This is a genomic window from Hymenobacter sp. AT01-02 (assembly GCF_000961955.2).
Taxonomy (GTDB): domain Bacteria; phylum Bacteroidota; class Bacteroidia; order Cytophagales; family Hymenobacteraceae; genus Hymenobacter; species Hymenobacter mucosus.
Genome location: NZ_JZIR02000016.1, coordinates 57672 through 145019 on the forward strand (window position 1 = coordinate 57672; position 87348 = coordinate 145019).

Annotated in this window: 71 protein-coding genes, 1 tRNA gene and 1 pseudogene; 33 read left to right on the forward strand and 40 right to left on the reverse strand. The window is 53.2% G+C overall.

Annotated features, from left to right (window positions below; translation table 11 throughout):
- The first annotated feature begins 177 nt into the window (after positions 1-177).
- Complete coding sequence (gene lepB / locus VI25_RS07150; RefSeq protein WP_082455436.1) at positions 178-1383, forward strand: signal peptidase I; 1206 nt, start codon at positions 178-180, stop codon at positions 1381-1383.
- 130 nt (positions 1384-1513) lie between these two features.
- On the opposite strand, the gene VI25_RS07155 is transcribed toward lepB, so the two are convergent.
- Positions 1514-2179, reverse strand: a complete 666-nt coding sequence (locus VI25_RS07155) for a uracil-DNA glycosylase (protein ID WP_045690379.1) — start codon at positions 2177-2179, stop codon at positions 1514-1516.
- 112 nt (positions 2180-2291) lie between these two features.
- Here VI25_RS07155 and apaG point away from each other — a divergent pair, with 112 nt between their 5' ends.
- Positions 2292-2678 (forward strand): Co2+/Mg2+ efflux protein ApaG, encoded by a 387-nt coding sequence (gene apaG / locus VI25_RS07160; RefSeq protein WP_045690378.1) that lies wholly within the window; start codon positions 2292-2294, stop codon positions 2676-2678.
- A 98-nt stretch (positions 2679-2776) separates the two neighbouring features.
- Entirely contained in the window at positions 2777-3631 is an 855-nt protein-coding gene (locus VI25_RS07165; RefSeq protein ID WP_316934276.1) for a class I SAM-dependent methyltransferase, read from the forward strand.
- A gap of 446 nt (positions 3632-4077) precedes the next feature.
- Here the strand turns inward: VI25_RS07165 and kdsA are convergent, their stop codons facing one another.
- From kdsA to VI25_RS27690, 3 genes are all read right to left on the reverse strand, one after another.
- Positions 4078-4902, reverse strand: coding sequence for a 3-deoxy-8-phosphooctulonate synthase (gene kdsA / locus VI25_RS07170; protein ID WP_045690377.1), 825 nt, complete (start codon positions 4900-4902; stop codon positions 4078-4080).
- 105 nt (positions 4903-5007) lie between these two features.
- Entirely contained in the window at positions 5008-5391 is a 384-nt protein-coding gene (locus VI25_RS27685) for a TPMT family class I SAM-dependent methyltransferase (RefSeq protein WP_262489931.1), read from the reverse strand.
- A gap of 11 nt (positions 5392-5402) precedes the next feature.
- Positions 5403-5609, reverse strand: coding sequence for a TPMT family class I SAM-dependent methyltransferase (locus VI25_RS27690; RefSeq protein WP_262489932.1), 207 nt, complete (start codon positions 5607-5609; stop codon positions 5403-5405).
- A 113-nt stretch (positions 5610-5722) separates the two neighbouring features.
- Here VI25_RS27690 and VI25_RS07180 point away from each other — a divergent pair, with 113 nt between their 5' ends.
- Positions 5723-6670 carry a hypothetical protein gene (locus tag VI25_RS07180; RefSeq protein WP_045690376.1) on the forward strand — a complete coding sequence of 316 codons (948 nt, stop codon included), beginning with the start codon at positions 5723-5725 and terminating at the stop codon, positions 6668-6670.
- A 96-nt stretch (positions 6671-6766) separates the two neighbouring features.
- Here the strand turns inward: VI25_RS07180 and VI25_RS26615 are convergent, their stop codons facing one another.
- The 7 genes from VI25_RS26615 to VI25_RS07210 form a co-directional block, all read right to left on the reverse strand.
- Positions 6767-7198, reverse strand: coding sequence for a glutamate ligase domain-containing protein (locus VI25_RS26615; RefSeq protein WP_236704937.1), 432 nt, complete (start codon positions 7196-7198; stop codon positions 6767-6769).
- Entirely contained in the window at positions 7195-9390 is a 2196-nt protein-coding gene (gene cphA, locus VI25_RS07185) for a cyanophycin synthetase (RefSeq protein ID WP_236704938.1), read from the reverse strand. Before cphA ends, VI25_RS26615 begins: the two co-directional genes overlap by 4 nt.
- A 378-nt stretch (positions 9391-9768) precedes the next feature.
- Positions 9769-9839 (reverse strand) — tRNA-Cys (locus VI25_RS07190).
- A 214-nt stretch (positions 9840-10053) separates the two neighbouring features.
- Positions 10054-12066 (reverse strand): 30S ribosomal protein S1, encoded by a 2013-nt coding sequence (rpsA, locus tag VI25_RS07195; RefSeq protein WP_236704939.1) that lies wholly within the window; start codon positions 12064-12066, stop codon positions 10054-10056.
- Between the two features lie 626 nt (positions 12067-12692).
- Positions 12693-13757, reverse strand: a complete 1065-nt coding sequence (locus VI25_RS07200; protein WP_045688515.1) for a fatty acid desaturase family protein — start codon at positions 13755-13757, stop codon at positions 12693-12695.
- Positions 13758-13889: 132 nt separating this feature from the next.
- Positions 13890-14747 carry a DUF3298 and DUF4163 domain-containing protein gene (locus VI25_RS07205; protein ID WP_161806888.1) on the reverse strand — a complete coding sequence of 286 codons (858 nt, stop codon included), beginning with the start codon at positions 14745-14747 and terminating at the stop codon, positions 13890-13892.
- 77 nt (positions 14748-14824) lie between these two features.
- Complete coding sequence (locus tag VI25_RS07210) at positions 14825-15136, reverse strand: hypothetical protein (RefSeq protein WP_055562390.1); 312 nt, start codon at positions 15134-15136, stop codon at positions 14825-14827.
- A 148-nt stretch (positions 15137-15284) separates the two neighbouring features.
- Between VI25_RS07210 and VI25_RS07215 the strand changes: the two genes are divergently transcribed.
- Positions 15285-16151, forward strand: a complete 867-nt coding sequence (locus tag VI25_RS07215) for an alpha/beta fold hydrolase (RefSeq protein WP_045688517.1) — start codon at positions 15285-15287, stop codon at positions 16149-16151.
- Positions 16152-16262: 111 nt separating this feature from the next.
- Here the strand turns inward: VI25_RS07215 and VI25_RS28360 are convergent, their stop codons facing one another.
- From VI25_RS28360 to tsaD, 5 genes are all read right to left on the reverse strand, one after another.
- Entirely contained in the window at positions 16263-16529 is a 267-nt protein-coding gene (locus VI25_RS28360; protein ID WP_316934277.1) for an HNH endonuclease, read from the reverse strand.
- A gap of 14 nt (positions 16530-16543) precedes the next feature.
- Positions 16544-16753: a hypothetical protein gene (locus VI25_RS28365; RefSeq protein WP_316934278.1), complete on the reverse strand. Its 210-nt coding sequence runs from the start codon at positions 16751-16753 to the stop codon at positions 16544-16546.
- Between the two features lie 160 nt (positions 16754-16913).
- The gene (locus VI25_RS07225; protein ID WP_236704940.1) at positions 16914-17717 is read right to left on the reverse strand and encodes a C40 family peptidase; all 804 of its coding nucleotides are present in this window, start codon (positions 17715-17717) and stop codon (positions 16914-16916) included.
- Positions 17718-17874: 157 nt separating this feature from the next.
- Positions 17875-18348, reverse strand: coding sequence for an SsrA-binding protein SmpB (smpB, locus tag VI25_RS07230; protein WP_045688520.1), 474 nt, complete (start codon positions 18346-18348; stop codon positions 17875-17877).
- A gap of 95 nt (positions 18349-18443) precedes the next feature.
- A complete protein-coding gene (tsaD, locus tag VI25_RS07235; protein WP_045688521.1) occupies positions 18444-19451 on the reverse strand; it encodes a tRNA (adenosine(37)-N6)-threonylcarbamoyltransferase complex transferase subunit TsaD in 1008 nt (335 codons plus the stop codon).
- A 285-nt stretch (positions 19452-19736) separates the two neighbouring features.
- Here tsaD and VI25_RS07240 point away from each other — a divergent pair, with 285 nt between their 5' ends.
- The 10 genes from VI25_RS07240 (at position 19737) to VI25_RS07285 (ending at position 32618) form a co-directional block, all read left to right on the forward strand.
- Positions 19737-24275, forward strand: a complete 4539-nt coding sequence (locus tag VI25_RS07240) for a translocation/assembly module TamB domain-containing protein (RefSeq protein WP_055562391.1) — start codon at positions 19737-19739, stop codon at positions 24273-24275.
- 104 nt (positions 24276-24379) lie between these two features.
- Positions 24380-25270, forward strand: coding sequence for a cell division protein FtsX (locus tag VI25_RS07245; RefSeq protein WP_045688524.1), 891 nt, complete (start codon positions 24380-24382; stop codon positions 25268-25270).
- Between the two features lie 62 nt (positions 25271-25332).
- Positions 25333-25725 (forward strand): DUF3098 domain-containing protein, encoded by a 393-nt coding sequence (locus VI25_RS23280; protein ID WP_072144770.1) that lies wholly within the window; start codon positions 25333-25335, stop codon positions 25723-25725.
- 108 nt (positions 25726-25833) lie between these two features.
- A complete protein-coding gene (locus VI25_RS07255; RefSeq protein ID WP_045688525.1) occupies positions 25834-26622 on the forward strand; it encodes an undecaprenyl-diphosphate phosphatase in 789 nt (262 codons plus the stop codon).
- Positions 26623-26630: 8 nt separating this feature from the next.
- The gene (truB, locus tag VI25_RS07260; protein ID WP_045688526.1) at positions 26631-27464 is read left to right on the forward strand and encodes a tRNA pseudouridine(55) synthase TruB; all 834 of its coding nucleotides are present in this window, start codon (positions 26631-26633) and stop codon (positions 27462-27464) included.
- 139 nt (positions 27465-27603) lie between these two features.
- Positions 27604-28557, forward strand: a complete 954-nt coding sequence (locus tag VI25_RS07265; protein ID WP_055562392.1) for a bifunctional riboflavin kinase/FAD synthetase — start codon at positions 27604-27606, stop codon at positions 28555-28557.
- A 60-nt stretch (positions 28558-28617) separates the two neighbouring features.
- Positions 28618-29853 (forward strand): carboxypeptidase-like regulatory domain-containing protein, encoded by a 1236-nt coding sequence (locus VI25_RS07270; RefSeq protein WP_045690263.1) that lies wholly within the window; start codon positions 28618-28620, stop codon positions 29851-29853.
- A gap of 28 nt (positions 29854-29881) precedes the next feature.
- On the forward strand, positions 29882-30580 hold the full coding sequence (locus tag VI25_RS07275) for a CoA transferase subunit A (RefSeq protein ID WP_045690264.1): 699 nt from the start codon (positions 29882-29884) through the stop codon (positions 30578-30580).
- A 39-nt stretch (positions 30581-30619) separates the two neighbouring features.
- The gene (locus VI25_RS07280) at positions 30620-31921 is read left to right on the forward strand and encodes a serine hydrolase domain-containing protein (RefSeq protein ID WP_045690265.1); all 1302 of its coding nucleotides are present in this window, start codon (positions 30620-30622) and stop codon (positions 31919-31921) included.
- Between the two features lie 43 nt (positions 31922-31964).
- Positions 31965-32618, forward strand: coding sequence for a CoA transferase subunit B (locus tag VI25_RS07285; protein ID WP_045690266.1), 654 nt, complete (start codon positions 31965-31967; stop codon positions 32616-32618).
- A 166-nt stretch (positions 32619-32784) separates the two neighbouring features.
- Here VI25_RS07285 and VI25_RS07290 read toward each other — a convergent pair whose 3' ends face one another.
- Complete coding sequence (locus tag VI25_RS07290; protein WP_055562393.1) at positions 32785-33291, reverse strand: hypothetical protein; 507 nt, start codon at positions 33289-33291, stop codon at positions 32785-32787.
- 1045 nt (positions 33292-34336) lie between these two features.
- Here VI25_RS07290 and VI25_RS07300 point away from each other — a divergent pair.
- From VI25_RS07300 to VI25_RS07310, 3 genes are all read left to right on the forward strand, one after another.
- Entirely contained in the window at positions 34337-35980 is a 1644-nt protein-coding gene (locus VI25_RS07300) for a bifunctional GNAT family N-acetyltransferase/carbon-nitrogen hydrolase family protein (RefSeq protein WP_236704941.1), read from the forward strand.
- A gap of 162 nt (positions 35981-36142) precedes the next feature.
- Entirely contained in the window at positions 36143-36871 is a 729-nt protein-coding gene (locus tag VI25_RS07305) for an SDR family oxidoreductase (RefSeq protein WP_072144772.1), read from the forward strand.
- 234 nt (positions 36872-37105) lie between these two features.
- A complete protein-coding gene (locus VI25_RS07310) occupies positions 37106-39085 on the forward strand; it encodes a DUF4394 domain-containing protein (protein WP_161806889.1) in 1980 nt (659 codons plus the stop codon).
- A gap of 87 nt (positions 39086-39172) precedes the next feature.
- Here the strand turns inward: VI25_RS07310 and VI25_RS07315 are convergent, their stop codons facing one another.
- The gene (locus VI25_RS07315) at positions 39173-39898 is read right to left on the reverse strand and encodes an RDD family protein (RefSeq protein WP_045687799.1); all 726 of its coding nucleotides are present in this window, start codon (positions 39896-39898) and stop codon (positions 39173-39175) included.
- A gap of 110 nt (positions 39899-40008) precedes the next feature.
- Here VI25_RS07315 and VI25_RS07320 point away from each other — a divergent pair, with 110 nt between their 5' ends.
- The 6 genes and pseudogenes from VI25_RS07320 (at position 40009) to VI25_RS07345 (ending at position 47049) form a co-directional block, all read left to right on the forward strand.
- Positions 40009-40977 (forward strand): stage II sporulation protein M, encoded by a 969-nt coding sequence (locus VI25_RS07320; protein WP_045687800.1) that lies wholly within the window; start codon positions 40009-40011, stop codon positions 40975-40977.
- Between the two features lie 19 nt (positions 40978-40996).
- Positions 40997-42013, forward strand: a complete 1017-nt coding sequence (locus tag VI25_RS07325) for a hypothetical protein (RefSeq protein WP_045687801.1) — start codon at positions 40997-40999, stop codon at positions 42011-42013.
- Positions 42014-42285: 272 nt separating this feature from the next.
- A complete protein-coding gene (locus tag VI25_RS07330) occupies positions 42286-42942 on the forward strand; it encodes a DUF4129 domain-containing protein (protein WP_052695075.1) in 657 nt (218 codons plus the stop codon).
- A gap of 6 nt (positions 42943-42948) precedes the next feature.
- A complete protein-coding gene (locus VI25_RS07335; protein ID WP_055562398.1) occupies positions 42949-44238 on the forward strand; it encodes a DUF4350 domain-containing protein in 1290 nt (429 codons plus the stop codon).
- A 363-nt stretch (positions 44239-44601) separates the two neighbouring features.
- Positions 44602-45572: pseudogene (locus VI25_RS07340) on the forward strand (AAA family ATPase).
- Positions 45573-45690: 118 nt separating this feature from the next.
- Positions 45691-47049: a DUF58 domain-containing protein gene (locus VI25_RS07345; protein WP_045687803.1), complete on the forward strand. Its 1359-nt coding sequence runs from the start codon at positions 45691-45693 to the stop codon at positions 47047-47049.
- A gap of 12 nt (positions 47050-47061) precedes the next feature.
- Here the strand turns inward: VI25_RS07345 and VI25_RS07350 are convergent, their stop codons facing one another.
- Complete coding sequence (locus VI25_RS07350) at positions 47062-48855, reverse strand: hypothetical protein (RefSeq protein WP_045687804.1); 1794 nt, start codon at positions 48853-48855, stop codon at positions 47062-47064.
- A 125-nt stretch (positions 48856-48980) separates the two neighbouring features.
- Between VI25_RS07350 and VI25_RS07355 the strand changes: the two genes are divergently transcribed.
- Positions 48981-51110 carry a beta-N-acetylhexosaminidase gene (locus VI25_RS07355; RefSeq protein ID WP_055562399.1) on the forward strand — a complete coding sequence of 710 codons (2130 nt, stop codon included), beginning with the start codon at positions 48981-48983 and terminating at the stop codon, positions 51108-51110.
- Between the two features lie 142 nt (positions 51111-51252).
- Here the strand turns inward: VI25_RS07355 and VI25_RS07360 are convergent, their stop codons facing one another.
- The 18 genes from VI25_RS07360 to VI25_RS07445 form a co-directional block, all read right to left on the reverse strand.
- A complete protein-coding gene (locus VI25_RS07360) occupies positions 51253-55074 on the reverse strand; it encodes a hypothetical protein (protein WP_045687805.1) in 3822 nt (1273 codons plus the stop codon).
- A 152-nt stretch (positions 55075-55226) separates the two neighbouring features.
- Positions 55227-58946 (reverse strand): sensor histidine kinase, encoded by a 3720-nt coding sequence (locus tag VI25_RS07365; protein WP_143436993.1) that lies wholly within the window; start codon positions 58944-58946, stop codon positions 55227-55229.
- A gap of 110 nt (positions 58947-59056) precedes the next feature.
- Positions 59057-59317 (reverse strand): hypothetical protein, encoded by a 261-nt coding sequence (locus tag VI25_RS07370; RefSeq protein WP_045687806.1) that lies wholly within the window; start codon positions 59315-59317, stop codon positions 59057-59059.
- Between the two features lie 63 nt (positions 59318-59380).
- Positions 59381-59935 (reverse strand): DUF420 domain-containing protein, encoded by a 555-nt coding sequence (locus tag VI25_RS07375; RefSeq protein ID WP_045687807.1) that lies wholly within the window; start codon positions 59933-59935, stop codon positions 59381-59383.
- Positions 59922-60578 carry an SCO family protein gene (locus VI25_RS07380; RefSeq protein ID WP_045687808.1) on the reverse strand — a complete coding sequence of 219 codons (657 nt, stop codon included), beginning with the start codon at positions 60576-60578 and terminating at the stop codon, positions 59922-59924. The genes VI25_RS07375 and VI25_RS07380 overlap by 14 nt, the downstream gene beginning before the upstream one ends.
- A 3-nt stretch (positions 60579-60581) precedes the next feature.
- Positions 60582-60923 carry a cytochrome C oxidase subunit IV family protein gene (locus tag VI25_RS07385; RefSeq protein WP_045687809.1) on the reverse strand — a complete coding sequence of 114 codons (342 nt, stop codon included), beginning with the start codon at positions 60921-60923 and terminating at the stop codon, positions 60582-60584.
- An 84-nt stretch (positions 60924-61007) separates the two neighbouring features.
- Positions 61008-61781, reverse strand: a complete 774-nt coding sequence (locus VI25_RS07390) for a cytochrome c oxidase subunit 3 (protein WP_055562400.1) — start codon at positions 61779-61781, stop codon at positions 61008-61010.
- A 23-nt stretch (positions 61782-61804) separates the two neighbouring features.
- Positions 61805-62392, reverse strand: coding sequence for a heme-copper oxidase subunit III (locus VI25_RS07395; protein WP_045687811.1), 588 nt, complete (start codon positions 62390-62392; stop codon positions 61805-61807).
- Positions 62393-62496: 104 nt separating this feature from the next.
- Complete coding sequence (gene cyoE, locus VI25_RS07400) at positions 62497-63348, reverse strand: heme o synthase (RefSeq protein ID WP_045687812.1); 852 nt, start codon at positions 63346-63348, stop codon at positions 62497-62499.
- A gap of 53 nt (positions 63349-63401) precedes the next feature.
- Entirely contained in the window at positions 63402-64481 is a 1080-nt protein-coding gene (locus tag VI25_RS07405; protein WP_045687813.1) for a COX15/CtaA family protein, read from the reverse strand.
- A gap of 165 nt (positions 64482-64646) precedes the next feature.
- Positions 64647-66500 carry a cbb3-type cytochrome c oxidase subunit I gene (locus VI25_RS07410; protein ID WP_045687814.1) on the reverse strand — a complete coding sequence of 618 codons (1854 nt, stop codon included), beginning with the start codon at positions 66498-66500 and terminating at the stop codon, positions 64647-64649.
- Between the two features lie 24 nt (positions 66501-66524).
- Complete coding sequence (locus VI25_RS07415) at positions 66525-67601, reverse strand: cytochrome c oxidase subunit II (RefSeq protein ID WP_045687815.1); 1077 nt, start codon at positions 67599-67601, stop codon at positions 66525-66527.
- A 91-nt stretch (positions 67602-67692) separates the two neighbouring features.
- A complete protein-coding gene (locus tag VI25_RS07420; RefSeq protein WP_045687816.1) occupies positions 67693-69027 on the reverse strand; it encodes a hypothetical protein in 1335 nt (444 codons plus the stop codon).
- A 6-nt stretch (positions 69028-69033) separates the two neighbouring features.
- Positions 69034-69768 (reverse strand): c-type cytochrome, encoded by a 735-nt coding sequence (locus tag VI25_RS07425; protein ID WP_045687817.1) that lies wholly within the window; start codon positions 69766-69768, stop codon positions 69034-69036.
- A complete protein-coding gene (locus VI25_RS07430; RefSeq protein WP_045687818.1) occupies positions 69768-70292 on the reverse strand; it encodes a DUF3341 domain-containing protein in 525 nt (174 codons plus the stop codon). Before VI25_RS07430 ends, VI25_RS07425 begins: the two co-directional genes overlap by 1 nt.
- Positions 70285-71742, reverse strand: coding sequence for an NrfD/PsrC family molybdoenzyme membrane anchor subunit (gene nrfD, locus VI25_RS07435; RefSeq protein ID WP_045687819.1), 1458 nt, complete (start codon positions 71740-71742; stop codon positions 70285-70287). Before nrfD ends, VI25_RS07430 begins: the two co-directional genes overlap by 8 nt.
- Before the next feature lie 76 nt (positions 71743-71818).
- Complete coding sequence (locus VI25_RS07440) at positions 71819-74872, reverse strand: TAT-variant-translocated molybdopterin oxidoreductase (RefSeq protein WP_045687820.1); 3054 nt, start codon at positions 74870-74872, stop codon at positions 71819-71821.
- A gap of 140 nt (positions 74873-75012) precedes the next feature.
- Positions 75013-76356, reverse strand: a complete 1344-nt coding sequence (locus VI25_RS07445) for a cytochrome c3 family protein (RefSeq protein WP_082455433.1) — start codon at positions 76354-76356, stop codon at positions 75013-75015.
- 391 nt (positions 76357-76747) lie between these two features.
- Here VI25_RS07445 and rpsF point away from each other — a divergent pair, with 391 nt between their 5' ends.
- The 7 genes from rpsF to priA all read left to right on the forward strand — a co-directional run bounded on the left by rpsF (position 76748) and on the right by priA (position 85249).
- Entirely contained in the window at positions 76748-77122 is a 375-nt protein-coding gene (gene rpsF, locus VI25_RS07450; protein ID WP_045687821.1) for a 30S ribosomal protein S6, read from the forward strand.
- A 7-nt stretch (positions 77123-77129) separates the two neighbouring features.
- Positions 77130-77381: a 30S ribosomal protein S18 gene (rpsR, locus tag VI25_RS07455; protein WP_045687822.1), complete on the forward strand. Its 252-nt coding sequence runs from the start codon at positions 77130-77132 to the stop codon at positions 77379-77381.
- 21 nt (positions 77382-77402) lie between these two features.
- Positions 77403-77846 carry a 50S ribosomal protein L9 gene (gene rplI, locus VI25_RS07460; protein ID WP_045687823.1) on the forward strand — a complete coding sequence of 148 codons (444 nt, stop codon included), beginning with the start codon at positions 77403-77405 and terminating at the stop codon, positions 77844-77846.
- Positions 77847-78073: 227 nt separating this feature from the next.
- The gene (locus tag VI25_RS07465) at positions 78074-80458 is read left to right on the forward strand and encodes a GSCFA domain-containing protein (protein WP_072144771.1); all 2385 of its coding nucleotides are present in this window, start codon (positions 78074-78076) and stop codon (positions 80456-80458) included.
- 58 nt (positions 80459-80516) lie between these two features.
- Entirely contained in the window at positions 80517-81926 is a 1410-nt protein-coding gene (locus VI25_RS07470) for a thioredoxin domain-containing protein (protein ID WP_316934279.1), read from the forward strand.
- Positions 81893-82594 (forward strand): hypothetical protein, encoded by a 702-nt coding sequence (locus tag VI25_RS28370; protein ID WP_316934280.1) that lies wholly within the window; start codon positions 81893-81895, stop codon positions 82592-82594. The genes VI25_RS07470 and VI25_RS28370 overlap by 34 nt, the downstream gene beginning before the upstream one ends.
- 102 nt (positions 82595-82696) lie before the next feature.
- On the forward strand, positions 82697-85249 hold the full coding sequence (gene priA, locus VI25_RS07475) for a primosomal protein N' (RefSeq protein WP_045687824.1): 2553 nt from the start codon (positions 82697-82699) through the stop codon (positions 85247-85249).
- Between the two features lie 31 nt (positions 85250-85280).
- Here the strand turns inward: priA and VI25_RS24640 are convergent, their stop codons facing one another.
- From VI25_RS24640 to VI25_RS25065, 3 genes are all read right to left on the reverse strand, one after another.
- The gene (locus VI25_RS24640) at positions 85281-86045 is read right to left on the reverse strand and encodes a hypothetical protein (RefSeq protein WP_152981533.1); all 765 of its coding nucleotides are present in this window, start codon (positions 86043-86045) and stop codon (positions 85281-85283) included.
- Positions 86046-86176: 131 nt separating this feature from the next.
- On the reverse strand, positions 86177-86614 hold the full coding sequence (locus VI25_RS07480) for a hypothetical protein (protein ID WP_045687825.1): 438 nt from the start codon (positions 86612-86614) through the stop codon (positions 86177-86179).
- Positions 86611-86754 (reverse strand): hypothetical protein, encoded by a 144-nt coding sequence (locus VI25_RS25065; RefSeq protein WP_161806890.1) that lies wholly within the window; start codon positions 86752-86754, stop codon positions 86611-86613. Before VI25_RS25065 ends, VI25_RS07480 begins: the two co-directional genes overlap by 4 nt.
- Positions 86755-86980: 226 nt before the next feature.
- On the opposite strand from VI25_RS25065, the gene VI25_RS28375 reads away from it, so the two are divergent.
- Positions 86981-87226 carry a hypothetical protein gene (locus VI25_RS28375; protein WP_316934281.1) on the forward strand — a complete coding sequence of 82 codons (246 nt, stop codon included), beginning with the start codon at positions 86981-86983 and terminating at the stop codon, positions 87224-87226.
- The last annotated feature ends 122 nt before the right edge of the window (positions 87227-87348 follow it).

Sequence of the window (87348 nt, forward strand, 5' to 3'; positions counted from 1 at the left end):
TGTGATGCCCGCAGTGAAAGCACACTTGCCTTATAGGCACAGTATCCACTGTAGGCATTCCGGAAATCATGAACTAAATACTTCGCTGCTTTCCATCGCATTATTTCGGATATTCCGGCGTTGAAGCTGAAAGAGGCCGGCGTGTGCCGGCTGTCTGTTTTTCTGGCCCTGACTGTTATGGCTGTACAATCACAATCCTGGGAGAAATACCTCGAAAAGAATAAGCCGGCCCCGGCTCCCGACTCGAACTCCCCTGTGCCGAAAAAGCGCAAGAGTGCCTTCCGCGAGTGGGGCGACGCCATTCTGTTCGCTGTAGTGGCTGCAACCCTTATTCGCTGGGCTACTTTCGAAGCGTATACCATTCCAACGCCTTCGATGGAGCACTCTCTATTGGTAGGCGACTATTTGTTTGTGAGCAAGCTGCACTACGGTCCTCGCACCCCACAAACTCCGCTTCAGGTACCGCTTACGCACCAAACCATTTGGGGCACTAATATCAAGAGCTACTCCGAACTTATTCAGCTACCGAGCTACCGGCTACCTGGCTTCTCGTCGGTGAAAAACAACGATGTAGTTGTGTTCAATGTGCCTACTGAGAAGCAGCATCCTGCCGACTTGCGCATGAACTACATCAAGCGCTGCATTGCCATTCCCGGCGATGTACTGAAGATTGTAGAAGGGCAGGTGTACATTAACGATAAGCCGGCCAAGAACTATCCAGAGATGCAAAGCAGCTACTTCATTCGGGTAGCCCAGCCGAATGATGATCTGCTGGATGCTTTCAAGAAGTTTGGCGTCGTCAACTACGATGATCAGGAGAATGGTCAGCCATTTTACTACGGCGGCGGCTACAGTGTGCACATGACTCGCGCGGCCTACAACTTCTTCAAGCAGCAGCCCTACGTGCAGGAAATTGTAGACCTGCGCATGAAGCCAGGCCTGACGGATGCTGTATTCCCCAATAACCCCGACCTGCCTACTACCACCGCCGCAGTAGCTGACCCACCCTTTCCAGGCTGGAACCGCGACAATTACGGTCCGTTGCAGATCCCACAAAAGGGCCAGACGGTGCAGTTGGACGCCAAGAATGTACGCACCTACCAGAAGATCATTCAGCTATACGAGCACAATGAAGGCATTACTATTGCGGAAGATGGCACCATCTCGCAGAATGGCAAGCCTTTAACTAGCTATACCTTCAAACAAAACTACTATTTCATGATGGGCGACAATCGGCACAATTCCGAGGACTCGCGCTACTGGGGCTTCGTACCGGAAGACCACATCGTAGGTAAGGCCGTACTGATTTGGCTGTCCGTAGATCCGCATGCTTCGTTCCTCAATAAGATTCGTTGGAACCGCCTGTTCAACCTAGTAGATTAACCTCCTGGGGAGTCAGTTCCGAACAGAAGAAACTCTATATTTTCTACTGTTCTACTTAATAGATAAACCAAAAGAGCTTGCCCGTGGGCAAGCTCTTTTGGTTTGGTGTGCCAGTACCAGAGTATTGCCTCTACCATTGGATAGGCGCCACACCATGCTTTTCCAGATAGGTGTTCGTCTGGCTAAACGGGCGGGAGCCGAAGAAGCCCCTATCGGCAGCGTAGGGAGACGGATGGGCCGCTTTAAGCACCAGGTGTTTTGTTGCGTCAATGATTTCCCCCTTTTTCTGGGCGTAGGCACCCCACAGGATAAACACAACGTGCTCTTTTTCCTGGGAAATTTTCTGAATCACAGCATCCGTAAACTGCTCCCACCCTTTTTTCTGGTGACTACCCGGGTCACTAGCTCGCACCGTAAGGGTGGCATTGAGTAGGAGTACCCCCTGCTGAGCCCACCGATCAAGGTTGCCATTGGGAGCAGGCGGGGTGCTGGGCAAGTCGCTTTGCAGTTCCTTAAAGATGTTTTGCAAGGAAGGAGGCGTACGTACCCCCTCGGCTACGGAAAAGCTCAAGCCATGGGCTTGCCCTTTACCATGGTAAGGGTCTTGCCCCAAGATGACAACCTTCACGTTGTCGAAGGTACAGGCATCGAAAGCATGAAAAATTTGTGGGCCAGGAGGATACACCGTTGTGGTAGCATATTCTCCCTTAACAAATGCTATCAGGTGTTGGAAATACGGTTTTTCAAACTCATCTTGAAGTACCTTGCGCCAGCTTTCTTCTATCTTTACAGACATAGGGAGAGTATTATTTTTTGGTTTGGGGAGACCTTGGGTGCTCCGGCTGCGTAGATAAACCAAATTCCGCATAAGGGCTGTTAGCTTTCTCCCACCCCGGATTTCAGGAGCCATGAATACGACCACAACACAGGGTGTAACCGTCAGCGTGACCACCAATTACCTGCCCGATTATTCGAGCCCAGGTCAGGAACACTACGTGTTTGCCTACAAAATTGATATTCGCAACGACAGCGAGTTCACTGTAAAGCTGCTCCGCCGCCACTGGTACATCTACGATGCCAACGGCATGGTACGGGAAGTGGAAGGCGAAGGTGTAGTAGGCCAGCAACCTATTTTAGAGCCTGGTGAATCGCATCAGTACGTTTCCGGCTGCAACCTGAAGTCGGGGCTAGGCAAAATGCGCGGTACCTACCAAATGGAACGCCTAATGGACGGTAGCGAATTTGCAGTTGAGATTCCCGAGTTTACGCTTGTGGTGCCCTACCGCTTAAACTAATTTGCGCAGCCGCAAGGCTGAATGGTACACCGGCGGGCTGTTCAACTAGTGGGTTGAACGGCCCGCCGTTTTTCTTTTCTTTAGCTGGCGAGCATCCATTGTTCATTCATAACTCCCCTCCTTTTGCTCTTTCAGGTCCTCAGCTATTTCCGTTTCCTACTTCGCTCCGGCAATGCCCATGGGCTGCACTCTCCCTTTGTATTCGGCTCTACACTCACCTCATCAATCATACTGGCCACTTTGCGGCGTACGATGCCGTAGAGACACGCCGAGGCCAGCTACTCATTGACCCTACTGCCATAACGGTGCGCGACTTCGGTGCGGGCTCTCGCACAGGCGCAGGCCGTACGCGCCGGCTCCAAGATATTGTGCGCACGGCGGCTAAGCCCCCCAAACTAGGGCAGCTACTATTCCGGTTGGTGAATCATTTGCAGCCGCAGACGGTCGTGGAACTGGGCACTTCGCTGGGCATTACAACTGCGTACTTAGCCAAGGCTTCTTCCCGCGCTCATGTCATTACGTTTGAGGGCTGCCCGCAGACAGCAGAAGTGGCCAGAGAAACCTTTACTCGCCTGAACTTACCGAACGTGGAACTGGTAGAAGGCAATCTAGATGATACGTTGGCTCCTACCCTAGCTAGCCTCTCAATGCCGGTAGATTTTGCTTTCTTCGATGGCAACCACCGTTATGAGCCGACCATGCGCTACTTCGAGTTGCTTAACCAGCATCGGACGGAGCACACCGTATTTGTGCTGGATGACATCCATTGGTCGGCAGAAATGGAAAAAGCCTGGGCAGCAGTCAAGCAGCATCCTGACGTAGTATTGACTATTGACCTGTTCTATATTGGCCTAGTGTTTTTCCGCTCTAGTCAACCAAAACAGCATTTCATCCTGCGTTTTGATCATGCAGTTGATAAGCTGCTAGAACGTACGCGGCGGCTTTCTGCCTAGCCAGAAGCTGATCCGTAAACAATTATACTAATATAAGTAGCAAACAAACTACTCCGATACTATTATATTTGGCACACGTACGGTTGTCACCCCGCCAACACGGCTGCCTAAAAACAGCGAAGCCCGTGTTACGAGCACGGGCTTCAGGATAAGAAGGGTGTTTAGGCCACCCTCAAATCCAGTGTTATGAGACAGGGTCGTACAAATCTGGATGGACTTCGATTCGAATGTTCCATTCAGGTGACCACTACCTTCATTGTAAGGTTAGTGGCCGCTTTAGGCGGAATAGGCGGTTTATACCTGCTATTCACTCCCTAGCGGTAACGGTAGCAGGGCGCACATGTGTCCTGCTACTTTCGTTTCAACGAGACAAATATAGTGGATGTTTTGGCAAACCCTTGTCCCTGAATGGAGGCTGCCGGCAAAGACAAAATACTAATTTTTACTTACCGCACCGCTTCCCGAACGCGGGTAAGTTTAATCAGTAGCTCCTCCAACCGATCCAGCGCTAACATATTGGCTCCGTCTGATTTAGCTGTAGCTGGTGTAGGGTGCGTTTCAATGAATAACCCATCGGCACCAACAGCAATGGCAGCTTTCGCAATCGTCTCAATGAGTTGAGGCTTGCCTCCCGTAACGCCGCTGCTCTGGTTAGGCTGCTGCAAGGAATGCGTTACGTCCATTACTACGGGTACCCCAAACTCGCGCATCACGGGCAGGTTGCGGAAATCCACTACCAAATCGGAATAGCCAAAAGAATTACCTCGGTCGGTGAGGATAACGTTTTCGTTGCCAGACTGACGCACTTTGTCTACCGCAAACTGCATCGACTCCCCGGACAGGAATTGGCCTTTCTTCACGTTTACTACTTTGCCGGTTTTGGCAGCGGCAATAAGCAAATCCGTTTGTCGGCACAGAAACGCCGGAATTTGAAGCACGTCCACGTACTCGGCGGCTAGGGCTGCTTCCTCCGACTCGTGAATGTCGGTGACGGTGGGTACACCAACCTCTCGGCCTACTTTCTGCAGGATACGCAGTGCTTTCTCGTCGCCAATGCCGGTGTAAGAATCGAGGCGGGAACGGTTGGCTTTGCGGTAGGAACCCTTAAAGATGTAAGGAATTTGAAGTTTGTCGGTGAGTTGGCGCACTTGTTCAGCAATGCGCAAAGCCATATCTTCCCCTTCGATAACACACGGACCGGCCATCAGGAAAAACTGACCTGAGTTGGTATTGCGAAAGTGGGGCAGAACGTTAGCGAGGGCTTCAATCATGGTATAAAAAGATGCAGCACACAGGGTAAGTGTGCTTTGTGAGGCAAAATGAACAGCAGTATCTAGCATTTAGGGCTAGCGCCGTATGCAAAGCTAGAGTTTCGCTTACTTCTTACGCAGGCAAATAAATAACTCCCGCCCACTACGGGGAGGAAGTGAGTTAGTAGCCGTTTCAAAATGAACGAAGTCGAAGTAGGGAGCAAAGTACTCATGGTATTCCTCCCGGGAGCCGCCAAAAGGTGGGCCAGGCTGACTGAATGTGGTATCAAACAGCACGCCCATAAGTGTACCGCCAGGCCGGAGCAATTGGGCAGCCTGGCGGGCGTAGGCGGGCCGCAACTCCGGCTTGAGAGCACAAAAGAAAGTTTGTTCGACCAATAGGTCATAGGGCGTATCTGGAGCTAGCGCGAAAAAGTCCTGCTGTAGCAAGTGCGCTTCGGGGAAGCTAGGCGCTCGTCGGTGCAGGTCGGCCAAGGGAGCAGCTGCCACATCGACCACAACTACATGAGACCAGCTTGAGTATGCAGATACTCAGCTTCATACGCTCGTCCGGCTCCTGGAATAAGAATCCGGCGAGCATCGGGCGGCCCTAGTTGCACGAAATAATCTAGCAGTGGGGGCGTTATCGCACCAGTATCCCAGGCGGTCTGGCTGGCGGCGTAGCGCTGTTCCCAGTAGGCAGCGTTCAGGGAAGAATCCGGGAGCATATGACGGCAGGATTGTACCTTCGGACTTGCCTGGGTACAGAACTCCATTATTTTTGCCCTAAAGGTACTACCTCTGCCCGGACTGCCTGGGCCCCACTAAAACCCCGCCTTACATGGAACAAGACCACAGCCCCGAACCAAAGAACAACAACCGCGTCCTGCTGATTGTAGCGCTGATTCTGGTCCTGCTGGGCATTAATGGCCTGTTGTTTTACATGAATCAGCAGAAGTCGAAGCAGAATGAAGAGCTCCAGGCTGACGTGCTCACCAAGGACACTAAGCTCGAAGAGCAGATTAAGCAATACGAGGCCCTGAAGGCCGATTTTGAGCGCCAGAGCCAAGAAGTGCAGGGCATGGGCCTAGCCAACGACTCACTGGAAGCGCGCATTGCCCAGATCAATGCCGACTTGCTAAAACTACGCTCTTTTAAGGCCGGTAGCTTCAGCATTGCTGAGCAACGCCGCTTTAAGCAGCGCGCTTCCAACTTCGAGAACCAGCTCAAGAAAAAGGACGAAGAAATTGCGCAGCTAAAAGCCGACAACGAAGCCCTTTACACGGAGACTACTACCCTGAAAGAGCGTCAAAACAAGCTGACGGACACCATTTCGACAGTAGTTCGCTCCAACCAAGAGTTGACTGAGAAAGTCAACATTGCTTCTCGTTTGCAAGCCGAAAATATTCGAGTAGGCGTAGTAAACAGCCGCAACAAAGAGAAAGACGACGACGACAACGAATTCAAAGCCAAGCGCGTCGAGAAAATCAAGGTTACCTTCAACCTAGCTCGCAACGACGTAGCCCCGAAGGAAACCAAGCAAATTATGATGCGCCTGATCGAGCCCGACGGCGCAGCTCTCTACAACCTGAGCACGGGCGGCGGCACGTTCACCATCGACGGTGCAGAGGCCTTCTATACGGCTAAGCAAGACATCGTGTACGACAACACCCGCCAGCCAGTACAGTTCCTGTACGCTAAAGGAGCTGCTTACAAGACGGGCCTGCACACCGTAGAACTGTACTCGGGTGGAGTGATGATTGGCAAAACCACCTTTACTCTGAAATAGTAAGCGTAAGGCACTTAGCCCAGCTTTTTCAGCACCGCATACAACAACGCTTGCCATCTGGCAAGCCGTTGTTGTATGCGGTGCTGAACGTGGTCCTTAAAGTTTCGATTCGTACTCGTCTAGCTTTTTGAGGGTGTCTTTGATATTCTCGGTGAAGAGAACTACCACTGAACCAGGCTTAGCTGTCGTCAGAACGTGGTCAATGGCATCCATCTCGTTTTCGATGTAGGTGATGGGTAGTTCCGGAGCATCAAGCCGCAACCCCTGGGTCATGATTTCCTTTAACTCTTCCGCGGTTTTACCGCGCAGGTCCCGGTCTTGACGCAGTACCACCTCGTCGAAGATGCGACCTGCTACCCGCGAGAAGCCTAATGTATCCTCATCGCGCCGGTCGCCCAGGCCCGAGACTACGCCAACTTTGTGCGTAGCTTCAGTAGCATTAAGGAACTCCGCAAACTTCTCGATGCCGTGGGTATTGTGCGCATAATCCACGATTACCTCGAACGTCGGAAACTTGTAGACGTTCATTCGGCCCGGAGTTTTGGTAGCCGATGGCACAAAAGTCCGAAGTGCTTGCTTAATGTCGTCTTTATCAAACCCGTAGCAGTAGCAAGCCAGAGCTGCGGCCAAGGAGTTTTCGATATTGAAGGTAGCCCGGCCGCCAAACGTAATAGGAAACTCCGACGCCCGATCAATCCGAAGCTTATAGCTGTTTTTGTAGATAGTAATGTACCTTCTTCGTACACGGCAGCTAGCCCACCCTGTTCGGCATGTTCCCGAATCCGGGGGCTGTGCTCGTCCATGCTGAATAGCGCAACTCGGCACTCCAGCTTTTCTCGCATGGCGTACACGAGGTCGTCATCGGCATTGAGAACTGCCCAGCCATTCTTGCGCACTGTACGTGGCAACACGCCCTTTACAGCGGCCATTTCCTCTACCGTATAGATGTCGCGCATGCCGAGGTGGTCGGCCGCCACGTTGGTTACTACGGCCACATCGCAGGTATGAAATCCTAGGCCGGAGCGCAACATACCTCCCCGAGCCGTTTCAAGGACTGCGAAGTTCACCGTAGGATCTTTGAGCACAAATTCGGCACTCTGGCCGCCGGTGCAGTCTCCACTTTGGAGCTGTACCCCTTGGATGTAGATGCCACTCGTGGTAGTATGCCCTACCTTGTAGCCTTTCGATGCCACGATATGCGACAACAACTGCGTGGTCGTCGTTTTACCGTTGGTGCCGGTGACGGCGAAGATGGGAATGCGGGCAGTGCTGCCCTGAGGAAACAGCATGTCTACTACCGGCGCGGCTACATTGCGAGGCAAACCATCGGTAGGCGAGATGTGCATGCGGAAACCGGGCGCTGCGTTTACCTCGATTACGGCACCGCGGGTTTCATTCAGAGGGATGGCAATGTCCGAGGTTAGCACGTCGATGCCACAAATGTCCAGTCCCACAATGCCGGATACACGCTCGGCTAGCAGCAAATTGTAGGGATGCACTAGGTCTGTCACGTCGGTGGCAGTACCGCCCGTGCTGATATTGGCCGTACTCTTCAGGTATAACGTCTGGCCTTCCGGTAGCACCGACTCTAACGTCAGTTCTTGGTTACGAAGAATATCAAGCGTGTGCTGATCGGCTTTAATGCTGGTCAGTACTTTCTCGTGCCCTACCCCACGGCGCGGGTCGGTATTCACTTCGTCTATCAACTCCTGAATGGTACGCTTCCCATCACCTTTCACGGCAGCAGGGGTCCGTTTTGCGGCGGCAATCAGCTTACCGTTGACCACCAGCAGTCGGTAATCATCGCCCTGGATGTACTGCTCCACAATCACGGCGCGCGAGTATACCTGCGCGGCCTTGAGGCCCTCGACGGCATCCTCCCAGTTCATGATGCGGATGGTAGCGCCTTTACCGTGGTTGCCATCCAATGGCTTCGTCACGATAGGGAAGCCCAAGTCTTCTACCGCATCCCGTAGGCCCGCCTCCGAATAAACAGTGGTACCATATGGCACGGGAACTCCCGCGTCCTTGAGCATTGCCTTGGTGCGGTTCTTATTGCCAGCTACCTCTACTCCTGCATGCGAGGTGTAACTAGTTGTGGTAGCCCAAATGCGCTTCTGATTTACTCCGTAGCCCAGTTGAATGATGCTGCTATTCTTCAGCTGGATGTACGGGATGTTGCGCGAAGCCGCCTCCGATACAATGCTCCACGTACTCGGGCCGAAAAACTCTTCCTCCCGAATCTCGTGCAGTTCGTCGATAATGGGCTTGAGCTGAATCTCACGCCCGTGACACAAGTCGTCTACCAATTGCACGGCAGCCTCCGCAGCGGCTCGACCGGCCCGCTCTTCCTGGTAACTAAACACCACAAACTCTACCCCATCCTGATGTGCAGGGTGTGACTTGCCCCAATACACGGGCATTCCTGCCGTACGCTGCAAGGCTAAGGCTACGTGCTGAATTACATGGCCTAGTGGTTCGCCGTCGGCCAACTGTTCTCGCGTAAGCGGCGGGTGCTTGTGAATTGTCTTGCTGTTTTCAGCCGGTGGGGTTTGTTCTAGTTCAGGGAGTAGCTCCGGTAATTGCGCGGCCAAGCTTGGCATTGCGTTCGACCATGTGTCGGCCAAGTCTTGCAAGTCTACTTTCAGGACAATCAACTTGTGATGCCGAACAGACCAGTAGCTGGGGCCGCGCATGGTGCGGAGGTCAATAATCTTCATAAACGCAGGGAGGAAAGAGTAGAAACGTGAGTGCTTGTACGCGGAATCGAAATCTAGGGATTATGCTATTAGAAACCCATAGCGCACTTTTATACTCGCCAAACTGCTACCGGTTCCTACAGGGAAGCAATTAAATCAGGAGCTGTTGTGCTAGCTGAGAAACCGTGCTCCTAAACGCAAAAACCCCAGTCGGGGCTAGTCGACCGGGGCACATTGCGTACTCAGAAAACAGGAACACAAGGCAATGGGCATTGCCTTAACCATCACTCAAAGGTAAACAAATATCCGGTAGCCTTGCTGCTTATTCACCGATGGCAGTGGGCTCCTAGCAAAACAAAACCTCCACCGAAAGACGCACTTTCAATGGAGGTTTACAAGAGGTGACGAGCGGATTCGAACCGCTGTAGGAGGTTTTGCAGACCTCTACCTAGCCACTCGGTCACGTCACCAGGCTTTGAGGATGCAAACTTACACCGAAATCTATCTTATGCCAAGATACCACGCACTTTTTCCATTGGATTCGCGGTAAGTGCTTGGCAGAGTGAAAGAAAATATGTGTCACCGAGTTGCTATAGCACTTCCGCGGTTACTTAATTTGCTTCCTGCCAACAAAAAAGGCCCTGGTTTGCACCAGGACCTTCTTCGTTAGAAGAACTAGGAAGCTTAGGCTTTCTCTTCGTCTTTCTGGTCAGCGTCGTCGTTAGACAGAGCGTGCTTCACGGTGTCTACTACGTCACCAGCTACTTCCGAAACTTTGTCGAAAGCGGCCGAGGCAGCGCCGGTTACAGCAGCCAGGATACCACCTTCAGCGGCAGTTTCGTCAGCAGGAGCGGCCTTGCCAGCTAGCTTCTGCTCGCCAGCCTGACGCTCGTTACCCATCATCTTGTCGCGCAGAGCCGACAGAGCGTCCAGGTCACCGAGGGTCGACTTCTCAGCAGTTTGCGGCTTTTTCAAGTCGCTCAGCTTGCCTTCGCCCTGAGGAGCAGCGGCACCAGTCGTAGGCTTCTTCTTAGCGAACTTCGACGTACGGCTGTCGTCTTCCGCCTGCTGGTTGTAAGCAGCCGTGTGCGACAGTACAATACGACGGTCGTCCTTCGAGAATTCTACTACGCGGAAGTCGAGCGTTTCGCCGTTTTCAGCGTTGCTGCCGTCTTCCTTCACCAGCGACTTCGGATATGCGAAGCCTTCGATGCCGTATGGCAGTTCGAGAACTGCGCCACGGTCGTTTTTCTCCGTGATGGTAGCCTTATGCACCGAGCCGGGAGTGAACACCGTCTGGAACGTATCCCAGGGGTTTTCTTCCAGCTGCTTGTGGCCCAGGGCCAGACGACGGTTAGCAACGTCCAGCTCCAGAACTACTACGTCCAGACGGTCGCCTACCTTCACTACTTCGGAAGGATGCTTGATCTTCTTGGTCCACGACAGGTCAGAAACGTGCACGAGGCCATCTACACCTTCTTCCAGTTCTACGAACAGGCCGAAGTTGGTTAGGTTGCGCACCAGACCGTTGTGGTTGGTACCTACAGCGTACTTCGTAGCGAAGTCGCCGCGAGTCCATGGGTCTTCGGTCAGCTGCTTAATACCCAGGCTCATCTTACGGTCTTCGCGGTCGAGGGTCAGGATCTGAGCCTCTACTACGTCACCTTGCTTGATGAAGTCCTGTGGGTTACGCAGGTGCTGGCTCCACGACATTTCTGAAACGTGGATCAGGCCTTCTACACCAGGGATGATTTCCATGAACGCGCCGTAATCGGCAACGTTTACGATGCGACCTTTCACTTTCGAGCCTACGCCCATGTCGGCGGGCAGCGAATCCCATGGGTGGGGAGTCAGCTGCTTCAGGCCGAGGCTGATACGCTTCTTGGCTTCGTCGAAGTCCAGAACTACGATGTTCAGCTTCTGATCGAGCTGCAGTACTTCGCTCGGGTGAGCGATGCGGCCCCACGAGATGTCGGTGATGTGCAGCAGACCGTCTACGCCACCGAGGTCGATGAACACACCGAAGTTGGTCATGTTCTTGATAACGCCCTCGAGGATCTGGCCTTTCTCCAGGTTGTTGAGGATGGCTTCGCGCTGCTTCTCGAGGTCTTTCTCGATGAGGACTTTGTGCGAAACTACCACGTTGTCGAAAGCGGCGTTGATTTTCACCACTTTCACTTCCATGCGACGGCCAACATAAATGTCGAAGTCACGGATGGGCTTCACGTCAATTTGCGAGCCGGGCAGGAAGGCTTCTACGCCGTCCAGATCCATGATCAAACCACCTTTGGTACGGCGCTTTACCACGCCTTCCAGAACGGTGTCGTTCTCCAGAGCGTCGTAAATAGCTTTCCAAGCCTGCTTGATCTTCGCCTTCTTACGCGACAGGATCAGCTGACCATTCTGGTCTTCCTGGTCCTCAATGAACACCTCCACCTCGTCGCCAACTTTCAGCTCGGGTAAGTCGCGGAATTCGGAGAGGGGCACCAAACCATCAGACTTGAAGCCGATGTTCAGGATTACGTCGCGGTCAGTGATGCCCACAACGGTGCCTTTGATTACTTCTTCTTCCTGAACAGTGGTCAGCGTATCGCTGTACATCTGCTCCATTTCAGCGCGCTGCTCAGCGGTGTAGTTACCACCGAAAGCATTTGCCGAAACGTTGTCCCAGTCGAAGTTGTCTACTACTTCTGCCATGATATTAGCAATGGCCCTCGTGTACACGTCCGGCGCAGGGCCCGCCTCCGGAACGCGTTTTTACTTGATACACAGAGCGAAACCTCTGGCCCACCACCCTGGCGGGGCGGCAAAGATACGGAGTTTGGAGCAGAGTAAATACTCCTGTTTGTCTCTATATCATTCAGCTAGCTAGTATTGTCACGACTTCCTCCGCAACAGAACTATTTCGTTAGGATAAGCAGAGTGGAACTTAAGGGTACAACTATCCCCTCTAGAAAATCCTAGAGGAGGATTTGGAACCGTAACTCGGTAATTCAGGCCTGTAAGGCTACAGACTACATGGGCATTACTGCTATTGCCATCTGTGACATAGCCTGTTACTTGACGACCACTTTTGATTGTGTGGCTACGCTATACCTCTTTGCAAAATTCTTATCCTGCGAAAAACAGAATCACTACCGTAACTACTACTCTACCCTTATGCTTATTTAAGCAAGCTAGACTCTTATCTAAGCCTTTCCTGCTTTTTGACTTACTCATAATTTATGACCAATCTATTCGCTATTGGTCATACTGATTTATGGCAAAAAGGAAGCCTTACATCTCTGTAAGGCTTTCTTTTCTAATTTAGCTAATAAGGATGATTATGCCCGGCCCAGCTCGCGTAGGTGGGCTACGTGCGAAGCTACGGCATAGCGCATCTTGGGGTATTCGTTGTATTCCACGCCGAACTCCTCACACATCTGACGGATGATTTTATTCAGGGCTGGGTAGTGTACGTGAGAAATGTTAGGGAACAAATGGTGCTCCACTTGAAAATTGAGGCCACCTACCAACCAACTGATGAGTTTGCTATCGGTAGCAAAGTTGGCAGTCGTCTTGATCTGGTGGATGGCCCACTCGTCCTCAATCTTGCGGGTGGTTTCGTGGGGCACCACGAAGCTGGTGTGCTCTACGGTGTGGGCCAATTGGAACACGATGCTCAGGGTAAAACCCGCTACTGCCATAAACACGAGGAACCCAACCAACCAGCTGACAAAGCCTACTGTGTAAATTGGTAGTGCCACAAACAAACCAAGGTGGAGCGCTTTGAAACCCCAGAATACACCTTGGTCAGACGCTGTCATTTTCTTGATGGGCATCTCCCCAATCTTTCCGCGGAAGTACTTCTGGTAGTCCATGTAGAAAATCCAGGCGATGAAGAGCAACGCATAGAAGAACCAGAAGTATAGGTGCTGGAAGCGGTGCAGCTTGCGCCGAGGCTGGTCGGGGCTGAGACGCAGCCAAGGCTGAGCGTCCAAGTCATCATCCACGCCTTCCACGTTGGTGTACATGTGGTGGATGAGGTTATGCTTCATGTTCCACATAAAGGAGTTGCCGCCCATCACATTCAGCGTGAAAGCCGCAAACTGATTGATCCACTTAGATTTACTAAAGGATCCGTGGGCACCATCGTGCATGACGTTGAAGCCAATAGCTGCGCCAATGAAGCCTAGTAAGGCGCACTCCGCTACTCCCAGCCAGGCTGAGGGAGTCCAGAACACAAGGTGGAGGTACACAGCCACGAAAGCCGCGGTGAGCAGACAAGCTTTAAAGAGCAAGCTCTTGCCGCCAGTTGTCGACTTGCCGGCTTCTTGAAAGTAGGCGTTGGTGCGGCGCTTCAACTCCTGATGAAAGGAGCGCGAAGCCGCGAATTTGGGTGCTAGCATAAAGGGTGGTGGTAGGAAAAACCGCGGTAAAGGTACCGCTTCTTGCGCCGTGGCCCATTTTCTTGGCTCGAAAGAGCGGGATTTTGCACGCTTCCCTGTGTCCCTACCAAGCTAATCCGTTCAGCAAAGGTTTCATTTGCGCACCACCTCTCCTCCCCCTACTGGTACACTTGGCTGAAGCAGAGGCCTTAGCGCAGTAAAAGGCACGAATATTCGGATTTCGCCTTGGGCGTAGGAAGCTATTCCATAGGGCCCATACACAAACACAGCACCCCCACTGGTCAGGTACACATTGTGGGTGACAGGTAAGGAGTTGGTAAACAACGCTTGAGACAATGGCTCGGCAGCAGTAAGACCTAGAGCTGGGCGAGCGTATTTCCCAAGCACCTTTTCGAGTTGAAGCTCTGAACCTGGCCGGAAGATATCGGCAAAGCGCAGGGCACGGCCGGTGCGGGTGTCGTAGCTACACACCGACGTGGCGTAATTGCCGTGAGCACCACCCGAGTAGCTATAGTTGAAGAATCCTACACTTAACAGATTATCGGCATTCCACAGAACGTAGGTGCTCGTTTCTGCTTCATAGTTGAGGGTAGCAGCAGGCCGGTAGCTGGCAGTGTCAGCTGCTGCTGCCAGCAAGGGGGTAACGTCCTCCTGGTAGTCTTTGAAAAAGGAGGATCGTTGTTGCTCCCATAGGGCCGCCAGGGCTGGCGCGGGCTTCGCGTCGGTAGTGTCGCCGCGCAGTCCGCGTACTACCGCAGCCGTGAGCTGTGGTGTAGCGGGGCCGCTCGTTGGGAGCAGAGCCAGCAGCCGGATACGACCAAAAAGGGAATCCTGGGGATGGGCTGGCCGCGCAGCAACTGAATCAACAAACGAATGAGCAACCAGGGAAACACTAGCCGGTGGCTGCACAAGCCGCAACACCAACGGTTGATTGCCTAAGGTGCCTACCAAGTTGTTGCCTTGACGACGCAGAAGCCACCGAGGACCCACAGAGCCCTCCCCTACCTTACCTGGACTTGTATCATGCAGTAAAAGGCTATCGGGAGTACTAGCACTTTGATTGCCCATCACTTCCCAGGCTGCCCATCTGCGCCGGCATAAAAGCCTGCTAATCGGGCGGTGTATTCGCCGGGTTTATTGGGAAAGCGCTGTAGGTGTAGGGTTACGCTATCGGTAGTGCCGGGCAACAGCGTGCGGTACTGGCGATACCACGCGCCAGCATTCGAGGTAGAGGCTTCCGAAGTAGCACTTTTGGGAGCAACCGTAGATGCAGTAGCGGCTGGCTTGTCGGTACCGGAGTTGCAGGCGGCTAGTAGCAGGATTAAGCTGCCCAACAGAGGGCCTTGCACGGATGTAAGGGTGGAGCGGAGGTAACTCATCAGGCCAAAAGTAAGAGGTTTCTTCACCGCTGCTGGGCAACGTACAACATATTGGCATTAGCTCATCTGTGCACACCTGTCCGCGTAGAATATCACTGCTTTTAAGCACTACTGGATTTCCCTACTCACCTCCTCATACAACCTCATCATGAGCTATATCAAAGCAGGTACCGATGTTAACGGCAACGACGTAAAGCTGCACTATATTGACCAAGGTCAAGGTAGCCCCATTGTTCTTATTCACGGCTGGCCCGCTACCTATGAAATGTGGGAGTACCAACTTGCTGAACTCCCTAAACATGGCCATCGGGTTATTGCATACACTCGGCGCGGCTTCGGTAATTCATCCAAAACTTGGGAGGGCAACGATTACGACACGCTTGCTGACGACTTAAACGCGGTGCTGGAAACGCTAGACCTGCAAGATGTAACGCTGGTAGGCTTTTCCATGGGTGGCGGCGAGGTAGCACGTTATATGAGCCGCTACAACGGAGCCCGCGTAAGCAAGGTAGCTTTCGTATCAGCCGTGACGCCTTTCCTGCTCAAAACCGACGACAACCCCGACGGTGCCGATAAATCAGTGTTCGACGATATGGTAGATGGCATCCGGAAAGACCGGTTTGACTTCCTCCAGTCATTTGGCAAGAAGTTCTTCGGGGTGGGCGTAATCAGCCACCCTGTCAGCCAGGCCACGCTAGATTGGATGCAGTCTATCTGCCAATTGGCCTCGCCCCGCGCCACGGAACAGTGCGTGTACGCCTTCGCCGCTACCGACTTCCGCCAGGACCTAGCAACCCTCAAAGTACCTACGCTAGTTATTCATGGTAGCAGCGACGATACCGTACCCGCCAAAGTGAGCGGCGAGCGGATGACGCAATATGTATCGCACGCTCAGTTTGTAGAATACAGCGGTGCACCCCACGGGTTGTTCGTAACGGAAAAAGAGCGCCTCAACCGCGACATTCTGGCCTTTGCAGCTGGCGGCACGGTAGAAGGAACCGCCGACCGTTACTAGCGCAGTATGCTTCCGCATGCCCTATAAAAAAGGCCCCGCGTATCGTACGCGGGGCCTTTTTTGTGCCATGAATACGCACAAAAAAACCGGTTTGCCCGAGGGCAACCGGTTTTAGTGTAGGTATGCGTGCCAGTTTTCGTCGAGAGTGCCAGCGCTTAGCTTCAAGAAACCCGAAAGCGTAGGCTTTTTAGGTTGTTGGCGAATGGTAAGGCCAGCTTCTTGCGGGGTGCGGTGCCCTTTGGCGTGGTTGCACCGGGAGCAAGCGGTAAGCAAGTTACTCCAACTGGAGTCGCCTCCCCTGCTCCTGGGCAGCACGTGGTCGAGCGTTAAGTTTTTCGTCGAACCACAGTACTGGCACTCAAAATGGTCACGCTTCATGATGTTATGCCGGCTTAGGGCGATGCTTTATAAGGCACGCGCACATAGCGCTGCAACCGGATGATGCTAGGCTTTGGAAAAGCCTTGCTCACACTGCGCAACACGCCATCCGACTTGGCAATCAGTTCGGCTTTCTCTAAAAACAGCAGCACAAAAGCTTTCTGCACGCTACACAGGGTAATAGCGGTGTAGTCGCCGTTCAACACAAGCACTTTTTGGTCCATACACGCTAAGAAAAAGGAATCTGGTCTGCCAGAAAGCTAGATGATTCTTAGCGTATTAACAACAGGCGTCGCGTTTAGATTCAGTTAGAATGCAAGACGTATAGGGGTGAACTTGGTGCTGCTAGCAGCGCCCGGTCAGCCTCCTGCTGGTGGACTGGTTCTAATCGACGAGAATGCGCTTAATAAGACGCAATTTATGGCTGTACTTCTGCTGGTTACGGTTGAAGATGCCGTTGTGGTCGAGGGGGTCAATGCGTACTTCCCCACTAGCATGCAGGATTTGTTGCTCTTCCAGCATGAGCCCCACATGCACAATACGCCCTTCGGCATTATCGAAGAAAGCCAAGTCGCCGGGGCGCGTTTGGCCTACGAAGTGCACAACCTGCCCAAGCTGGATTTGCTGGTGAGCATCGCGCGGAAGCTGCACGCCAATGAGCCCGTACAGCTGCTGCATCAGCCCCGAGCAGTCGATACCAAACAATGTTTTGCCGCCCCACAAGTACGGCGCCTTAAGGAAGGTAAGAGCCATTTTCTGCAGTAAGCGCAGGCGCTGGTCTACGGGGCCATGGGGCCCGTGTCCGTTGGCGGGATTTGTGGCGGCTCCATTGTAAAATAGCTGCCGCTCGCCCAGGCGCAGGGTCATGCCATCAAAGAATGGTAGGCGCGCGCCCAAGCTCACGGGCAGGCGTGTCTTCTCGTCGCTTACCATTTGCACTACGTCCAACGTACGCGGATGATCCTGCGCGAGCCACGCCTGCAAGTACTCGGCCGATACCGGCGTATGCTGCTTGAAGTCTATCCAGCCCACGTACTGATCGGCCGCGCCCCGTACCTGGTACCAGTTTCCTTGAACGAGTAGGATAGAATAACAGTCGCCGAAAAGTAACTGGGTAACAATTTCGGCCTTGTCGGAAGGCTCGGCGCGTACCGGCACTACGCTCAGGGCGCAGATTCCGTGTTCCAAAACAATGGGAAGGTGAAATGGTGACATGAGGAGCCATTGCTCGTCATGGGCAAACGAAAGGCTTTCCTCGCGCTTGCTCTCGTTATACTTGCACGAAGCTCCCGCTTAAAATGCAACTAGCCAAATATCTACCTAAAAACTCCTTTCGCAGGTAGGGCTAGTAGTCCCGGGCACGGTCCATCTCCCGCTTCTGATCTTTGGCCTTCAGGTCGTCGCGCTTGTCGAACAGCTTCTTGCCTTTGGCTAGGGCAATTTCCAGCTTGGCAAATCCCCGGTCGTTGACGAACATACGGATGGGAATAATAGTGAGGCCCTGCTCTTGGTTTTTGTTAGCCAGCTGTTTCAACTCCCGCTTGGTGAGTAGCAGCTTGCGGGCCCGGGTAGGCTCGTGGTTGTTGTATGTACCCTCGGTGTACTTGGCAATGGTTAGGTTGTGCACCCACAGGCTACCATCGGGGTGGAAGGAGCAAAAGCCGTCTTGGATCTGCACGCTGCCATCCCGAATGCTCTTAATTTCGGTGCCTTGTAGCATTATGCCCGCATCGTACTTTACAATGAACGCATATTCGTGACTCGCGCGACGGTTTAGAATATTGACGCGCTTGGGCGTATCGTCTTTTTGTTTGGCCATGGGAAAGAGCCGCGGTGAGAGCGGCGTAAGCAAGATTCGCAAATGCGAGGGGCAAGGTTGCGAAATCTACCTAAAGTAAGGAAGGTAAGATGAAGCTATGCTAGCTTCAGGCGAGGGTCGGAGCTAACGAGCTGATCGGCAAAATCACCGGCTTGGTACTGAAACTCGGCGGTTTTGGCCACCATGCCCGCGTTGTCGGTGCAGTATTGAAAAGCGGGAATAAATACCGCCCAGCCTTGCACTACAGCTTCATCTTGCAACGCTTGGCGCAGACCACTATTGGCGGCTACTCCCCCGGCCAACGCTACTTGGGTAAGGCCTTGGTCGGCGGCAGCGCGGCGTAACTGACGCAAAAGTGTTTGGATAATGGTGTGCTGAATGCTGGCGCACAGGTCGGCCACGTTTTCCTGCACAAAGTTGGCGTTTTGGGCCGTTTCCTTCTTCAAAAAGTAGAGCACCGCCGTTTTCAGGCCACTGAAGCTAAAATCATAGCCGGGCATGGCTCCTACCGGAAATGGGAAGCGTGTAGGGTTACCCTGCCGAGCCAACGCATCGAGGTGGGGGCCACCGGGGTAGGGCAAGCCGAGCAGTTTGGCCGTTTTATCGAAGGCCTCACCGGCCGCGTCGTCAATGGTTTGGCCAATGATTTCCATATTCAAGGCGCTACGCACTACCACTAGCTGGGTATGGCCGCCGCTTACCGTCAGGCACAGGAAGGGAAATACGGGCCGGGGCTCTTCCACGAAATGAGCCAGAATATGGGCCCGCATATGGTTGACGGCAATCAGTGGCTTGCCCAAGGCGAGGGCCAACGTTTTGGCGAACATACCGCCTACCAGTAGGGAGCCCAGCAACCCCGGCCCCTGTGTGAAAGCCACCGCATCAAGTTGCTGTTTTGTGATGCCAGCTTTTTGCAGGGCGGCTTCTACCACCGGAATAAGATGCTGCTGGTGGGCGCGGGAAGCCAACTCAGGCACTACGCCCCCATATTGTTCGTGCACCTGCTGGGTTGCCACCACGTTGGAGCGGATTTCGCCCCCCATCAGCACAGCAGCCGAGGTGTCGTCGCAAGAAGATTCGATGGCCAGAATGGTAGGATGCATATGTTCAGTGAACCTAGTGAAGGAGCATCTGCGCTACTTCTCTAAAAAGGAAAAGATAACTGCGTGCCATTTCTTGGGCCTTCCTGGCGCGAGGAGAGCCGGTATTTATGGCTTGTTTTGACTGTAAAGGTCGGAGCAAAACACCAGATTGCCGACTACAGCGTTTTCTAGCTAACCCAAACGCCATCCTAAACGTTTTCGCGGGGCAGATGCGTAGGCAACGGTCGGGGTCAACCCTGTATCTTTGTTGCGACTCGCTCCTGGCTTCTCTCCCTCTTCCTGCCCGTGCCCCGGTTCCTATCCGTCATTCTTAAGGTTTTGTTTGCCCTGCTGGTGGTAGTGGTGCTGGCCGTGGCGGGAATTCTACTGGCCTTGCGGGTGCCAAGCGTGCAAACCTCGGTTGCCCAGCGGGCCGCCAGCATCCTCACCGAAAAGCTAGGACAGAAGGTTATTGTGAACCGGGTAGATATCCGTCCGTTTTCGCGGGTGCTACTGGAAGGCGTGCGAGTGCTAGACCGCCGCGGCAATGAGCTGTTCAATATTGGCCGGGCCGATGCCGACATCCGGCTGTTCTCCGTGTTTGACCCGTCCCACCTCCACGTGGGCAAGCTCACCCTGGAAGAGCCTCGCTTTGACTTGGTAACGTACAAGGATCAGCCCGACTCTACCTCCCTAGACCAGTTTATTAGGGCTGTGAAGCGCCTGATTGGCCCTTCCGACACAACCAAAGTCAGCAAGCCCTTCGACTTCAAAATTGAAGCTATTGCGCTGCGCAATGGCCGTTTCGTGTTGGAACGCCAGAATGTGCCGCGCATTCCGGAGTATGGGCGTACCATGGACTACGCCCACATGTACCTGGACAGCATCTATGCCGACGCTGACCAGCTATGGATTAAGGGCGACACGATTCACGCTAACATCAGCGGGCTGCGCACCGTGGATACCCCATCGGGCACGCGCCTGCGCGAACTGACCTCGAATATGACCTATTCGGGCAAGTTCTGGGAATTTGATAAGCTGATGCTACGCGTGCAGAACAGCCAGCTTAGCAACTACATTCGCTTCGAGTACGACCACTTCCTGAACTTCACCGACTTCAACGACTCGGTAAAGGTAATTGCCCGCCTCCAGCCCAGCCGGGTAAACTCCGACGACATTGCCAAGTTTGCGCCGCAGCCATTCATGCGCGACTTGAAAGAAACCGTTCTGATTTCGGGTGATGCCAAGGGGTACGTACGCAACTTCACTACCCGCAACCTAGATATTCAGTACGGCCGTGCTACCCGGGTGAGAGGCAACATCAACGTAGAAGGTCTTCCCAATATTAAGGAGAGCTTTGTGGAGATGCGCCTGCAGCCGTCAGTAGTAGATGGGCGCGATATTCGGCGCTACATTCCAGCTTCGGGGTGGCCCTACGTGCAACGCCTAGGTACGGTGAAGCTCCAAGGCCAGTTCCTGGGCTTCTACAACGACTTTGTAGCCAACGGCTCGTTCCAAACCGCGCTGGGCTCGGTGGTATCCGACGTGAACGTGAAGTTCAAGAACGACCCGCGCTACTCCAGCTACGAAGGCCAGGTGCGCACTACGGGCTTTCAGTTGGGACGCTTGCTGGGCGATGAGCGCACCGTGCGCGATGTGACCATGAACGGCAAGGTAGAAGGGGTAGGGTTTGACTTGCGCACGGCCCGCCTAACGGCCAATGCCACCGTGCAAAGCATTTGGCTGAACGGCTACCGCTACCGCAACATCAACACAAACGGGCGTTTTAGCCGGGAGTCTTTCACGGGTAAAATTGCTGCCAACGACCCAAGCTTACAGTTTGATGCGGACGGCACCATTGACGTAAACAAAGCGCGCCAAGCCTTCGATTTGCGCGCCCGTATTCGCCGGGCGGACTTGCGGGCCTTAGGACTCACCAAGCAGAGCGTAGTAGTTGCCACCACCGCCGACGTGAAGTTTCAGGGCTTGACTCTGGATGCCTTACTAGGGTATGCCCGCCTGCGCAACTCTCGGGTGAGCTACGCGGGCCGGGCCGTTCCCGTAGATACACTAGACATCATCAGCCGCTACCAAGCCGGGCAACGCCAAGTGTCCGTGCGCTCGGAAGTGCTGAATTTAGGGCTAGTGGGCAACTTTACGCCCAGCACGGTTATTCAGGACGTGACCACGCTTATCGAGGAGTATCGCCTCAACTTCCGTAGCAACGATGCTGCCATTGCCGCCTACTACCGGCGCAAGCGCCAGCGTACCCTTCCCGACTATCAGATTGCCCTGAACCTGTACCTGAAGCAGCCTAACCCCGTGCTGCACTTGTTCCTGCCGCAGCTCACGATATCGGACTCTACGCGCATTGATGGCTCTCTCCAAAATGGGCAGACTTCCATTTTTCAGCTTGGGGGTCACGTAAACGCCCTGCGCTACGATAGCGTGCAGGTAGTAAACAGCGACTTTGAACTTAACACCTCAAAGCTTCCCTACCAGCCCGAAGTCTTGGCCCAGGCCAGCGTAACCTCGGAGCGCCAGCGGGTACCAGGATTAGGGGCTACCGAGAAATTTTACGTGGAAGGCGTGTGGGACCAGGAGAAAATCAACTTCTCAACTTCATTGGCCCAAACGGGTACTACCAACCGCGCCCAGATCAACGGGGCCCTGGCCTTCCTCGAAAATGCCGTAAAAATCACCTTCCGCCAGTCTGGGGTGAATGTGCTGGGCAAGGACTGGACAATAGCGCCCAATAACTCTCTCCTAATTTCGGGGGGCGGCAAAGAGTTCGACTTCCAAAACGTTACGCTCAGCAACGGCAACCAAAGCATCAGCGCCCAGGGCTTCATTTCCCAGGATGATAACAAGCCCCTCGCCCTCACGGTGAAAGACTTTGAGCTTACCACTCTGAGCAGCCTAACGGGCGGGCAGAAGTTTGCGGGCCGAGTAAACGCGCTGGGTACCATTAGCGGGGTGTATGGTCAGCTGGTAGTTAACTCAACCCTACGCGTGGATTCGTTGCAGATGGACAACGTGCTCATTGGCAACGTGCAAGGCCGCGGCGATTGGGACAATACGGCCCGCCGCGTGGCTGTGAACCTCGACGTGGAGCGCGACAAGAAGCGGGTGGTAGCCGTAACGGGTACGTACACGCCGGGAGCCGAAACCCAACAACTAAACCTGATGGGCGTTCTTGACCAAGCGCCCGTTAAGCTGGCCGAGCCTTTTCTCAGCACCCTATTCCGCGACTTGGGGGGTACGGCAGTGGGCACCCTACGCCTCACGGGCAAGCTAAATGCGCCGGTGCTTACTGGCAACATTGACGTAACTGATGGGCAGCTGACCTTTATCTACCTCGGCACTACCTATACGTTCTCAGACCGAATTCGCTTCTTGGAGGATCGAATCGCACTGCAAAACATCACCGTGCGTGACCCGCAAGGAAATAGTGGAGTGGTGAACGGCAGCATCTTCGAGCAGGGCTTTCAGGACATGCGGTTGGAGCTGAACGCGGCCTTCCGTAAGCTACAAGTGCTCAACACCACCCGCAAAGACAACGAGCTATACTTTGGTCAGGCCTACGCCACCGGCACGGCCGTCGTGCGCGGCCCCGCCGACAACCTATTTGTGAACGTGACAGCGCGCAGCGAGGCAGGCACCCGAATTTCCTTGCCCTTTGATAATGCCGCTAAAGCTGAACAGGCCAAGTACATCAAGTTTGTGAACCGGAACCTGCCCGACACAGCCCGCGCCCGCCAGGCAGTAGAAGTAGCCGGTACCACCGACCTGTCGGGCATCCGCCTGAACATGAATCTGGACATCACGCCCGATGCTTACTTAGAGCTTCTCTTGGATGAAAGCACGGGTGATATCATCCGCGGGACGGCCACCGGACAGCTACGCCTGAACATTGATACCCGCGGCGACTTCAACATGTATGGGCAGGTAGAGATTGTGCGAGGAGCGTACAACTTTACGCTGCAAGGCTTGGTGAACAAGGAATTTGTGGTACGGCCTGGCGGCACGATTGCCTGGAATGGCGACCCACTAGCCGGCGAAATGAACGTAACGGCAACGTATACCCAGCGCACTTCCTTGGCCCCCATTTTGGCTACGAACACGGCGGTGGTACCCGTGACGGCGGTGATGAACCTGACGGGTCCCATCCTACAGCCCATTATTCGTTTGAACCTGGAGTTCAATGATATTCCGTCGTCCTTGGAGGGCGATTTGGCTCCGTTCCTTTCTTCTCTGCGAAACGACGAGCAGGAGTTAAACCGCCAGGTATTCAGCCTAGTGGTATTTCGCCAGCTGACTCCAATAGGGTCTCTAGCCGTGACACGTTTGCAGGGTGAAAACAATGCGCTGGGCAACAGCCTTGGGCAGATTATTTCAACCCAGCTAGGCTTGCTCACGTCGCAGATTGACCCGAACCTGGAAATTAGCTTTAACCTGAACGGACTCACAGCCGAGGACTTGCAAGCCCTGCAATTGCGCCTTAGCTACTCATTTATGAATGGGCGCCTGCGCATTACCCGCGAAGGAAGCTTCGGTTCTACCTCGGCTAATGGTTCCAACCCCCAGCTCGCCAGTACGCAAACTTCCCTCATTGGCGACCTGAGCTTAGAATACTACCTGCGCCCCGATGGTAAGTTCCGGGCCAAGCTACGCTACGAAACCACCCCGCGCGACCTTACCGCTCTGGGCCAAGCTACCAACCAAGCGCGGCTGGTATTTCGGTGGTGCACACCGAGCAGTTTGATTCGTTCCGGGAGCTATTTGCACGGCGCCGCCTCCGCCGCCGCGACCAGAACGCCCGCAAGGCCCGGGAATTGCAAATAGACGACGATCCCCGCACCAGTATGTAACTAGCGTGCGGTCGGCCCGGCAAGCTACCTGCCCCGTGCGCCTACACACGCTATATATCACCCATTACCCCGCACCTAATGCAAACCCGACCGACCCGCAAGAAGAAACTAGGCAGCTACCCCCACACCATGGTAGTGTTTAGCATTACGCTGGCGCTGCTGGTAATTGGGTTGTTTGGGATGCTGCTGATCCACGCCCAGAAGCTTTCAACGCTGGTAAAGGAAAACCTGGAAATGCAGGTGTACCTAGACCGCAACTTGCCAGAAACGCAGCTTCTACGCCTACAGCAGGACTTTTCGCGCAAGCCCTACATTGCCTACAAGGACCAGCAGCCGCAAGTACGCTTTCTATCTAAGGAAGAGGGGGCCAAGCAGCTCATTGATCAGACGGGCGAAGACTTCCAGCAGTTTCTGGGCGACAACCCATTGCGCGACGCCTACTTGCTTAAAATCAATGCCGACTACGGCGACGCTAAGAACCTGAGCCGCATTCGGGAAGAGTTGCGGCAGGAGCCGGGAGTATTTGAAGTAGAGTACGTGGAAAGCCTTATTACGTCCGTCAATAAGAACCTGCGCAATGTGAGCTTAGTACTCCTAGGCTTTGCGGTGGTGCTCACCTTCGTGGTAGTAGTTCTAATCAACAATACCATCAAGCTAGCTTTGTTTTCGCAACGCTTCCTGATCCGGTCTATGCAGTTGGTGGGGGCTACTCAGTCGTTTATTCAGTGGCCTTTTTTGCGGCGGGCCGTGTGGCAAGGTTTGGTCAGCGGCCTATTGGCTGGGTTGCTGTTGCTGGCTTTGCTGCAATACGCCTACCTGCAGCTAGAAGAGCTACGCTTGTTCCGCGATGAGCGCCTTATTGGGGCCTTGGTAGTGGCGCTGGTTATCCTGGGCATGGGCATTGGTTTCCTTAGTTCTTGGCGGGCAGTGCGCAAGTATTCGGGGATGTCGCTGGACGAGTTGTATTAATGAAATACCGGGTTGGTTGAATTTGCGTCAACCCTTGTTCGGAACCTTCCTACCTTTGTGCTATGGAACAGAACACCACTCCTCGCTTCGCCTTCGGGCCCCGCAACTACCGGCTTATGTTTATTGGGCTAGCGGTGTTGGCGGCTGGCTTCATCACCATGACGCTGGACAAAGAGGATTACGGCGAAGGATTTTTGGGCATCACCTTGGGCCCTATTCTGCTAGCTATTGGCTTTCTAATTGAATTTTGGGCCATCATGCTAAATCGACGGCTGCTCCTATTGCCCGCGACGTGGCTACGACAAGCACCGTTCCGTCGCAACCGGTGCCACCCGTTGCTACGCCCGCCGCTCCGCAAGCGCCTACTTACAAGCGCTAATCTGCCGCCTCTACCCACTCCACGCAGCACGTCATGCTGCGCTTGCTATAGCAGCTTCTGCCTGGCTAATCAATGAATTAGCAGTCACCAGAGCGGCTACCTAGCAAGCGCAGCATGACGTTCTACTGTATCGGTAGCTTTCTAATCAAGTCTACGTCTTACACGCCCCCTCAAGCTCCTCCTTATGTCGTATTGGCACGCGCTGCTACTCGCTATTGTTGAAGGCCTCACCGAGTTTCTCCCCGTTTCTAGCACGGGCCACATGATTATCGTGGCCAACTTGCTCGGTATTGGTCAGTTTGCCTTCACCGATACCTTCATCACGTCCATTCAGTTTGGTGCTATTCTGGCGGTAGTGGTTTTGTACTGGCGGCGTTTTCTGCAGAGCTTCGATTTCTATCTTAAGCTAGCGGCAGCCTTTATTCCCTTCGGTATTCTGGGCTTCGTACTCAAGGACTACATTGAGGAACTCCTGAAAAGTGTAACGGTAGTAGCTGCTTCGCTGGTGGTAGGCGGTATTGTGCTGTTGTTCATTGACCGGTGGTTTTCGGGTGCCCGCAAGGAAGTGACTACCCCAAGCTTCCCGCAGGCCATCAAGATTGGCTTGTTTCAGTGCTTGGCCCTCGTTCCGGGCGTATCCCGCTCGGCGGCTACCATTGTGGGTGGACTATCCCAGGGTTTTGACCGGCGCTCGGCCGCCGATTTTTCCTTTCTGCTGGCGGTACCCACCATGTTTGTTATCACGGCCTACCAACTGTATAAGACCTACAAAGTAGCCGCGCCCGGTGCCGAGGACATTAAGCTGCTGCTGTTTGGCAACGTAGTAGCCTTTATTGTGGCGCTGTTGGCCGTGAAGTCTTTCGTAGATTTTGTGTCGCGTTATGGCTTTCGTGCGTTTGGGCTCTACCGTATTGTGGTGGGCATTGTTATTCTGGTAATGATTGCGCTGGGCATTCCGCTCCAGATTATTTAACCTTCTGTATGAGCGACGCACAACAACCGGCCGCTACTCCTCGCTTCAATTTTGAAGAAGGGGAAGTATTACTTCTCAACAAGCCTCTGACCTGGACTTCCTTTGACGCAGTGCGCAAGGTGAAGAATACGCTGCGCATCAAGAAAATTGGGCACGCCGGCACCCTCGACCCCTTGGCCACTGGCTTGCTGATTTTGTGCACAGGCAAGAAAACCAAGCAGATTGATCAGATTCAGGCCCAGGAGAAGGAATATACGGGCACCTTCCGCCTAGGTCAAACTACTCCAAGCTTCGACCTAGAAACGCCCGTGGATAGCGAGCTACCCTACCAGCACCTTTCAGAGGCTGACCTGCTTGCGGCGCTTCCCCAGTTCACGGGCCTCATTGAGCAAACGCCCCCGCTATTTTCGGCGGTAAAGGTGAACGGCGAGCGAGCGTACGAAGTAGCACGCCGCGGCGACGCGGCCGAAATCAAGAGCAAACAAGTCACCATTACCACGTTTGAGCTTACGCGCGTTGCCCTGCCCGAAGTAGACTTTCGGGTGGTGTGTTCTAAGGGCACCTATATCCGGAGCCTTGCCCGTGACTTTGGCGCCGTTCTTGGGGTAGGGGCGCACCTAACCAAGCTAGTGCGCACGCGCATTGGCGAGTACAAGCTCACAGACGCCCTAACTGTTGATGACATTCAGGCTTTGCGGCCGCCCCGCCCGGAAGGTGAAGCAGACCGTCCGCCGCGCCCGCGGCGGGAACGGCAGCCCGAGCGCCGCGCCGGCTTGGAGTACTACCACGCTAGCACTACTGCCCCCGGCGCAGAAGGCGCCGCCCCAGAGCCAGCTTCGTAAGGCACCCAAACGATTGGCTGCCCTATCCTATTGATTTTAGAAGTACGTATAAGGCACGGAGCACCGCTTCGTGCCTTTTTTGCGGTTTGTACTGCATCTTTGTCCCAGCTTCATTTTTACCACCTCATCTTCACACCTGATGCACGTTTTTCGGGACCCCGCGCAGTTTCCGCACTTGGGCAATGCCGTTGTTACGACGGGCACTTTTGATGGGGTGCACCTAGGACACCAGCAGATTTTGCGCCGCCTCTGCGAGGCAGCCAGGCAGAGCGGAGGTCCCAGCGTAGTTATCACCTACTGGCCTCACCCCCGCCTAGTGCTGGCCCCCCCCCTTTCTCACCCTGAGCCCCTAGACCTTCACTTGCTCAATACCTTGGATGAGCGAATTGAGAAGCTAGCCGAGTTTGGCGTAGATTACCTGCTTATCGTACCCTTTACCCGGGAGCTAGCCAGCTGGACATCGGAAGAATACATCCAAACTATTCTGCTGCGTACGGTGGGCACCAGGACCCTCGTTATCGGCTACGACCACCGCTTTGGCAAAAACCGCGAGGGTGGCTTCGACTACCTCAGCCAACACTCCGGCCGCTACGGTATGCAAGTGGAGGAAATTCCGCGGGAGGATGTAGATGCCGTAGGTGTAAGCAGTACCCGCATCCGTAAGGCCCTGGAAGCTGGCGACGTAGCCACCGCCAACCGCCATTTGGGCTACAGCTACCCGCTGACGGGCACGGTAGTGAAAGGCCGCCAACTGGGCCGTACCATTGGCTGGCCTACGGCCAACATTCAATGTGCGGAAGCGCTGAAGCTGATTCCTGCCCGGGGAGTGTATGCCGTAATGGCTACCACAGCGGCCGGCACTCACCATGCAGCCATGCTTAACATTGGCGTGCGCCCTACCGTAGGTGGCAACTTGGCCCAAACCGTGGAAGCGCACCTGCTCGACTTTGATGGCGACCTGTACGACCAGCTGCTCACGGTGCAGTTTGTGGCCCGCCTACGCGACGAGCAGAAGTTTGAGGGCCTGGATGCTCTGAAGGCCCAGCTTTTTCAGGACGCCGAAGATGCCCGCCGACACTTGCTAGGCGGCTAGGCCCCCGGCAACGGTCTTCGTCGTTGACGGCGCTTCTCCAGGCCTCGTACTTTTTGCTTCATGGTAGCTCCCATACTGCGCATACGCTTCCTGGTGCTTGCTTTGCTGATGGGGGCAGGAAGCTACCAGGCCCACGGACAAGGAACCCTGAGCGGCATTGTGCGCGACTCCCTCACGCGGGAACCGCTGGAGCTAGCCAGTATCTTTCTGGCCAGCACCACCTACGGCGCCAGCACCAACGACAAGGGCCAGTTCAGTGTTCGGAATGTACCGGCTGGGCAGTACGACCTCATTATTTCCTACCTGGGCTATTCGCTCTACAAGCGCACCATCACGGTGGGCAACGGCCCGCAAACGCTGGATTTGCAGCTAAAACCTTCAACTCAGCACCTCCAAGAGGTAGTCGTGCGGCCCGGCTCAAACCGCCCCGGCGACTACGAAAAGTTTGCCGAAACCTTCTTGGGCCGCACTGTTTTCTCGCGCCAGTGCCGAATTCGCAACCCCAAGGCCGTGTACGTGCAGTACAACGCGGACAGGAATGAGCTAACGGCCAGCAGCCCTACGTTCTTGCAAGTAGACAACGCAGCGCTGGGCTACCGCATCAAGTACTACGGTCTGGAGTTTACGCTCAATTTTCGGGAGCAGTACATGTCGTTCTACGGATGGCCGGTATTCCAGGAAATGAAGCCCCGCAACGAACGACAGCGCCAGCAGTGGCTGCAGAACCGGCAGCGGGCCTACCGGGGTTCCTTGCCTCATTTTCTGCGGAGCGTGTACCTGAACCAGGTAGCCGCCGAGGGTTTTCTGGTTCAAAAGATGCGCGTCGTTCCCAACCCCCGCTTTCCCCGGGCCGACAGCCTGGCGAAAGCCCTACGCCAGGCGCGGCACAACCAGCCTTTCTCCCCCGCCGACCAGGACTCCATAGCTCGTTGGACGAAAGTCCCGCGGGCCTTTTCGCTACTATACACGGCCCCACGCCCCATCGACAGCCTGCGAGAAACGGACTCTGGTAGGGTATGGCTTCGGTTCCGTGATTATGTACAGATAACGTATCGGCATGAGGCCCCCGACCCCAACTATCAGCCCGTGCGGCCTGTAGGTGCTCCTTCTCTGCCCGCACCTACCCAGCAGGTTTCTACCCTAATGCTGCACCCACTGCGGGCTGAGGTACAAGCCAACGGGCAATTGCTAGAACCACTGGCCGTTTTCACGGATGGGTACTGGGGGTTCGAGAAAATGGGTGAATTTTTACCCACTGATTATCTTCCGCCCACTTCGGCGGCACCTGTTCGCTAACCATCCTTTTCCCACCCACCTTCTTTCCATGATTAACAAAGTAGTAGCCGATGCTCCCACGGCCCTTCACGGCCTCTGCGACGGCATGACCCTAATGCTCGGTGGCTTCGGCCTGTGCGGCATTCCCGAAAACGCCATTCAAGAAATCTTGCGCCTCAAGGTGAAAAACCTCACTTGCATCAGCAACAACGCGGGCGTTGACGACTTCGGGATTGGCCGCCTACTACAGGCCCGACAAGTCCGCAAGATGATTTCCAGCTACGTGGGCGAAAACGCCGAGTTCGAGCGGCAGTTACTGTCGGGCGAGTTGGAAGTAGAGTTGATTCCGCAGGGCACCCTGGCGGAGCGGGTGCGGGCAGGTGGTGCGGGCATTCCGGCATTTTACACGCCCGCCGGCTACGGCACAGAAGTGGGCGAAGGCAAAGAAAGCCGGGAGTTTAATGGCAAGATGTACCTGCTGGAAACTGCTCTGCACGCCGACTTTGCCTTTGTGAAAGCCTGGAAGGGCGACACGGCGGGCAACCTGGTGTACAAGGGTACGGCTCGCAACTTTAACCCCATGATGGCCACGGCAGGCAAGATTACGGTGGCGGAGGTAGAAGAACTGGTTCCCGCCGGCGAGCTAGACCCAAACCATATCCACACACCGGGCATCTTTGTGCAGCGCATCTTTCAGGGCCAGCACTACGAAAAGCGTATTGAACAACGCACGGTGCGGCAGGGGTAGGCAGCCTCTCAATTCCGTTCCTTTCTACCTGCCTCTTTTATGAAACAGACAACCCTCGCACTTCTTTTCTTGTTCGGTGGCGTTGGCGCTTCGGCGCAAACAGTAGCCCCCGCCAAGCCTCGCTCCAGCGCCGCTACTACGCTGAAAGCAGCTCCGGCTTCACTGCCAGCCATTGATGCCTTACTACGGGAGTACACGGCCGACAACCGCGTGCCCGGCGCTATAGCTCTCATTGCCCACGACGGAAAGATCGTGTACCGCAAGGCTTTTGGGGTGGATGATGAGGCAACTCAAAAACCCTTGCGGGAGGACGCCATTCTGCGCATTGCCTCCCAAACAAAGGCCATAACGAGTGTGGGCGTAATGATGCTTTATGAGCAAGGCAAGTTTCAGCTCGACGACCCTATCTCGAAGTATCTGCCGGCTTTTCGCAATCCGCGGGTATTAGCCACGTTCAACGAGAAGGATTCTACTTACACCAGCGTACCGGCCCGCAGTGAGGTCACCATCCGCCAGCTGCTGACTCATACTTCCGGTATCAGCTACCCCGTAATCGGTACGAAAGAGGCACGGGCTATTTATGCGAAAGCGCAGATTCCTAGTGGTATTGGCACCCCGGGCGGCACCCTTGCCGCCGCCATGAACCGGCTAGGACCGTTGCCGCTCATGCACCAGCCCGGCGAGCAGTTTACCTACGGCCTGAGCGTAGACGTGCTAGGCTACCTAATCGAAGTAGTATCGGGACAAACGCTCGACCAGTTTCTTCGGACGCGCTTGTTCGAGCCCCTGTCCATGCGCGACACCTACTTCTACCTGCCCGCCGCCAAGCAGGCGCGCCTGGCCGTGCTGTATACCGAGGACGCCAACAAGAAAACCGCTAAAATGGGGCCGCGCGATGGCATGACGCCAGATTACCCCAAAGCGGCTGGCACCTACTTCTCGGGGGGCGCCGGCCTGTCGTCTACCATCGATGACTACGCCGTGTTTCTGCAAATGCTGCTCAATGGCGGTGAATACCAAGGGCGTCGTCTGTTGAAACCCGCCACGGTGCGCCTCATAACCAGCAACCAAATTGGCACCGTCAATCAAGGGCAAAACAAATTCGGGCTGGGCTTTAGTCTGACTACAGCTACCTCGGCGGCGCAAACTGGCCTTTCTGAGGGCTCCTTCGAGTGGGGCGGCATCTTTGGTACTACCTATTGGGTTGATCCAAAGGCGAAAATTGTGGCCCTGCTCTATACCCAGAAATACCCCAACTCTGCCGGTGGCGACTTGGCTGGCAAGTTCAAGCGCCTGGTTCGTCAGGTGGTGATTGAGGCCCCTGCCTCACCGGCGAAATAGCCACTTCTACCTTCTCTCCCACCCTGTTCTTACTCCCACCCCTATGCTCGATAAGCACGGCATTGCCAAGCGCATTGCACAAGAAGTACAAGACAATTCTTACGTTAATCTGGGTATTGGCATTCCTACGCTGGTAGCCAACTACATTCCCGCGGGCATTCACGTAGAGTTGCAGTCGGAAAACGGCCTGCTAGGCATGGGGCCTTTCCCCACCGATGAGGAGGTAGACCCCGACCTCATCAACGCGGGCAAGCAAACCGTTACGACGTTACCGGGTTCCAGTATCTTCTCCTCCGCTGATTCATTCGCCATGATTCGCGGCGAGCATGTGGACCTGACGATTCTGGGGGCCATGGAGGTTTCCGAAACCGGTGATATTGCCAACTGGAAGATTCCGGGCAAAATGGTAAAGGGTATGGGCGGCGCCATGGACCTCGTGGCGTCGGCCAAAAATATTATTGTGGCTATGCAGCACGTCGCCAAAGATGGCAGCAGCAAGTTGCTACCGGCCTGCACGCTGCCCATCACGGGCCTGCGTTGCGTCAAGAAAATAGTAACGGAGCTGGCGGTTCTCGATGTGACGCCCGACGGCTTTGTACTGCGCGAGCGGGCGCCTGGAGTGAGTGTAGAGCAAATTCAAGCCGCAACAGCCGGCAAGCTGGTAGTACCCGGCGAAGTACCCGAAATGGTGCTATAACCCGACTTTATTGGGCCTGTAAACAGTCTATAGTCTCACCCTGTGCGCTTCTCCGAACGCTAGGCCTAACAGTAATGGGTTACCTACCCCCTAGCAAGGACGGTAACCCATTACTGTTAGGCCTTGTATTTTGAGGAGCGGCCAGCACCATTGCAACACAATTAATCTATCCTACTGAGCGCAATACATCCTTGCAACTAGCGCGTGCGAAAGTAGCTTGCGCCATAATACGCTCGGCAGCTTCACGCGTGAAATGGGAAAAGTAGCGCTGAAGATGAGCCAAGGCGGCGCTGGCACTGAGGCCGCCGCCGCGTACGGCTTCGGCCAAATAGTCGGCCAAAATATCGGGGTGGCCGGTAAGGGCTGGAAACTCGTGCTCGGTTTTGTACCGGGCCAAAATTTCTACCCGTAGCCAGTCGGGGGCCCCGGGCACCTGCTCTAATAGGCGGCGCATGACTAGCTGCACTTCGTCCATGAACAGGATGCGGGCCAAGCCCGTAGGAGCTGGCACGGCTTGGCCGGCGGCCGCCACAAGTAGCACCGCGGCTGGGGTAGTAGCCTGCCACTGCGCCACGGCGGCCGGCGCGCACAGCCAAGCCGTAGCCGGAAAAGATTCCGGCGCAGCCAACAGACTTCCTAAAGTCTGAAAACGACGTTCTTCGGGCGGTAGCATAGCGCAAGGTACAACACGGCGCCCGGACGGGCGAACCAACAGAAAGGTACGGCTGGCTTTACAATGTGAGGTAGTGCCTTTGTTCCTGCTTGTACTCCTTTCTAACGTTGCCTTGAAAACCATCTTTTCAGCGGTGCTACCATCCCTGTAGCCTATACTTATCTCATCGGGTGCAGTTCACCACCAAGCAGCTTACTAGGTGTACCATCCGTGTAGTTAATGATGTACCTAACGACCATCAAGGCCCAACCACGGATTGTGTTGTGTGGTTATCTCTGCTGGCTTCCTATACTTGCCAACTGCTTATAAGATTCTATTTTTTCCACAAGTGTCTTACTCACCAAGTGCAATTCTACTTTTCCCAAGTCATTGGGAAGGGTAACGAGTAATTGGTACTGGTGGCTCAAGCCAAACAAGGCAGATTTTTTCCTCCACCGGGCCAATTGCCGACCAGGGAATGTGCAACGGAGGGTGATTGAGGCGAAACAGAAAGAGCACGGCCAACCCCAACCCAGCTGTGCCGAAGCGAAGCGTTAGGCCCCCACGGTAGCGCGAACCAGGACCGATACTTCCTTGGTTGCGCAACGTGCCCGACTCAAACCCGGCTGACTCGACATACACGACTGAGTTATTAGGCAACAAACGGAAGTATTGAGCCAACCGGGCTTAGCCTCCGAGGGGAACAACCCAAATTACTAGTAGCCACAACCCTACAAAGGCTACTGGAAATAAGCCGAGTATTATTGACGCTGCGGTATTCATCTGCTTCTATATCTGATAGTAATTATTTACTAGACACTTATTGATGGTAGCTTGCAGACTCTTGCGCTTGCTTCTCCGGTAGTGCACTCCGCCGCGGAGCATTCGCAGAGCTACTGAGCTTTTTTGCCGCCAAAGTTGTTGTGCACCCGTAAAACGGACCTACTGTCGCGTCGGGCGCGGTAGGTTTGCTTTCTTTCTACCGACATTTTGTACTTCGTATATGGCCACTGGTTCTCATGCAAAATCTGGCGGCGGCCCCGCCAAAAAGACTACACTACCGGGTATGCCTACTGCCCCAGAGTTAATGACTCCTACCGCTATTCCGGCCCACCGGCTGGTATTGCGCACCTTAAAGAAAGCTGACTTTAAGGCAGTGAAGCAAATCATGGACAAGGTATACTCCAATATGGAGGGTGCCTGGGCTCAGGATGAGTACAACGCCTTACTGCGCAAGTTTCCTGAAGGGCAGATCTGCATTGAGGATAATGGGCAGGTAGTGGCCGCGGCGCTGGCCATTATTGTGGAATACAGCAAGTTTGGCGACAAGCACACTTACGCCAAGATTACGGGCAACGGCAAGTTTGACACCCACGACTCGGATGGCGACACCCTGTATGGCGTGGACGTATTCGTGGACCCCGAGTACCGAAGCTTGCGCTTGGGCCGCCGTCTGTATGACGCGCGCAAGGAACTGTGCGAAAACCTCAACCTGCGCGCTATGGTAGCCGGGGGACGCATTCCGGGCTACGCGGCGTATGCCAACGAGATGACGCCGGCCAAGTACGTGGAAATGGTACGGAATAAGGAACTGACGGACCCTATCCTCACCTTCCAACTGGCCAACGACTTCTACGTGCGGAAGCTGATCCGGGGCTACCTGCCCTACGACTCCGAATCGAAAGCCTACGCAACGCTGCTAGAGTGGATTAATGTGTACTACGATGAGGAAGCCGACAAGCTTATCGGCAACCAGAAGTCCAACGTGCGCATTGGCATTGTGCAGTGGCAGATGCGAGCTACCCAAAACTTGGAGGACTTCTTCCAGCAAATGGAGTTCTTTGTGGACACCGTTTCGGGCTATAAGGCCGACTGCGTGCTGTTCCCCGAGTTTTTCAATGCGCCCATGATGGCCCTCACCAACGAAGAGTCGCCGGCCGTTGCTATTCGCTCCATGGCAGCTTTCACGGAGCCCATCAAAACCAAAATGATGGAGTTGGCCGTGAGCTACAACATCAACGTCATTGCTGGGTCCATGCCGCTTTACGATGATGGTAAGCTGTACAACGTAAGCTATTTGTGCCGCCGCGACGGCACCGTGGACGAGCAGTATAAGCTGCACGTAACTCCCGACGAGGCTAGCTACTGGGGTATGCGCGGTGGCGACAAGCTCAAGTGTTTTGACACTGACTTCGGCAAAATCGGCATTCTGATTTGCTACGATGCCGAGTTCCCGGAGCTGGCCCGTATGCTATCCGACGAGGGCATGAAAATCCTGTTCGTGCCCTTCTGGACGGATACCAAGAATGCTTACCAGCGTGTGCGTCTTTGCGCGCAGGCGCGGGCCATCGAAAACGAGTGCTATGTGGCTATTACGGGCTCAGTAGGCAACCTACCGCGCGTAGAGAACATGGACATTCAGTACTCGCAGAGTGCCGTATTTAGCCCATCGGACTTTGCATTCCCTCACGATGCCATCGTGGCCGAGGCTACCCCGAATACGGAGATGACCCTTATTGCCGACTTGGACCTGGACCTGCTGAAGGACTTAAACACCAGCGGAGCCGTGCGCAACCTGCGCGACCGACGCAAGGATTTGTACTCCGTGAGCTGGGTAAAGAAAACCGAGCGGGACGATGAGTTGCTAGCCCAAGGTGAGGAGCGCGCTCCTAAAACGTCCAGCCGCCGCAAAGCCGTGTCTGCTGGTTAGCACCCCCTGGTAGCGCCATAGTTACGCTCTTTTCACGCTTACTGAAAAGCCCGCCCTATGTGGTGGGCTTTTTTGTTGGTACAGAATTCGGGAATAGGTACGGAGCCTGCTGTTTTTGATGTAAACTGCGGCCCCCTAACGTCACCTATTCTCTTTTCTTCCATGAAGCGCGTCCTCATTACCGGGGCCAACCGGGGCCTGGGCCTTGAACTTACCCGCCAGTACTTGGAGCGGGGCAACACCGTGTTTGCCACCAGCCGCCAGCCCCAAGCTGCCGCTGATCTGCAGGCACTTGCGGCCAGCCACCCAGGCAAGCTGCACCTCATTGCCCTTGATATCACAAGCGAAGCCTCCATTGGGACGGCGCGCCGGGCCGTGCGGGCCGTTACGGCGGGCCTTGACGTTCTAATTAACAATGCTGGTATTTTCCCCGGTGCCGGGCCAGAAGACCCTGCCAACCAACGCTTGGGCGAGTTTACTTCGGACAATGCCCTTACGGTATTTCAAGTGAATGCCGTAGGGCCCCTGCTTGTCACGCAAGCCTTCCTCGATCTACTAAAGGCCGGCGACAAGCCTCGCATTGTTAGTCTCTCATCTGGGCAAGGCTCACTCACCTGGAAAGCTTCCGGAGAGCCTTACCATTATTCAGCTAGCAAAGCAGCCTTGAACATGTACATGCGCGCTTTGGCAGCTGAGGTAGGCCACCAGGGCGTCATTTCGGTGGTAGTAGACCCCGGCTGGTTACGTACGGGCATGGGAGGCAGTGCTGCTACCCTTTCCCCCTCCGACTCGGCCCGGGGTATTATCCGCCTTACGGATCAGCTACACGCCGAGGAAAACGGCAGCTTCCTGACGTGGCAGGGGCAACCCGTGCGTGGTAGGGTAGTATAAATTTTTGTGCATGCCTGCGGGTGGTTCCCATTTGGGGACCACCCGCTTCGTTTGTTGGCTAGCTCAGCAACAGCATTTTAGCTTACTGAACTCAACTCAGTGTGACAAGGCGTTCATTTTGAGAAGATTAAAAGTATATTAAAATAAATCCATTTTATAATCTATCCCCGTATGCAAGCTGCAGGGTCGAGCTTATGCCTTGTATTCTATTCCTTTTCACCATTCTTTTTTAGCATGAACACAAAATCTACTTTCCGGATGTCTTCTCTGCGCAAAGCCGCCTTAGGGCTAGCCGCCTTAGGGCTAACAGTGGGCGCGGCGCAAGCGCAAACGGTTTATGGACTCTCTGTTACTGGTACAACTACTGCTAGCTTAGTTACCTTCAACGCTACTACCCCAGGTACATTCACGGCTACGGTACCCATTACGGGGGTTACTGCTGGCCAAACGATTGTTGGTATTGATGTGCGCCCCAATACGGGCCAGTTGTTTGCGCTCGGCTACAACCCAACGGGCACTCAGGCACAGATGTATACCATTGACCGTACAACAGGCGTAGCCACAACTGTGGGCACGGCCCTGACCTTGAACTTAGGTACGAACGTGGCCCGCATCGGCTTTGACTTCAACCCTACGGTGGACCGTATTCGGGTAGTAAGCGGTGCCGGCACCGATTTTCGCCTGAACCCCAACAACGGTGCCCTAGCTGCTACCGACGGCAACTTGGCCTACGCAACTGGAGATGCCAATGCCAGCCAAACGCCAAGCGTAGGCTCGGTAGCATACACCAATAGCTACATTGGTAGCACGGGCACAGACCTCTACGACATTGATGAGGCTAATAGCCGCCTGGTCATCCAGCGTCCTCCAAACAATGGCACTCTGGTTACGGTAGGGCCCCTAGGCATAGCTACCGATGGGGCAGGCCAGATTTCCGACCTGGATATTTATTTCAATCCAACTACTAGCACGAACGTAGCTTACCTCAGCACGGCCACCATCACCAGCCTTACTGCTGCTACCTCCACGCTGTACACGGTTAACCTAGCCACGGGTGCTACCACGTCTGTTGGCCCGCTGGGCACTGGCCCATTGGTGGTTATTTCTGACATTGCGTTTGCCATCGACCGGCCTACCTTGCCTGCTATTACGGGTCAGTTGGCCTACGCTCTTGCTGGCACCAACCTAATTTCGTTTGACACGGCACTACCTACCACCATCCGTGGTTCGGTGGGAATTACGGGCATTGACGCAGCCCAAACCCTAGTGGGATTGGATGTGCGCCCATTAAACAATGCGCTGTATGCGCTAGGGTACAATGTTACTACCCAAACTGGGCAGCTGTATGCTATTAACGCTACCACAGGCGCAGCTACTTCTATTAGTGGCTCACTGGCTCTGGCGCTAGGTACGGGCAGCATTGGCTTCGACTTTAACCCGACGGTAGACCGCATTCGGGTAGTAGGTGCCAATGGCAATAACTACCGCCTAAACCCCGTAACCGGTACGCTAGCCGCTACCGATGGCGTGTTATCCTACGCTGGAGGTGGTACGCCAAACATTGGGGCGGTGGCTTACACTAACAGCTTCACTGGGGCAAGTACTACCTCAGGTACTACCCTGTACAACTACGATGAGACCTTGAACCAGCTTAACACCCAAAGCACGGCCAATCCTCCCATGGACGGGCAGCTGACGGCAGTAGGCACTTCCGGCATCACCGTAAACACAACTACTCCTAACGTAGACATCGACATCTACAGCACCGGCGCGGGCGTAAACACGGGCTACTTAGTAGCTACTACGGGCACCTCGCCCAACAGTGGCTTCTATACCCTCAACCTGACAACTGGCGCCGCTACGCTGGTGGGGAACATCGGCAATGGCATTACGGTGCGCGATATTGCCATTGCAGGCGCGGCTGGCGTTGCTACCAGCACCCGGGCCGCAGAATTGGCTACTGGCTTTATTCTGTCGCCAAACCCTGTAGCGGGCGAAGCTACTGCCGCTTTCACTCTGCCCCGTGCTGGCCAGGCCGAACTAACTGTAATTGATGCGCTGGGTCGCACTGTGGAACGCCTCAGCCCCGGCAAGCTGAATGCTGGTACGCATTCGGTGCGCTGGCAGCCAAGCTCACGCACTACGGGCCTCTACTTCGTGCGTCTCTCTTTAGATGGCCAACCTGCCGGCACGCAGCGCGTGTTTGTACAGTAGTCATTCCATACTTAATAAGAAAAGCCGGCTCACACTGCGTGGGCCGGCTTTTTCTTGTTGGTATATGGTGTATCAAGCGGCACCTGCTCAGAGGGTCATTTCCTGCTGAGCTAGCGCGGTGTAGTCGCGAAGAATGGTGCGTAGGAAAGGCTCATCCTGGAGGTCCGTATGAATGCCAGTGAGCGTCTTAACCTTGTTAGCTACCTCATTCAGCAGCACAAAGTTGTCGCGGCGCAGGGCTTGCGCAAGCAGGCGGCGCACCAGGGCAATGTCGTGGTCGGTAAGCTGGGCTACCTGAGGAAATACTACTTGGTAGTTAGGTGGTACGTTACCGAGATTGAGTTCATCGGGGGCGGCGGGGCGCAAGCTCACAACGGTAGTACCAGCGGCCAGGTCGCCGAGGCGCTGCCCACGGCCAGTTATGATAATGCACAGCAGGGCTACTACCCCACTGGTCATTTGAATTTCAAAGAGGGCCAGCAACCAGCGCAACAGGTAGTCGCCTACGGAGGGGCGGGTACCATCCACGCGCGTCACCTTTATGTGGCGCATGTGCTTTCCCAAACTCTGCCCTCCGAAGAAGATTTCGCACAGAGGATGGTAGAGCAAGGCCGGAATGACAATAAGAGCAATGGCCAGAATACCCTGAGAGGTACTAGAGTTCAGACCGTATTGTACCACAAATCCACACACTACAGTGTAGATTCCGAGTACTAGGCTATCGATGATATGGGCCACCAGCCGCTCGCCCACGCTGGCAATTTCATACTCCACCACCACGTTTTGGGCAGTCTGAATGCGAATTGTACTCATTTAAAATAGAAAAAGAAGTTGGCCGGTGGCTGCCACCCCGAAACCTGTATATTTGGACTGTGCCACTACGTGGCACCCGTATTTTACTTGTCTTATCGGCAGTTTTGCATATGCGTGAAGCGGTATTTCTCCGCCAGAACCAAGAGCGCTGGCACCAGTATGAAACACAGCCAGCCGCGGGTCCCGATGAACTAGCCCAGCGTTTTGTGGAGTTGACCGATGATTTGTCGTATGCTCGCACCTTCTATCCAGGTTCAACCACTACGACCTATCTCAATGGCCTGACGGGCAAGCTACACCAGGCCTTGTATAAAAACAAAAAGGAAGATGCGGGGCGCTTTGGGCGGTTCTGGCGCCGGGAGCTACCGCTGCTGGTAGCTCGTCACCGCTACGCTTTGCTCGGCAGCTTTCTGTTCTTTTTGCTGTGTACCATTATTGGGGCCTTGTCAGCGGCGCTGGATGACACCTTTGTACGCGTGGTGCTGGGTGACTCCTACGTGAATCAGACCCTAGCCAATATTCGGAAGGGTGACCCCATGGCCGTGTACAAGGGCAAGGATGAAACGTTGATGTTCCTGACCATCACTCTTAACAATATTAAAGTGTCGCTCTATGCCTTTGCGGGCGGCATTACTGGTGGGTTCCTCACTACCTACTTGCTTTTCAGTAATGGGCTGATGCTGGGCTCCTTTCAGTATTTTTTTTACCAACAGGGTGTACTACTGCCGTCGGTACTCACTATTTGGATACACGGCACCCTAGAAATATCAGCCATTATTCTTGCCGGAGGAGCGGGCTTAGTACTGGGAGGCAGCCTGCTGTTTCCAGGTACCTACTCCCGCCGCGACTCCCTCCGCCGGGGTGCCCGCGACGGCATGAAGCTGGCCCTAGGCTTAGTGCCCATATTCATCATGGCGGGGTTTCTGGAAGGATTTGTTACGCGCCACACCGAAATGCCTCTGTGGGCTAGCCTCACCATCATAGGCCTCTCAGCCGCGCTTATTCTGGGTTACTTTGTGGTGTATCCTTGGTGGGTATACCGCCGTGGATCAGGGCTGCCAGTTTCTTCTGCTGTCTAATTATTGTTGCTTGCTTACCATGCGCCACTTGTCATTCACGCAACCGTCAGATTTTTTACAGGAACGAAACTTCGGGCAGAAGATAGAGGCTACGTTCGATTTTTTGCGGGTTCATTTCCGGCCTCTCCTACGGGTACTGGTCGTTCTTGTGTTGCCCTTGGCCCTCGTTACGGGCATTGCGTCGGGCCTGCTCCAGAGCAAGCTAATAAATGCTATAAGAAACGTGAGCACGCAGCCCAATAGCACTATTGGTTTTGTAAATGACCTACTGACTTCGCCCAGTTACTCGCTTACTATTCTGGGTGGAATGCTGCTGTTTGTAGTATTGCAGCTTACGGTCTACAGCTACGTGCTCGTAAGCATGAACCGGCCTTCCCCCGCAGTCCCAGTAACCATAAGCGAGGTGTGGGAAATGGTCAGGAAACGCTTCTTGGGTATGCTAGGCGTATCCCTGAGCCTTGTTCTACTATTCTTAGTGGCCAGCATGCTGCTGTCTCTTTTCTTCGGGCTACTAGGCAGCGGCCTTGCAACGCTCAGTTCATCGGGAGCCTTTTTCCTTATTATCCCACTCACTTATATAGCTATTGCCTACATAGGCGTTACGCTTTCCTTATTCTTCATTGTGTGGCTACGGGAGCGGAAGGGAATGTTTGCCAGCATTAGGCGCTGCTTTCAACTAATCAAAGGCAAATGGTGGTCTACGTTTGGCCTCCTGATTGTGGTAGGCCTCATTACTACAACAGTTATGGTCCTTCTTCTCAGTGTACTTGCGGCCATGGCTTTCCCCTTTGTAAAGCAGCTAAGCCAACTATCTGATCAGCTGGTTAAACTACTCTTGATTGTAGCTGCCTCGCTACAATCCCTTGCAATGCTCGGTGTTCTCCCCGTGTTTATCTTAGCCATCTGCTTTCAGTATTTCAACTTGGTTGAGCGCCACGATGGAGAAGGCCTGTATCTACAGCTGGCTAGCCTAGGCCAGGCGCCTCCGGCAGCAGCGCCTAGTGTTCTACAGCCTGATGAGGAGGGTGAGTACTAACAGCTAATCACCGTCGTTTTTCGCCTTATTCTGCTTTTGCCGTGGCTGTGGTGCCGTTATCCTTTCTCTGTCGCATAGTTACTACTAGCGTAAGCCGGACACTGCTGGCAGCACTGCTATCTGTGCTGTTAGTAGCTGGAGCCTGCGAGCGAGCCTGGGCCCAGGCGACTCGCCCAGGCGTGCAGCGGCCGAAGCCCTTACTACCCCCCAAGCCGCCGGCACTCCCACGCGACTCACTAAAAGCTTCTGTGCGAAAAAGGGCTTCTCCAATAGTGCTGCCTCTTGCGCAGGGACCTCCTACCGCGTTGCGCCAGCCCAGGGCGGCCCGCCTCCGGGCGCTCCGCGAGCAGCGTGCATTTCAGTACGTAGAAATAGAGGAGAACCGAGAGTCGCCCAGCGTGTGGTCGTTGTTCTGGAGCAAACTCTGGGAATGGCTAGGAGGCTTATTTTCGGGGCCCACGTATGAGACGAAAGGGCGCTACGTAATATACGGCTTGTTCGGGGCAGCCCTGTTGTATGTTGTGCTGCGCCTACTCAAGCTCGACCTGACCACCGTGCTAGGCCGCCGTGCTCGTACCCTGCCTCTTCCCTACGAGGCCATGCCCGAAAACATTCACGCGGTTGATTTCGGCCGAGCATTAGCGGACGCCGAAGTGGCCGGCAATTACCGCCTAGCGGTGCGCCTAGGCTACCTGTTGGTTCTGCGCAGGCTAACTGAGCAGGGCTTGATTCAATGGCAACCAGACAAAACCAACTACGAGTATGTGCGGGAAGTAGCTGGCACCCGCTGGGCAGCTGACTTTACTGTTCTCACCCGCCAGTTTGAATATGTGTGGTACGGGGAGGTAGCGCTTACGGCAACGGCCTATCCTGCTCTGCGCGAAACCCGTGAGCATTTTCTTTCGCTACTTACCCGCGCTGCCGCGTAGCCACGCATGAGCCGATTCCGCTTGTTTCTGCTAACGTTGGGGGTGCTGTTCGTGGCATTCGTAGCAGTAGAATACTTCCGACCTCAGCCGACGGATTGGACGCCCACTTACATCAACCGGGATAAGATTCCCTATGGCACCTTCGTGCTCTACGATGCGCTACCCGATCTATTTCCGGGGCAAGACATCCGTACGACGCGCTTGCCCATTGCTAATCAGCTTCTTCCGACTCTGGATGCCAACACCGACCCCGACTCGGTAGTATCATCTACCTACCTGCCGCCGCTTACCTCGGCCCGAGCATCGTACCTATTCGTTGACGGCCATTTTGCTTGCTCACGCCTCGACCAGGATGCGCTCCTGCGGTACGCGGCCCGCGGCAATACAGTGTTCATTGCCGCCGAGTCGCTTGACGATGTATTGGCTGATACCCTACACTTGTTTATCCGCTCTAGTCTGCGGCTGGACAGCATTCTTCGGCAGCGCATGCTTCTCCACACCAAAGGCAAGCGCGCCCAAGCAACTTTTACCACGCTAGAACTGGTAAATCCGGCTCCTGGCAGTCCACGCCGCTTTCGGTTTCCACTCCCTGACGTAGGTTGGCATTTCGTAGCCTTGGAAAACTGCCGAGCCACGGTGCTAGCCCGAGATAGGAGCCATAACCCGGTATTGGTGCGCGTACCCGTTGGCAAAGGAGCTTTCATTCTGAGTTCTACCCCGGCGGCGTTTAGCAACGTGGCCCTGCTTCAACCAAGCACTGCCCCGTATGCCTTTGCCGCTTTGTCGCAGTTACCGGCCAATCAGGCGGTCCTCTGGGACGAATACCAAAAGCAGGGCCCTACAGGCGAACAGTCGTTGCTGCGGGTAATACGGCAGCACGAAGCTTTACGCTGGGCTTGGTACACTGGCTTGGTAGGCCTGCTGATTTTTGTGGGCTTCAAGGCGCGGCGACGTCAGCGCATTATTCCCATTATTAAGCCGCTGCCCAACACTACACTGCTATTTACGCGCACTGTCGCCTCTCTCTACCGGCAAGGGTCCGATCATTCCCTCATTGCCAACAAAAAAATCAACTTATTCCGAGAGCAATTACGGCTACGCCTGCAAGAACCAAATCTGGACCTGCTTGATGAGTCAACCCGCGACCGAATGGCCCAGAAGGCGGGTGTCCCACGTCAGCAAGTTGATGAACTCATTAAGCTCATACATAAGGCACAAACGGCACCACAAGTCTCAGATGCCGATTTGCTTCGTCTAAGCCGTGCTATCAGCAGCTTTAGCGCCGCTGCTTTCTGACCTATTTCTTATGCTAACCTACTTACTACCCTATCTCATCTATTTCTTACCTACTTTCCAGCGAACTTGAACAGCGTAATCTACCAGATGAAAAAATTGTATTGTATCTCGTTTTGTAACTTATCAAGTATATAACTATTCCGCGAAAGCACTATTGCCATTACCAGCTGTGTTTTCAAGTATATATAGAATGAACACATTTATATAATTCCGGTACATTCTCGCGTGCTTTTCTCTGTAGTGCAACTTATGGAAAACCCTCTAGATACTTCCTCCGACGCTCTTCAACCTACTACTCCGCCCTTAGCCCAGGGCACTACTGCGGATGCCGTGAACGTGGATAGTAGCGCTGGCCTCGCTCCGCTGACCGATTTTGGGCAACGCACCGATTTCAGTCAGCTCTCGGCGGCTACTGAGGCCGTACGACGCGAGCTGGCGAAGGTAATTGTGGGCCAGCACGAGGTAGTAGAGTTGATGCTGACGGCCCTGCTAGCCGGCGGGCACATACTTTTAGAAGGCGTGCCAGGCGTTGCCAAAACCCTAACCGCTAAATTGCTCGCTCGTACGCTGCAGGTGTCCTTCAGCCGCCTCCAGTTCACGCCCGATCTGATGCCTTCTGACGTACTAGGCACCTCTATTTTCCGGCCCCAACGCGGCGAATTTGAATTCAGGCCCGGTCCTATCTTCGCCAGCGTGGTGCTTATTGATGAAATCAACCGGGCGCCGGCCAAGACCCAATCGGCCTTGTTTGAGGTGATGGAAGAGCACCATGTTACGCAGGATGGTACCACCTACCCGGTGCCTGAGCCTTTCCTGGTTTTGGCCACTCAAAACCCCGTAGAGCAAGAGGGCACCTACCGCCTACCGGAAGCTCAACTTGACCGCTTCTTATTTAAGCTCAACGTAGGCTACCCTTCTACCGAAGAGGAGGTGGCTATTTTACAAGGCCACCACAGTGGTTTTGGAGGCGTACCTACGGAGGTAGTCCAGCCCGTACTATCAGCCACCAACTAGCCGACATGCGCCAGCAGGTGCGCCAGCAGCACATCGAGCCCAAACTACTGGAATATATTGCCCGCTTGGTTGGCCAAACCCGGGCGCACAAAGGCCTGTATCTGGGAGCTTCGCCTCGGGCGTCCATTGCACTTCTAAACGGTGCCAAGGCCCTAGCCGCCTTGCGTGGCCGCGACTTCGTGACGCCGGAGGATATTCAGTATTTGGCCCCCGTTGTCCTACGCCACCGCATTCAGCTTACGCCTGAGCGCGAAATAGAGGGCGGCACAACGGACGATATCGTCAAGCAGATTATGCAACAGATTGAGGTGCCCCGGTAGGCTCCGCCTATGGCACCAGCTACCTGCCAAGACCGCCTCACCAGCCATTTGTGCACTATAGATAACATAAGCAGCAAGATAGACCTGCTGCAGTGCGCGCGCTAACCAAACTACTTGCTTGAAAAGCTTTTTCCTGACCAGCCGCTTCTTCCTGGTGCTGGGCCTGCTGGTGGCGGGCCTTGTAGTAGCATTTCTGGTGCCTAGCTTGCTGGTTCCCCTGCAGGTGGTACTGGGGCTACTGGTGCTACTAACGGCTCTGGACGCTGGCCTTCTGTATGGTCCAAGCCGCGCTGGAAGCCCTGGCCCCCTATTTGGCCGCCGGGTGCTGGGCGATAAGCTAGCTAATGGCTCCGACAATGACGTGGCTATTTACCTGGAGAACTACTACCGCTTTGCGGTTCGCACGACAACTATTGACGAGATTCCGCACCAGTTTCAGCGCCGCGACGTACGGTTTCGGGCGGTAGTAGAGTCCGGGAAAACCCACGTTATCCATTACCAGTTGCGGCCAGTAAAGCGTGGGGAGTATGTATTTGGCCTGCTGAATGTCTTCGCAACTTCTCCGGTGGGCTTGGTACGCCGGCGCTTCCAGTTCGGACAAGAGCAGATGGTGCCCGTGTACCCGTCGTTTCTCCAGATGCGCCACTATGAGCTCTTAGCCATACACAACCGCCTTACCGATGTGGGAGTGAAGCGCATCCGACGAGTGGGCCACAGTCAGGAATTCGAGCAGATCCGCCCCTACGTGCCCGGCGACGACCCACGAGCTCTCAACTGGAAGGCTACCGCTCGCCGCGCAACCACGCCCGAGGCTGCCGACGCTCTAGTGGTCAATCATTACCAGGATGAGCGGGCCCAGCAAGTCTATTGCCTCATTGACAAAGGGCGGGTAATGCGCATGCCATTCGAAGGCTTGAGTTTATTAGACTACGCCATCAATGCCACGCTGGTAGTCAGCAATATTGCGTTGCTCAAGCATGATAAAGCGGGCTTACTCACTTTCGCCGAGAAACCCGGCCGCCTAGTGCCCGCTGAGCGCCGGCCGGGGCATTTGGGCAAGTTGCTAGAGGTACTTTACAAACAGCGCACTAAGTATCTGGAAACCGATTTCCAAGCGCTATACACGCAAATACGTACCCAGGTTCGGCAACGCAGCTTGCTGATTGTTTTCACCAATTTTGAGACGCTCAGTGCCATGCAGCGCCAACTGCCTTATTTGCGCCGCTTGGCTAAGTCTCACTTGCTGCTGGTAGTGTTTTTCGAGAACACCGAACTGCGCGAATACCTAGAAACGCCAGCTGCTACTACGGAGGACGTGTACAACCAAACCATTGCCGAGAAATTTGCGCAGGAGAAGCGACAGATCGTGTTGGAGCTCAACCGCTACGGCATTCACTCCCTTCTCACGCCCCCGCAGCAGCTTACCGCCAACACCATCAATCGGTACCTGGAATTTAAGGCACGAGGCTTACTATAAGTGGCCTCTTTTCTACTGAGGGAATGCCTCCAAGCGCAGTTCGTCCACCACTAAGCGCGTTGTGTTAGGGTGCCACAGTTTCACCGTTACCCGGTCGTAGGGCTCTTGCGGGGCCTTGATATCAACTGGCAGCGTACTTGCCCACCCTAATTCCAACGCCCGCTGTAGGCGCACCGACTTTTCCTTAACTACTTTATCTCCTTTACGAAAAGTTATAAAGAGCTGAGTCATATCCCAGGTATTCCAAACTGGCTCATCTGTGCGGGCCTGTACGGATGCGCGTAACCACTTTACGTCGCCCGGCTTTAGGTCAACGGAAAAGTCTGGGCTATTCTGGTGGTCTTTGTCTAGTACCAAGGAACATTTTCCTGCTAGGGCTGGCGTGGCACACATTTCGGCGGGCTGCTGCTCAAAATCCTCGGTTAATAGTACACGGGTATCTTTTGTAGAGCCAGTATATTCCGAATTGCTATCTAGTAGCAGCCGTGCATTGCGCGACACATTATATCGCCCTACGATGTGCCAGAAGTAAGCCCTACTCATCTCACCCGTTAGCAAACCACCACGGTGTGCCTGATGCGTCATCCAGATATTATAGTAGAAGCCCAGTAGGGCTACTACTGCGTATGCTAGCGCTGCCTTAGGACGAGCGAGTAGCCACCGCAAGGCGGCCGCCATTGGCCATGCCAGTACCGCATAGCTTTGTACCATTGCCCGCTGCCCTAATGAGCCGCCGTACCACCAGATGTCCCAAGCAAAGGTGACATAGATAAACAGAATGGTGAACACCAGCATGGCCCAAAAAGCCTCTGGAACCTGCCGCCGAAGTGCACCAAACCCAAACAGAGCAGTAAATAACAGAGGCGAATAGAGTAACCAACCTGCGCGGTAACTGAATAACCCCTCCCACAAATGAGGAAGCAGCCAACTAAAACCCTGATCCTGATAGCTATACACAATCCAGTTACCACTAGCATAATGCCAGTACAACGGCTGAATTAGTACGAAGGCAGCACCTCCTACGAGAGCCCATAGCCCATATGGCCAGTACCGACCCCAGAACAGAAACCGTTCCCGAAAGGCTGCCGCGGTAGGTCGCAGGCCCCAGCATAAAGGGAGCAGCGCAGCTAAGATTTCAGTGGGGCGCGTGAGCGTCATGATGCCCACTACTGCACCAATAGCCACTGCCCGACCCATAGTGGGCCGACGATAGAAACTCGGAGTAAGTGTAAGTAACACTGCATACCACGTAAACAACCAAATATGGGTCATGGCACCACCTATGGCAGCATACTCTAAATAGTTGGAACCTAGCACTAACACAATCATAGTTAGTGCAGCAGGCCACTCCCCAAAGCGCGGTACTAGCGCCCGACGTACCAGTGCTAATCCTAACAGGCCTACTAATACGCCACCTAGTTGAATCGCAAATTGGTACGGTTCGGAAAGGCCATTGTCAGGATACCCTAGGGGCTTAGCTAGCGCATGGGCTGCCATAAAGAATGGCAGTTCCTGCAGGGCCATACCCGAAGAATACTTCAGCACATAGTGGTTGCTGCCCGGTGGGCGAAACGCTTGATCAAAAGCAATGGTCGGCTGGAATTCCTTAATGATGCCCTCCCCAAAGCGTAAATCTTTCAGGTCGTGGTGAATGAAAACAGCAGGCAGATAGATGTAATAGCCATACGCATCCCATGATAACAGAGCCTCCGTTCCCTTTTTATTCCACTTCGGATAGTAGCCAAACGAAACCAGTAAGATAAAAACAGAGCAAAAGAACCAAGCCAAACGAGAGGGCGACTTCATGCAGTAAAAACAAAATAGCGTAAGGCATAATGCGCTGCAAAATGAGAAAAAACTGCCAGTTTCTGGCCTCGGCCCGAAGCTTGCTTACTTTGGGGCTCACACCTTCCGCCCTGCACCCGTTTCCAATGCCCATCCGCTCGCTTCTGCTTCTGTTGTTATTTTTGCTATGTGAGCCTCTCAAGGCTCAGCCTTCCGAAACCCGCGCACTGCTGCCAGTACCCCTACAAACCACTTGGGGCCAGGGGCGTTTTGCAGTGAAGCAGGCTTTTACTTGGCAGGTTTTCAAACCCGAGCAAAAAGCGCTTGGTGCGGGCACTGCCCTTGCCGACTCCGCTATTACGGAGCTAGTTAGTCGGTTAGTGCTGCCAGGTTTCACGCCTGGTCGCCCCTTTACGGCGGAGATGGCACGGCAGGCCCGCTTAACTACTCCCCTACCCTCTGCCAACTTGATTATTCAATACGGACGGATAGGCAACTTGCCGCAAGTAGGCGAGGACGAATCGTACTCGCTGCGGGTAACACCTATGGCGGTAGCCCTTACGGCGCCTACTCACCTAGGTGTGTTGCATGGCTTGGCCACGCTGCGGCAGTTAATTACAACAGAAAAAAGAGCTGTTTGGCTGCCAGAAGTAGATATTGTTGATAAGCCTCGCTTTGCTTGGCGCGGCTTGCTGCTCGATGCTGCCCGGCACTTTATGCCCGTGGCCGTGGTCAAGCGCAACCTGGACGCCATGTGGGCTACCAAGCTGAACGTCCTCCACTGGCACCTAACCGACGACCAAGGGTTCCGAGTGGAAAGCAACGTGTTACCTCGCCTGCACACTATTGGCGGCGAGGGACAGTTTTATACGCAAGCGCAAGTGCGCGAGGTGCTGCGCTATGCCGCTCGCCGTGGCATTCGGGTGGTACCGGAGTTTGACTTGCCCGGCCATACTACCGCCTGGATAGCCGCTCATCCTGAACTAGCCTCCAACGACTCCACCTATGGCGTAGCGAAGCGCTGGGGCGTGCTCAACATTGCTATTGACCCTACCAAGGAAACCACATATCAGCTACTCAATACTCTATTGGGGGAGATGACGGCCTTGTTTCCCGACCCCTACTTTCACATTGGGGGCGATGAAAACGATGGCCGCTTTTGGAAGCGTAACCCGCGCATTGCCCAGTACATGCGCAACAACAAGATGGTGACGGCCAAGGGCCAACTGGATAAGCACGCCCTGCAGACGGCCTTCAACCGCCGCTTACTGCAAATGCTGACCGGGTACCAGAAGAAAATGGTAGGATGGGATGAAATTCTGGGTCCCGGTTTGCCAGTTGATGCCGTTATTCAGAGTTGGCGGGGGCGAAAAGGGCTCTACGATGCAGTAAAAGAAGGTCACCCAGCCATCCTTTCCAATGGATATTATATTGACCTGAACTATAGCGCGGCTACCCACTACGCCAATGACCCACTCCCACAAGACGCTCCGCTAACCAACGAGCAAAAGCAATTAATACTAGGTGGCGAAGCTACCATGTGGGCCGAGTTTGCCGATTCAGTCATCATCGACTCGCGCATCTGGCCGCGCACGGCCGCAGTGGCGGAGCGACTGTGGAGCAGCGCCACCATCACCGATGTACCCGATATGTATCGTCGGTTGGCTTTGGTAAGTAAGGAATTGGAGGCCTTTGGGCTACAACACCGCCGCGCCCCTGAGCAGCTACTACGCCAACTGGCTGGCACTCCCACCGCTCTAGTGCCATTGCGCACGTTAGCTAACGTGCTGGAGCCGGTAAAGGAATATAAACGCCACTTTCAGGGCTTCAAATACACTACCCAAACGCCTCTCAATCGCCTAGTAGATGCAGCCCCGGCGGAGTCAGACGTGGCGCGAGAATTTGGTACTGCCGTGGATGGAATGCTGGAGTACTTGAAGCTGGCACCCACTGCCGACCGTTTTCAGGGTAAACCTAGCCGGGCGCTGCTGGCCTACCTCACAACTCAGGCCCGGCTGTGGCAAAACAATGATGTGCTGGTGCAGCCAGTATTACAGCAAAACCCTACTCTTCAGGAGTACGCCCCTTTATCTAGCCAACTGAGAGCTATTGCTACGCTGGCACTGGAGCGCCTGGAGCAACTAGAGAAAGGGCAAGCCCCTACTGCTGTCTGGCAAGCAGCGGCACTAAAGCAACTAGATGCCGCCAAAGCACCTGCTGGTCAAACTGAGCTAGCCGTTGTGCCCGCTATTCGGCGCTTGGTAGAAGTCAAATAAGAGGTAGGACAACTGAAGTGGCTTCAACAGATCAATCAGTTGCTTTTCCCTACCCCGCCACGCTTTATAAGTAGCAGCCCACGGAGATAGTAGCAGTTCAAGTAGTATAGATGTGCTTGTTGCTTACCTCTCTGCCGGGGTGCTAGAACAGCACGGAAACCTGCATGCGGCCCGTGTGCACTACGCTCAGGCCATTAGCTTTACGTCCGTCGTAGGCTAGTGTAATATTGAGGCCGTTACTGAGCCGCTGCTCCATGTTGAGGTTCCAGGTGAAGTTGCTACCTGGGCGGAGCGCGTTCAGAATTTCCAAACCCACGAGCGAGGATTCATCGCCCGCGTCGCCATCAAACACCACGCGTACGTAGCGCGTCGTGGCGGAGAGGGTACGCTTACCTACTTGGCTCAGGCGGGTTTCTAGTCCCAGCTCATCGAAAGTACTGCGGATATTGAGGTACTCCCCCTCCTGGGTGTTCTGCTTAGATGTGCGCAAATACGTACCCGTAAGTCGCAGAGCCTGCGTAGGCTGGTAGCTGATTTCGGGCGCTACCTCGTACTGTAGCAACCGAAAGTTGCGGGTATAAAGGGTGTCAAGGTAGTCGGTGATGTTTTGGCGGATGCTGCGTGTTAGTGTCAGGCGGCCCGTGAACGACTGCGCTAGGGTACGCCGAAGTAGCAGGCTCTGGCTGGCCACGTTGCGCGTATCGGAGCCTTGGCTGAGTAGCACCTTCTGCTGAGCTTGCTGCACGGTGAATTCCGACCCAAAAATTGGATTGGATCGGTTGAAGTAAAGCGTATTACGCAGCAGCTTATTTAAGCTGAGTAGTTGCGGATCATTCGTCTGAAATGCAAACGGGTTTAGGCGCGACGACAGGCTTTTATCAGTGGTTTTGCGGTCTAAAGTAATGGTACTCACGGCCGAAAAGCGCCCAACGAAACCCCGTACCCCGGGCAGTTCCCGCCAGCCGCGCGGTGCATTGGTGGTAAGGCGGTAGCTGAATCGGTTGGTGAAGGCCAGGATATACTCGTCTGTGGGCAGGTACACCTTGATGTGGGTGCGGTACTGGGCATCCACCGTCTGAGCTTCAAAGAATTCTTCCTTATCCTGGCGACCGTTGCGGTTGGCATCACCACCGTAGTAGTGCGTGCCCTGGCCGTTAGGCACTACCAGAAAGGAATAGTCGCGCCGCAGTTCCCGGCCGGTAGCTACTGCATAGCTCAACTCCGAGCGCACCATGTTCTGAAACAGCGTCGCGTTCCAGTCAATTTTGCTTAGTACGGTTCGTTGGCGGGCGCTGTCGCGCGCACTTAAGTCGCGATAGGTAGCCAGAATTGCCAAGTCCTGATTGCGCCCAATGTGCGTGGCTAACGTACCCTGCCAGGTTTGAGCGCGACCCCGCTCCTGCAAGTCCCGCAGGTCAGTAGTGGGTGTTTGGTCGCGGCGGTAGGTATAGTCTACTCGGAAACGGGTACGGGCGGAGTCCCGGCTTTGCACAAATAGGGCGTGCTCATCAAAATAGTTGGCTGAGGTCAGCGAGTCACCACTGGGAAGGGCTACGCGGTTTTTATCGAACCGGTAGGCGTAGCCGGGTACCACGGGGCCACCCACGTAACGCCCGGTGGCTTCGCCCCGCGCCCAGCTAGAATGGCGGCGCCCTACTTCCGAGTTGAGCAGAAATAAACTACCGCGTAGCTGCACGTTGCCGGTTTGGTGGGCTACATCTACCCAGTGCTGCAGGCCGCTTACTTCTCCTGCCCGGTAGCGCCGACTTACCCGGTAGCCCAGCGAGTTGTTGGCGTCTTTCACGGCGCCCACCGCGAAATTCAGAATATTATCCTCCCGAGCCCGCTCGGCGGTTACGTTAGTAGGCGTGCTGCTCGTGCTCCAGTTGCGGTCAAACTCAATGTCGCGGTACCGGTCAATGGGCGCAAAGCGGTGGCTGGTATACTCGTAATCGAGCGTGCTCCGCAACTTGTACTGCCGCAGCCCCGGTAAGTTGATGGCCCGATCTTGCACGGTATAGCCCACCCGCATTGCCCGGCCTTCGGCTGACTCTGCGGAAAACCGGTTCAAGTCGAGGTTGGAGGACGCCAAATCCAGAAAGACGCTTGTGTTGGCATCTAGCTGATAGTTTGCGCCTACCGTCACGAGCTGCTTTTGAATGGGCGTAGGAAGCACCCGCACCGGAGCGTAATTGCCCAAACCGGCCCCTACAAAGTCGTACACTCGTCCGTTGGCGTTGGCATTTAGTGTACTGAGCACGTAGCTACCCTGGTTGACGCCTACTTCTGTGAAGCGCACCGTGTATACCTGGCGTAATGAATCGGGCGGGTACGTAAATACTTCTACTAGCTGCCCATTCACGGTGCGCTCTTCCCGGTTATACTGCACCTGCCGCCGGTCGTACTCGGCAACAGTAGCACCATCTGTCACGGCTCGGCTCACGTTGTCGCCGATGGTCCGCAGCAGGGCCTTATCATCGTCCGTCAGCGTGAGGTTGGGCGAGTTGTCTGGGTTATCGGCCTCCCGGTAGAAATTCGCGTGGACCTGCAATCGGCCAATCTGCTGGTAGTGGCTCGCCTGAAACAACGAACGCGCATAGTTAAAGTCAGAGTATTCGAAGTCAATTCGAATGCGAGAATTGCGCGTTATCAAATGCTGAGGCGAAAATGTGACCTCCGCCTGATTGTAGTCGATGGTATAGTCGTAGTTGAAGCCTCGCACCATCAGCCGGCCATCAAGATACACCCGCTCGGAGTTGGCCAATACAATGATAAACTGCTCGCCATTGGGTCCTCGAAGGCGGTACGGGCCCTGCACGTTTTCCAACGGGGTTACTTCAATACTAGCAAACTTTCCCTTGGCCACGCCGGCTGCCGCAGTGGTTGTGGCAAACATGGGCCCGCTGAGTAAGCCCCGCACCCCTGGGCCCGGGGTTGCAGGGCGGGGCGCACCCGTAGCGGCACCAGCAGTAGTTACCGTTTGGCTACGCTCCTCCGGGGTAGTACCCGCCTGCCCCCCAACCCCTGGCGGCGTAGGCACCGTCGGGGGACTGGTAGCAAAAGTGCCAGTGCTAGTACCACTCGCCAAGGAATAAGGTAGTAGCTGCGAATTACTGATGCCCGGCCCAATGGCGCCGCCCCCAAATCCGCCCGTAGGTAATTTTCCAAAGTTGGCTTCCAGGGCTGCGCCCTGAATGTTCTTGTAAAACTTCAGAAAGTAATCGGGTTTGTTGCGGAGTACTACGTCGCCAGCGGTCAGGCTCCAGCGCGGATGGGTAAGTGTGATATAGATGCGGTCAAACTCCTGCAGTTGTTGCGTATTGCCCTCCGGCTGAAAGGGCACGTTCTGGTCGGAAATAGCCGCAGTGAGGGTAATCTGGTCTGTGAGACGACCTTCCAGTTGCAGGTTAAGAGAGGAGTTGACGAATACATTCTGCGCGTTGCCGAACGACACCCCACGCGACAGGTTTCCGGTTTTGTTGATGCCGGGCGTACTCAGAATCTGCTCTTTTACCGCAAAATCTTCCGTCCCAAATACGCGTTGCCGGAAATCTAGGCTGTCCATCTGGGTGCGGGCCCGCAGGTAGCGAGCCGCCGACAATTGTACTGGCAGCACCCGGTAGCAGACCAGCACGGAGTCGGGGCCGCTTGTTAGCAGTAAATCGGGTTGGCCGGGCTCAGGCGATGGGAAACGAGTAGCCGGCCGCACGTAGCGGTACTGGTTGGTACGGGCGTTGTAACTCAACGCCCGTCCCTCCTGGCTCACTGAGGCGGGAACAATGGTGAGGGTGTCGCGCAAAGTGAAATCTACCGTATCGCGCCCGGCAGGCAGCCGTACCCATACGCACCGCCTAGTATTGGGCGGCTGGTTAGGTTGCTGCGCTCGTACCATTCCTACGCAGCCCAGCCATACTACCAGCAGCCCCCAAAAGCGCAGGAAATAGTGCGGAAAGCTGCTAATCATGCAGTGGCATTACGACGCGAAATGTGGCGGCTACACAACGATAAACTCCACTGAATTCGTGCCAGGTAGCCTCTATTGATTGGCCGTAGCTCAGCATATACCTACGAGCAGGATAAATAGCAGATGAGTAGATGATCGGTTTCCTCTGATACCTAGCCAGCCAGTGGCAGTTCAATGCAAAACAGGGTTCCTTGCTCCTCTTCCGTTTCAAACCAAATACGCCCGCCGGCACTTTCGATACCCCGGCGTGCTACTGCTAAACCAATACCAGACCCCTTCTCCTTTGTGGTAAAATTAGGGACGAATACCTTGTCTCGAACCTCCGCCGGAATCCCCGTGCCATTGTCCTGAATACAGATTCGAATACGACTAGCATCGCACGTCGCCAGCTTCACCTCAATGACGGGCTGGCGGGTAGAGGGCACGGCTTGCAGGGCATTTATAAGCAAGTTGTTGAAGGTTCTCACTAATAAGTTTTCATCCGCAAATACCACGTAGCGCCCCGTGTCAGCGTCCTCGGGCAGCTCCAAACCAATAGTGGCTTGGCTACTACCTTGGTGGAGGCCTACGCAGCGGCGTATAACGGGCACGACATCCAGCCGCTCAGGCCGCATTGCAGGCAGGTTGGTAAATGTGCTGAATGAGGTAGCAATGTCAGATAGCACGTCAATCTGAGTGATGAGCGTCTGGGAAATTCGACTGATTAGTTCCTCCGCATTCGCACGCCGCTCCTGAATGGCTTTCTGCAGGAACTGCAAGCTCAGCTTCATGGGCGTAAGCGGGTTCTTGATTTCGTGGGCCACTTGCCGCGCCATCTCGCGCCAAGCAGCTTCCTTTTCCTGCGCGGCTAGCTCCTGCTTGCTTTCCTCCAGCTTCAGCAGCATTTGGTTGTACTCACGTACGAGCAGCCCAATTTCATCCTCTGAGTCGTACACCAGCATCTCGTTCTGGCCCGTCAGGGTAGTCTGCTTCAGCTTCTCGGTAATGATTTTTAGGGGTTGTGTGAGAATGCGCGAAGCCAGGAAAGCCAACCCTAAGAATAAGATGAACATCACTGTGAAGATGTTCAGGATAGTGGAAATAAGCTCCGTCAGCTTATTATCGAGGTCTTTTTCCGAATCGAAGAAGGGAATACCAACGTACCCCAGCACCTCCCCAGGCCTTCCCGGCTGGATAGCTGCCGCACGCAGGGGCAAGTAGAGGGAATTAAACGAAAGTGTACCGGCCCGTTCCGTGAGCAGCCGACGGGGTTGCCCCTCCTCTGCTAGTGCCGCTACTGCCTGCGGGTTCATGAGGGTACTCAGCAGGCCCGACTCAAAGATGAGAGGCTGACTGCTAACGAGCAGCTCACCGTGCGAATCGTATAGATTAAGGTCGGTCTCGGTGAGCGAGGATACGTTTTCGGCAAGATCGACCAGTTCGGCTCGGTCGGCCGAGTCTGCTAGTAGGGAGCTGTTCTTCAGTAGGTTTTCCTGTACTGCCTGCCCCCGTCGTTGATAGTTGCGTAGCAAATCTCGCTTGTAGGAGTTAGTTACCTGACTGGCAGTAGCGATACTCACGATGATGAGCGGCACCAGAATACCTACATTGAGAAAGAGCTGAATCTTTGTACTGAAATTAGTCCGGAGCACCTCCACGTACCGCCCCCGCACCAACAGGTAGCCCCCAATGCCAGCCACCCAGAACACGGTATGCAGTAGAAACAGAAAGGAAAAGTTGGCTAGCCAATCGCCAAACGAGTACATGGCGGTCGTTACAACGACTACCCGACCAGCCGTGCCCTTAACGCCCAAGTGCTGAAAGCCATCCACGGAAAGACCCGTTGTGTACAGTTTAGGAAGCTGTAGTTGGGCTGGGGTAAGCTTATTGATGTAGTCAAAGTCGCCTTCGTTGTACACCAATTGCCCGTTTTCGTAGCCTGCGTAACTCAGCTCGGTGCCAAGACCAGGCTGAAAGAATTTCTGGTCAACCAACAGTTCTGGCACTACACTGTTGGCAGTTAGTTTCTTCAGGGAGAGTTCCAGTACAATGTGGCTGGTATCACCATCGGCGGAAGGTACTGGCACGAAGGCCGCATAGCGTCGGCTCACGAACGATGCGGCGCCGCTCCGAAGCAAGTAGATATTAGGATGCTCGGTAGGCACTGCCTGACGCAACAGATACTGCTGCATCTGCGCCAAATTGCCGGGCATTCCTACGGCCAAATCATTGGTTCCAAATAGCGTTATGGCTACTTCGTACTTATCGAAATACCCTCGCAAGTGGTATTTCGCCACTTTCTGCCGAATCAGGTCTTGGTTTACGAAGGGGCTAGTCAACATCACCCGTAAACCCAAGTCGTGCGACATGTCTAGAGCTCGTTCAGCCAGCAGATATTCCCCCTGCAAGTCATTATCGACCAGCAAATTGCTGGCAATGGTTTGCTTGTTGAGCAGCAGCTGTCTATCAAAGTGCTCATACAGAGCCAGCGCGCCAATACCAGAGCTTAAGCCCAGCATTAGGAAGATGAATAGGTACAGCTGATACGGTAGCACTGCCCCCGCTGACTTTAACCCAGTAAAGCGTAGTACCAGGAAAAACAGCAGCGTAATGCCCAGCAACGTACTATGCACTTCCCCAATGGCTAGACCCACCGGCAAGAACAACACGGTGCAAAGCAGCAGCAGCACCAGTCCCGTACGGCGGGTAGATGGCCGCACAATTCCCACAAATACTTGGGAAAGAATATAGAAGCCCATCAAATACCCCCCCGTATGAAGGGCTATGGCTAGTGCCAGCAGGATCTTGAAGGTACTAATCTGAATATCCTGGGTGATGTCGAGTACCAGCAGGGAATTGTTGAAGCTGCTAGAATAAAAGTCGAATAGAAGTTCTAATAAGCCATAAAACCCCAGTACTGCCACGGCCCCTAATGCTACGCGCTGCCGCCAGTCTTTTACCTGCCACACCCGACGCAGTAGCCCATACCGCCGAAACAGCAGCAAGCCGTAAATAGCCGCTATAATCAACACTATGGCGTTCAGCAGTAAGTCGCCCAGCGAGGGAGAAAGCCAGGAAGCAGCATATAAACGAGGGTCGAAGAGACGCACCTCGATAAAGGAGAAGGGCAACCCCAAGGAAAGCATTCCCGCCCGAAATGCTACCAGGGGAAGTAGCACCGCCACGACACCCTGCCACGTTTGCCCCTGCTGAAAGAAGCGCTGAGCCAGCCGCGACCAGCCTAATACATATAGGCCGAACCCGAGCAACAGGAGCCCTAATGGGAGGTAGCGGCCTGTAATAGGATCATCCTGTAGGCTTTCAATTGAAAACAAGTAGGTACCCTCTTCCGAATAGATACGCGGGCGAGCAGAGGGCGTAGTTTCTACTAGTAGGCGAACATTCAGGTTTTGAAAAAGGGCGTTGTTGGTGCCCTCCCGCAGGTAGCGGTTGCTAATGCCGTAAGTAATTTCAAGTGGTACGTACGTCAGAATCACGTAGGGCCCCGCTACTCGGCGAAGCACCAAGAACTTACCGAACTTGGTTTCTGCCAGCTTATCGTCAAACTGCTGGGTTGCATGCTCGGGCTCCGGCCGGACGGTGTGTTCTGACCAAAATAGCAAACGCTCGCCCCGGAATACGAAGACCGGATATGTAGTGCTACCCGTCAGCGTTTGAAACCGAATCTTGTTTGCAACGAGCTCCTGCGCCAAGTTATCAGCTTCGTGTTCTCCTAACAGCTCCGCATCAAGTACCGCTGTTTGCAACCGGGCTGTAGCAGTGCGTAGCATTACGAGCGGCGTCTGTGCATAGCGGTTGCTTAGGTAAGCACCCACAAAGCATAGCATGGCCAGCACCAGTAACAGGACAGGAGAAAGGCGTACGAATTTCAACGGATAAGAGAAAGCACAGGACAGACAAGCTGTCAACAAAAATGCCGCCAAAGGGCGGCATTTCCTATTTATCAACCTTTTAGCGCCGATCTACAGCGAAGGTCATGGTATTAGCGGCTGCCCGCAATTTTCTTTCTCTTGCTATTACGATACCAGAAGTACCCCACCGTGCCTATAAGCACATACGGAATCGTCATTAGGTATAGAATCCCTTTGTTGAGGCCCGTAGTATCGTAGCCGTCCTTTTCCTGACGCGAGGCCTCCACCTGTGTTTTACACATAGTGCACTGAGCCTGCACTTGCAGGGGCAAAGCACTAAGCAGCAAGCCTAGTACAAATGCAATCAATCCGGTAGTAGCAGCCTTTTTCATGGTTAAATAACACCGGCATCCCGGCAAAGTTTCCTGCTAGAAGCAGAAAGGTGAATCACGCTCTTAGGTATAATAGGGCGCAATCATGAAGTATACAATAACCCCTGTTACGGACACATATAGCCAGATGGGATACGTCCAACGGGCAATACGACGATGCTTTTGAAACTGCTCGGTAAGGGCGAAGTACAACGTAAACAATACTAACCCTACAGTTATAGCGGCCAGCACAATGTGAGTTAGTAGAATGAAGTAATACACAAACCGGATTGCTCCTTCACCACCAAACTTAGTGCTTTCTACCTGCGAGTGATACGCTACATACGACACCAAAAACAAGGAGCCTAGCAAGAAAGCTATGCCCATCATGGCCCGGTGCTTCGCCACCTCTTTGCGCCGGATGAAGTAATACCCTAACATCAGAAAGACAGCCGTTAGGGAATTTAATGCTGCATTTACGGCTGGCAACGCTTTCACTTGCGCTCCTTCAATGCGGAACACGTTTGGAAAGTAATACAGAATAGCAACTGCTATTGGAATTACTGCGCCTAGCACCGCGGCTAGTACTTTGTACTTTGTGAAATTGCCAGGGTTAGTGGCCGTATTATTCGTGGTCATAGGTGTAGAGCAACACGCCAATTTCGGTGATGAGCCGATTTATTTCCTTTTCGCTGGTTCCGTCATACATCCCTCTCACCTGCCGGTTCTTGTCTACCAGAAAGATCTTCTGGCTTTGAACTAGGCCACTACCTTCCATAGACAAACGAAACTCACGCGCAGCCAATTGATTGAGACCTGCTTGGTTGCCAGTAAGAAAAAACCACTTGCCAGCAATAGCGCCATACTGCTCCGCATAGCGAGCCAGCACTGCTATGGAGTCATGAGTTGGATCTAACGTGAAAGATGCAAGCCGTACTCTAGGTTCCTGCCGGAACTTCTCTTGTACTCGCGAAAGTTGCGCACTAACCTGCGGACAGATACCGGAGCAGGTTGTGGAAAAGAAATTAGCCACATAGAGGCCCTTATCTGCTAACTCCGCTTGAGTTATCTCTCGCCCGGCTTGAGACGGAAATCGGAAGTCACCAATTTGGTGAAAAACAGTATCGCGCTGCCACTTTCCGCTCACCTGCGTGGAGTCCACGTGGTCAGGTAGGAAGGTTGGCAGCGCGTAACGGTTTGTACCGAAGCTTTTCAGAAACAGAAAGGCCAGTACCGGAACTAGCAGAATTAGGCCCAGCAGCAACGTCTGTGCCGGCCGCATTCTTTAGTTAAGAAAGTTGTGGACGGCAGCTCCGATGGCGTTACCCTCAGTAATTAGGGCAACCAGCAGCCAGATCAGCAGCGCCATGGGAATAAGAATGGTCCAGATCAACCCTTTCGTTTCATGCTTTAAGTGCATGAATTCAGCTACGATGAAGAAAGCTTTGAAGATGGTCAGGATAATGAAGATAGCATTACGCATAGTACCCGGATCCATGAAGAACACGAACACGAATTCCAGTGCGGTAATACCAACAAGGACAAAGAACGTTTTCCAGATCCAGCCGGTGTTTGGCTTCGGAATCTCTCCTACGTGTGTATCGGCTGCAGGGGCGTGATGAGCCATATGAGTGTTGTGATGAAATTTGAAGTACAAAAGCCAACTGCTGACAATAAGAGGGGTGCCCTTATCATCAGCAGTCAGGTGTTTTTAAACGAGGTAGAAGAAGGTGAATACAAACACCCACACCAAGTCTACAAAGTGCCAGTAAAGACCAATTTTCTCCACCATTTCATAGTGCCCTCGCTTCTCGAAGGTACCGTTCGTAGTAGCAATGAAAGACCACACCAACAAGCAAACGCCGGAAAACACGTGCGTACCATGGAAACCAGTAATGAAGAAGAACAGGTCGCCAAACAGCACTGGACCGTATTGGTTCATAGCCAAGTTAGCACCGTGGAACACAGTACCATCAGCCATCTTGGTTCCTTCTTCATGGCCACCGATGAAGTGACTCCACTCCCAAGCCTGAGAGCACAAGAAGGTAGCACCAAACAAAATAGTCCACAACAGCCATTTCTGGACGTCCTTCTTATCCATCCGATGTCCTGCTTCCACAGCCAGTACCATAGTAACCGAGCTAAAGATGAGAATCATGGTCATCAGAGCCACAAATCCTAGTGGAACATCTGCGTGGCCCATTCCAGGGAAGGCGTTGAACACCTTGTCAGGAATTGGCCAGTAGTCCGAGGAGAACTTGAAGGCGCCATGGATTTTCTCATCATACGCGGCATAGCGATGACGGATAAGGCCATAAGTGGTTAGGAAGGCGGCGAACGTGAAAGCGTCCGACAGCAGGAAGAACCACATCATTAGCTTGCCGTAGCTCGCTTTGAAGGGCTCGTTTCCGCCGTCCCAGGTGCCGGTGCGCGGCTTATCCAGGGCGGAATCAGGAATCGTCTGCGTCGTGGAAATGGTGGACATAGCGTGCGGGGGTTGACGAAAATCTAGTGGTTCAAAAGTAGGAACAAATACAGGTACAACCAAAGAGCCCCAAGGAAGTGCCAGTAGATAGTGACATTACCTATTGAGAGCATTTGGCGGGAATGCACCTGATACTTAAAGCTTTTACGTAGCACCACCAGCAAAAAGATGAGGCCTGTAATCAAGTGAAAACCGTGTACGCCAGTAAGTACATACAGAAATGAGCCAGAAGGGTTAGAGTCTGTACCCCCAAAAAAGATACGGCTATCTACCAATTGCCCCCAGAGGAGCCACTGACCAACTAAAAATGCCACCCCGAAGGCCAAGGTCAAGGCCAGAGCCAAGCGAACTTGATTGAGTTCGTCCTTGCGAGCAGCAAACCAAGCCCACTGTACTGTAACAGAGCTCAGTACAATAATGAGGGATGTAATTAAGAAGCCAGCTGGCAGGTCAAACTCAAGCCAGTTACCCTCGTTGCGCCGAACGATGTAAGCACTCGTGTAAGCGGCAAAAATCATGAAGATGCTGACGATCATCAACATCAACAAGAAGCGCGTAGGGTGAATGCCCGTAGACGGCTCCTTGGTATTCAAAGTTTCAGCAGTATGCATAGGGCTGAGCGTGAAAGATGCAGGAAAAAAGTATGACTTTATAACATAACGATATGAGAGTTTGTCTCATCTCGCCCATCATAATTCCTTACTCCCAGAGGTCATTACATTTTATCAAGAACCAAAGCTATCTGCACAATTGGCAAATACAGAAACGAGCCAAACATGATGCTCATAGCAGCCTTCTTGCTGACAGTACGCATCAAGTAGAAGGTTTGCATGAGGAATAGCACACCACAGATAGCAGCTACCATCGGGTATGTTGTGCTAGTCATGCCAAAGTAAAAAGGCAACAGGCTCAGCGGAATCAACACCATGGTATAAGTCATGATTTGAATAGCCGTGCGCAAATCCTTACCGCCAGGAGTAGGGAGCATTTTGAAGCCAGCTTTTTTATAATCGTCGTCCAACACCCAGGCAATGGCCCAGAAGTGAGGAAATTGCCACATAAACTGGATTCCAAATAGAATCCACCCTTCTACGCCTAAGAACCCTGTTGCTGCCACCCACCCAATAAGTGGAGGCATGCCGCCAGGAATAGCACCTACAGCCACGCAGATGGGCGAGATAGTTTTTAGAGGAGTATAGACAAAGCCGTAGAGAATTAGCGAAAGTAGAGAAAGAGCCGCAGCCAATGGATTGAAGGAATACGTTAGCAGTCCTAACCCTACTACCCCTAACACTGCCGTGAATACCCATGCCTCACGAATACTGACTATGCCAAGCGGAATAGGTCGCTTGGCCGTACGTTTCATCAGCTTGTCTAAGTCTTTCTCGAAAATCTGATTGATAGTATTAGCTGAACCTGTTACAGCCAATCCCCCTACTAATACCAACAGGGCCCGGCTAAAGTCCAGCTCGTGGGCTCCGAGAAGGTAACCGATAGCACTTGAAAAGGCTACCGTTAGCGCCAACCGGAATTTAAGTAATTGAAAGAAAGCCCTGGCTTTAGTCATCAACTGTACAAACAAATGGCCGAGCGAAACCCTCCCGGAACGGGGCCGCAAAGTTACGCAACAACCGCCGGAGTACTAGCCTGCTGTTGCAACTTAGTAGCTCGACGGTAAGCAATAAGAGCTAGAAATTGGGAGCCGAATAGCAAGGTTGCTACCGTCAGGTGCACTGGCTGCACTATAGCTGGCAGTGCAAAATACGCGAGAGTAACGCCCGCTACTATTTCAAGTCCAATACAAGCTAACACTGCTGTAGCCAACCGATGTAGGGGTTTTGAGGGCAGCAGATAAAGCCGGTAGGCTATGTACACGTTTAGTAGCAGCAATACAGCTGAAAAGGTACGGTGTATTTTGAAAATAGAACCTAGCTGCTCTACCCATTCTGTGCGGTTTAGATAGTTAGCAGCAAATGCAACCATGTCTACTTCCTCCCGGACCTGAGTACCCAAGACAATTTGCACAAACGTAAGCAGCGCGCTTACCCACAACCATCCAACAAGTCCTGGTAGTGCCCGCACACGTTCCACTGTTCTGTACTCACGTTGTGAACGTTCTACGGCATAAATTAGCATTGCTACAATTACTAGTGCTAACCCCATATGGATAGTAACCATAACAGGCAGCAGATTAGTAGATACAACAAGGGAGCCAAGCCAGCCTTGTATTCCTGTCAATAGAAAAGATGCCAAGGCAAGCCAAAAGACCACTCTGTCACGCTTCCAATAAGGCAATGCAAACACTACTGTAAGAAACACAAAAACGCCAATAAGGGCTCCCACCAACCGGTTAACGTACTCAATCCACGTCTTCACAGGGTTGAAGTCCGTCTCGATATACTGCGTTGGATGGGCAAAAATATCACCTGCTACTTGGTGAAAGCCCATACGCTCAAGCTTGGCAGCAAGCTTCTTATTCTTTTCCACCCTTTGTGCAGTATACACCTCCTTATAGTTAGGAGGCAGTTGGCCTACTTGGGTAGGTGGTATCCATGTACCAAAGCACTTAGGCCAATCAGGACAGCCCATACCTGAGCCTGTGCTCCGGACTATCCCTCCTACCAATATTAGAACATATACCGCCACAACCGTCAGGATGCCCACAAATCGGAAGCGCAGCACAAAGCTGGGAGTTGACATATTTGCCGAGTTATTTATGTACTAGCGTTATGCTGGTCTGATTTACCTTAAAACGAGAGAGGGACCCCGGCCCGGCTTTGCCGAGGCCGGGGTCCCTCTTGAAAACAGCAAAACGGGCCGCCGTAAATACAGCGGCCCGTTTCAGAGGATTAACACTACTTATGATTATTCCATCTCACGCTCGTACGGTAAATTAGACGATTGCGTCTGAGAGTACGGTACGTGTTGAGGGATGAAATCATCAGCTGCACCTGGCTTGCTATAATCATAAGGCCAACGGTGAACAGCTGGGATAGCGCCGGGCCAGTTGCCGTGGCCCGGAACTACTGGGGTAGTCCACTCCAGCGTAGTAGAACGCCAAGGGTTTTCGCTAGCACGACGGCCCCGGAAGATGCTGTAGAAGAAGTTGAAGATGAATACAAATTGGGCGAAGAACGCCAGGATTGCAGCCACCGAAATGAACTTGTTCAGGTTAGCAAACTGGCTAAAAGTATCGAAGCCAGTCCAAGAGTAATAACGACGTGGGAAGCCAGCAATACCTACATAGTGCATGGGCAGGAATACCAGATATACACCCAAGAAAGTGAGCCAGAAGTGTACATACCCAAGCTTCTCGTCCATCATACGACCAAACATTTTCGGGAACCAGTGGTAAACACCAGCCCACAGGCCGAAGAAAGCAGAAGAGCCCATTACTAAGTGGAAGTGAGCTACCACGAAGTAAGTGTTGTGCATTTGGATGTCAAGAGCAGCGTTACCGAGTACAATACCCGTCAAACCACCAGCAATGAACAGGGACACAAAGCCAATGCTGAATAGCATTGCAGTAGTGAAGCGGATATTACCACGCCACAAAGTAGCTAGCCAGTTGAACGTTTTTACTGCGGAAGGAACTGCAATAATCAACGTCAAGAACATGAACACCGATCCTAAGAAGGGGTTCATACCTGTTACGAACATGTGGTGAGCCCACACAACGAACGATAGTAACGAGATACCTAAAAGTGACCCAATCATTGCACGATAGCCGAAAATAGGCTTACGAGCATTGGTGGCCATAATTTCCGACACCATACCCATCGCAGGCATGATAACGATATACACCTCAGGGTGACCTAGGAACCAGAACAAGTGCTGGAATAGAATTGGCGAACCACCCGTGTTCGGTAGAGCCTGGCCAGCAATGTAGATGTCAGAGAGAAAGAAGGAAGTACCGAAAGAACGGTCAAAGATTAGCAGCAAGGCAGCCGAGAACAACACAGGGAATGAAAGCAGACCTAGTACTGCGGTCAAGAAGAAAGACCAGATAGTAAGCGGCAGTTTACTCATGCTCATTCCCTGGGTACGCAGGTTGATAACAGTAGTGATATAATTAACACCACCTAGCAACTGCGATACAATGAACAGAGCCATTGACACAAGCCACATCGTCATACCCATACCTGAGCCAGGAATTGCTTGTGGCAATGCACTCAGAGGAGGATAGATTGTCCAACCTGCTGCGGCAGGACCTGTCTCCAAGAACAGAGACAAGAACATAATCACGCTCGACAGGAAGAAGAACCAATACGAAAGCATGTTCATAAAGCCCGAAGCCATATCGCGGGCGCCAATCTGTAGAGGAATTAGGAAGTTAGAGAACGTTCCTGAAAGACCAGCAGTCAGCACGAAGAACACCATGATGGTACCATGCATGGTTACCAAGGCCAAGTAGAACTCTGGATTCAGCTTACCTGCCTCAATCCATTTGCCTAAAAATGGGCTAAGCCACTCCAAAGTAGACTCTGGCCAGCCGAGTTGCAGGCGGAACAGGCTAGATAAAGTACCACCTAGGATAGCCCAAAAGATACCTGTAATCAGGAATTGCTTAGCAATAACCTTGTGGTCGGTACTGAAAATGTACTTCTGCAGAAAACTCTGCTCGTGATGCTCGTCGTGGTGCTCGTGCACGTCGTGACCAGGTTCGGTCACTCCGATGCCGCCTTGCACTTGCGCGTGAGTAGGAAGGTTAGCAGCCATGTAAGAAGCGTGCGTTTAGATGAATTAAAGCGAAGCCTTGGCGGCAGGAACTACAGCAGCGGCGGCAGGAGCAGCCTCAGCTTTCGGAGTCAAACCATTCGACTTCTGTTTGAAGCTAGCCAAAACATCAGGGTTTTGTTCCGTGAACGACTTCTGCTGGCTTAGCCAAGCAACGTAGTCTTCTGGTTCCTCTACTACAATGTTCAGTTTCATAGCAAAGTGCCCGCGGCCGCAAATTTGATTGCAAGCAAGCTCATAGTTGAACTTGGGGTTACCAGTTTGAGCACGCATCTCATCAGTAGTTTTGGTAGGAGTAAACCAAAACTTTGTGGGCATACCTGGTACTGCATACATCTGCACACGGAAGTGAGGCATATACACAGCGTGCAGAACGTCACGCGAACGAATCTTTAAAAGCACTGGAATACCTTTCGGAACGTGCAATTCACCTGATGGGAAAGTGATATCATCTAATGAGCTTTTGTCGCTCAAGTCGAGACCGAAGTCGTTTGTCGCATCAATTAGGCGGTAGTTAACTACGCCTAAATTAGAGTCGCGACCAGGGTAACGAAGAAGCCATCCAAACTGCTTACCCATTACTTCTACAACCACAGCATTCTGAGGCGCAGGACCAGTAATACGTGACCACTCTTTCCAGCCTGCAAATACAAGAGCAGCCATTACCACCGCTGGAATCAGCGTCCAGATAATTTCAATCTTGTTGTTATGAGGGAAGAAGAAAGCCCGACGGCCTTCCTTGTGCTGGTATTTGTATGAGTACACGAACAGCAAAATCTGCGTCAGCGTAAATACAATACCCAGGATAATCATGGTTGTCCAGAACATCCGCTCAGTGGCATGACCATGAACAGAGGCAATGGGTGGGTTCATAGCATCGAAGTTATCGACGAAGGACCAAGCGAATGCTGAACCACCCACCACCAAAAAGATGATGAATAAAATAGCATTAACGCGGTTACTAACCCCTATCTCACGTGTAGAGCTACCCGAGAAGATTGAGGTGAGGATCTGGAGGCGAAACAGCAGGCCAAACACGACCAGCAGCAACACCAGCACCAGAAGAATACCAAGAGCAGTCATTATCTGTATGTAGAAGTGAAAACTGAGAAGTGAGTAAAGAGAAGCGAGAGATAGAGGATCTACTCTCGCTTCTCTTTACTCAGGTCTAAAATCAGGTCGTGTGATGCACACTTTCATCCAAGAAAGGATGATGAATGGGGATCAACGAAGCCTGTGAGAGGCGCTTAGTTATCAGGAGGAGGAAGGAGCCAAGGAAAACCATAGCAGTACCAATCTCAATGATAAACCCATTCTCAGCCTGCATAGTTGCTGGCATGATCATTAAATAAAAATCGAACCAGTGACCAATCAAGATGGCAATAGAAACGATTTTCAACATGATCATTTGACGCTTTGCATCCCTAGTCATTAGAACAAGAAAGGGGAAAGCAAAGTTGATAAGCAGATTGAAAAAGAAGATCCAAGTGTACTGGTTGTTAAAACCACCCAAACGCTGGTTGTAGTACACAGATTCCTCGGGCAAGTTTGCGTACCAAATCAACATAAACTGGGCGAACCATACGTAAGTCCAGAAAATGCTGAAGCCAAACATAAACTTACCCAAGTCATGCAGATGGCCTGCTTGCACGAAGCGCAGATAACCAGCCTGCTTGAGGAAGATTACGCAAAGAGTAGTAGCAGCAATTCCTGATACCCACCAAGAAGCGAATACATACCAACCAAACATCGTCGAAAACCAGTGCGTATCAATTGACATCACCCAGTCCCATGCCGACATTGAGGAGGTTACTGCAAACAGTACTAAGAACAGAGCTGAAGCAGTAATGCTCTTATGAAAGTATTCAGTGCCACCGTTCAGGTCCTCAGCTAGAGATAAGGAACGAAGCTTATTGGTGAATACCACCCATATTACTACATAAGAAATGGTCCGAATCAGGTAGAATGGAACGCTCAAGAAACCTGACTTGCCAGCAATGATAGCATCATAAGTAGCGCTGCCTTTGGTCATAATGCCAGGCAGTGTCCAGTGAAAGATATCGTTGTTGATTAAGCCTAGTCCGAAAATGAGAACCATTAATACGCCACCAGGCAGTACCCATGCGCTAAGAGCTTCATTTACGCGCTTGATCAGCACTGACCATCCAGCATAAGCAACATATTGGATAGCCATAAATACTGTGCCCACTACCGAAACGCCGGTAAAGAACACATTGCTGTGCCATAAACTTACAATCAGGCGTTTCAGCCAAGAAGGGCTACCATGATGACCAGTGCCTTCATGGCCTGCTCCATGAGCGGATGCAGCGCCATGAGCAGCTGCCGCTCCTTCATGGTGCTCAGCTCCAATACCAAATGCTGCTACTATCAAACCAATGGCTAACAGTACAACACCAGCAACGATGATGGAGATGAAAGTTTTACGAGCGCGGGGCGAAACCTCTAGGTATTCAGCCGTGGCGCTTTCGTGATGCGTCAGAGTTGCCATATCGAGTTAGTTCGCTGTTCCGTTTCTTGCCTCAGTACCCTGTCCTGGTGTATCAGAAGCTTTGTTAGCCTGAGCTTCTTGTACTGGACTTTGGTTGGTAGCATCAGTTGATTCTGAATTTTGGCCTGATGCTTGACCTTGCGCTTTTAAGAAGTCTTCCATTCCTTCGGCGCCTTTACCTTGCTGTAGCATGCGTACATACATGGCAATTTTCCATCGTTCCTCTGGATTGACCTGAGAACCGTGTGGCATCATGCGGCCTTTACCCCATTGAATGACGTGATATATGTGTCCATCATTCATAGTTTTATAAGCTCCTGCAGAGTAGTTCGGAACACCCTTGAACTTGACACCCACTGGCCCCTGCCCGTCTCCTTGCTCACCATGGCAATGCTGACAGTTACGCAAGTATAGTGCTTGACCTTCCTGCAGATTGTCTTTGGTGTAAGTATAAGGGTTGCGCAAAGATGTCTCCGCAGTTGCGATGTCATCTTTGCCAATGTGAGTGTAGTAGTTGAGCTTACCACGTGGTACAGTACCAATTGCCGGAACCCGCATATTAGTACCCATTGGGTTTACTCGGTTGTTGTTCTCCTGCTTCAGAGGCTCGTACGGAATCGAGGAGTACATCTCGGGGGCGTACTCAACGCCAGGATCATCGGCGCGGTTGCAGGCGGTGGTGAACACCGATGCCAGCAGAACCGCCGACGCTTGCAAACTAACTTTTAGCGAATGCGTCATTAGAACTTAGACATTTCTTTTTCGTTCACCTCCGAAGCGCCGTTGTTGCGCAACAACTGGGTCAGTTTACCCATATCGGTACCTTCTTTTAGCTCAATAGCCATGACAAACTTGTCATCGGTAGAGCGAACATCTAGTACAGGAGTTTTCCATCGTGGGTACAGTTTGCTGATGGTATAGAAGGTAATTACCATGCCGTGGCAGGTAAAGAATACCGTCAACTCAAAAGCAACTGGAATAAAGGCAGGTAAAGCAATGTGAGGCTTACCACCGATGATCATTGGCCAGTCGAAACCTAGCGTGTAGATCTGCAACCATAGAGCGAAGGCCAAACCTGTCATGCCCAAGAAGAAGGCAGCAATCGGAAGGCGAGAACGTTCAATGCCGAGAGCATCATCTATCCCGTGAATTGGGAAAGGCGAGAATACTTCGTAGATCTTCACGCCCGCTTCTCGGACGTTTTCCACAGCGTGCAACAGCACATCTTCGTCGTCGAAGATGCCGAGGGCGAAGCGCTTAGTCATGCTTATTGTAATTTACAGGAGCCGAGGCTGGAACCCCGTGGGTGGAGTGTTGATGAGTAGCGCCGAGATGAGGATCATGACCGGTGTAAGTTGGGCCATTATCTACCGTGTATTTCAAGACCGACTTCACCTCTGCCATGTTGATCACAGGGAAAAACTTGGCAAACAAAAGGAATAGGGTGAAGAACAAGCCCATCGTACCTACATAGATACCGATGTCGATAATTGAAGGAGAGAACATTACCCAGCTCGAAGGCAGGTAGTCGCGGTGTAGCGAAGTAACAATAATTACAAAGCGCTCGAACCACATACCAATGTTCACAATAATCGACAGCACGAACGTCAGCGGAATGCTGTAGCGCACTCGACGAATCCACACCAGCTGTGGAGTAATAACGTTGCAGGTCATCATCGACCAGTAAGCCCACCAATAAGGGCCAGTAGCACGGTTGATGAATGCGTATTGTTCGAATTCAACCTGTGAGTACCATGCAATGAAGAATTCAGTGATGTAAGCAACACCTACTATAGAACCTGTTACCATCATGATCTTATTCATGAGAGCAATGTGTTCAATAGTGATATAATCTTCCAGTTTAAATACTACCCGCGTGATGAGCATGAGGGTAAGTACCATAGCAAAGCCAGAGAAGATAGCACCTGCTACGAAGTAGGGGGGAAAGATGGTAGTATGCCATCCTGGTACTACTGAGGTAGCAAAGTCCATTGATACAATGGTGTGCACCGAGAGTACCAGCGGAGTAGAAACACCGGCCAAGATCAAGGACACGGTTTCGTAACGCGACCAATGCTTGGCAGAACCTTTCCAGCCCATGCTGAGCAATGAGTAGGCTACCTTAGCAATAGGACCTTTCGCACGGTCGCGGATAGTAGCGAAATCAGGTACTAGACCAGTGTACCAGAATACCAGTGACACTGTGAAATACGTGGAGATGGCAAACACGTCCCACAATAGAGGCGAGTTAAAGTTTACCCAAAGTGAACCATACGTATTCTGGAGAGGAAATACCCAAAAAGCTAGCCACGGACGGCCCATGTGAAGCACAGGGAACATAGCAGCGCAGATTACGGCAAAGATGGTCATTGCCTCAGCAGCGCGGTTGATAGATGTCCGCCACTTCTGGCGAAACAGCAGAAGAACGGCGGAAATCAGCGTACCTGCGTGACCGATACCTACCCACCATACGAAGTTGGTGATATCCCAGGCCCAGCCAACAGTTTTGTTGAGTCCCCATTCACCGATACCGTACCATAGAGTGCGATATACAGAGTAGAAGAACACACCGAGAAAAAAGAGTGCGACGCTCAGGGCTGCCATCCAGCGGATGTTGGGCGCGGCCTCCACCTGACGGCTGATGTCTTGGGTGACGTCGTGGTACGTTTTCCCCCCGGTTACGAGCGGCTCCCGTACAGGCGATACGTGCTGCATAGTTTTTGACTTAAAGGAGTAAAGGAGGAGGGCAGCAAAGCGGTGGGCGCTGCTGCCCTCCCTGATGGCTCAGTTTCTAGGCGTTACGAACTGCTTCGTCCGTGTTACGAATCTTGGTCAGATACGTGATGTTTGGCTGCACGTTGATAGAGTCGAGTACGTGGAAAGCACGCTCACCATCTTCACGACGCAACAGCTTCGAAATGCGAGACTCGGGGTCACGCATGTCACCGAATACAATTGCTTGCGTTGGGCAAGATTGGGCGCAAGCTGAAACAATCTCTCCGTCCTGCGGACGACGCTTTTGTTTCTTAGCTTCCAATTTACCTAACTGGATACGCTGCACGCAGAACGAGCACTTCTCCATTACACCACGAGCACGAACCGTAACATCGGGGTTCAAAACCATGCGGCCAAGATCGGTGAACATATGGCCGTTTACACTTTCAAACTTCTCGTTAGTGTAATACGAGAACCAGTTGAAGCGACGAACCTTGTACGGGCAGTTGTTTGCGCAATAACGTGTGCCTACGCAACGGTTGTAGGTCATTTGGTTCAGACCCTCCGAACTATGCGTAGTTGCCAGTACAGGGCAAACCGTTTCGCAAGGAGCGTGGTTGCAATGCTGGCAAAGCATGGGCTGGAAAATAACCTTCGGGTTGTCCGAGGGGTGTTCCATTGCCTCATACGTATCTAGTTTGCCCTTCGTCTCAAAGTCCGTTTTGTGAGCGTCTGAGCTGTAGTAACGGTCAATACGTAGCCAGTGCATTTCGCGGCGGTTGATAACCTCCTGCTTACCTACTACTGCCACGTTGTTCTCGGCTTGACAACCAACCACGCAAGAGCCACAGCCAATGCATGAGTTGAGGTCGATAGCCATACCCCAGTGGTGATTCTTATACTCGTAGTCCTGCCACAGCGACACTTTATTAGGCTTCTGTGGTCCTTCAGGAGTAGAAATCGTTTCGTACTCAGTTACTTCCTTGGGGTTTGCTATGTACTGAGCCAACGTAGACTCCTGCACCACCGGCTTGCGGTCCATGATGGTGTGGTGAGTCTGAGTCTGAGCAATAGGCGATTTTTCTTCGGTGTGCTTCAGCGTTACGGTGTTGCTATAGATGATAGCACCGTTGCGCATAGTAGCTAATGGCAGCACGTTTGCACCGCAATCTTGCGCTACTTTACCTGCTTTCGTGCGGCCGTAACCAATGGCAATGCTCACACTATCCGCAGCTTGACCAGGCTGGATTAGAACGGGCAGTTTAATGGATTTACCACCAGCCGTAACCTCTAATACATCACCTTGCTCCCACTTGTTCTTCTCGGCCATGGCACGAGGAACGGCTACATAGTTACCCCAAGTGGCCTTAGATACTGGATCAGGCAATTCTTGCAGCCATGGGTTGTTAGCATGAGTACCATTACCAATACCAACTTTCTCGTAGATGGCCAGTTCTACTCCGGTACCGATTGGGCTAATAGCGCCAAACGCAGCGTTTACATCAGGGGCAGCAACTGCTAGTGGAGCGGGCATTGCCGTACCACGGGCCACACCATCATGCACTGCTTTATCCCAAGCCTTCTGAAAATCTCCGCCTAGTACTCCTTGCCACTGTGTACGCAGGTAGTTGTAGTAGCTTGTTGGATTACCAGCCCAAGTCAGAAGAGAATCTTGAGCTTGGCGAGTTGCAAATAGAGGCGTAATTGCAGGCTGAGCTAAGCTCAGGAAACCGCGCTTCGGCTCGAAGTCATTCCACGACTCTAGGAAGTGATGGTCAGGAACAGCATACGTACACTGAGAACCGGTCTCATCAAGACGGTCATTCAGTGAAATAGTGGTCTTTACCTTTTTCAGGCCGCTCAACACCTGTTCCCCCATTGGATGGTTGAAGACAGGGTTGGCATGATAGAAAATTACCGTACCAACTCGCCCAGCATTCATATCGGCAATCAGAGTACTCATCCGAGCATCATCACCTTGACGAATGAACGAAGGGTTTGCTACGTCAACAGCGGCAGAACCAAGGGTGCGGTTAATAGCAGCCACCAGCGTTTGAACCGCCGGATCGTTGGAGCCTGATACTACTAAGCCACTGCTGCCAGCCTTCCTCAGACGATCAGCAGCTTCTGCTAGGGGTTGGGTTTTACCTTCCTCATAGGTAGAAGTTGCACCACCCCCTACAACAAGGTTGTATAGCTTTAACACAGCCTGACCTTCTTGCGAAGGCTTAATGGCTACCCGCACATCAGCATTGGAACCAGTCAGTGACAAACCAGATTCAAACTGGTAGTGCTTTGACATGGTCTTCTTTTCGCTCGATACTTTACGGTTAGTAATGTACTGTTGCGCATACTCCACTGGTGACAACCACGTACCGAGGAAGTCAGCGCCAAAGCTTACAATAACACTTGCTTTGCTAAAATCGTACGCTGGCAGCACGCCTCCGTTGGCACGCAGTAACCCAGACGCAGAGTTAACGTCATACATTACGTGCTCTGTGTTCGGGAAACGTGCAGCAAACTCTGCAATGACCTTCTTAGTAGAAGGGCTGATGATGGTTGGCGACACAATAGCAATTCTGCCAGTGTTCGAAGCCAGAGCCGTACGGATTTCTTGATCTACTTGGTCTTTGTCTGCTTTAGCGTGTTCCGCTTTTTCACCAGTGCCCTTCTTTATAGCGAAGTGCTGAAGACGGCCACCATCGTACAAGCTCAGCACAGCAGCTTGAGCCCGAGCAGATAGACCACCGCGCGTTACTGGCGACTCAGGATTGCCCTCGAGCTTAATTGGGCGGCCTTCGCGGGTTTTTACTAGTACGCTGTTATAATCCTCACCAGTGAAGTAAGTGGAAGCGTAATAGTTGGCAATACCTGGATCAACCTCTTCGGGCTTGTTGAGGTAAGGAATAGCCTTCTTAATAGGGGTTTCGCAACTGGCGAGGGTGGCCGCGGCAATACCGAAGCCCATGAGTTTGAGGAAGTCGCGGCGCGGAGCCACTGTGGCATCCGAGGTGCCATGAGACTCTTTCACCGGCAGGAAGTCAGCAAACTCAGTGAGTGCATTCTTCACGAACTCCGGTGAGTTCTCTAGTTCCTCAATTCCCTTCCAGTACTTAGGCGACTCTTGCATTTGTTTTGGGACTTAGGGTCTTGGGACTTGGGGTCTTTTCTTGACCCACTGTAGTCCACAAGTTCAATGCTTGTCTTATGTTAGAGGCTTTAGGCGTAAGCCTACACGTGGCGTAAAGCTACGTGTAGGCTACTAACCAATTAGTAGTGGCACTTCGAGCATTCCGTACCGCCGTTCGACGATACCGTGAAAGGTACTGCGCCGTTTTTGGTGTCGTGCAGTTTCACTAGGTTGTCGTAGTAAGCGTTGCCTTTCGTATTGAGAGGCGTCTCGCGGTGGCAGTTAATGCACCAGCCCATGGTTAGAGGCGAGTACTGGTATACTACCTCCATGTTTTGGATCGGACCGTGGCAGGTCTGGCACTCAAGTCCACCTACTTGGGTGTGCTGGGAGTGGTTGAAGTAAGCCAAGTCGGGCAGGTTGTGAATACGAACCCACTGAATTGGCTGCTTACGCTCAATAGCGCGGTAGATCTTCTTGATTTCAGGCGACTCTGTTTTGATCTGCGAGTGGCAGTTCATGCAGATGTTAGCTGAAGGGATGTTAGCTGACTTGCTCTTGTATACCGACGTGTGGCAGTAAGCGCAGTTAATCTGGTGCTCACCAGCGTGCAGCTTGTGGGAGAAGGCAATTGGCTGAGTAGGCTGGTAGCCCTGCGTAAGGCCAACGCCCATAGCACCCTGAATCGACTCATATAGAACAGCTAGCACGAAGACGATGCCTACAATGGCACGTACTGCGGTAGAGTTATATATTTTCGATAGATCAAACCGCTGCTCTACTACTTCTACGTCGCGGCCATCAAGGTCTTTGCGGCCACGCAGTACATCTTTCATGATGTTGGCAATGATAACCAGCGTTACCACCAACACAATGAGTACTACTACTAGTACAATAAGGAGTACGTTCATGTACTTCCCGTCTTCTGCACCGGCAGCACCAGTACCAGGAGTTTCTGTTCCGTCAGTTGGCTTAATGTTAGTAGGAGCACCAGGAGCGCCAGCACTTTGGCCTTCTTGCGAGGTAACCCAGGCTACAATAGAAGTAATCTCTTGGTCCGACAGCTGGAAGCTAGGCATCTGCTGCTTCTGGTACTGATTGAAGAGCTTCACCGCGTACTCATCACCGCTGGCAACAAGTTTGCTAGAGTTCTTCACCCATGGAATAATCCATGACATAGGCCGGCGCTTTGTAATACCTGCCAGAGCAGGTCCTACTACCACGTCGTTCACGGCGTGGCACTGGGCGCAGTTGCCTTTGAAAAGTGCATCGCCAGCGGCAATTGCAGCAGCGTCACCACCGCCAGCGGCGGGTGCTGCCGCCGTGGCGGGAGTTGCGCCGGCCGTAGCGCCAGGCGTCACCCCTTCCTTGCTCACGGCTGGAGCCGCGCCTACATCTTGCGCCGAAGATTGACCTACGGCAGCAAATGTCAGGAACAGAGCGAGAAAGAGGCGGGAAAGGGGACGAAGTCGGATGCTATTCATAGCACAATTTGACTGAAAAAAAGAAACGCGGGGGGTGCTTCAAGGCCACAAATGTAGGTCGGGAAACCCAGAGAACAAACCGCCATTTGGTAAATTTCGGCCTTTGGAGCTTGCTTAGAAGGATTCTAAAAAAGCACGGTTGGGCCTTATAATATAGTTGCTCGCTCAAGAACTACAGTAAGCGATGCTCGGTAACAGCTCCTAACCTACTTCTCCTGATTACCTACCTAAAAGCAACTACCCTATTCGCCTAAAGGTTTCTGCTTTTGACTATCAAGCTATTACTACTTTACACATTATAATTAAATAGTGTAGGGCAGCACGAACGAACTCATCTTTTCCTTATCTTTGCCCCTCATTTGATTTTTCACACACATTTCACCCCGTCGTAATGGAAGTAAGAAATTACGAGACGGTCTTCATTTTGACTCCCGTTCTGAACGAGAGCCAGGTGCAAGAGACGGTCGAGAAGTTCTCGCAGGTGCTTAAGGAAAATAGCGCCGACATCATCAACACTGAAGCTTGGGGCCTAAAAAAGCTGGCTTATCCAATTCAGAAGAAAAACACTGGGTACTACTTCCTCGTGGAGTTTACCGGTTCGGGCAACATCGTAGACACGCTGGAAATTGCTTTCCGTCGTGACGAGCGTGTTATCCGTTTCCTGACCACTGTTCTAGACAAGCATGCCGTAGCTTACGGTGAGCGTCGTCGTAAGGGCGAGATGAATCAGCAGAAAGCAAAACAATCGGAAGCTGTAGCCCAGTAGTAAGAAGATGAGCCTCGCCAACGAAAAAATCCACAAGCAGGATACGCGTAAGAAATATTGCCGCTTCAAGAAGAACGGCATTAAGTACGTAGACTATAAGGACCCGAACTTCCTGTTGAAGTTCGTAAACGAACAGGGCCGCATCCTGCCCCGTCGTATCACCGGCACCAGCCTGAAATTTCAGCGTAAGGTTGCTCAGGCTGTAGCTAAAGCTCGTCACCTGGCGCTGATGCCCTACGTAACTGACTCGCTAAAGTAAACCCTGCTTACTGAGACTGACATGGAAGTAATTCTGAAAGACGACGTAAAGAACCTGGGCTACAAGAACGATATCGTTACTGTGAAGCCTGGCTATGGTCGGAACTACCTGCTCCCGCAGGGCTTGGCTATTTTGGCCGACAAAACCAACAAGAAAATTGTAGCCGAGAACATTCGTCAGGCTGCTCACAAAGCCGACAAGATCAAAGGCGATGCGCAAGCTATTGCTGACAAAATCGGTGACGTGGTCCTGGACATCCCAGCTAAAGTAGGTGAAAGCGGCCGCATCTTCGGCCGTGTAACTACCCTACAGCTTGCTGATGCTCTAAAAGCAAAAGGCATCGACGTAGAGCGCAAGCGCCTGTCATTTGACTCGGAGCCTAGCGCAGTTGGTGAATACACCGCTACGGTAGATCTACACCGCGAAGTGAAGCACAAAGTTCGTTTCAACGTAGTAGCTGAATAAGCTGCCTTATTGGACAAGAAAAAGCCCGGCTGCTTTGGTAGCCGGGCTTTTTTCTTCGAGATTATTGGTTACCAAGCAATAACTATGCTTTTGTCTCGTCCATAGTGTTGCTTTCCCTGCTCATTGCATAGTACGCCATCGGGTAACTACTACCTGTGATTTTGGCTGAACGCAGGTTGTTGAGTAGGTTGCCTGTCCTTTGGCTTGTTTAGGCCGTATTGAGAGAAATGTTTCGCACTGAACTACCACTTACGCCGCATCCGCAACAGCTGCCCCACTCGGCGCGGATACTGACGATAGGTTCCTGTTTTTCGGATTCTATTGGCCGCCGCTTACTTGATTATAAAGTAGCCGCGCTAGTTAATCCATTCGGCACCGTATTCAATCCTGTGTCAGCTTGTCGGCTCCTGCGTGCCGCTGCTGGCGAGGATATGGATTGGCAGCAGCACGTAGTAGAGGCCCGAGGTAGGTGGCAGAGCTACGACCTGCACGCTGATATAGGTGCTGATACTCCGGTAGATCTTTTACAGCGCATCCAGGGCATTGTTCGAGAGACGGGAGTTTTCCTAGCTACTGCTGACGTCGTTGTACTGACGTTGGGCACTAGCTTCGCTTATCGGCTGCGGGAAACCCAGGAAATTATCAGCAACTGCCATAAGGTTCCAGCCGAGAAGTTCGAGAAGGAGCTACTGACGGCTGATGAGATTATTGCCGCAGTGGCTGAAACGCACGCCTACCTACGGCGGATTAACCCGCGCTTGCGGTTTATCTTGACTGTAAGTCCAGTTCGGCACCTGAAGGAAACCTTAGCCTTAAGCTCAGTTAGCAAGTCGATGTTACGCGTAGCGTGCCATTACCTAAGCGAGCTACTCCCGGATGTAGCCTACTTTCCGGCCTACGAGTTGCTGTTGGATGACTTGCGCGACTACCGCTTCTACGCTGCCGACATGCTTCATCCTTCGGAAGTGGCGGAGCAATATATATGGGAGCGTTTCACTCGTACGTATTTTGACGGCGCCTTCGGTCGTTTCAAAAAAGAATGGGAAGGGATACGCCAAGCACTAGGCCACCGGCCTTTGCATGCAGCAGCTCCAGAGCATCGTCAGTTCTTGGAAAATACCCTAGCTCGTCTACAGCGGATTAGTTCTCAAGCCGATGTCAGGATGGAGCTTCTCCACATAGAGCGCGAGTTAGCGGCTTTACCAGTACCTCCCCTCCCACCCGCACCAGAAGCTGAGGAAGAGGACGACGAAGAGCGTATCGATATTGGAGAAGGCTCCGAGATAATGGAATCTTCGTCGGAGGCGACGCTAGTGCGTCTGGGAGCTGGTATGTTAGTTGAAGCAGAAGAATCTACTGAGGAAACTGCCACTACCGAAGTAAACCCAGACGACGCCTACGAAACTGCCTACACGGCCTCTATACTAGATGGTGAGGACGAAGAGGAAGAAATAGAAGCCGAAGAAACTATTGCGGGCGTTACCATTGAAGTAGGAGAATCACCGGTGCGCAAGAAAAAACGCCGGTCGCGCGGAGGTGCCAAACGTACCAAGAAGAAACATGCTCGCTTAGCTGCCGAGGCGGCGGCTTTGGCTGGTGAAGTTGCTACCGACGTAAGCCACATTGCGGAGGCTCCTACTCCCAGCGTGGAAGAAGCAACTCCTGAAGCTGACAGCATCAATTACATCACGGAAGCGGAACTGTTCAATAACAGTCAAGCAATGCCTCTAGAAAATGCGGTGATACCTGAACAGCCTGCCGCAACCCCAGACGAGCCGGGTGACACACCGCCACAAGAAGAGGAAGCGGAGCCAGCACCTTCCCCGTATGAGCGTAGTAATCGGCGCCAGCGGCCACCTCGCCGCCAAGACCGTGCAGGACGTAAAACGAGCCGGCCGGTACTGTATGCGTCGGGTGAAGAGACAGAAACAGGCTATACCGATGCTGCTGCGGATAGCAATTCTCTAGCCGATGTGGTAGCTGAGGTAGTACCCGTAGCACCACTGGCCGAAGCTGCTATGCCCGTTGTTGAGGCAGATCAACCGGCAACTCTTGATAACAAGTCGCTTCGTCCACCGCGTAATCGAGGAAAAGCACGCGCTTCTCGATTGGCCCAAGCGGCTGAAACGGCTGCTGGCGAGGTAAGTACGAATCCGGAAACCACGCCTTCTGCTACGCCAGAGCAAGCCTTAACTGAGCCCGTAGCAGAACAACCTTCTGCTTCATCCACGCCGCGCCGTTCACCCCAACGCTCGTCGCGCCGCTCGCAAGCGCCACAGGTTGCAGCTGAGACGACGACCGAAGCACCAACTCCTACGGACAATTCTGCCGCGGATACTCCTTTGCCGCCAAAGCGAACCACTCGGCGCACGAAGGCACCGGCTGTAACGCCTGAGGAGCCTGCTACTCCAGCAAAAGAACTAGTAGCTGAGCCGAAAAAAAAGCCTTCTCGAAGCCGTAAGGCTGCTCCTCTACTCCCCGTAGAAGTTAATGCACCTTCACCGGTAGCAGAAACGCCTGCTGAACCTGAGCCAACGGATGCCACACCAGCACCTAAGCGCCGGCCACGACCACCCCGTCGTAAGCCCGCCTCCGATAATCAGCCTGAATAAATGAAATACAAAACCCGGCCCCGCATGGCCGGGTTTTGTATTTCCAACCATGCCTAGTATGTCGTCAGCCTCACAACCAGCCCACACAAACCGTCTCAGCCAAGAGAGTAGCCCCTATTTGCTTCAGCATGCTCACAACCCAGTTGACTGGTACCCTTGGGGTGAGGAAGCATTGCAGCTAGCTAAGGTTGAGCAGAAACCTATTTTGGTGAGTATAGGCTACGCCGCGTGCCATTGGTGCCATGTTATGGAACGAGAATCGTTCGAGAACCCGCACATTGCGCAGGTGATGAACAAGTACTTTGTATGCATCAAAGTAGACCGCGAGGAGCGGCCCGATGTGGACCAGGTGTATATGGATGCTATCCAGGCAATGGGTGTGCAGGGTGGTTGGCCGTTGAATGTATTCCTAAACCCTGAGGCCAAGCCTTTCTATGGTGGCACTTATTTCCCGCCCAAAAACTGGGAACAGTTACTTACTAGTATTGGGCAAGGGTATGCGGGACAATACCGGCAGGAGCTAGACGCCTCAGCACAACAGTTTACACAGGTATTGCAAACAAGTGAGTTGGAGAAATACCGTATTCCTGCTACTACGGAAGGCGTATCAGACGAACAGTTCAAGCTACTGGTCTATAACGTAGTAGCAAAGTTTGACCGGGAGTTGGGCGGACTTGACCGCGCGCCCAAATTTCCAATGCCTGCTATCTGGCAGTTCTTGCTACGTACGCATGCGCTAAGCGGCAGTGCTCCCATTCTTCGTCAGCTAGAGCTTACGTTACGCGAAATGGCCTGGGGAGGACTTTACGATCAGGTAGGGGGAGGCTTTGCCCGCTATTCAGTGGATGCGGAATGGCTGGTGCCTCACTTTGAGAAAATGCTGTACGACAACGGCCAGCTTATCAGCCTATACGCGCAGGCATACCAGGCTGCTCCCAACGACTTATACCGACAAGTAGTGTATGACACTATTGGTTTTGTCCAGCGGGAGCTAACCGGCCCGGAAGGCGGCTTCTATTCCGCTCTAGATGCCGATAGTGAGGGGGAAGAAGGGAAGTTTTACGTCTGGACCCGGGAGGAGCTTCAGCAGGCCCTCGGCGACGAAGAAGCTTTGGCTTCGGATTACTACAACTGTACAGCCCTTGGCAATTGGGAGCATGGCCTCAATATCCTACACCGGGCGGAAACCGATGATGAGTTTGCTCGCCGCCATCTACTCACGCCTGACGTAGTAGCAGAACTCGTGCAAGGGTGGCAGCGGAAGCTTCTAGCAGCCCGGGAGCAGCGTCCTCATCCGGGACTTGATGATAAGGTACTAACTGCCTGGAATGCTCTGATGCTACAAGGCCTGACGGATGCCTATCGTGCTTTTGCTGATCCGGATTTCTTGGCGTTGGCCGAACGTAACGCCGTATTTCTTCGGGATAATCTCACGTGCAAGCGCCATTTCATGGGTGTAGCCAGGTAGGGCTATTTCGCAGCTTTAAGCACGGCCGCGCCAGCATCGACGGGTTTCTAGAAGATTATGCCCTCGTCATTCAGGCTCTCATCAGCCTGTACGAAGTAATATTTGTAGCCGAGTGGCTAAACCTGGCAAAGGAGCTTACCGAAACTACCCTTACGCACTTCTTCGACCCGGTCGAGAACCTGTTCTTCTTCACGGATGCCGACACGGCTGACAACGGCCGTGGAAGCCAGCTTATAGCGCGCAAGAAAGAGCTATTCGATAATGTAATACCGGCCTCCAACTCCGTGATGGCCCACAACCTACATCGGCTGGGTCTGCACTTAGAGAACAGTCAGTACACTGAGCTGGCGGCTACCATGCTACGGCAAGTGCAAGAACTAGTAGTGCAAGAACCTCAGAACATGGCAAACTGGGCGTCTCTGTACGCTAACCTATTACGCCCTACCGCTGAAATTGCGGTGGTTGGCTCCCAAGTAGAGGAGTTTCGTCGGGATATTAGTCATCATTATCTCCCAAATGTGGTTCTAGCGGGTACTGCAAGCGTTAGCAGCTTGCCGCTACTAGCTGGAAGGGAAGCGCGTGCAGGTGCTACCACCATTTATGTCTGCTTCAACCGAACGTGCCACCAGCCAGTACATTCTGTGGCCGAAGCACTAGCCCAACTATAACACGTACGCTACCAGTCAGTACCACTTCAGATTCCTGACGTAGGGCACTACCCGGCGCTGCATCCTGTTATCTTTACTGTCCGCCTTCAGTTTTATTTCCTTTTGAGCCTCACGTTTGACTTTGTACAGCCACAGCCTGAATCGGCTGGTAGTGCCGCCGACCGCGTTACGCTATTTGCGGACGTGATTCTGCCGCTACCCCTTCCTCGGCTGTACACGTACCGCGTCCCCTTTGAACTAAACGACCAAGTTGTAATTGGGGGGCGTGTAATTGTGCAGTTTGGGGCGAAGAAGACCCTTAGCTGCATTGTGGCGGCCGTCCACGAAACGCCGCCTACTAACTACCAAGCGAAATACATCCTTGAGTTTATCGACGACGCGCCTGTAGTAACTCAGCCCCAGCTCAAGCTTTTCCGCTGGATGGCCGATTACTACCTCTGCACTCTGGGCGAAGTCATTAACGCGGCCTTGCCTTCGGCCTTGAAGCTTAGCTCTGAGAGCCGCGTGCAACTGCACCCTGCCTTCGAGCCTGATACCAACCCCTACCCTCTCAGCGAGCAGGAACAAAAGATTGTAGAAGCCTTGAGTACTGGGGAGGAAGGAAAGTCCATGACCTTTACGGAGGTAGGCGACCTGCTCAGCATTACGTCTTTCCACAAGTACATTAAGTCCTTGATGCAAAAGGACGTGGTATTCTTGTTCGAGCATTTGCAGGATAAGTACACCCCCAAAGTCGTCAAAAAGGTACGCTTGGCTCACCGCTTTGTAGCTGAGGCTGCCCTCGAACAGCTATTTGCACAGCTGGCCTCGAAGTCAAAGCAGTTGGATGTGCTGATGCGCTACCTTCAGCGCGTACCCGTGTACCAAAACGAGCACAGCAACCACAAAGGCATGGAAAAGGCTGCGCTTACCAGTGCGCCCCACCTTTCGCCATCGGCGGTGAATACGCTCATCAAAAACGGCATCTTGGAGCAGTTTGACGTGATTGTCTCCCGCTTTCCGATGGAGGATGACGCCCAGGCCAACCTGCACTTCACGCTCAGTGAGGCCCAGCAAACGGCGCAGGATGACATCATGCAGCAGTTTCAAACCAAGGATATTGTGCTCCTGCACGGCGTAACGGGCGCGGGCAAAACAGAAATCTACATCAACCTTATCCAGCAAGCATTGGAAGGTGGTGGGCAGGTGCTTTACCTCCTTCCCGAAATTGCTCTTACTGCTCAAATCGTTACTCGCCTAATGCGGGTATTTGGTACGCGCCTAGGCGTATACCACTCGAAGTTCTCCGACAACGAGCGGGTAGAAGTCTGGAACGGCGTGTTATCCGGCCGGTTTCAGGTAGTAATTGGGGTACGCTCCTCCGTGTTTTTGCCCTTCGACAACCTGTCCCTAGTAATCGTGGATGAGGAACACGAATCGAGCTACAAGCAGTATGACCCCACGCCGCGCTACAATGCCCGTGAGGTAGCCCTCATGATGGCGAACTTTCAGGGCGCTAAGACCTTACTTGGCTCTGCTACCCCCTCGGTGGAGACATTTTACCAAACCCGCACGGGTCGTTACGGGCTGGTTTCGCTTACTAAGCGGTTCGGTGAGGCTGGCTTGCCGGAAGTAGAGCTGGTAGACACCCGCAAAAGCCGGGAGCAGAAAACCATGCTCAACCATTTCACACCGGAGCTGATGCAGGAAATGGAAACCAAGCTCAGTCTCAAAGAGCAGATCATTCTGTTTCAGAACCGCCGGGGATATGCACCCTTCATCAATTGTCTTGACTGCGGCTGGATTCCGAAGTGTAAAAACTGCGCCGTAAGTCTCAGCTACCACAAGCAAGCCCACGAACTACGCTGCCACTACTGCGGCTACCACGACCGCATGCCCGTAGAATGCCCTGCGTGCGGTTCTCGCAATATCAAAACAGTGGGCTTCGGAACAGAAAAGCTGGAAGATGACCTGAAAGTGATGTTGCCGGCGGCTACTGTGCAGCGCATGGACTTGGATACCACCCGCGCGAAAAACGCCTACCAGCAAATCATTTCGGACTTCGAGAAGCAAACTACCAATGTACTTGTCGGCACCCAAATGGTAACAAAGGGCCTCGATTTTGCCAATGTAAGCTTGGTTGGTATCATCAATGCCGACTCAATCATTCACTACCCCGACTTTCGGGCTCACGAACGGGCTTTCCAGATGTTCGTGCAGGTAAGTGGACGGGCGGGCCGCAAGGGCAAGAAAGGCAAGGTTATCATTCAAACGGCGGACCCCCAGCAGGTGATTTTTGATAAGGTAATCCGCAATGACTACCTGGAATTCTATGAATATGAGATAGGGCAACGACGGGAGCATGGTTACCCACCCTTCATGCGTATTATTCGCCTCACGGTAAAGCACGTGGACCCCGTAGCAGCAGAACGAGCGGCCATTTTGCTTACCCAGGAACTGGTAGACCGCCTCGGACGTGAGGCGGTACTAGGGCCAGAGGCCCCCTATATTTTCCGCATTCGAAACTTCTACCTTCAGGAAATCACCATTAAGCTCAGCCGGGAACACACCGTACTGCGCGCGGCCAAGGCCGATATTCAAGATGCTATGAACATCGTGCGCGACCAGAAGGACTTTAAGCAGGTACGCATTGCGGCCGACGTGGACCCAATGTAGTGGGCAGGGTTCAGACGGGAGCTTTAGCATGTTACAAGGACGCTACTACAACAATTAACCCTAGCAGCCCAATAATAATAGCTGGCAGCCCAAAGAAGAACAATGAATAGACTGTTCCAAGAAGGGCACCGATTAGTAAGAGTATTGCGCTTAGGATTAAGAGAACAGAGCCCACCTTGCGTAAGTGCGGATTGCCTTTCACAGGAGGCGTAGCTGCTGGAACACCTGTGTTTGCATCAGGGACCTTGGTAGGCCGACGAGCTTCCCGTCGGGCCTGACGCCGCAGCCGCAAACGGCCATTTTTACCTTGATAAAGCAGCAGGGCTACTCCCACAGGAATCAGAGCTAACGCTCCCAGCCCTAAATAAATGCTACCCCAAGAAGCTTCACTCCATACGGCAGCTAATAAGGCTATCAACCCTGTGAAGGTAAGTAACCCACCAAGCATGTTTACTTTACTAGTGTGTGGATCTGGCCTCGTTGGTTGGGGAATTGTCCGACTTACTACCGTATCCGGTGAAACAAGTGGCGCCTTTGGGTGTGCTTCCGCCAGTGGTATTGCCCTAGTATAAGTAACGGGTAGTAGTTGACGCTGATACGCCGTTGTACTAGTATCACTGGAGGCATCAGCCATCAGTTCAGGTAATTCGGCTATAGAAGCAGCGGAGGCTGAAGACTTCAAAGACAGCGGGCGACCATATTCCTGAGCTGTTGGGAGAAAAGCAGAAACCCGAGTTGTCTGGCAGCCTCCCACTAAAATCAGGATTATTAACAATCCCCAAAGTTGAAATTTCATGATCTAGAATAAAGCTTAGTAAATAGGCAGAAGAATAGTTCAGCTTCAAAGCACGAGAATTTATAGATATAAATAAAGCCCTGACCGCCAGTTGGCAGTCAGGGCTTTAGTAAAGGCGGCTACAGGGTGTACTACACCTCGTCTAGTAGACCAAGGACGATAAATACGATACCGATAATGGCTACAATGGACCCAAGGATACCACTGACAAGACCTAGCAGCAGGCCAACAAGCAGCAGAATAATACCGAGCTTGATGTTGCGGCTAATGGCGTTGGTATCTTCTTTCGAAGCAACTTCCGACTTCTTATTTACTTGCGCTTTAGCAGCTAGTTTGTTTGCCTTTTGGGCTACCTTCTGTACCAAAGCCTTTTGAGCAAAGCTCATTTTAGGCGCTCCAGTGTTTTTTGCCGCTGCTTGTTTTACTGGTGCGCTTGCTACGACAGCACGCTCGGTTGCGGAAGCAGTCTGAGGCGCGGCGATGGGAGCTTGCGCCTCGGCCACTATGGCCTCAGGAGCGACAGAAGCCGTTTGGTCCGTGTTGGCAGCCACTGCCGGAGCCGGTTTCACAATAGTAGCGCGCTGGGTGCATGGTACGCTGATGACGTCTTGGGCAACATGGCATACTCAGCTCGGTTGCAGCTAGTCAGGGCTACGGCTACGGCAGCTACGGCCGTCACTTTGCGCATGATTCCGGATAGGTGTTTCATGAAAAATGGGTTTTGTGAATGGTAAGCAAACGGCCCTTATACGGACCAAGGTAGAAGATGACAACAAGAAAAAAACAATTAAATCTTTGCTTCAGCTTACTGTAGCAAGGTATTCGTCGGTTACGTAGGCAGTTACATTGCGGTTTCTTTCCGCTGTTTTTTGCCAACCCGAACGCTTCTAAGCGGGCAGATGTTAATGCAACGCCCTTTATTTGCACTCGTGCGTATGCCCTCTTCCTCCCTGATGTTATTGCGGACGTGCGGCGCTGGTCTGCTATTGCTGTCCATCGCTTGCGCCCAATCCCTTACCGAGAGTACCACGGCCCAATTTGCCGATCAGGAGCAGCGTCCGGTGGCTCCTGATACTAGCGGCTACGAACGGCGTGGCCCCCAAGACCCCAACGGTATCAGTAAATACTACCTGGGACGCCAAATAGCCCACGTTATGGGCCACGAAGGCGCATCTTGCTAGAGCGTTCCGACCGCCGAGAAGAAGAAGGCACCGACGTACTGCTGCGAGAGCTTAAGTTGAAGCCCACGGACGTGGTAGCTGATATTGGTGCTGGTACGGGCTTTTTCACCTTTCGCATCAGC

Coding starts and splice junctions, on each gene's coding strand:
- VI25_RS07350 (WP_045687804.1), bottom strand. CDS start 48,855: ATGAAGTCGCCCTCTCGTTTGGCTTGGTTCTTTTGCTCTGTTTTTATC.
- rpsF (WP_045687821.1), top strand. CDS start 76,748: ATGGAAGTAAGAAATTACGAGACGGTCTTCATTTTGACTCCCGTTCTG.
- VI25_RS07395 (WP_045687811.1), bottom strand. CDS start 62,392: ATGCATACTGCTGAAACTTTGAATACCAAGGAGCCGTCTACGGGCATT.
- VI25_RS07390 (WP_055562400.1), bottom strand. CDS start 61,781: ATGTCCACCATTTCCACGACGCAGACGATTCCTGATTCCGCCCTGGAT.
- VI25_RS07300 (WP_236704941.1), top strand. CDS start 34,337: ATGCCTACTGCCCCAGAGTTAATGACTCCTACCGCTATTCCGGCCCAC.
- VI25_RS07215 (WP_045688517.1), top strand. CDS start 15,285: ATGAGCTATATCAAAGCAGGTACCGATGTTAACGGCAACGACGTAAAG.
- rplI (WP_045687823.1), top strand. CDS start 77,403: ATGGAAGTAATTCTGAAAGACGACGTAAAGAACCTGGGCTACAAGAAC.
- apaG (WP_045690378.1), top strand. CDS start 2,292: ATGAATACGACCACAACACAGGGTGTAACCGTCAGCGTGACCACCAAT.
- VI25_RS07255 (WP_045688525.1), top strand. CDS start 25,834: ATGTCGTATTGGCACGCGCTGCTACTCGCTATTGTTGAAGGCCTCACC.
- VI25_RS07245 (WP_045688524.1), top strand. CDS start 24,380: ATGCAAACCCGACCGACCCGCAAGAAGAAACTAGGCAGCTACCCCCAC.
- VI25_RS07270 (WP_045690263.1), top strand. CDS start 28,618: ATGGTAGCTCCCATACTGCGCATACGCTTCCTGGTGCTTGCTTTGCTG.
- VI25_RS07410 (WP_045687814.1), bottom strand. CDS start 66,500: ATGGCTGCTAACCTTCCTACTCACGCGCAAGTGCAAGGCGGCATCGGA.
- cphA (WP_236704938.1), bottom strand. CDS start 9,390: ATGAAGATTATTGACCTCCGCACCATGCGCGGCCCCAGCTACTGGTCT.
- VI25_RS28360 (WP_316934277.1), bottom strand. CDS start 16,529: ATGAAGCGTGACCATTTTGAGTGCCAGTACTGTGGTTCGACGAAAAAC.
- VI25_RS07325 (WP_045687801.1), top strand. CDS start 40,997: ATGCGCCACTTGTCATTCACGCAACCGTCAGATTTTTTACAGGAACGA.
- nrfD (WP_045687819.1), bottom strand. CDS start 71,742: ATGCAGCACGTATCGCCTGTACGGGAGCCGCTCGTAACCGGGGGGAAA.
- VI25_RS07360 (WP_045687805.1), bottom strand. CDS start 55,074: ATGATTAGCAGCTTTCCGCACTATTTCCTGCGCTTTTGGGGGCTGCTG.
- VI25_RS26615 (WP_236704937.1), bottom strand. CDS start 7,198: ATGAACGTCTACAAGTTTCCGACGTTCGAGGTAATCGTGGATTATGCG.
- VI25_RS07305 (WP_072144772.1), top strand. CDS start 36,143: ATGAAGCGCGTCCTCATTACCGGGGCCAACCGGGGCCTGGGCCTTGAA.
- VI25_RS27690 (WP_262489932.1), bottom strand. CDS start 5,609: ATGCTCCCGGATTCTTCCCTGAACGCTGCCTACTGGGAACAGCGCTAC.
- VI25_RS07180 (WP_045690376.1), top strand. CDS start 5,723: ATGGAACAAGACCACAGCCCCGAACCAAAGAACAACAACCGCGTCCTG.
- tsaD (WP_045688521.1), bottom strand. CDS start 19,451: ATGCATCCTACCATTCTGGCCATCGAATCTTCTTGCGACGACACCTCG.
- VI25_RS07335 (WP_055562398.1), top strand. CDS start 42,949: ATGAGCCGATTCCGCTTGTTTCTGCTAACGTTGGGGGTGCTGTTCGTG.
- rpsA (WP_236704939.1), bottom strand. CDS start 12,066: ATGGCAGAAGTAGTAGACAACTTCGACTGGGACAACGTTTCGGCAAAT.
- VI25_RS07420 (WP_045687816.1), bottom strand. CDS start 69,027: ATGGCAACTCTGACGCATCACGAAAGCGCCACGGCTGAATACCTAGAG.
- VI25_RS07155 (WP_045690379.1), bottom strand. CDS start 2,179: ATGTCTGTAAAGATAGAAGAAAGCTGGCGCAAGGTACTTCAAGATGAG.
- cyoE (WP_045687812.1), bottom strand. CDS start 63,348: ATGACTAAAGCCAGGGCTTTCTTTCAATTACTTAAATTCCGGTTGGCG.
- VI25_RS28375 (WP_316934281.1), top strand. CDS start 86,981: ATGCCCTCTTCCTCCCTGATGTTATTGCGGACGTGCGGCGCTGGTCTG.
- VI25_RS07275 (WP_045690264.1), top strand. CDS start 29,882: ATGATTAACAAAGTAGTAGCCGATGCTCCCACGGCCCTTCACGGCCTC.
- VI25_RS07290 (WP_055562393.1), bottom strand. CDS start 33,291: ATGCTACCGCCCGAAGAACGTCGTTTTCAGACTTTAGGAAGTCTGTTG.
- VI25_RS07445 (WP_082455433.1), bottom strand. CDS start 76,356: ATGAATAGCATCCGACTTCGTCCCCTTTCCCGCCTCTTTCTCGCTCTG.
- VI25_RS07425 (WP_045687817.1), bottom strand. CDS start 69,768: ATGACGCATTCGCTAAAAGTTAGTTTGCAAGCGTCGGCGGTTCTGCTG.
- VI25_RS07465 (WP_072144771.1), top strand. CDS start 78,074: ATGTTTCGCACTGAACTACCACTTACGCCGCATCCGCAACAGCTGCCC.
- VI25_RS07280 (WP_045690265.1), top strand. CDS start 30,620: ATGAAACAGACAACCCTCGCACTTCTTTTCTTGTTCGGTGGCGTTGGC.
- VI25_RS28365 (WP_316934278.1), bottom strand. CDS start 16,753: ATGGACCAAAAAGTGCTTGTGTTGAACGGCGACTACACCGCTATTACC.
- VI25_RS07385 (WP_045687809.1), bottom strand. CDS start 60,923: ATGGCTCATCACGCCCCTGCAGCCGATACACACGTAGGAGAGATTCCG.
- VI25_RS25065 (WP_161806890.1), bottom strand. CDS start 86,754: ATGAAACACCTATCCGGAATCATGCGCAAAGTGACGGCCGTAGCTGCC.
- VI25_RS07315 (WP_045687799.1), bottom strand. CDS start 39,898: ATGAGTACAATTCGCATTCAGACTGCCCAAAACGTGGTGGTGGAGTAT.
- VI25_RS07200 (WP_045688515.1), bottom strand. CDS start 13,757: ATGCTAGCACCCAAATTCGCGGCTTCGCGCTCCTTTCATCAGGAGTTG.
- VI25_RS07375 (WP_045687807.1), bottom strand. CDS start 59,935: ATGACCACGAATAATACGGCCACTAACCCTGGCAATTTCACAAAGTAC.
- rpsR (WP_045687822.1), top strand. CDS start 77,130: ATGAGCCTCGCCAACGAAAAAATCCACAAGCAGGATACGCGTAAGAAA.
- VI25_RS07370 (WP_045687806.1), bottom strand. CDS start 59,317: ATGAAAAAGGCTGCTACTACCGGATTGATTGCATTTGTACTAGGCTTG.
- VI25_RS07320 (WP_045687800.1), top strand. CDS start 40,009: ATGCGTGAAGCGGTATTTCTCCGCCAGAACCAAGAGCGCTGGCACCAG.
- lepB (WP_082455436.1), top strand. CDS start 178: ATGGCTGTACAATCACAATCCTGGGAGAAATACCTCGAAAAGAATAAG.
- kdsA (WP_045690377.1), bottom strand. CDS start 4,902: ATGATTGAAGCCCTCGCTAACGTTCTGCCCCACTTTCGCAATACCAAC.
- VI25_RS07470 (WP_316934279.1), top strand. CDS start 80,517: ATGTCGTCAGCCTCACAACCAGCCCACACAAACCGTCTCAGCCAAGAG.
- VI25_RS07265 (WP_055562392.1), top strand. CDS start 27,604: ATGCACGTTTTTCGGGACCCCGCGCAGTTTCCGCACTTGGGCAATGCC.
- VI25_RS07285 (WP_045690266.1), top strand. CDS start 31,965: ATGCTCGATAAGCACGGCATTGCCAAGCGCATTGCACAAGAAGTACAA.
- VI25_RS23280 (WP_072144770.1), top strand. CDS start 25,333: ATGGAACAGAACACCACTCCTCGCTTCGCCTTCGGGCCCCGCAACTAC.
- VI25_RS24640 (WP_152981533.1), bottom strand. CDS start 86,045: ATGAAATTTCAACTTTGGGGATTGTTAATAATCCTGATTTTAGTGGGA.
- VI25_RS07440 (WP_045687820.1), bottom strand. CDS start 74,872: ATGCAAGAGTCGCCTAAGTACTGGAAGGGAATTGAGGAACTAGAGAAC.
- VI25_RS07210 (WP_055562390.1), bottom strand. CDS start 15,136: ATGAGTTACCTCCGCTCCACCCTTACATCCGTGCAAGGCCCTCTGTTG.
- VI25_RS07405 (WP_045687813.1), bottom strand. CDS start 64,481: ATGTCAACTCCCAGCTTTGTGCTGCGCTTCCGATTTGTGGGCATCCTG.
- VI25_RS07380 (WP_045687808.1), bottom strand. CDS start 60,578: ATGCGGCCGGCACAGACGTTGCTGCTGGGCCTAATTCTGCTAGTTCCG.
- smpB (WP_045688520.1), bottom strand. CDS start 18,348: ATGGCCAAACAAAAAGACGATACGCCCAAGCGCGTCAATATTCTAAAC.
- VI25_RS07355 (WP_055562399.1), top strand. CDS start 48,981: ATGCCCATCCGCTCGCTTCTGCTTCTGTTGTTATTTTTGCTATGTGAG.
- VI25_RS07415 (WP_045687815.1), bottom strand. CDS start 67,601: ATGACTGCTCTTGGTATTCTTCTGGTGCTGGTGTTGCTGCTGGTCGTG.
- VI25_RS07310 (WP_161806889.1), top strand. CDS start 37,106: ATGAACACAAAATCTACTTTCCGGATGTCTTCTCTGCGCAAAGCCGCC.
- truB (WP_045688526.1), top strand. CDS start 26,631: ATGAGCGACGCACAACAACCGGCCGCTACTCCTCGCTTCAATTTTGAA.
- VI25_RS07430 (WP_045687818.1), bottom strand. CDS start 70,292: ATGACTAAGCGCTTCGCCCTCGGCATCTTCGACGACGAAGATGTGCTG.